This window comes from Microbacterium sp. EB106-03-03-XG65 (genome assembly GCF_058791955.1).
Window position 1 is genome coordinate 1443327 of sequence record NZ_JBYTEB010000001.1, and the last position, 113872, is coordinate 1557198.

The following is a 113872-nucleotide window of genomic DNA, read 5'->3' on the forward strand; positions in this document are numbered from 1 at the left end:
GCGAGACCGCGATCGCGAGGTTCGCCGAAGAACACGGCATCACCTTCCGCCAGGCGCTGTCGGTCCCCGATCAGCTCGGCTTCGGCCCCAAGATCCAGGGTGCGATCGCACAGCTCGACGCGTTGCTCGCCGAGGCGACCGAGATCATGCTCCCGGCATCCGGAGAGGTGACCGCTCCCACCACCGTGGCCGACGGGCTCAGCGTGCTGCTCTCGAAGAGCGGCTACCTCGACGCACTGCGCGCGAGTCGCGATCCTCAGGACGAGGCGCGCGTCGAGAACCTCGACGAGTTCGTCGCGGTGGCGCGGGACTTCGCACGCAACAACCCCGAAGGCACCATCGTGGACTTCCTCACAGAGGTGGCGCTCGTGTCCGACGCCGACGACCTCGACGACGAGTCGGGCTCGGTGTCGCTCATGACCATGCACACGGCCAAGGGGCTCGAGTACGACGCCGTCTTCGTCACGGGCGTCGAAGAGGATCTGATCCCGCACCGCATCTCGGCCGGAGAGCCGGGTGGCCCGCAGGAGGAGCGACGACTCTTCTACGTCGGCATCACGCGTGCGCGCAAGCGCCTGCACCTCTCGCTCGCGATGACCCGCGCCCAGTTCGGCGAGGTCTCGGTCGCGATGCCGAGCCGGTTCCTGCAGGAGATCCCCGCAGGGCTCATCGACTGGCGGCAGTCTCCCGGTGATGTGAACTCGCGCGGGGGCATGCAGTCGCGCGCCCTGAACGCCCGCCGTTCCGGCGGCTTCGGGGGGTCGGGTTCGGGATCGGGAGATCGCTTCGGCGTCACGCCGCTCCCCGGTCGCGACTCGCTCAAGCCGCTCTCGACCGCGATGGACAAGTTCCCCAACCGCGTCACGGCGAAGATGCGCGACAACGGCGACCTCGAGTTGGCTGCGGGCGACCGCATCCGTCACTCGGACTTCGGCGAGGGGCGTGTCGATGCGGTCACGGGAGAGGGCGCGAAGCGCATCGCTCACGTGAGGTTCGACTCCGCCGGTCAGAAGAAGCTGCTGATCAAGGTCGCGCCCATCGAGAAGATCTGAGGGTTGCGCGGGTTAGGCTGATCCATATGGCCCTGTTCTCCCGCCGCAAGAAGTCCGCTGACGATGCCGTCACCGATCCGGCTGAGACCGCGAATGTCGATTCGATCGATGAGTCCGCGAACGACGCCTCGACGGAGTCCGACGGCGACGCGGCGCCCGTCGACGAGACGCCGACGATCGGCATCTCCGTGCAGGCGTTCCGCGGTGTCGGAGCGCAGGCGGGTCCCGAGGTCTCGCTCGCTGAGCCCGACTCCGGCACCGCGAGCACCTCTGCAGCCCCGGCGGCCCCGGCTGCGCCTGCGGTGAACCCGACCCCCGCACCGGCCGCTCCGCCGGCTGAGCGTCGGCTTCCCCTCGCATCGCCGACGCCGCCCGAGCCGACCGAGACCGTGCCGGGCATGAAGGACAACGTCCTGCTGCGTGAAGCGCTGACCGAGATCGAGAAGGGCGCGACCAACGAGCAGCTGCTCGGTGTCCTCCGACAGGCCCTGCAGGGGCACCTGTACATCCGGGTGAACGGTGATGCCCGCGCCCAGATCAGCGAGGGCAAGCCGCTCTCGGTCGCCGTCGTGCGCGATGGAGAGCGCCAGTTCATGCTGGGCTTCAGCTCGGCCGCCGCCGTGCGCGACTCCGTGCAGCTCGAGAAGGACCCGACCGCGACGTCGGCCGTCGCCCAGCCGGTGACCTCGGTGTTCCAGCAGGTCGTGTCCGGAGACTTCGCCGGTCTCATCGTCGACAACGCGTCGGCGCCGAACCGCGTCGTCTTCCCGACCGAGCTTCTGCAGAAGACGCTCGAGCAGGCCGACGTCGACATGACGGTCAAGTCGATCATCGCGGCCCCGCGACAGCAGGATTCGGCCGTCAAGCTCGGTGAGGCCCTTGCGACCACGCGCATGTGGGTCGCGGTCAACGATGGCGCGGGCACCGGACAGGTCGGGATCGCCGAGGCCCAGACCCCCGACGGCAAGCGGTTCCTCCAGCTGTTCTCGCACCCGCTCGAGGTCATCGCCCTCGGCCGGGGCGATCGCCCGCTGCCTTTCGAGCCGCTGCAGCTCGCGAAGATCCTGTCGTCGCACACCGAGATGGCCGGGGTGATCGTCGACCCCGCAGGTCCGACGATGGTCGTCGAACGCGATTCGCTCAGCGCGGTGCTGATCCTGGCGATCGATCTCGACGACTGACCGGCCGTCGGGGTTCCGTCGTCCCGACGCGGCCCCTAAGGTCGGAGCATGGCATCCGAGCGCGTCACCCTGACCGTCGTCGATCCCGACGCTGAGCGCGAGGTCGTGCTCTCGAGCCCCGGCAAGGTCATCTGGCCCGACGTCGGCATCACGAAGCGCGAGCTCGCCGACTACTTCCAAGCGGTGAGCGGCCCGTTCCTCGAAGCCAACGGGGGTCGTCCCGTCTCGCTCGAGAGGTTCAGGGACGGTGTCGGCTCGTCGTCGACCGGGAAGCCCGAAGGCTTCTTCTCGAAGAATCCGCCCAAGGGCACGCCTGACTACGTCGACGCTGTCACGGTCACCTACAACAGCGGGCGGCGGCATCCGCAGATCGTCCTGAACCGACCGAGCGCCATCGTGTGGGCTGCGCAGATGAACACCATCGTGTTCCACCCCTGGGCCTCTCTCGCATCGCAGCCCGACAACCCGGTCGAGCTGCGGATCGATCTCGACCCGCAGCCCGGGACCGGATTCGACGATGCCGTGCCCGCGGCGCTGGAGCTGCGCGCCGTGCTGCGGGAGGTGGGACTGACCGCGTTCGTCAAGACGAGCGGGAACCGCGGCCTGCACGTCTTCGCTCCGATCGAACCGGAGCACGAGTTCCTCGACGTCAGGCACGCCGTGATCGCCGCAGGACGGGAACTCGAACGGCGGATGCCCGAGCAGGTCACCATGAACTGGTGGAAAGAAGAGCGAGGCGAACGGGTCTTCATCGATTTCAATCAGGCCAACAGGGATCGCACGATGGCCGGCGCCTACAGTCCACGGGCGCTGCCCGGTGCGACGGTCTCGACGCCCGTGCACTGGGAAGAGCTCGACGGCCTGGATCCCGCACGCTTCACGGTGCGCAGCATCCCCCAGCGGCTCGAGGACGTCGGCGACCCGTGGGCCGGCATGCAGAGCGCGCCCGGCAGCATCGACACGCTGCTCGCCTGGTGGGAGCGCGACAAGGAAGAGGGGCTCGGCGAGCTGTCGTTCCCCCCGGAGTTCCCGAAGATGCCGGGTGAGCCCCCGCGTGTGCAGCCGAGCAAGAAGGTGGCGGCGAACTGGGATGAGAACGGCGACCCGGTCGACGAGTGACCGTCAGCCGATCACGTCGGCGAGATCGTATCCGGCCACCGTGTCGAGCTGGTCGTATGTGCATGAGCGGGCGTCGCGGTCGGGGCGCCAACGTTCGAACTGCACGGTGTGACGGAAGCGCGCACCCTCGAGCTGGTCGTAGCGAACCTCGAGCACGAGTTCGGGCCGCAACCGCACGAACGACACGTCCTTCGAGCCGCTGAACCGCGAGCGCTCACCGGCCCCCGTGATGATCCCTCCGTCGTCGTCGCGTTCCACGAGCGGTGCGAGCTCGTCCACCAGCTCGGCGCGTCTCTTGTCGCTCCACGCGGCCACGCCGCCGACCTGTCGCAGCGTCCCGTCGGAGTCGTACAGCCCGACCAGCAGCGAGCCGACGCCGGAACCCGACTTGTGGATCCGGTAGCCCAGTGCGACCACGTCCGCCGTGCGCGCGTGCTTCACCTTGATCAGCGTCCGCTTGCCCGGTGCGTAGGGCTGGCCGAGCGGCTTCGCGACGATGCCGTCGAGTCCCGCACCCTCGAACTCCGCGAGCCAGCGCACAGCGGCGTCGCGATCGCGGGTCGTGCGGGTGATGCGCAGCGGGTGCTCGACATCGGCCATCAGGGACTCGAGCCGTTCGCGGCGTTCGCCGAATGGCGCATCGAGCAGGTCCTCGTCGCCGAGCGCGAGCAGATCGAACGCCACGAACATCGAGGGCGTCTCGGCGGCGAGCTTCGCCACCCGGGATTCCGCGGGATGGATCCGCTGGCTCAGCGCCTCCCAGTCGAGCCGCTGCGCCCCCTCGGGCCCCGTCGCGACCACGATCTCCCCGTCGAGCAGACACGGGCCCGGCAGCAGCCGCGGAATCGCCTCGACGAGCTCCGGAAAGTACCGGGTCAGGGGCTTGGCGCCGCGCGACCCGATCTCGACGGTCTCGCCGTCCCACGCGATCAGTCCGCGGAACCCGTCCCACTTCGGCTCGAAGAGCAGCCCGCCGGAGGTCTTCTCAGGATCGGGGACGGATGCCGCCGCTTTCGCCAGCATGGGGGCGGGGATGTCGTAGCGCATGGGTCCATCCTGCCCGTGGCGCGCACGCGGCAGAAGAGGGAGTGGCGTCAGGAGAACAGGTCGTCGAGCGTGGCGGGGCGACCCGCGTCCTTCAGCGCGGTGCGTGCGGCGTGCCACCCTGCCATGCCGTTCACACCGGGCCCGGGCGGGGTGGACGCCGATGCGAGGTAGACGCCGCGCATGGGCGTGCGCCACGGAGCGGTGCTCAGCACGGGTCGACGGATGGCCTGGGGGATCGTGAACGCGCCTCCCAGGATGTCGCCGCCGACCTCCGAGGGATTGAACGCCTCGCGCGAGGACGCCGGCACCGAGTGATGCGCGAGGATGAGATCGCGGAACCCGGGGGCGAAGCGCTCGACCTGACGCGTGATCAGTTCGGCGGCGTCGAAGTCCGAGCCGTGCGGAACGTGGATGTATGCCCACAGCACCGCCTTGCCCTCCGGTGCGCGCGTGGGATCGAAGATCGAGGGCTGCACCGTGAGTGCGTACGGCCGCTCGCTGATCCGTCCGCGGGCGACCGCGTTCTCACTCGCCCAGACCTCCGCACGGGTGCCCCCGATGTGCACGGTCGGCGCGAGCGCGACATCCGCATTGGTCCAGGGGATCGGTCCGTCGAGCGCGAAATCGACCTTGGCCGCCGCGGGGCCGTAGCGGAAGTGCCGGATCGCCCTCGCGTAGCGTGCGGGGATGTCCGGGTGCGTGAGCACCAGTTTCGGCGAGGTGTCGAGCAGCAGCAGGTCGCCCCGCGTCGGGTCGCCCCAGTCCAACGTGCCGAGATCGTCGACGTACCTGGCCGTCTCGACGGCCCCGCCGTGCGTCTCGAGGTCGGACACGAGACTGTCGGCGATGCGCTGCGCCCCGCCGCGCGGGTACATCCACCCGTCGGCGTGACCTTCAGCGGCGAGCAGCAGACCGGCCGCGGCACCGGCGAGCGTGGGCAGCGGAGTGGGCGGATGCGCGAGCACCCCCGCGATGAGGGCTTCTGCCTCTTCGGTGCGGAAAGTGCGTGTCGCGAGCGACGTGCCCTGATCGAGCATCCGCAGGGCGAAGCGCAGAGCGGTCAGCGGGTCCCGGGGGATGCGCAGCATCTGGTTTCCGGTGAAGTCGACGACACCGTCCACGTGCGAGCTCAGCGGGCGCAGGAGCGCGAGCCACGCCCGTTCGTCGACACCGAGATGGGAGGCCGTGCGTTCGATGTCGCGCCAGGCGATCCCGGCTCTGCCGTCGTCGAGCGGGTGCGCGTAGGAGATCTCGGGGTAGATCCACTCGACACGCTCGGCGAGCCCGAACGCCTGGAAGAACGGAGAGGTGAGAGCCGACGGAAGCACCGCAGCGCAGACGTCGTGCACGAACCCCGGGAGCGTGGATGCGGTCGTGCGGAGACCTCCGCCGATCGTGTCGGCAGCCTCGAGCACCCGCACCTCGTAGCCACCCCGCGCGAGCGCCACGGCGGCCGCGAGGCCGTTCGGACCGGACCCGATGATCGTCGCGCGTGCCATGCGGCCAGTCTTCCACGTCTGAGCATGAGATCCTTGAAGAGATGAATGAAGTCCAGGGCCCGACCCCCACAGGCACCTCCCGTCCGTATCGCACCCTCGCGGAGGCGCTCCGCGCGCACCGCGTCGCCGTCGAGAACCACGAGTTCATCACGGCGATCACGGATGCCGTCGGCATCTCCTCCTACATAGATCGCGGCCGCTACATCGAGGCGATCCGCCGCGGCGGGGGAGTCGCCCTGCACATCGGCAAGACCTACACCAACGGCTTCGCCGAGGATGAGGTCGTCATGGTCGGCTCGACCGCGCTGCGACTGCGCCCGAGCGAGGGCCGAGCGCCCTACTTCTACGTGACGCACCCGAGCGAGTTCCGGCCCATCGCCCCGGTGAAGGCGAAGCGATCCACGACCCCGCGCGTGGCGGCGGCCCCGAAGGCCGTGCGCACACCGAAGCCCGTCGAGCGGGACTACGGCGTGTGCGACGTGTGCTTCATGGTGAAGACCCCGGCCGGAGGCTGCGGCTGCGACTGATCGCCGCCCTCGTGCGTGCGACGCCGGTTCCGGCGACGCCGCGAGTCAGACGGCGAAGCCCACCCCGGTGAGCTCTTCGGAGACCCGCCAGATGCGACCGGCCGCGGCATCGTCGCGGAGCCGCGAGTAGAGCCTCTGTGTGCCAGGCCGCCCGCCCAGATGGCCGAGTCCCGAAGGGCCGTAGAAGCCTCCGCCGACCGCATCCGGTGAGGTGGCCGCATAGAGCGCGGGAAGGCCCGCCGACTCCGGTGTGCCCACCAGGATCCCGCGGCGCGACAGGGCGTCGATCACCCTCCGGCTCGATGTGGGAGCGGAACGTCCGAGATCGGGCTGAGCGGCCAGCAGGTTGGTCGGGGCGACGCCGGGATGCGACAGCATGCTCGTGATTCCCCACCCCTGCGCCCTGCTTCGCCGCTCGAGCTCGAGCCCGAAGAGGCCGAACGCGATCTTCGACTGGCTGTAGGCGCGCATCCCGTCGTACGAGCGCTCCCACTGCAGGTCGTCCCAATTGATCGCGCCGCTGTTCGCGGCGATGCTGATCTGCGAGACGACCCTCGCCTTCCCCTCGATGAGAAGCGGCAGCAGCCCACCGACCAGGGCGAAGTGTCCGAGGTGGTTCGCGCCGAACTGGAGCTCGAAGCCGTCGACGGTGGTGCGGCGGTCGGGCGGCGTCATGACCCCGGCATTGCCGATCAGGATGCTGACGGGCATGCCCTCTTCGCGCAGGCTCTCCGAGAACGCCGAGACGGACTCGAGGGAGGCGAGGTCGAGGTCCCTCAGCGACACCCGCGCATCGGGTGTCTCTCGGCGGATGCGGTCGACCACCGCCGCCCCCTTCTGCCGGCTGCGCACCGGGAGCACCACGTCGGCACCCGCCGCTGCGAGCCGGGCGGCGATGCCGACGCCGATGCCGTCGCTCGCTCCCGTGATCACCGCCCGCTCACCGGTCAGTGGCCGAATCGTCAGATCGTCGTCTCTCCGAGGCATGGTCTCTCCTGTTCGTCGGATGCATCGATGCTCTCGCTCCCGAGCGGGTCCATCCAGGGATCGTCGATCCGAGGATACGGAACCCGTCAGGTGCTACAACGGAGAGACGACGTGATGGGGAGAACACCATGATCATCGACAGGAGCGGGCTCGCCGCGTTCATCCGTGGACGCCGCGAAGCTCTGCAGCCCGAGGACGTCGGGCTCCCCCGGGGGACACGCCGCCGCACGAGCGGTCTGCGTCGCGAGGAGGCCGCCGCGCTGTGCCACATGTCGACCGACTATTACGCGCGCCTCGAACAGGAGCGCGGTCCGCAGCCGTCGGAGCAGATGGTTGCCGCGATCGCGCAGGGACTCCACCTCTCACTGGCAGAGAGAGACCATCTGTTCGCGCTCGCGGGGCACACTCCGCCGTCGCGTGCATCGGAGAGCGATCACGTGAGCCCGGGGATGCTGCGGATCTTCGACCGTCTGCAGGACACTCCCGCGGAGATCGTCACGGAGCTCGGCGAGACACTGCGTCAGAACGCGCTCGGCGCTGCCCTCGTGGGCGACCTCACCCGGTTCACGGGGCCGGAGCGCAGTATCGGTTACCGCTGGTTCACCGATCCGGCGACGCGTCTGATGTACGACGAGGCCGATCGTCCGTACCTCGCGCGGCTCTGGGTGTCGGGGCTTCGCGGCGCTGCCGCGCGCCGTGGACCGGGTTCGCGTGCCGCGCGGTTCGCGGATCTTCTGCGCGGTCGCAGCGAGGAGTTCCGCGTCCTGTGGGAGCAGCACGAGGTCGGTCTGCAGCCGCCGCGGACGAAGCACTTCCTGCATCCGGAGCTGGGTCGTCTGGAGCTCGCCTGTCAGACGCTCGTCGACCCGGAGCAGTCGCACTCGATGCTCGTGTACACGGCGGCGCCGGGCAGTGAGAGCCAGGAGAAGCTGCGGCTGCTCTCGGTGATCGGCGGGCAGAGGTTCGCCGCGCCTGCGGAGGCGGTGGGGTCCAGCGCTGTCGGTGCCGAGGAGCGGTCCGACACCTGAGCATCCGTTCCGGTCGCTCAGGCGAAGGCGCTCATGCCCGTGATGTCGCGTCCCAGCAGCAGGGCCTGCACGCTCTCGGTGCCCTCGTAGGTGTGGATCGCCTCGATGTCGGCCATGTGCTGCATCACGCCGTTCTCGAGCAGGATCCCGTTGCCGCCGAGCAGGTCGCGAGCGATCGATGCCACGCGTCGCGCCGCGCGGGTGTTGTGGAACTTCGCGAGTGAGGCCTGAGTGGGACGCAGCTCGCCCGCGGACTCGAGGTCTGCCAGGCGCCGGCAGTAGAGCTGCATCGCGGTGAGATCCTCGAGCATGTGCGTGAGACGCTCCTGCACCATCTGGAACTTCGCGAGCGGCTTGCCGAACTGCATGCGCTGCGTCGAATAGGAGAGGGCGGCCTCGTAGCAGGCGGTGGCATGGCCCAGCGCCGACCAGGCGACCCCCGACCGGGTCGCGTAGAGAACGACCGACGCGTCTTTGAACGACTTCGTCCCGGGCAGCACGGCATCCAGCGGCACCCGCACATCGTCGAGCACGATGTGCGCCTGGTGGATCGCGCGCAGCGAGGCCTTGCCGCGGATCGGGGTGCCGGTGTATCCGGGGGCGCTCTGCTCGACCAGGAAGCAGCGGACGGCTCCGTGCTCGTCGGCGGTCTCGTCGTCGACGCGCGCCCAGACGAAGGTGATGCCTCCCGAGGCGCCGTTGCCGATCCACTTCTTCGCGCCGCGGATGACCCACTCGTCGCCGTCGCGCCGCGCCACGGTCTCGAGTGACACCGAGTCCGAGCCGTGGTCGGGCTCGGTGAGTGCGAAGGATCCGAAGACCGAGCCGTCGGCGAGGGAGGTGAGCCATCTGTCCTGCTGTGCGGGCGAGCCGAACAGCGCCAGTGTGCGCAGCGCGAGTCCGCCCTGTACGGCGAGCACCGTGCCGAGCGACCCGTCGCCGCGGGAGATCTCCATGTTGACGAGTCCGGCGGCCAGCGGCGAGAGGCGGGTCAGCGAGGGGTGTTCGATTCCGTCGACCACGAGGTCCATCTCGCCCATGCGGCGCGCGGCGTCGAGCGGATACTCCGCACGATCCCAGGCGTCCGCCATCTGCGGCGCGACTTCGTCGATGTACGCCCGCGCACGATCCCACGCCGAGCGGTCGGCGTCGGGGATGTCGGCGAAGACGGCGTAGTAGTCGCTGTCCTGCCGTCCGGTGATGTCGTACGACGAGACGCGCTCGCCGGGGAACGGGGAAGCTGCAGCGCTCATGGAGACTCCTTCGTGGCACTAGGTATCGTACTACCCGATACTGAGTTCCAGGAGTGCGCGGCGGAGCCGTCGCGGGGGCAGGTCAGGTGATCTGCGAACGCAGCCGTCTGGTGACCTCGGCGATCGGCATCGAACGAGGGAAGACGGCGACCACGATGTCGTCGGGTGCATCGGTCGCGACGTCCGAGGGCACGCCGTAGCGGCGCCGCACCTCAGCGAGCGCCGTCTGGAGCGTCGCGAGCGGCACCTTCTTCGTGCCGCGCAGCAGTTGCCGCAGCACGTGATTGTGCACCGCTGTGACGGCGGCGGAGAATCCGACCGCATCGAGCGGATCGATACCGGGGAGCGAGGTGCGCAGGTAGTCGTCGAAGAGCCGCTCATACCGGAACACGGTGATGATCTCGCGCTCGCGCAGGACGGGCACCTGACGCACGATCTGGTAGCGACGACGGGCGAGCTCGGGGTCGTGCGCGAAATGGCTGAAGACCGATTCGGATGCCGCGCACACCGCGCCCCACGGGTCGTCGTGTCCCTCGGCGAGGAACGAGCGCAGCTGTTCCAGCAGCACCTCGTGATCGGCGAACACGACGTCTTCCTTGCCGCCGAACTGACGGAAGAACGTCGAGCGCGAGACTCCGGCTGCCTTCGCGATCTGCTCGACGGAGGTCTGGTCGAAGCCCTGCGACGCGAAGAGCTCGAGCGCAGCGGCCACGACGCCGGTGCGCAGTTCTGCGGATTCGTGCATGGGATGAGCCTAGACCGCGCGAATGCGGAGATGTCGCCGGACTTCGCACTCGCGCGAGCGGCTCGGCGGGCCCGTGAACCATCCACAGCCGCCGGGAGCGTTCAGTTCGAGGTAGTAGGCTGGGCGACTGGTCGATGTCTCGACATCGAGAGAATTACCAGACAGCAGCCCAGTGAAGGAACCACAGTGGATCTGTACGAGTACCAGGCACGAGACGTTTTCGAGAAGTACGGAGTGCCGGTCCTCGCCGGCATCGTCGCCGACACCCCTGAGGAGGTGAAGGCAGCCGCTGAGAAGATCGGCGGCGTCGTCGTCGTCAAGGCCCAGGTGAAGACCGGTGGTCGTGGCAAGGCAGGCGGCGTCAAGGTCGCGAAGACTCCCGAAGAGGCGTACGAGGCAGCGAAGGCGATCCTCGGTCTCGACATCAAGGGCCACACCGTCAAGCGCGTCATGGTCGCGCAGGGTGCGCGCATCGCCGAGGAGTTCTACTTCTCCGTGCTGCTCGACCGCGCCAACCGCTCCTACCTGAGCCTGTGCTCGGTCGAGGGTGGCATGGAGATCGAGGAGCTCGCGGTCGAGCGCCCCGAGGCTCTCGCACGCGTCGAGGTCAACCCGCTCACGGGTATCGACAAGGAGAAGGCCGTCGAGATCGCTCGCGCGGCCAACTTCCCCGAGGACCTCATCGAGAAGGTCTCCGACGTGTTCGTCAAGCTGTTCGACGTCTACAAGGGCGAAGACGCGACGCTGGTCGAGGTCAACCCGCTCGTGCGCACCGAAGAAGGCGACATCATCGCGCTCGACGGCAAGGTCACGCTCGATGACAATGCCTCCGAGATCCGTCACCCCGAGCACGAAGCGCTCGAAGACAAGGACGCAGCCGACCCGCTCGAGGCCAAGGCCAAGAAGAGCGGCCTGAACTACGTGAAGCTCGACGGCGAGGTCGGCATCATCGGCAACGGCGCAGGACTCGTCATGTCGACGCTCGACGTCGTCGCCTACGCCGGCGAGAACCACAACGGCGTCAAGCCCGCCAACTTCCTCGACATCGGCGGCGGAGCCTCGGCAGAGGTCATGGCAGCCGGCCTCGACGTCATCCTCGGAGACCCGCAGGTCAAGAGCGTGTTCGTCAACGTCTTCGGCGGCATCACGGCGTGCGACGCCGTGGCCAACGGCATCAAGGGTGCCCTCGAGACCCTCGGCAGCGCCGCCTCCAAGCCGCTCGTCGTGCGCCTCGACGGCAACCGCGTCGACGAGGGTCGCGCGATCCTCGCCGAGTACGCGCACCCGCTCGTCACCCTCGCACGCACCATGGACGAGGGCGCCGACAAGGCCGCCGAACTCGCCAACGCCTGATCGCAGAGAGACACAAGGACTAGAGAAATGTCGATCTACCTCAACAAGGACTCCAAGGTCATCGTCCAGGGCATCACCGGCGGCGAGGGCACCAAGCACACGGCTCTCATGCTGAAGGCCGGCACCCAGGTCGTCGGTGGCGTCAACGCGCGCAAGGCCGGCACCACGGTCTCGCACACCGACAAGGACGGCAACGCCGTCGAGCTGCCCGTCTTCGGCTCGGTCGCCGAAGCGATGAAGGAGACCGGCGCAGACGTGTCGATCGCCTTCGTTCCGGGAGCATTCACCAAGGATGCGATGATCGAGGCCATCGACGCCGAGATCCCGCTGCTCGTCGTCATCACCGAGGGCGTCCCCGTGGGCGACTCGGCCGAGGCGTGGGCCTACGCGCAGAGCAAGGGCAACACGACCCGCATCATCGGACCGAACTGCCCCGGCATCATCACCCCCGGTGAGGCGCTCGTCGGCATCACGCCGGCGAACATCACCGGCAAGGGCCCGATCGGCCTCGTGTCGAAGTCGGGCACCCTGACCTACCAGATGATGTTCGAGCTGCGCGACCTGGGCTTCTCGACCGCCATCGGCATCGGCGGCGACCCGGTCATCGGCACGACGCACATCGATGCGCTCGCCGCGTTCGAGGCCGACCCCGAGACCAAGGCGATCGTGATGATCGGCGAGATCGGCGGCGACGCCGAAGAGCGCGCGGCCGACTACATCAAGGCGCACGTCACCAAGCCGGTCGTCGGCTACGTCGCGGGCTTCACGGCTCCCGAGGGCAAGACCATGGGCCACGCCGGCGCCATCGTCTCGGGCTCTGCGGGCACCGCCCAGGCGAAGAAGGAGGCCCTCGAGGCCGCCGGAGTCAAGGTCGGCAAGACGCCGTCCGAGACCGCCGCTCTGATGCGTGCGGTGATCGAGTCGCTCTGAGCGCTATACTCGAAGAGAAGGCCCTGGACTCCACTCCGGGGCCTTCTTTCATGCTCAGCGCCTGCTGCGCATGATCTCGGAGCGCATCGTGTATGGTCCTGGCTGTGGTCGATCCGACAGAGAACCGTGCGCTGCTCCTGCATCCGGAAGGCCGGGCGACGCCATGCTGACACCGCCGGCGAATCCGCCGGCGGGCTGGTACGAGGTCTCGCTCAGGCCCTCCCTTCTCCGCTGGTGGCACGGAGGCGGTTGGGGTGACGAGGTCGTGGTGCGCGGACGCGGCGGTTCGGACTCGCGCCAGACCTGCACCAGAATCCTCCGCAGAGGGCGACTCGTGACGACCGGCTTCTGGATCCTGTCCGCGGTCTGGGCGGTCATGGCGATCATGATGAGCGCGAGTGGCGGGTACGGCCCCGTCTGGCTGCTGGCCCCGCTGCCGTTCATCGTCGGCAGCGGGGTGCTCGAGATGCAGCTTTCGCGACAGCGTCGACTGCTCGCCCTCGACGCACCACCACCCATCGGCCTGAGCCCGGTCGGCTGACCGCGAGAAAAGGGGAGTGCGTCAGCGCTACTGCGCGAGGCGCTCCCAGATCGCCGCGATATGTCGCGAATCGGTTCCGCAGCAGCCGCCGATGACGCGCACCGACGGCATCCGCTCGAGGAGCTCGGCCACGCGTGTGGCCAGTTCCTCGGGGTCGCCATCGTCGAGGGTCTCCGACTCGTCCAGCTCGGCGTGCGAGAGGCGGGAGGCGTTGGGGCGGATGCCGATGAGCCGTGACGCCGTCTCTTCATCGATCGCCCGCGCGAAGTGATCCGGGTGCGCGCAGTTGAGGTGATAGCGGTAGGCGTCGTCGGGTCCGGTCACGGGATCCCAGGCACCTGAGCGGTAGCCGTCGCCGCGAGGACCCAGCATGCCAACGATCCGCACCGCAGGCAGACCGGACTCGGCAGCGATCTGCTGCAGCAGCCTCACCGCAGCGATGTCGACTCGACGCAGCGCCTCGGCGTCGTACCCGAGACGGGCGCCCCAGTCGGCGCTGGCGCGCCACGTCGGCGTCTCGAGGCGCAGCGGAGCGTGGTGAACTCTGGCGATCTCGACGTACCCGCGGTAATACTCTCTCAGCGTCCGGAGCCCATCGTCGTCATCGACCAGCACGAAAGCGGCGAAGTCGGGAAGATCGACGCCGTGGTGGAAGATCAGATCGGTCTCCAGGCCGCCGTCGGTGACGGATCGCACAGGAGCGGTGGGGACGGACATCGGCGCCTGCTCTCCTCGGGTGCTTCCGGTCTAGCACTGCGCGACGGACGGCGCCACGAATCCCGCACACGACGGAGGGGCGGATGCGATTCGCATCCGCCCCTCCGTCGTTCGGTCGTCGCTCAGACGACGCCGAACAGTGCTTCGATGGGTCCTCGAGCGAAGAAGATGACGAACCCCACGCCGACCGCCCAGAGAAGCGGGTGGATGGTCTTGGCCCTGCCGGAGAACGCGTTCACCACGATCCAGCTGATGAAGCCCGCGCCGATGCCGTTGGCGATCGAATAGGTCATCGGCATCACGGTCGCCGTGAGGAACACCGGCAACAGCACGCGGAAATCGCTGAGGTCGATGTTCTTGATCTGAGCGAGCATGAGTGCGCCGACGAGCACGAGAGCGGCCGCTGCGACAGCGCCCGGCACGAGCGAGGTCAGCGGGGTGAAGAACATCGCGATGAGGAACATCGCGCCCGTGATCACGGTCGCGAATCCGGTGCGCGCGCCCTCGCCGATGCCGGCTCCGGACTCGACGAACACCGTGGCCGACGACGATGATGTGCCACCACCGGCGATCGCACCGATGCCCTCGACCACCAGAGCCGACTTGATGCGCGGGAAGTCGCCCTTCTCGTCGGCGAGGTCGGCCTCCTTCGCGAGGCCCGTCATGGTGCCCATCGCGTCGAAGAAGTTCGAGAACAGCAGCGTGAAGACGAACATCACGAGGGCGACGACGCTGACCTTCTGCAGGTCGAAGCCGAAGTCGACCTGACCGATGAGGCTGAGGTCGGGGAGGCCGACGATCGCCCCGGTGAAACCGAAGTCGAGGCCGAACGGCCAGATCAGGTTGGCGATCGCACCGAGCACGGTTCCACCCACGAGCGCGATCAGGATCGCCCCCTTCACCCGCAGCGCGGTGAGCACGCCGCCGAGCAGCAGCGTGATCACGAACAGCAGGGTCGGGATCGAGGCGACGGAGCCGCCGATGCCGAGATCGACGGGGGGAGACGCGTTGCCGGTGGCGGTGACGAAGCCGGCATTGACGAATCCGATGAACGCGATGAACAGGCCGATACCGACCGTGATCGCGAGCTTGAGCTGCACGGGCACGGCGTCGAAGATCATCTTCCGCAATCCCGTGGCGGCCAGGAGCACGATGATCACACCGTTGATCATCACGAGAGCCATGGCCTCGGGCCAGCTCACCGTGCCGACGACCGAGAACGCGATGAAGGCGTTGATGCCGAGACCGGCCGCGAAGGCGAACGGCAGGCGGGTGATCAGGCCGAAGAGGATCGTCATGACACCGGCGGTCAGCGCGGTGGCAGCGGCCACGGCGGATCCGGCGAGTTCGACGCCGTTGACGTCGGGCGTCGACAGGATGATCGGGTTGAGGATCACGATGTAGGCCATCGTGACGAACGTCACCAGACCGCCTCGGATCTCGGTGCCGATCGTGGATCCGCGCTTGCTGATCTCGAAGAAGCGGTCCAGCGCGTTCGCGGGCGCGGCCGGGGAGCGGGTGGGGGACGGGGCAGTTGACATCGGGGAACCTCCGCAGGAGACGATATCGTGTCGCCCGCACCGCGCGCGTCCCCAGGGCTCCCACGGCCTTCACGCCGTAGTCTCGAAAGCGATATGCAACGCCTCCTCGTCGCGCTCCTCGCCGCCTTCGATGCTGCCATCGCCGCGGCGGTGGGTCTCGTCGTACTCCTGGCTCCGCTGACCCTGCTGTGGACGCTCGCGTTCGGCGCGACGGCCGACTGGGGTGCGCTGTGGCCCCTCACCGGCACGCTGTGGCAGTTCGGTCACGGGGCACCCGTGAGCGTCGAGATACCGACCGAGGTCTTGCGCGCGGCAGGGGTCGCGCCCGATGCCGCCGCGTTCACGCTCTCTGTCACGCCGCTGGCGCTGCTGGTCTTCACCCTGCTCTTCGCCGCGCGATCGGGAGCGCGGGCGGCCCGCGCCGGCGCATGGATGCTGGGCACACTGGCGGGAACCGTGGCCTTTGCGGCGATCAGCACGCTCGTCGCGTTCACCTCGCACCTCGACGCCGCCCAGGTACCCATCGTGCAGGCGATCATCCTCCCCGTCGCCGTGTACCTGGTCGGTGCGCTGTGCGGGGCGGTGAGGGCGGTCTGGGACGACGGCGACGGCGGTCTCATCGATCGGCTGCACGACCTGATGGACTCCTGGGGTGACTGGAGTCCGGTGCCGGCAGCCGCAGTGCGCGGTGCCGCGTTCGCGGTGCTGGCAGTGACAGCCGTCTCAGGCGTCGCAGTGGCGATCATGACGATCGCTCGCGGTGGCGAGGTCGTCGCACTGTTCCAGGCAGCGCGTGTGGATGCGCTCGGCGCGACCGTCATCACTCTGGGGCATCTGGCGTACCTCCCCACTCTGCTGGTGTGGACCGCCTCGTGGCTGGCAGGGCCGGGATTCTCGGTCGGAGTCGGCACCGCGGTGTCGCCTGCGGGAACCCAGCTCGGCGTCGTCCCGGGGATCCCCGTGCTCGGGCTGCTTCCCGAGAACTCGTCGATCTGGATGCTGATCGTGGTGATCATCCCGATCGGGGCCGGCGCATTCGCGGGGTGGGCGGTGCGCTCGCGTCTCGTGTGGGAGGGCACGCCTCTCGGCACCGCGCCGCGCGCGGTGATCGCACTCGCCATCGGCGCACTCACTGCGGGCGTGGCAGCCGTGGCCGCTCTCCTGGCGGGCGGATCGCTGGGACCCGGTCGACTGGCAGAGGCGGGGCCCTCCGCGCTGCCGTTCGCACTGGCTCTCGGGGGTGAGGTGCTTCTGGGCGCCGCGATTCTTCTGCTCTCGCCGCGCAATCGCGATGAGCTCGCCGAGGAGCGCACCGATCGCTGGATCGCCGAGATGTCTGCATCCGAGCTCGCGACGCCCCCGTCTGCGCATCGCGACCCCGAGGATCCGCGCGACTGACACGTCGGTCGGGGCGGGTCACGCGCCCCGGTAGACTGGGCGCGTGCTCACGGTCGCCGTTCTCATCTCGGGCACCGGCTCGAACCTTCGCGCCCTCCTCGAGGCCGCTCGTCACCCCGATTTTCCTGCGCGGGTGGTGGTCGTCGGTGCCGACCGCGAAGCCGATGGGCTGGCGCATGCCGAGGAGTTCGGCATTCCGAGCTTCACGGTTCCGTGGCACCAGCACGAGTCCCGCGAGGCATGGGGCGAAGAGCTCGGCCGCCAGCTGGCCGTCTGGAACGCCGACCTCGTCGTGCTCAGCGGCCTGATGCGGCTGCTGCCCGCCGGTCTCGTCGCAGATCTCTCACCGCGCCTGATCAACACGCACCCCGCGTACCTCCCCGAGTTCCCCGGAGCGCACGGCGTCCGCGATGCGCTGGCCGCCGGCGTCTCCGAGACCGGCGCCAGCGTGATCGTCGTCGACGACGGCGTCGACACCGGGCCGATCCTGGCGCAGGAGCGGGTGCCGGTTCTCGATGGCGACACCGAGCACACCCTGCACGAGCGCATCAAGCCCGTCGAACGCCGACTGCTCATCGACGTGGTGCGCCGCATCGCGACCGGCGAGCTGCCGCTGTCCGCAGCATCCTGAACCCATCCACGCACGTCACTCTCGTACGAAGGAGCCCATCATGGCAGGCCCCCGCCACGACCACTCGCTGTACCGCGATCGCGACACCGTCACTGTGCGTCGCGCACTCGTCTCGGTCAGCGACAAGACCGATCTGCTCGTGCTCGCGAAGGCGCTCTCCGACGCCGGCGTGCAGATCGTCTCGACCGGCTCGACCGCGTCGACCATCCGCGACGCCGGATTCGAGGTGACCGACGTCGCCGCCGTCACGGGCGTCGCCGAGATGCTCGACGGCCGCGTCAAGACGCTGCACCCGAAGATCCACGGAGGTCTGCTCGCGGATCTGCGTCTCGAAGACCACGAGCGCCAGCTCGCCGACCTCGACATCGAGCCGTTCGAGCTCGTCGTCGTGAACCTCTATCCGTTCGTCGAGACGGTCGCCTCGGGCGCGGAGGGCGACGATGTGGTCGAGCAGATCGACATCGGCGGCCCTGCGATGGTGCGTGCCGCGGCGAAGAACCACGCCAACGTCGCGATCGTCGTGTCGCCCCAGTCGTACCCGGGCATCATCAGCGCGATCGAGAACGGCGGCACCACCCTCACGCAGCGGCGTGAGCTCGCCGCGCGCGCATTCGCCCACACGGCCGCGTACGACACCGCGGTCGCCGCCTGGTTCGCCGAGGGCACGCTGGGTGATGGCGATGACCTCCCCGCCCACCTGACGATCGAGGCCGAGCGTCTGGCGACGCTGCGCTACGGCGAGAACTCGCACCAGCGTGGCGCGATCTACACCCGCGTCGGCGGCCACGGCATCGCCCAGGCGACTCAGCTGCAGGGCAAGGAGATGTCGTACAACAACTACGTCGATGCGGATGCCGCGCTGCGCGCCGCCTACGACATGGTCAAGCCCGCCGTCGCGATCATCAAGCACGCGAACCCGTGCGGAATCGCGACCACGGCGCCCAACGCCCTCGACCCCATCGCGAGCGCGCACATCCGCGCGCACGAGTGCGATCCGGTGTCGGCCTATGGGGGAGTGATCGCCGCGAACGGCACCGTCACGCTCAAGATGGCTGAGAACCTCAAGGACATCTTCACCGAGGTCATCGTCGCGCCGTCGTTCGAGCCGGCTGCGCTCGAGGTCTTCAAGGCGAAGAAGAACCTGCGCCTGCTGCAGCTGCCGCAGGACTGGCAGCAGGAGCGCATGGACGTGCGTCTGGTCTCGGGCGGGTTGCTGCTGCAGGACGCCGACCGTTTCCCCGACGACATCGTGTCGGTCGCGAAGAACTGGGAGCTCGTGTCGGGCGAGCGCCCGAGCGACGAAGAGATGGAGAACCTCATCTTCGCGTGGAAGGCCTGCCGCGCCGTCAAGTCGAACGCGATCGTGCTCGCGAAGGACAACGCCACGGTGGGCGTCGGCATGGGTCAGGTCAACCGCGTCGATTCGTGCCGCCTCGCGGTCGAGCGGGCCGGCGACCGCGCCGCAGGCTCGGTCGCAGCCTCCGACGCGTTCTTCCCGTTCGCGGACGGCGCCCAGGTGCTCATCGATGCCGGCGTGACGGCGATCGTGCAGCCCGGCGGTTCCGTGCGCGATGAAGAGGTCGTGGATGCGGCGCGCAAGGCCGGCGTCACGATGTTCTTCACCGGAGAGCGCCACTTCTTCCACTGATCGCCCGCCGCGCGCTGCAGAGAGTGGCTGCGGGCGCGGTCCCCACAGCCGTGTCTGATTTCCGCCAGTCGGTGTCGCAGGCTCGTGACAGAGTGGAGGCATGAGCCTCCCCGTGACCGACTTCGACGAGCGGTACCGTGCGATCAACGCGCGGGACACCCGGTTCGACGGGCAGTTCGTGACGGCCGTGCGCTCGACCGGCATCTACTGCCGTCCGAGCTGCCCTGCGCGCACGCCGAAGCCGCAGAACGTCACCTTCTATCCCACCAGCGCCGCAGCGCATGAGGCCGGCTACCGAGCATGCAAGCGCTGCCTGCCGGAGGCCGCCCCTGGGTCGCCCGCGTGGGATCTGCGCAGCGACGTCGCGGCCAGGGCGATGCGTCTGATCGCGTCGGGAGTCGTCGAGCGCGAGGGGGTGCCGGGACTCGCAGCACGACTCGGATACTCCACGCGGCACCTGACGAGGCTTCTCGCAGCCGAGCTGGGGGCAGGACCCCTCGCTCTCGCCAGAGCCCATCGCGCCCACACGGCGCGGATGCTGCTCGTCGGCACCGATATGCCGATCTCCGACGTCGCGTTCTCGGCCGGGTTCGCGAGCATCAGGCAGTGCAACGACACGATTCGCGAGGTCTTCGATCTGACTCCGGGCGAGATCCGGGCCCGCCGGCGCGCGCCGTCGTCGGTCGTCGTGGGCGCGATCGACCTCGTGCTCCCGTACCGTGCACCTCTCGACGTGGCGGGAGTCTTCCGCTGGATGGCCGCGCGCGCGGTCTCGGGGGTCGAAGAAGCCTCGGCCACCTCGTTCTCTCGGCACCTGCGCATGGCCGGCGGGCCCGCCTGGTTCGAGGTGAGTCAGGATTCCGCTGCCCGACTCCACCTGCGCGCGCGAGTGGCCCAGCTCGGCGACCTCGCTCCGCTGGTCGCCACGGTGCGGCGGATCTTCGACCTCGATGCCGATCCGCTCGCGATCGACGAGGCGTTGAGTGCCCATCCCGAGATCGCTCCGCTCATATCCCGCACGCCGGGCATCCGCGTGCCGGGCTCTGCCGACCCGCACGAGATGCTGATCCGCGCGATGATCGGACAGCAGATCACCGTCGTCGCGGCTCGCACGGCTCTCAGCGCGCTGACCGAGGCCCTGGGGGAGCGCACCGAGCACGGACTGCTGTTCCCGACGATGTCGGCGATCGCGGAGCACGGCTCCGCGGTGCTGCGCGGGCCGGCGGCTCGCATCCGTGCGATCGTCGGCGCAGCCGGCGCCCTCGCCGACGGGTTGCTCCCGCTCACGGTCGGCGACGACGGAGCGGAGCAGCGTGCGGCGCTGCTCGCGATGCCCGGCATCGGCCCCTGGACGGCCGACTACGTGCGGATGCGCGTGCTGGGCGATCCCGACATCCTGCTCCCGGGCGATGTCGCTCTGCGCGCCGGAGCCGCAGCCACCGGACTCCCCGGGGATCCCGCACCGCTGGTCGCCTGGGCGGAGCGCGCTGCCCCCTGGCGCAGCTATCTGAGCGCGCACCTCTGGAACGCCGCACCGGTGCGGCCGACCAGGGCGAAGAAGACCGTGACCGTGACCGCGACGACAGCTCGGGAGAAGACCTCATGACCGCACTCATCCAGACCCTCGACACACCCGACGGGCCGTTCACGATCCTCACCGACGATCGGCAGCGAGTGCTCGCCTCGGGGTGGACCGCCGATCACTCGACGATCGTGGGGCGTCTCTCCCCGGCGTCGCAGCCGACGAAGATCGAGGAGGGCGAGATCGAGGCCGCGGTGGCCGTGCGGGCGTTCTATGCCGGAGACCTGTCGGCGATCGACGAGGTCGAGGTGAGCCAGAAGGGCACGGCGTTGCAGCTCGCCGGATGGTCGGCGCTGCGCGGGATCGCGCCGGGGGAGCCGCTGACATACACGTCGTTCGCCGCGCGCCTCGGCAATCCGCGAGCCGTGCGTGCGGCAGCGTCGATCTGCGCGCGCAATGCGCCGGCGCTGTTCGTGCCGTGCCACCGCGTGCTGCGTTCGGACGGCACGCTCGGCGGATTCGCCTGGGGGCTCGAGGTCAAGGAGAGGCTGCTGGGGCGCGAAGCGGAGCGGGTCTGACTCCGCGAACCCGGCCCGACGGCTGCGAGATCTCGCCGGTCTCGCCGAATCGGGAATCTCTCTTGTGCTCAGCTGGTTCACAGGAATAGGCTGGAGGGCTGTCGCGCCGACCGGACGACACCGCCGAGCCCCTGAGGAGGACACCATGACTTCGATCGCCACTGCGCAGATCATCGCTCTCGGCTCGACCCCGGCGCGCCCGCTCGGCTAGAGCCCCCACACGTCTTCGCACCGGATGCCGGAGTTCGACTCCGTTCCCGCATCCGTCACTCGGTAACCGCATTCCATACGAAACTCGTCTGAGAGACATGTCTTCCTCGCCTTCATCGCAGAACGCCTCCCCGTCTTCCTCCCTCTCCACACCCGCCGCGCTGTGGCGCCTCAAGCCCTTCGTCAAGCCCGTCATCTGGCGACTCGCCGGCGGTGCCGCGAGTGCGCTCGTCGCGGCGATCATCGCGCTGATGATCCCCATCGTCCTCGAGCAGATCATCCGCGGCCCCGTGCAGACCGGCGCGATCGAGGCCATCGCCTGGGGAGCGCTCGCCGTCTTCGGCCTCGCCCTCGGTGAGGCGCTCATGGTCTGGCTGCGTCGGCAGTTCGTGCTGAATCCCGCGACGCAGGTCGAATACAAGATGCGCACCGAGCTCTACTCCCGACTGCAGACGCTGCCGGTGTCGTTCCACGACCGCTGGCAGTCGGGGCAGCTGCTGAGCCGCATGATGCAGGACATCGGGCTCATCCGCCGGTGGCTGGCGTTCGGACTCGTGCTGCTCGTCGTCAACGTCCTGACCATCATCATCGGATCGGTGCTGCTGTTCCGCTGGCACTGGCTGCTGGGCGTCATCTTCATCGTCACCGCGATCCCGCTGTGGATCCGCGGCTACATCTTCGAGAAGCGGTACGGCGCGCTCACACGTCGCAGCCAGGATCAGGCCGGCGATCTCGCCACGAGCGTCGAGGAGAGCGTGCACGGCATCCGCGTGCTGAAGGCCTTCGGCAGAGGCAAACACGCACTGAGCCGCTTCAGCCGTCAGGCCGAGACGCTGCGCGAGACCGAGATGAGCAAGGCCGGTGCGATCGCGTCGATCTGGTTCTGGCTCGATCTCATGCCGCAGATCGCGTTCGGGCTCAGCCTGATCTCGGGCATCTGGCTGATCTCGCAGGGTGAGATCGATCAGGCGGAGCTCTTCGCCTTCTTCGCAATGGCCGTCGTGCTGCGTTGGCCGATCGAGTCGATCGGCTTCCTGTTCTCCTTCATGCTCGACGCGCGAACCGCGACCGATCGCGTGTTCGACATCTACTCGGAGACCAACTCGATCACCGACCCGGAGAACCCCGTGCACATCACGGAGCCGCGCGGCGAGCTCGCCTTCGAGGGCGCGCACTTCCGCTATCAGGATGCCGGCGCGAACGAGCGCGACCTGCTCGACGGCATCGACCTGGTGCTGCGACCCGGTGAGACCATGGCGCTGGTCGGGCTGACCGGCAGCGGCAAGACCACTCTGACCACCCTGCCCACGCGCCTGTACGACGTCACGAGCGGACGAGTGACGCTGGACGGCGTGGATGTGCGTGACCTGCCGCTGGCAGAGCTGCGGCAGCACATCGCCATGGCCTTCGAAGACGCGACGCTGTTCTCGGCGACCGTGCGCGAGAACGTGCTGCTCGGCCGAGCCGACCTCGACGTGCACAGCGACGAGGCCGAGCGTGTGCTGCGGGAGGCGCTCGGCGTCGCGCAGGCGGCATTCGTGGACTCGCTCCCCGACGGTGTCGAGACGATCATCGGCGAAGAGGGGCTGAGCCTCTCGGGTGGTCAACGTCAGCGTCTGGCGCTCGCTCGGGCCGTCGCGGCGGCTCCCAAGGTGCTCGTGCTCGACGATCCTCTCTCGGCGCTCGACGTCGACACGGAGGCGCTCGTCGAAGAGGCGCTGCGTCATGTGCTGGCCGACACCACGGCCATGATCGTCGCGCACCGCCCGTCGACCGTGGCTCTCGCCGACCGCGTGGCCCTTCTCGAGGCGGGACGGGTCACGGCGGTCGGAACCCACAGCGAGCTGCTCAAGACGAGCCGTCACTATCGCCACGTCATCTCGAGCCTCGAGGCCGAGGAGGCTGCTCGCACCGGAGCCATCCCGATCATCCGCGACGACGAGGATGAGATCGACGCGACGGTGCGGGAAGGACTCCGCGCCGCCGCCGAGGATGAACCGGCTGGCGCACCCGCACATATCGACGGAGAGAGGGAGGTGCAGCGATGAGCTCCGCCATCACCGGAACACAGGATGAGGACCGCTCCAGCTACACCAAGGAGGAGAGCCGCGCCATCCGGCGTCGTTCTCTGCGCCTGCTGGGTTCGCTCGTACGACCGCTGAAGCCGCGGATCGTGCTGGCGGCGGTCGTGCTGGTGATATCGACGGCGCTGCAGGTCGCGGGCCCCATCCTGATCAGCATCGGCATCGACCGGGCTCTGCCCGCGGTGCTCGACCGGGCCGACTGGATGCCGACCTTCATGATCGGCGGCGTCTACCTGCTCGCGGGTGCCGTTGCTGCGGCGATGATCGCCTGGTACGTGATCATCGCGGCCAAGCTCACCCAGGCCGTGCTTCTGGATCTCCGCAAGCGGATCTTCCTGCACACCCAGCGCCTGAGCCTCGAATTCCACGAGTCCTACACCTCGGGACGCATCATCTCCCGACAGACGAGCGACCTCGACTCGATCAAGGAACTCCTCGACGGGGGGCTGAACGAGCTCGTCTCGGGCGTGCTGTTCGGACTGTTCACGTTCATCGCGCTGTGCGTGTGGGACTGGCAGTCGGGGCTCATCCTGGCGATCGGCGGCATCCCGCTGTTCTTCCTGATGCGCTGGTTCTATTCGCGCTCGCAGCTCGTCTACCGCGAGTCCCGGGTGATCAGCGCCAAGGTGATCGTGCAGTTCGTCGAGACCATGACCGGGATTCGCGCGGTGAAGGCATTCCGTAAGGAGCCTCGGAACGACGCGGCATTCCAGAAGATCGCTGGCGATTACCGCGACGTGAACCGTCGTTCGATGCTGCTGTTCGGCACGTTCGAGCCCGGCCTGATGGGGGTTGCGGCGCTCGTGCTCGGGATCGTCGTGCTGTGGGGCGGCATCCGCGTGTCGGAGGGGGCTCTCACCGTCGGTGTGCTGCTGTCGGCAGTGCTGTACGTGCGCAACTTCTTCGCGCCCATGCAGGAGATCGCGATGTTCCTCAACTCGTACCAGTCGGCCACGGCGGCGCTCGAGAAGGTGTCGGGTGTTCTCGAAGAGGTGCCGACGGTGCCGGATCCCGAGAAGCCGGTCGACCTGTGGGAGTCGCGCGGGCACATCGAATTCGACGAGGTGACCTTCGGTTACAACGGCGACAAGACGATCCTGCCGAACTTCTCGCTCGACATCCCCGCAGGCCAGACGATCGCTCTCGTCGGGACGACTGGGGCCGGCAAGTCGACCCTGGCCAAGCTGATCTCGCGCTTCTACGACCCGTCGGCGGGAGCGGTGACCCTCGACGGGGTGGATCTGCGCACCCTGCACCCGAAGGATCTCCGTCGCGCGATCGTCATGGTGACGCAGGAGGCCTACCTGTTCAGCGGAACGGTGGCCGACAACATCGCCCTCGGAAAGCCCGAGGCGTCGCTCGACGAGATCAGGGCGGCGGCGCGCGCGGTCGGCGCCGACGACTTCATCTCCTCACTGCCCGACGGCTACGGCACCGATGTGAACAAGCGCGGTGGTCGCGTGTCGGCGGGGCAGCGCCAGCTGATCTCGTTCGCGCGTGCCTTCCTCGCGGATCCGGCGGTGCTGATCCTCGACGAGGCCACGGCGTCGCTCGACATCCCCTCGGAGCGGCTCATCCAGGACGCCCTGCAGACCCTTCTGAAGGATCGCACCGCGATCATCATCGCGCACCGTCTCTCGACGGTCGCGATCGCCGATCGGGTGCTCGTGATGGAGCACGGCAGGATCATCGAGGATGACACCCCCGAGACGCTGATCAGTGGAACGGGCAAGTTCGCACAGTTGCACGCCGCGTGGCAGGAGACCCTGGTCTGAGCCGCTCGGCGTGCGAGCCGACCGCCTGAGGACCGAGGCCACGACCGATCATCGGTCGTGGCCTCGGTCGTTCTGCGCCGGGGCGGAGCGGAGCACGGCCGGCGTGGGTAGCATCGAAGTATGGATCCGCTCATGCTCGCCGTCGAGTTGTGGTGGATCGCGCCCGTCGCCGCCGGCGGGGCTGTCGCGGGCGCGGTCGGACTGCGCCGTCGCAGCACGAGGAGCGGGCGTCGACTCGAGTTCGACGCGGCACGACACGACCTCAGGGCGGCGCAGCAGACCGTCGCCGAACGACGTATGGCGGTCAAGCTCGCCAGAGCCGACGTCACGCGCATCTCTGCGGAACGCAGCGCGCGTCGTGCCACGCCCGAACAGGTCGCAGGCGCCAAGAGGATGCTGCGCGCCAAGGAGAACGACGCCAAGGCTGCGGCAGCCGACGTCCGCGCCAAGCAGGTACGACTCAACGCGGCCCGTGCAGCGATCCCCCCGGCTTCAGCGCCGCGCCCGCTCGAGCGACTGCAGGCTCAGCACGAGGCGATCGTGGTGCGCTGGATGCACTACGAGACCGACCCCGGGCTGCAGATCGCGTATCCGGCGATGACCGATGTCAAGCAACCGGCCACGGCGGAGTACCTCCGCGCGGCGGCGCATGCCGTCGAGACCCGCAGGGCCGCCACGGGTCGCGTGAGCGCTCCGGACTTCGCCGCCTACCGTGATGCCGTCGCGGATCTCGAGCGCGCCTTCGAAGCGGCCGAGTATGCGGCGAGGGTGCAGGCCGGCGAGGCGCCGCAGGCGTCCTCGGCCTGGCAGGATGCCGCGCACGACCTCATCACGCGGTCGACCGAGGCGATCGACCGCGCGGCGGACGCGGCAGCATCCGCGTTCGCCGCGTGGAACGACCGCAAGAAGCCCGACCGCCGCTAGCTGCCCTCGACCGGCGCGAGCGGCTCGTGCACGAGAGTCACGAGTTCGTCTTCGCTCACCTCATCCGGGGTGGTCAGGTAGATGTTGAACGCTTTGCCCTCGACCGAGTCTGCGCCGCTCACCCGCAGGCCGTCCGAGACGATGCGCTCGTTGATGAGGTCGTGCGCTGCACTGATCTGGTCGTATGAGCCGCGTACTTCGGCGACCAGGCAGTCGCGTTCCGGCAGATGAAGGATCTCCAACGGCGCGACGACGGACGTGTCTGCGGCGACCGGGAGGAAGATCGAGAGATCGACATCGGTCTCGGTGTACTGGTCATCATGTTCGATCACGCCGCAGGGGCCGATGGGATCGATGGATGCCGAGGCGAGCAGCGGCATCATCCTCTCCCACAGCAGCGCTTCGTGCGAGTACGTCGGGACGGTGCCTCGGAGTGACACGACGGTCATCGCGGGAATGGTCGTGCGGTTCAGGGTCATCGACATGGTGTTGTCTCCTTGATCGAGTAGTCGGGTGATGAGTGATACCCGTCCCTGGGCTGCGTGCTGCTCCTCGACGAGGCTCAGGTGCTGCAGTCGCAGCGCCTGAGTCCACGCCGCGGTGCCGCGGGCAGCGAGGAGGATTCCGATGGCGGAGACGCCGAAGCCGACATCACGCAGATTGCGGATGTCGGCTGCGTCGTTCAGCTGATAGTCGGCGTAGCGCCGGTACCCGCTGGCCGGGTCGATGTCAGCGGGCACCAGGACCCCGTGGGAGTCGTAGTGGCGCAGCATGCGCACCGACAGCCGGCTCAGCGAGCTGAACCGGCCGATCGTCATGAGATTCGTGGTCTCGGCCATGACACCATCGTGCTGTCTGACATGGTGTCAGAGTCAACACTGTGCCAGAAGATGCTCGCATCCGAACGGATCAGGCCCCGATCGTCCGTGTGCGCACGAGGTCGCGATACCAGTGCCCGGAGTCCTTCACCGTGCGCTCGAGCGTGTCGAAGTCGACCCGCACGATGCCGAACCGCTTGGCGTAGCCGTAGCCCCACTCGAAGTTGTCGAGCAGGGACCACACGAAGTAGCCGCGCAGATCGACACCGCGCTGCAGAGCGCGATGCGCGGCCGTGAAATGGCGGCGCAGGTAGTCGGTGCGCTCCGGGTCGGAGACGGACCCGTCTTCGCCGACCTCGTCGTCGAAGGCCGCGCCGTTCTCGGTGACCATCAGAGGCTGCTCGGGGAACTGCTCCGCGAGAGAGACGAGCAGCTCCTCCAGCCCCTCAGGAGCGATGTTCCAGCCCATCGCCGTGTACGGTCCCGGCTGCTCGACGAACTCGACCAGCTGGTCACTGCCCGGCCACGCGGTGCCGCCGGCGGCGCCCTTGTGCCCGTCGTTCTGCTGCTTCGCCGAGACTCCGTCCCACAGCTGCACGGTCGCGGTGGAGTAGTAGTTCACGCCCAGCACATCGATCGGCTGATTCACGGTGGCGAGGTCGCCCTCGCGTACGAAGGACCAATCCGACACGGATGCCGTGTCGTCGAGCAGATCAGCCGGATACTCGCCGCGGAGCATCGGATGGGTGAACGCCCGATTCGCGAGAGCATCGATGCGCCGGGTGGCCTCCGCCGCGCCTTCGCCTCGTCCGCGCAGCACATGGAAGTTGAGCGTGACCGAGTAGTCGGGATCCCCGGTGGAGGTCGCGCGCAGCGCCTGGACCGCGCGCCCATGGGCCAGGTTCAGGTGATGCACCGCCGCGAGCGCGGACGCCGGCTCGTGGCGCCCGGGAGCGTGGCCGCCCTGGCCGTAGCCCAGATACGCGGAGCACCAGGGTTCGTTGAGCGTGGTCCAGGTGTGCACGCGGTCGCCGAGGGCTGCGCCCATCACCTCGGCGTACCTCTCGAAGGCATCGGTGGTCGCTCGGGCGGTCCACCCGCCTTCGTCTTCCAGATACTGCGGCAAGTCCCAGTGGTACAGGGTCGCGACAGGACGGATGCCGCGCTCGAGCAGACCGTCGACCATCCGCGAGTAGAAGTCGACCCCGGCCTGGTTCACCGCCCCCTCGGCGGTCGGCACGATGCGCGGCCAGGCGATCGAGAAGCGGTACGCCTGCAGGCCGAGATCGCTCATGAGATCCAGATCCTGCTCGACGCGGTGATAGTGATCGCACGCGACGTCACCCGTGTCGCCGTTCCACACGGCGCCGGGAGTCTTGCTGAAGGTGTCCCAGATCGACGGCGTGCGTCCGTCTTCTGCTGCGGCTCCTTCGATCTGGTACGACGCCGTGGCCGAACCGAACGTGAAGCCTTCGGGGAACACGAGTCCGGTGCCGCGGTAGTCGTCGGCGGGGGAGAGCGCGGTCATCCGGTCACCTCCGACAGATCGACCGTGTAGACGCGTCGATCGCCATCGGGCGCGGTCACGTCGACCGTCGTGGTGCCGGAGCCGCCGGGGAACACGCGCAGCTGCAGGCCGTCGTGGTAGTCGTAGTCGGGGCGGTCGCTCCGCGCGCCCCACGGCAGCACCGCTCCGGAGCGCACGTAGAGGGGGAGCGAGTCGTACCCGTGCGTCTCCCGGCGCCATCCGCCCCCCGTCACCGTCTCGCCCGTGAGCAGTGAGGTCCACACACCATCGGGCAGATAGAACTCGACCGCTCCGTCGGCGGAGAAGACCGGGGCGACGAGCAGGCTGGAGCCGAGCATGTATTGACGGTCCAGGTATCCGACCGCCGGATCGTGCGGGAACTCCACCTGCATGGGGCGCATCAGAGGGAGGCCCGTGTGCACGGCATCCAGACCCTGCTGATACAGATACGGCATCAGCCGCATCTTCAGCTGCGTGAACCGGCGCGTGACGTCGACGGCCTCTTCGTCGAACATCCACGGCACCCGGTACGAGCTCGAGCCGTGGAAGCGCGAGTGCGAGCCGAGCAGGCCGAACGCGGTCCATCGCTTGAAGACGCCCGCATCCGGGGTGCCTTCGAAGCCGCCGATGTCGTGGCTCCAGAAGGCGAAACCACTGAGGGCCAGCGAGAGCCCGCCGCGCAGCGTCTCCGCCATCGATGCGTAGGTCGACGTCGAGTCGCCGCCCCAGTGCACCGGCATGCTCTGTCCACCGGCCGTCGCCGAGCGGGCGAAGAGCACGGCGTCGTCGGCCCCGCGAGCCTCGACGAGCACGTCGTGCACCGCGCGATTGTAGAGATCGGTGTAGAGGTTGTGCATGCGCTCCGGGTCGGACCCGTCTGCCCAGACGACCTCCGTGGGGATGCGCTCGCCGAAGTCGGTCTTGAAACAGTCGACGCCCTGCGCGATCAGCCGGCGCAGGTGACCCTGGTACCACGCGGTGGCGTCGGGGTTCGTGAAGTCGACGAGGCCCATGCCCGCCTGCCACAGATCCCACTGCCACACGGATCCGTCGGGTCGGGTGACGAGGAACCCGCGATCGGCCGCCTCACGGAAGAGCGGGGAGCGCTGGGCGATGTAGGGGTTGATCCACACGCAGACCCTCAGGTCCTTCTGGTGCAGCCGCGACAGCATGCCCTCGGGGTCGGGGAAGACCCGGGGGTCCCACTCGAAGTCGCACCAGTTGAACTCGCGCATCCAGAAGCAGTCGAAGTGGAACAGGGACACCGGCAGCTCTCGCGCCGCCATCTCATCGATGAACGAGCTGACGGTCTGCTCGTCGTAGTCGGTGGTGAAGCTCGTCGACAGCCACAGGCCGTACGACCACGCCGGCACGACGGGCGGCCGGCCGGTGAGCGCCGTGTATCGTCCGAGCACGTCCTTGGGCGTGGGCCCCGCGATGACGAAGTACTCGAGCACCTCGCCGGAGACGGAGAACTGCACCCGCTCGACGGACTCCGAGCCGATCTCGTACGACACGTGCCCGGGGTCGTTGACCAGCACGCCGTAGCCGCGGTTCGACAGATGGAACGGGATGCTCTTGTACGCCTGTTCGCTGGAGGTGCCGCCGTCGGCGTTCCAGATGTCGACCGACTGGCCGTTCTTGACCAGTGGGCCGAAACGCTCGCCGAGCCCGTAGATCAGCTCGCCGACGCCGAGATCGAGCTGCTCGTGCACGAAAGCCGTTGCGGTGGGAGCAGTGCCGTTCGACCCTGACCCTCCCTGGCGGGCGTTGTCGACGATCCCCGAATCGACCTGCGCGCCGGGGGCGAGTCGCACGTATCCCTGCGCTTTGTGGCCGCTGCCGGTCACCCGGCGCCCGTCGACCTCGAACGAGAGGTTCCACGGCGAGCCGGGCGCGATCCTGGCGACGAGAGCGCCCGCGTCGAGAGTGCCCCCCGCTTCGGAGACGGATGCCGAGGCGGCGGCTGTGCCCGAGCCGGGGAGCCCGAACCCGCCGTGCCATCTCGCGCCCTCGTGGTGCGCGATGCGCACGCGGATCACACCCTCCGCCGGAGACGAGAGAGTGGTCGTCAGCACCGGCCTGTTGAGAGTGTCGCCGCGCTTGGTGATCGTCATGGTCGGCGCAGTGACGACGAGGCCGGGTCCGTCTGGGGTGTCGGTGGTCTCGGCGATGTCGTAGGCCTCCTGCGCATAGAGCGCGGTGACGCCTGGACGCAGCTGCCAGAACCCATCGGTGAACTTCATTACTTGACTGCTCCTGCCGTGATGCCGCGCGTGAGTGTGCGCTGGAAGATGAGGAAGAAGATGAGCGTGGGGATGATGCCCAGCAATGCCGACGCGCTCGTGGTGGTGACGTCCATCAGGCGATCGCCCTGCAGAACGCTGATCGCGACGGGCACGGTCTGGTTGGCGTTCGACGCGAGGAACGTCAGTGGGATGAGGAACTCGTTCCACGTCCAGATGAAGAAGAAGATGAGCAGCACCGAGAGGGTCGGACGACTGATCGGGAAGACCACGCGCCAGAGGATCTGCCATCGGCTCGCTCCGTCGAGCGACGCCGCCTCGAGGATCTCCTTCGGGAAGGTGCCGTAGACCGACGACAGCAGATAGGTCCCGAATGCCGCCTGGATCACCGTGAACACGATGATGACCGACCACACGTTGTCGTACAGACCGACCGATTTGAACATGTAGTACAGCGGGTACAGCAGCGCCTCCTGCGGCAGGAGGTTCGCGAGCAGGAACAGCAGCACGATCCAGCTGCGGCCGCGGACACGACCGATGCCGATCGCGAAGGCGTTGAGCATCGAGATGACGACGGCGAGCACCGAGACGATGCCGGCGATGAAGATCGAGTTCCAGACCTTCTCGGGGAAGTTGACCCGCTCCCAGAAGGTGATGATCCCGCCGAAATCGAGGGTCTCGGGGAACGCGAGCGGTCCCGAGGTCGCGTAGTCGACCGGTGACTTGAACGAGTTGACCAGCACCAGGTAGAACGGTGCGATCACGAGCAGGGCGCCGATCACGACGAGCGCGAGGAGCAGCCAGTCGACCGGGCGCTTCTTGGTCATGCCGCCGCGCGGACGCGCCTTGGTCGGCTTGCCGGTGACGATGGCAGTGGTGGCGTGCATCACAGACCCGCCCTTTCCTTGCGCTCGAGGGAGTTCTGGACGCGGATGAAGATGATCGAGACGATCACCACGACGATCGTGAGGACGGTGGCGATCGTCGCGCCGTAGCCCACGTTCCGCTTGGTGAAGAACTCCTGATACGCGTAGTAGGCCGGCACGAGGGTCGAACCTGCGGGGCCACCGCGCGTGATGATGTAGACCGGGCCGAACACCTTCAGAGCGGCGATCGTGCAGGTCAGGGTGACGACGAAGATCTCGGGGCGGATGATGCTCATCGTGATGGCGGAGAAGCGCTGGAACCAGTTGGCCCCGTCGAGCTCGGCGGCCTCGTAGAGCTCGGGGTCGACGCGCTGGAGAGCGGCCATGAAGACGACGACGGGATAGCCGAGCTGCACCCACACCATGACCACCATGAGCACGATCAGCGCCGAGGGCATCTGGCCGAGCCAGTCGTAGGCCGGGATGCCGAACCAGCTGAGGATCTGGTTGAGCGCGCCGTCGCCACCGGGGCGCACGATCCAGCCGATCACGATGCCGGCGACGGCGATGGGAAGGATCTGCGGGAGGTAGTAGGTGGCTCGCAGGAAGCTTCCGACCTTGCCGCCGAACTTGCGACCGACGACATCGAACAGGAGAGCCGCGACCATGAGGCCGACGATCGTCGGAACGACCACCATGGCGATGATCATCCAGACGGAGTTCTGGAACGAGGTCCAGAAGTCGTCGTCGGTGAGGATCTTCTGCCAGTTCTCGAGCCCGATGAACTCCGGAGCGCGTACTCCCTTCCACTTCGTGAAGGTGAGGTAGACGTTCCAGATGAGCGGGACGATGACGACGACGAGCAGGAGCACGAAGCCGGGGAGCAGGTACAGCCAGTACGCGCCGGTCCCTCCGCGGCGCTGCGGGATCGACGGCTCTTCGGGCGGCAGCTTCGTGCGGCCCTCACGGCGGGTGGCGAGTGACATTTTCATCTCCAGGAGGATGCGGGGGCGGTCCGATCCGGATGCCGCCCCCGCGAATGGATCAACGGAATTCCGCGGTGCCCTCGTCGTACTGCTCGCCGAGGTTCTCGTTGGTGGTCTCGGCGTCCTGCGAGCCGGTGATGAGTCCCTGGAGCTCCTGGACGATCACGTCGTAGAAGCCCGGCGCGGGCCAGTCCGGGTAGAACGAGAGCCCGTCGGCGTCGAGCACGCCGTTGAACGTCTCGATCAGTGCCGCGCTCTTCTCATCGGTGATGTCCGCGGTGTCGGCGGCGACCGGGAGACCGCCGTTGTTGCCGATGATCGCCTGGATCTCGGGCCGCATCGTGATGTCGATGAACTCGTACGCCAGTTCCTTGTTGGCCGCGTTCTCGGGAACGACCCACAGGTTGCCGGAAGAGCCGAGCGACAGGTCGGCGCCGGGGAAGGCGGTCAGCGTCCAGTCGAAGTCGGTCGCCTCGGCGACGAAGCGACCGAACCACCACGAACCCGAGACGAAGATCGGTGCGGTGCCGTTGATGAACGACACTCCGGCGTCCTCCGCCTTGACAGACGACACGTCCGAGGCGATGTACCCCTTGTCGACGTACTCCTTCAGCGTCTCGGTCGCCGCGGTGATCTCGGGCCCCTGCCAGTCGACCGGTTCCTTGTAGAGCTGGTAGTCGTCGACGAAGCCGCGGTCGGCCTCGTTCAGGGCGAGCTGGTACCAGAGCTGTCCCAGCGGGTACTCGGCTCCGGCCTCCGCCAGCGGGGTGACGCCCTGCGCGACGAAGGCGTCGAGCACGCCGACGAACTCCTCGTACGTGGTCGGGATCTCAAGCCCCGCCGCGGCGAACGCGTCCTGGTTGTAATAGACGCCCACGAACTCTCCGTAGTTCGGAACACCGAACCAGGTGTCGCCGCCCATCACGCCGTCTTCGGAGTACTTGGCGGTGGTCTGCAGCGACGGAGCGAGCTTGTCAGCCCAGCCGTACTCGTCGACCGCATCCGAAATGTCGGAGATCAGTCCGGTGGAGGCGAGGAATCCGGCGGTGGCGTTGCCCTTGTTGAACTCCATCAGATCGGGGGCGGCGTCGGTGTCGAGCACCTGGCTCGCGGTCTTCTGGATCTGCTCGAAGGACTTCTCCTCGAACTCGACGGTCGCTCCGGTCTCCTCTTCGAAGATCTCGATCGCCTCGGCCCAGGCCTTGCCCATCGCGCTGTCTGCTCCTTCGTAATGCCAGAGCTTGAGGGTCTGCCCGTCGCCTCCCTCTTCGGAGGATCCTGCGGTGCAGCCGCTGAGCGCGATCCCTGTCGCCGTCAGCGCGGCCAGGGCGGCCAGCGTCTTCGTCCTGCGGATGTCGCGTGCCATCGTCGGCACTCCTTTCTGATGGGCCATGAGGCCGGACACATCGGTGGGTCGTTCTTCTCTTCAGTTGTCACGCGACATCATCGAAGCGTTTCGATGATGCAGATGCGCGTATGCGTCTCCGCCGCTGATCACTCCCGGGCGGGAGCGATCGATCCGGAGGAGTGGTACTCGGGAGGGATGAGGTGGATGCGCGGTGCGGTGCCGGGCCGGTCGAGGTGGGTGTCGGCGAGTTCGACCGCCAGCTCGCACGATCGTGCGGGGATCAGAGGGATCGTGTCGATGGGCGTCGCGAGAGCAGACGTGTCGAACGACGCTGCCGCCGAGATGATCGACACGTCCGTGCCGACCTGCAGCCCGCGCTCGTCGAGGGTGCGCAGAAGGACGTCGTGGACGTCGCCGACCGCGTGCACGATGAATGCGCGGACGCCACGGTCCAGAGCATCTTCGGTCGCCGAGCGGACCGCCGACGGATCGGTCGCGGACGAGCCTGTCGTCACCCACTCGAGAGCGACACCGCGGTCCGCCGCGCGTCCCTCGGCACCTCGGAGGAGGCGTCGGGGGAAGTTCGACTTGCGGTACGAGACCTCGGTCTGTCCGAGCAGGGTCACCCGCGAGTGGCCGGCATCCGCCATCCGATCGACCGCGAGGCCCCCGGCGGACTCGAAGTCGAGGTCGACGCACGTGAGGCCATCGGGGTCGTCGGGGATGCCGATGAACACGGTCGGGGTGCGGACGCTGCGTGCGATGGCCGCCCGCTCGTCGTCCGGGGCCACGTCGAGCACCAGGATGGCGTCGACCAGTCTGCTCGCGGCGACTCGGTTCATGCCGTCGGAAGCCTGCTCGTCGGTGAGGAGCAGGATGTCGTAGCCACGGCGTCGAGCGGCCACGGCTGTGGCGAGCACGAACGCCATGTGCGTCGGGGCATGGGTGTCGGCCCGCAGGGGCTCGGTGAGAGCGAAGATGTGCGTGCGTCGACCCGCGAGCATCCTGGCTCCGGCGTCGGGTTCGTAGCCGAGGTCCCGCGCGGCGCCCTCGATGCGGATCCGGGTCTTCTCCGACACCGGACGCTTTCCGCTCAGCGCGTAGGAGACGGTACTGATCGACACTCCGGCAGCTCTCGCCACCTCGTGGATCGTCGCCATGCTGACTCCATCGTCGCTCGTACCGGGAATTCATCGAAACGCTTCGCTTGCGCGTCTGAGGCGATGATACGCACGGTTCCACGCCGGGCGCAAGCGTTTTGTGGCGGATCGCAACAAAAAGCCTGCGGGGATGTGGGAGCGTTCCCGTGAGTCAGCGGCGATGGCGACGAGGCCTCGATGGGGGAGGGGATTCGAGGCCCCGCCGCCGGTCTAGGAGTCGACGCGGATCTCTGCGATGACCTCGGAGTACTCGGTCTCTCCGACGGGAGTGAATCCGACGCGCAGGAAGAAGGCCTCAGGGCCGTCTTCTCCGGCTTCGTAGATGACGTTGACGTGATCGAAGCCGCGGGCGCGGGCCTCTTCGAGAAGGCTCTCGACCGCGAAACGGCCGACGCCCTTGCCCTGATCGTCTGCGTCGACGTTGACTCGCCAAAGGACCGAGCGGAAGTGCTCCTCGGGGGCCTCTTCGTCGAAGTTCGCGCTGACGAAGCCGACGACCTGATCGCCGTCGAGGACGACTCGCTGCCAGGAGGTCTGAGGGTTGATGACGGTCGCCGCGATGCCGTAGGACACCGGAGCGAGGAACTGCTCCTGTCCGGGCTTCAGCGACAGGTTGTTCACGGCGACGATCGTCGCGGCGGAGAGTTCGACCATGCGCAGTTCGGACATAGTCACAGGCTAGCCCCTCCGCCGGGTGCCTGGTAGAAACCTCGACTTTCGTCAGGGGTCCCTGACCGCGGAATGCCGGAAGTCGATGTGCCGGCCCCACCTCCCGCGGACGTGTCCCGGGGGAGGCTCAGGTATCTTGGTATCGAGACAAATATGCCCTCGCGAACGGAGAACCTCCTGGTGACCGACGACGCCATCATCTACACCTACACGGACGAGGCTCCGGCTCTCGCCACGGCTTCCTTCCTGCCGATCATCAAGGCCTTCACGGGCCAGGCGGGTATCGAGGTCGAGACCCGCGACATCTCGCTCGGAGGACGCATCCTCGCCGCGTTCCCGCAGAAGCTCACGCCCGAGCAGCAGGTCGGCGACTCGCTCGCAGAGCTCGGCGGCCTGGCCACGCTGCCCGAGGCGAACATCATCAAGCTCCCGAACATCTCGGCCTCGATCCCGCAGCTCAAGGGCGCGATCGCCGAGCTGCAGGCGCAGGGGTACGACATCCCCGACTTCCCGGACGAGCCCGCCTCCCTCGAGGAGAAGGACGTCCGCGCACGCTACGACCGCATCAAGGGATCCGCCGTCAACCCGGTGCTCCGTGAAGGCAACAGCGACCGCCGGGCGCCGCTGGCCGTCAAGAACTACGCGACGAAGCACCCGCACCGCAACAAGCCGTTCGCTGAAGGGTCGAAGACCCGCGTCGCGACGCTCGGCCACGACGACTTCAAGCACAACGAGCGCTCCTGGGTCGCCGCCCACGACGACGTCCTGAGCTTCCGCCACACCGCCGCAGACGGCACCGTGACGATCCTCAAGGAGGGGCTCAAGGTCCTGCCGCGCGAGATCATCGACGCCACCTTCCTTTCGGCCGCGCACCTCGATGAGTTCCTCGCCGAGACGCTCGAGACGGCGAAGAACGACGACGTGCTGTACTCGGTGCACCTCAAGGCCACGATGATGAAGGTCAGCGACCCGATCATCTTCGGTCACGTCGTGCGGGTCTTCTTCAAGGACGTGTTCGCCCAGTACGGCGACAAGCTCGCGGCGGCGGGACTCAACCCGAACGACGGTCTCGGCTCGATCCTCGCGGGCCTCGGGTCCATCGCCGACGGCGCCGAGATCGCGGCCGCATTCGATAAGGCGATCGCCGAGGGGCCGCGTCTCTCGTACGTGAACTCCGACAAGGGCACGACAAACCTTCATGTGCCCAGCGACGTGATCGTCGACGCGTCGATGCCCGCTCTCGTCCGCAACGGCGGCAAGCTGTGGGGCAAGGACGGCGGCGAGGCCGACACCCTCGCGGTCATCCCCGACTCGTCGTACGCGAGCGTCTACCAGGCGGTCATCGACGACGTGATCGCCAACGGACCGCTGGATCCCGCCACGATCGGCACCGTGCCGAACGTGGGGCTGATGGCACAGGCGGCCGAGGAGTACGGCAGCCACGACAAGACCTTCGAGATCGCCACGGCCGGCACCGTGCAGGTGCTCGACAGCGAAGGCACCGTGCTGATCGAGCACGAGGTCGGCGCCGGCGACATCTGGCGTGCGACGCAGACGAAGCACATCCCGGTCATGGACTGGGTCAAGCTCGCGGTCTCTCGCGCTCGCGCCACGGGCGTGCCCGCGGTGTTCTGGCTCGACGCGAACCGCTCGCACGACGCCCAGATCATCGCCAAGGTGCACCAGGGGCTCGCAACGCTCGACACCAAGGGGCTCACGATCACGATCCTCGCCCCCGAGGAGGCCACCCGCTACACGCTCGCGCGGATGCGTCACGGCCTCGACACCATCTCGGTGACCGGAAACGTGCTGCGTGACTATCTCACCGACCTGTTCCCGATCCTCGAGGTCGGCACCAGCGCGAAGATGCTGTCGATCGTCCCGCTCCTCGCGGGAGGAGGCCTGTTCGAGACCGGTGCAGGTGGGTCCGCCCCCAAGCACGTGCAGCAGCTCGTCGAGGAGAACTACCTTCGCTGGGACTCTCTGGGTGAGTTCTTCGCACTGGCCGCGTCGCTCGAGCACTTCGCCGACCGCACCGGCAATGAGAAAGCCCGTGTCCTGGCGGAGACGCTCGACGCCGCGACCGGCACCTTCCTCGAGGAGGACCGCTCGCCAGGCCGTGCGCTCGGCACGATCGACAACCGCGGCAGCCACTTCTACCTCGGTCTGTACTGGGCTCAGGAGCTGGCCGACCAGACGAAGGATGCCGAGCTCGCCGCGGCATTCGCGCCTGTCGCAGCCACACTCGCCGAGAACGAGGAGAAGATCGTCTCCGAGCTCAACGCGGTGCAGGGCAAGGCCGTCGAGATCGGCGGCTACTACCGTCCTGACGACGCTCTCGTCACCGCTGTCATGCGCCCGTCCGCGACGCTGAACGGCATCGTCGATGCGCTGAGCTGAGCGACATGCGAGAAGGGGCCGGATGCGAGAGCATCCGGCCCCTTCTTCGTGTCGCGGGCCGCAGCGCTGTGTGCGCCGGGCCCTCGCGGGTCAGTTGTGAACCGAGACTTCCATGCCGATCGGAGACCAGTCGTAGACGAATTTCGCAACGTCGATCGGCATGTTGATGCAGCCGTGGCTGCGCGGGTTGCCGAAGTCGTTGTGCCAGTAGGTGCCGTGGAAACCCTCGTCGCCGTTGAAGTACGTGACCCAGGGCACGTTGGGCGTCTCGGTGATCGATCCGTCGGGCTCACGGCTCTTCATGTTCTGCGACCGCAGGTGTGCGTACACCGTGAAGTTGCCGACATCGGTGGGCGTCGCGGCCTTGCCGGAGGAGATCGACCACGAGCGCACGATGTTGCCGTTCTCGATGAGCGTGGCAGTCTGCGAACCGAGGTCGACGTCGATGCGGCGCGCGAGGTTCACGGATTCGAAAGGAGTCTCCGCGACCTGGATCTGGAAGACGCCATTGCCGCTCTCGAGGTTCGCGGCGGCTTCGGCGGCCAGGTTCGAGGTGTCTCCGACCGCTCGCCCGGTGACACCCGCGGTCTCGACGCGCAGGATCTCGCCGGAGGAGTTCACGATGTTCGTCGCGTTCACCGGTGCGCGGTCGACGATTCCTGCGAGGCCGTCGACCGTCGCCTGGATCGCCGCCGCATCCGCCACGATGCGCAGCTCGCCGCCGTCGTCGACGACGCTCACCCAGGTCGACACCGTCGCCGGGTCGATGGGCACTGTGCGCTCCTCGCCGATGTAGAACCCGACGGAACCGAGCATCTGATTCATCGACGCCGCGACTGCCGTCGCATCCTCGTCGGTCACCGCGGGCGCGGCCTCAGCGGGTCCCGCGGGGAACTCCAGGCTCTTCCCGCCCTCGGCGACCGCATCGGCGATCGCCGCAGTGAGGGCATCCACATCCACAGCCGTTCCGGGGGCGGAGGGTGTGATGGTGAAGGCGCCGGCGGTGCCGTCGTAGACGACTCCGGCGTCGACCGGCTCCTCGAAGCTCGACGGCACGGCCTCGCGAAGAGTCGCGTCTGCGGTGGCGGCATCGAGGGTGATGTCTCCCGGCACGGGGTCTCCCGACCATGCCCCGATGTTCCAGAGCGGGCGCTCAGCGAACGCCTGGTCGGCCAGAGCCGCGGAATCGATGCTCGCCCCGAGCTCCGCACCGCTGAGCACGACGTCGCCGTCGGCGCCGGTCAGCGTGATCTCGGTGGTCTCGACGTGCGCGTCGATGGCGTCGGCGGCAGCGCCCGGCGTCATCCAGCCCACGGGAATGCCCGCGACCGTCGTGCCGGGGGCGATCAGGATCATCGACGCGGCGCCTGCGCCGAGCGCCACGACACCGACACCGAGGCCGATCCACAGCCCGAGACGCTTCTTCTTCGGTGTGGGTTCGATCGGTGCCCATGCGACCGGAGCATCCCCGTCGCTGGGGGGAAGCGAGTCAGTCGGTGCGTCAGCACCACCGCTCGGTGGCGTGGCGGAATCGAGACCTGCGCCCGAGGTCGGTACCTCATTCAGCTTCGCGGTCTTCGCATCGTCAGCTGAGATCAGATCGGTCACGAACTTCACCCCCCGGTTCTCACGTGGCCTGTATATCGCTAATCGTACGGGATCGGATGTAACGGGGAGGCAACGGTCGTGATATAGAGCGCGCGGAGCCGCTGGCGTCAGTCGGTGACGACCGCGAGTCCGTCGATCTCGACGAGCATCTCCTCCCGGGGGAGGCCGGTGAAGACGGTCGTACGCGAGGGGAGGACGTCGCTCGTGGTGTGGGCGGTCACGAACTCGCCGTACGCCTCGTTCATGATCGGGAAGTCTTCGCGCTTGGTGAGGTAGACCCGCAGCATCACGACGTCGTCGAAGGTAGCGCCCGACGCCTCGACGATCGCCTTCACGTTCTCGAGGGTGCGCGTCGTCTGCGCGGCGACATCACCCGGGAAGAGGTACTCGTTCGTCTGGGGGTCGACCGGGCCCTGGCCGGAGACCTGGACGATCGGGCCCTTGCGCACTCCCTGCGAGAAAGTGTGGGCGGGCGCGGGGGCGGCGGTGGTCGAAACGCGGGTCTTCGCAGTCATACCGACAGCCTAGTAGCCTTGTTAGATGCCTCTACAAATTCCGGATCCCACACTCGGCGCCTGGGCGAAGGGCTTCTCGGCGAGAGCGGCCGGCCTGCGACTCTCCGAGGTGGCGGGCGCGGGGCTGCACCTGTCCGACATGTCGACGCCTGTGCTCACCGTGCACGAGGCCGCTCTCGCGCACAACGAGCACACGGTCTTCTCGTGGGCCGCCGACCAGGGCGTGCTGCTCGCGCCGCACGGCAAGACGACCATGGCACCCGCGCTGTGGCAGCGACTCCTCGACGCAGGAGCGTGGGGCATCTCGGTCGCCACGCCCTGGCAGGCGGAGGTCGCGGTGGAGGCGGGGGTCGGCACCGTACTGATCGCGAACGGACTCACCGACACGACTGCGGCTCGCAGGCTCGGAGCGCTGCGTGCGGCCGACGAGGATCTGCGGATCCTGTGCTGGGCAGACTCGGTCGCCGCGGTGCAGCTGCTGGCAGCCGCCGGCATCGACGCCGCGCACCCGCTCGATGTGCTCGTCGAGCTCGGCGGTGCCGGCGGAAGGACCGGCGCGCGCACGGTGGAGGAAGGGGAGCAGATCGCGCAGGCGATCCGCTCGACACCCGGACTCCGCCTGGCGGGCGTCACCGGATACGAGGGCCCGTTCGGTCCTGATCGCAGCGAGGCATCGGTCGCCGCCGTCGATGCGTACCTGGAGACGCTCGTCGACCTGCACTCGCGGCTCGAGTACCCCGAAGACGTCCGCCCGGTGGTGAGTGCGGGCGGGAGCTCGTTCCCCGATCGCGCCGCAGCCGTGCTCGCTCCCCTCGGCGCGGACGACGTCGACGTGGTGCTGCGTTCCGGGGCATTCCAGATCCATGACGACGGCTTCTACTCGCGCATGTCGCCCTTCGGGCCTCTCACCGGCACAGAGCCCCTTCGCTCGGCGATGCACGCGTGGTCGCGTGTGCTCTCGCAGCCCGAGGCGGGTCTCGCGCTGCTCGATGCGGGTCGCCGCGACGTGCCGTTCGACCTCGACCTGCCGGTGCCGCAGTCGGTCGCGGGCGAGATCACGGCGCTCAACGACCAGCACGCGTTCCTGCAGCTCGCAGATGGCGCGGAGGTGCACCCCGGAGAGGTGGTCAGGCTCGGGCTGTCGCACCCGTGCACGGCGTTCGACAAGTGGCGGGTGGTCGCTGTCATCGACGATCCGGATGCGGCGGATCCGCGCGTGATCGGAGCCGTGGCGACATGCTTCTGAGCACCGAGAAGCCGGTTCGGATCTATCGCGGGGCGACGGTCGTCGACGGCACGGGTGCCGAGCGCTTCGAGGCGGACGTGGCCGTCGAAGGCGATCGCATCGTCGCCGTGATCACCGGGGGTGATGCGACCGAGCTGGTCCTTCCCCCGAGTGCGGTCGAGGTCGATGCGGTGGGGATGGTGCTCGCGCCGGGGTTCATCGACATGCACGCGCACAGCGACCTCGCCGTGCTGCGCGGACCTGCACACGACGCGAAGATCCTCCAGGGCGTCACGACCGAGGTGCTCGGCCAGGACGGACTCGGGTATGCACCGCTCGACGACGCCGCGGCCTCTTCCATCCCGTCGCAGATCGCGGGATGGAACGGGACGCCGGATGATGTGCCCTGGCGCACGATGGACGACCTGCTGACGGCGATCGACGCGACGACCGTCGCGAACGCAGCGATGCTCGTGCCGCAGGGAAACCTGCGCATGATCGTCGTCGGGCACGAGAACCGCGCGGCGACGGACGAGGAGCTCGCGGCGATGTCGGCGCTCCTCGGTGAGGCGATGGACGCGGGTGCCTTCGGCATGTCGAGCGGACTCACCTACACGCCGGGGATGTACGCCGACACCGCCGAGCTCGAAGCTCTGTGCCGTGTCGTCGCCGAGCGTGGAGGCTACTGGGCCCCGCATACCCGCAGCTACGGCGGTGCGGCTCTCGACGCCTATCGCGAGGCGCTCGACATCGGGCGGCGCACGGGGTGCCCCGTGCATCTCACCCACGCCACCATGAACTTCGCCCCGAACCGCGGGCGCGCAGCGGAGTTCCTGGCGCTGGTCGACGAGGCGCTCGCCGCGGGTGTCGACGTGACTCTCGACACGTATCCGTATCTGCCCGGAGCGACGACGCTGTCGGCGCTGTTGCCGAGCAGGCTCTCACAGAGCGGCGACCTGCTCGGCACGATCACCCGTCTCGATGCGGCTCAGCGCGAGGCGGTGCGTGTCGAACTCGAGGAGATCGGATGCGACGGCTTCCACGGTGAGCCGGCCGACTGGACGACCATCCAGATCGCGGGGACCGGTGACTCTTCCCTCGCCGACCTCGTGGGCCGGACGGTGGCCGAGATCGCACAGTCGTCAGGGCGTCGTGCGGTCGACGTCGTGCTCGACACGATCGTCGCCGACTCGGGAGCCACGAGCATCCTGATGCACATCGGGGATGAGCAGAACGTGCAGGCGATCATGCGGCACCCCCGGCACTGCGGAGGCAGCGACGGAATACTCATCGGGGGCCGGCCGCACCCGCGAGCGCGAGGAACCTTCCCGCGCTATCTCGGCACCTATGCACGAGACCTCGGTGTCCTCACGCTCGAGGAGGCGGTGCGGCACCTCTCGGGCACCCCGGCCGCCCGTCTCGGGCTCGATCGCGCAGACGCGCCCCGCGGAGTCATCCGGGTCGGGGCTGCGGCGGATCTCGTGCTCTTCGATCCCGCGTCCGTCGAGGCGGGTGCGACGTTCGAGCTTCCGCACGACGCTCCGATCGGGATCGCCGAGGTGCTCGTCGGAGGCGTGCCCGTCGTCGTCGACGGAGCCGTCACGGGAGCCGCCCCGGGGCGTGCGCTGCGGATGCCGCCCGCACCGCATCGCGCCACGGTGCCCTTCATCGAGTCGACGATCGACCCGGCGGCCGAACCGTTCGCGTGGGTCGACGGCACGCCTGTCCTCTCGCCCGTCGGGCTCTCGGCATCCGCTGCGCGTCTTCGGAGCGGGATGCCGGAGTCCGACCAGGCATCCCCGATCAGACTCTCCGTCGATCCCTCGCTCGGCCGCGAGCCGTTCGCCCGAGACCGGGTCGCCGATGAGGCCTTCCGTGTCACGGTGACGCACGAGGGCGTCGACCTCGTCGGGGCGACGCCCGCCGGTGTGTTCCGCGGGGCAGCGGTGCTGCGTCAGTTCCGCACGCCCGGCGGCACGCGCCATCTCGTTCCCGCCGGCGTGTGGCAGGGTGCCCCCGCGTTCGGCTGGCGCGGGCTGATGCTCGACGTGGCGAGGCACTTCCGCCCCGCAGAGGACGTGCGTCGCCTGATCGATCTGATGGCCGATCACCACCTCAGCGTGCTGCACCTGCATCTCACCGACGATCAGGGTTGGCGCTTCCGCGTGCCCGGGTATCCGCGGTTGACGCAGGTGGGCGCGCGCCGCGAGGCGACGCAGCGGGGGCACGGTCCGCTCGCCACCGTCGAGCCGGGGGTGCATGAGGGGTCTTACACGGATGCCGAGCTCCGCGACCTCGTCGACTACGCCGCGGAGCGATTCGTGACGCTCGTGCCCGAGGTCGAGCTGCCCGGGCACGTGCAAGCGGCGCTCGCGGCGTATCCCGACCTCGGGAACGTCGACGCCGGCGCGCCGATCACGACTCCGTGGGAGCGGTTCGGCGTGAACCCTCACACTCTGGCACCCACCGAGGCCGCCCTCGAGTTCGGGAAAGCGGCGATCGACGCGCTGTGCGACCTCTTCGACTCGCCGTGGATCGGCATCGGCGGCGACGAGGTGCCCGTGACGGAATGGGAGCGCAGCCCCGCGGCGCAGGAGCGTATGCGCGCACTCGGTCTTCCGGGCCCGCACGACGTGCAGCCGTGGTTCACGGCGCACTTCGTCGAGCATGTGCGTTCCCGGGGACGCACGGCACTCGCGTGGGACGAGGTGCTGGAGGGCGAGGTCCCGGCGGGGGTGAGCATCCTCGCGTGGCGCGGCCCTGTCGCGATGCGTGAGGCACTGAGCCGCGGCATCCCGGTCATCGCGTGTCCCGATCTGCAGGTCTACCTCGACTACCCGCAGTCGGATTCCGCGGAAGAGCCGATCAGAGTGGGGCCTCCGCTGTCGCTGGAGACGACGTATGCGCTCCAGATCGACGATCGGGCGCTGGGTGGGCAGGCGAACGTGTGGACAGAGCATCTGCCCACTCGGGATCGCGTGGACTTCGCTCTGTTCCCTCGCCTGTCGGCGATCGCCGAGCGGCTGTGGGACGGGGGAGAGCCTCGCGATCTCGAGGGGTTCGCGCGCCGGATCCCGGTGCACCTGAGACGCCTCGCCGAGGCGGGGGTGCGGTATCGTCCCCTGAGCGGGCCCTCGCCCGAACAGCGTCGTCCCGGCGTGCCGGGGAAGCCCCTCACGCGGGCCGCTCGGGAAGAGATCGTGGAGGGCCTCGTGGCGGGTCTTCGTGACAGATCCGCGTCGACGCAGACGTCGTCTTCGCAGTAATGTAACGTTTCGGTAACCCTCCCGGCGCGGTGCCGGGCTGGGCTTGCACAATTTTTGTTCGTAAGGTCTACTAACAAACATGTCCGTATCGGATGAACAGCGCCCAACGACGCCGCCGGAGTACGCCGGTACGAGTGCTCACGCATTCGGTCCCGGCCGTCACCTGCGCTCGCGCTCCAAGGTGCTCCCGGAGCACGCGCGAGGACACAACAGGGCGCTCGTCCTGCAGACCCTGTATCACTCGGGGGCGATGAGCCGAGCCGACCTCTCGCGGGAGACCGGGCTTACCCGGGTGACGATCTCGGACCTCGTCGCGGAGTTCATCGCAGACGGAATCGTCGTCGAGATCGGCATCCGCGAGACGGTCGGGCCGGGCAAGCCGCCCATTCTCATCGACATCGACCGCGTCGGGCATCAGATCATCGGCATCGACCTGTCGGGCCCCCACGCCTTCGTCGGCGCCGTGCTCAGTCTCGACGGCGACGTGCTCGAGCGTCGCGAAGTGCCGCGGCCCGAGAGCGCCGATGGTGAAGCCGCCTTCGCGGCGACCCTCGCACTCGCGAGAACCCTCGTGGCCACGGCGACGCAGCCCATTCTCGGGGTCGGCATCGGCACCCCCGGTGTGGTGCGTCCCGATGGGGTCGTGCTGAGTTCGCCGAACCTCGGCTGGGTCAACCTTCCGCTCGAGGCGAAGCTCGGGGTGGATCTCGACCTTCCGGTCCTGGTGCGCAACGACGCGAACGCGGCGGTGCTCGCCGAATACACCTTCGGTGAGGCCAAGGCCGACTTCATGCTCATCCGCATCGGTCGCGGCGTCGGCGCAGGGCTCATCACGGGAAGCCAGCCGTTGCTCGGCAGCCGCTTCGCCGCGGGTGAGATCGGACACGTGGTCGTCGGCACCGATGGGGGACCGCGGTGTGCCTGCGGCAAGGACGGCTGTCTCGAGGCCTGGCTCAGCGAGACGCGTCTGCGCCCCGCGATCGACGCGAACCCCGATTCTCGCGAAGAGATCCTCCGTGATGCCGGCACACGCATGGCTGTCGCCATCGCCCCCATCGTGGCCGCGCTCGATCTGTCGGAGGTCGTGCTGTCAGGACCCGCAGACCTGCTCGACGGCATGCTGATCGATGCGGCCGTCGACACTCTGCATGCGCGCACGCTGGAAGGCGTCTTCGAGGACGCGCTCATCCGTCGCACCTCGCAGGCCGACATCGTGCTGCGGGGCACCGCGGTGATGGTGCTCTCCGGTCAGCTGGGCGTCTCGTGACTCGCATGACCGCTCAGAACGCTCCGCGGAGCGCCGTCCGGTGACGCGCGCCTCTGTCGCCGACCTCGATGGTCGGCTCGTTTCCGTGGGCCTCGACGTCGGGGGTACGAAGATCGACGCCGTCGCGGTCGCGCACGATGGCGAGATCATCGCCCGGCTGCGCCGCCCCACCGGCTGGGGCGACGACGCCGTCGTGTCGAGCATCGTCGACGTCGTGGGAGCGCTCGCCGTCGACGGTGGATTCGCCGCATCGACCGTCGGCACGGTCGGCGTGGGCATTCCCGGGGTCGTCGACTCCGAGACCGGTCGCGTGCTGCATGCGGTGAACCTCGGTGTCGAGTCGCTCGATCTGGCCGACCGCGTCTCGGCGCGGCTCTCGGTGCCCGTGCGCATCGAGAACGACGTCAAGGCGGCAGCACTCGGGGCCGCCGTGCTGCGGGGCATCAGCGGGTCGATGGCCTATCTGAACCTCGGAACCGGAGTCGCCGCGGGCATCGTCATCGACGGCGAGATCTGGCGCGGATCCCGCGGGACCGCGGGCGAGGTCGGGCACCTCTCGGTCGACCCGAACGGGCGCCTCTGCGGGTGCGGCCAGCGCGGCTGCATCGAGACGTTCTGCGGTGGAGGCGCGCTGACTCGCGCGTGGAACCGCCCGGGAGCGCTGCCGGTGCGGGACATCCTCGACGCCGCCGAATCGGGGGACGAGCGCGCTGTCGCGCTGCGCGCCGATCTCTTCCACGGCGCTGCAGCGGCCGTGCGGGCGCTGGTGCTCTCGGCCGATGTCGAGCGCGTCATCATCGGCGGCGGACTCACCGCTCTGGGCGATCGCCTCTACGACGGCATCCGCGAGTCTCTTCATGAGGGTGCCGCTGCATCGGCCTTCATGCGTTCGCTGCACCTCGATGAACGTATCGAGCTGCTTCCCGCCGGTTCCCCCGCAGCCGCCCTCGGCGCCGCCGTCGTGGGCACCACCACCCCTTCTAAGGAGACCGTGTCCCATGGCTGAAGTCGTCATCGTCGACAGTGCGCAGAAAGCGGGCGATCTGGTCGCCGCCGAGATCGTCGAGCTCATCGAGCGCCGCCCCGATGCCGTGCTGGGCCTCGCGACAGGATCGACGCCGCTCCCGGTGTACCAGTCGCTGCGTACGCGTCTCGCCGGTCGCGACGTCTCGCGGGTGCGCGGCTTCGCGCTCGACGAGTACGTCGGCCTCGATCCGGCGCACGCCGAAAGCTATCGCTCGGTCATCACCCGCGAGGTCGTCGAGCCGCTCGGGTTCGATCCGCGACGCATCCATGTGCCCAACGGCAGGTCCGAGACGATCCAGCACGCCGGCGAGGACTACGAGTCCGCGATCGAGGCGGCAGGCGGAGTCGACCTGCAGATCCTCGGAATCGGCACCGACGGTCACATCGGCTTCAACGAGCCCGGCTCGTCATTCGCCTCCCGCACGCGTGTGAAGACGTTGACGGAGCAGACGCGCGAGGACAATGCCCGCTTCTTCGACTCGATCGACGACGTGCCGCGCCACTGCATCACGCAGGGACTCGGAACGATCCTGCGGGCGCGCCACCTGGTGCTGCTGGCATTCGGCGAGGGGAAGGCCCGCGCCGTCGCAGAGGCGGTCGAGGGTCCGTTGTCGGCCATCCTGCCCGGGTCCGCGATCCAGCTGCACCCGCACGCGACCGTCGTGCTCGATGAGGCCGCGGCGTCGCAGCTGAAGCTCGCCGACTACTACCGCTACACGTTCGCGAACAAGCCGTCCTGGCAGGGGCTCTGAGCGACAGGACGCTCAGAGCTTTCCGGCGGGCCAGGCCAGCGGCAGAAGGTGCTCGAGACTGAGCGGCGCGAGCGGCAGTGTCTCGGCATCGGCAGGGGTGATCCACCGAAGCTCGGCGAGTTCGGCCTGCGCGACGGGTTCCGCCGGGCCGATCGTCACGACGAATGCGTCGGCGATCACCCGATGTCCGGGTTCATTCGCGGCGTCGGACACGAACGTGCCGAGGGGCTCGAGGTCGGCAGGGCCCAGCTCGAGACCGAGCTCCTCGCGCAGCTCGCGCGTAAGGGTCTCGGCGGGTGTCTCACCGGGCTCCGGCTTGCCGCCGGGTTGCATGAACCGACTCGTGCCCTCTTTGCGCACCACGAGCACCCGCTGATCTGCGTCGAGGATGATCGCCGCGCTCACTCGGATGTCAGGCATCGTGGGCGAAGACTTTTCCGGGGTTCAGGATGCCGAGCGGGTCGAACACCCGTGTGATCTGTCGCTGCAGCTCCCACTGATCCGCACCGATCTCATCGGCCAGCCAGCGGCTCTTGAGGGTTCCGATCCCGTGCTCACCGGTGAGCGTGCCGCCGAGGGCGATCGCTGCCCGGAAGAGCTCGTCGGCCGCCGCCCAGATGACGGGGGGAGGCTCTTCGCCCTCGAAGATGAAGTTCGGATGCAGATTCCCGTCGCCCGCATGGGCGACGGTGGGGATCGTGATCGAGAACTCCTTCTCGATCCGTGCGATCTCGTCGAACATCGCAGGCATCGCGCTGCGGGGCACGGACACGTCTTCGATCAGGGTCGTTCCCAGACTCTGCATCGCCGGGTGCATGGACCGGCGGATCGCGAGCATGCGCTCGCCCTCGTCGCGGTCATGGGACACCTGGGCGACGCCGTGGTGCCCGGTCAGGATCTCAGCGATCTGCGCAGCCTCGGCGATCGCCGCAGGACCGTCGGTCTGAATCGTCAGCTGTGCGCTGCGGGAGGCGGGGACGGGCAGATCGAGGAGCGTCGCCACGGCGGCCAGGCTCGCGGCGTCCATGAGCTCCATGATCGCCGGCTGGGCACCGGAGGCTGTGACAGCGGACGAGGCCGCGGCAGCCGAGCGCACGTCGGGGAATGTCGCTGTCACCGTGCACGTGGTTCCTTCGACGAGCCGGCGAAGCTTGAGGGTCGCCGACACCACGACGCCCAGCGTGCCCTCCGAACCGATCACCAGGGAGGTCAGATCGAGCCCGGTGACGCCCTTGACGCTGCGGTGCCCGAGATGCAGGAGCCGGCCGTCGGAGAGCACCAGGTCGAGCCCGAGCACCGCGTCGCGGACCACACCGTACTTCGCGCAGAGGAGTCCTCCGGCGCCCGTGGCGATGTTGCCGCCCACCGTCGAGATGTCCCGGCTCGCGGGATCGGGAGCCCACCACAGGCCGTGCTCGGCCAGAACGGCATTGAGGTCGGCGTTGATGATCCCGGGTTCGACGACAGCCAGCAGGTCGTCAGCGCGGATCTCATGGATCGCCGTCATCCGGAGCATCGAGAGAACGATCTCGCCCGCCCCGCCGTTCGCGGCGCCGGCGAGGCCGGTGCCGGCCCCGCGCACGACGACCGGAGTCTTCGTCTGAGTCGCGATACGCATCACTGCCTGCACGTCTTCCACCGACTCGGCATGCACGACGGCGAGAGGACGGCCGGGAGCGGCATGCCCGGAGCGATCGGCACGCGCGGTCTCGAGAGCGTGCGGATCGGTCTCGACGAGACCTCCGAGGGCGGAGCGGAGCAGATCGAGGGTGCTCATGCGATGCGACTGCGCCCGCTCACGACACCGGCACCGACGGCGACCACGGCGAACGCGATGCCGATGAGCGGCTGATCCATGAGCCACCAGGCGATCGTCACCCCGACATAGATGAGCAGCTCGACGACGGCTCGCAGGAACGGGTGCAGCCGCAGCATCGGGCGCGGGGAGAGGAAGAGAGCCCACACGAGGATCGTGACGACGGGAGCCCCGATGCCGAGGATCACATTCCACGGCAGTGGCCAGGTGGCGAAACCCCACAGAGCGAGCGTGCCGACGGCGGTCACCAGGACGATCGAGCGGACGATGTCGAGGGCAGTGAAAGAGGGCCGGTCGACACCGGGAACGGGGGCGGAATCCTGGTGCATGGAACCAGTCTATTCGCCGCGCAGAGCGAGTCAGAGCGAGGCGTCGGCAGGCTCGAGGGCGTCGATCATCGCGCCCTCGTCGTCGATCGGAACCACTGCTTCATCGGCCGGAGGTGTGGTCTCTTCGACGGGAGGTGTGGTCTCTTCGACGGGAGGTGTGGTCTCTTCGACGGGAGGTGTGGTCTCTTCGACGGGAGGTGCGGGTTCTTCAGCCGGAGGCGTGGTCTCCTCGACCGGAGGCGTGGTCTCGGCATCCGGAGCGGCGGGAGCCGGCGATTCGCCCTGCTCGGTTCCTGGCTGCGCACTCGGCTGATCCGCGAACAGGCAGGCCACCTCGAACAGGTCTCCGAACAACGGATCCGTTCTGATGTCGTAGAGGGCTGCCAGAGAGGTCGTCGTCGGCTGCCCGGATTGCTCGCCGACTACGTAGAAGAACTCGACGGTTGAATCCATGCAGAGCTGATCCAGCGTCGGACGCAGATCGATCTCTCCGAAACCGGATCCGTCGAGGACATCGCTGCTGGTCCCGCCCGTCCCGCCGCCGATGCGAGTTCCCACCTGTGAGTTCGGCTCGCCTGAGACGGCCACCACATAGTGGGTGGCCAGCGTGTTCAGATCGATATAGGCCGAGGAGAGCGAGAACTCAGGGGCTCCATCCGGGAGGGTGGGCTGTTCGGGCTCCGTCGGCTGTTCCGGCTCGGTCGGCTGTTCGGGCTCCGTCGGCTGCTCCGGCTCGGTCGGCTGTTCCGGCTCCGTGGGCTGCTCCGGCTCGGTGGGCTGTTCCGGCTCGGTGGGCTGCTCCGGTTCCGTGGGCTGCTCCGGTTCCGTGGGCTGCTCCGGTTCCGTGGGCTGCTCGGGCTCGGTGGGCTGTTCCGGTTCTGTGGGCTGCTCGGGCTCGGTGGGCTGTTCCGGCTCGGTCGGCTGTTCGGGCTCGGTGGGCTGCTCCGGCTCCGTGGGCTGTTCCGGCTCTGCCGGGACCTCGGGCTCCGTGGGCGGCGCCGGCTCGACGGGCGGCTCTCCCTCCGGCGCGGGATCAGCGGGTGGAGACGGCTGCTCGGGCGCGGCTGGGACAGTCGGGCGGGGGAGCGCGGGGGCTGCGTCTTCGGCCGGTTCGCTGGCCTCGGGCTCCTCGACGGGAGGAGTGACAGGCTGCTCGGGCGCGGGGGCCGTGTCGTCATCGTCATCGACGAGGTCGGGCTTCTTCTGGTCGGCCTTCATCGCCTCATCGGGACCGACGTCGGCGCTGATCGACGAGGAATCGCTGTCGCCTGCGCTCGGCAGCGACGCCGCGGGAGAGGCGCCCGCGAGTCCCGGGATGATGGTCGCTGCGGCGACCACTCCTGCGACGACGAGGGCTGCTGATCCGGCTCCGACGAGCGCACCGAGTCCGCTGAAGATGCCGCCCGTGGCTCCTCCTGCACCGCCGGCTCCTGCACCGCCGGCTCCTGCACCGCCGGCTCCTGTCGAGCCGGTGCCGGCGGAGCCGCCCGCTCCCGATCCGGTCGATCCGCTACCGCTGCCGCCTGCGACGCCGCCGTTCGCGACACCGCCGCCCACCGTGACCGCGCCCGCGGTGATGCCTGAGGGCATGGCCGCGAGCGCGACGATCGGGGTGCCGCCGCCCTGCAGCGTGGCGAGGTAGCCTGCCGACCCGGTCACACCGAGAACGAGTGGCAGCAGCACGAGGGCGAGGCGCTTCGAGATGTCCTTCGCCTCGGCGGCCACGATCATGCAGCGAGCGCACACCTCGAGGTGCTGCTCGAGGCGCTTGTGATCACGGGTTCCGAGGTTGCCTCGTGAATAGGCGCCGAGGTGCTCGATGGTCCATTGGCAGTCCGAACCCGGTGCGGCGCTGCGCAGATGCGCCTGGATCCAGGCCTCGCGGAGTCCTTCGCGCGCGCGGAAGGCGAGCTGTGAGACTGCGCCGGGCTTCATCCCGAGCAGAGGAGCCGCTTCGTGCGGCTTCATCTGCTCGATCTCGGTGTACCAGAGCACCTCTTGCCACCGTGACGGCAGGCTGCGGAATGCTTGAGCGGTCAGACTGCGGTCGAGGGCCTCGTTCGCGGCCTGCTCGGTGCTGTCGGGATCGACCACAGTGTCGAGTTCGTCGATCGCCGATTCGCGGCGCGACCTGCCCCAGGCGGCGGCAGTGTTGCGGATGCTGGTGAAGAGGTATGCGCGGAAGGAGCCGTTAGGTCCGCCGCCCTTGATGATCGCCTGGTAGATGCGGGTGTAGGACTCCTGCACCAGGTCATCCGGGTCGATCGACGAAGTGATCGAGCGCGCGACCGACATGCCGGATGGGTAGTGACGACGCCACAGTTCACCGAACGCCGCTGCATCACCCGAGCGGGTGCGCAGCACCAGCTCCGTGTCAGCGGTCGGTTCTTCGTGAGGTGTGTTGTCGTGATCCACAGTCATCCGTCGTTCGTGGGGCGAAAGTGCCTCCACAGTAAGAGACGCGTGATTCGCAGTTTCATCACGCGTCTTCTCCATTCTCTCTCTGATCTTCTGGGCACGCTACCCCGAGGTGCGTGCCGCCCGGAAGTTTCCTTGCAGGATGAACCGCAGGTCAAGGGGCAAAAATATTCAGCCGTCAAAGAATCTTGAAGATTTTCTGGCAAGTCGCGTAATGAATCGGGGGCGTCGTCGTCTCATCACATAGAGACAGCCGACGAGCTCCACCGGGGGGCGGAGCTCAGGTGCTCATGCGGGGGCGTGGGCACAGGCATGGTGGGTCGAGAGCCTCGGGGGAGGAGTTCTCGGCTCACCGCTCTGAGTGGGGGGGAATTCGTGAAGGGGCCGTCGATCTGGGGACCGGCGGCCCCTCACACACCAAGAAGGCACCGGAGCGCGCGGAGTTGCGCGTCGATGCGCGCAGCGTGCGGCTAGGCCCGACCGCCCACCCATGTGCGCACGACGCGCAGTTCTGCATCCCACAGCACGGCGTCGCCCAGCCGGCCGACGGTGAGTCGGCCCAGCCGTCCGCCCACGCCGATCGCACGTGCAGGCGTCTCGGTCGCCGCGCGCAGCGCCTCGGCCAGGGGGACTCCGGCCGCGACCGTCCGCCGCACCGCCTCGTCCTGAGTGAGGGTCGATCCCGCGATCGAGCCGGTATCGTTCGTGCGCGCCACACCGTCGCGCACCGTCACCCGCACTGCGCCGAGGTCGTAATCTCCGTCGGCGCTTCCTGCGGCGGCCATGGCATCGGTGATCAGAGCGACCCGTGCGGTTGCGGCATCGAAGAGCAGCCTGACCACCTGCGGATCGAGATGCACATCGTCGGCGATCGCCTCGAGCACGACCCGATGATCTGCTGCGGCGGCCAGCACCGGGCCAGGTGCGCGGTGGTGGATGCCCGGCATCGCGTTGAACGCGTGCGTGAGGATCGACGCGCCTGCTTCGAAAGCTGCGCGAGCCATCGAGGCATCCGCGTCGGTGTGCCCGACGGCGGCCGCCGCCCCGGATGCGACGATCAGCCTGATCGCGTCGAGCCCGCCGGGCAGCTCCGGAGCGATCGTCACCTGCCGCACCGTGCCGCGGCCGGCCTCGAGCAGTCGAGACACGTCGCCGGCGAGCGGATGGCGCAGCAGGTGCGGCGCATGCGCACCGTGATGTCCTGGATCGAGGAAGGGGCCCTCGAGATGCGAGCCGAGGATGTCGGGGTCGGTCGTCGTGAGGTCTGCGATCTCTGCGACACGGTGCTCGAGCTCATCGAGCGGGGCCGTGACGAGAGAGACGACCGCGCGCGTGGTCCCGTGTGCACGGTGCAGCGCTCTGGCTGCGCGGATCGCCTGGATGCCGTCGTCGAAAGACGCGCCGGCACCGCCATGTCCGTGGATGTCGATGAGGCCGGGAGACAGAACAGCGCCTTCGCCTGCGGCCCTGACTGCATCCACCACCTCGTCGGCGTCGGACCAGGTGTCGCCGATGCCCCGTCCGACGACCACGCCGTTCTCGAGCCGCACCCACGCGTCCGGCTCGATCTCGCCGCCGTCGATGAGGGTGGCCGAGTGCACGACGATCGATTCGGGCGGGGGCGATGAGGCGCTCATCGATCGGTCCATGGGATCTCCTCGGAGCGGTGGAAGTCGATGTCGGCAGTCTCCCAGAGCGGTGCGAGCGTCGCGAGTCGTGAGCGGAACGACTCCCAGGTGCGCTCCGGAGCGGTTCGAGGCGACCACGAGATCTCGGCCTGAGCGGCGGCGCGCGGGAAGACCAGCTGCTCGACATCGCGGATCGTGCGGGTGGTCTCGCTCCAGAGGGGAGCCTCGATGCCGAGGATCGCCGAGTCGGGCACGTCGAGCACGTCGGTCGGCTCCCACTCGTACGCGGTTCTGATGTCGACGACGCCGGCCCAGGTGAGCCCGAGTGGGAAGTCCGTCGAGTACTTCATGTCGAGATAGGCGACGTCTGCCGCCGACATGATCAGTGCCCCGCCGCGTTCGACGAAGTGCGCAGCCTCTTCGGCGTGCGTGCCCTCGGGTGTGGTCTTGCCCCAGTACTGACCGATCGTGCCTTCGGCTATCCCCGCCGCTGCGCCGACCTCGTGCCACGCGACGGGAATCTTCCCCGCCTCCACGACGATCGCCGTCGCGCGCTCGACGAAGACGTCGAAATCCGCCTGCGGGGTTCCGAGCGACTCGTCGCCCCCGATGTGGATGTACGGCCCCGGAGTCAGCTCGGCGAGTTCGCGGACCACGTCACGCACGAAGTCGTACGTGCGCTCTTCGTGGATGCGCACGCTCGAGTGTCCGACGCCCCAGCCGGTATAGGGCTCGCCCTTGACGGGCAGCGGCTGCCCGAGCCTCGCAGATTCGGCGACCAGGTCGTCGTTGAGCACGGGGCTCTCCACGAGCTCGGGGTAGGCGACTCCGATCGCGTGAGTGTGGCCGGGGAGGTCGACCTCAGGGATCACGATCATGTGGCGCGCCGCCGCGTACTCCACGATCGCGCGGTACTCCTCTTTCGAGTAGAACCCGCCGCGGTCTCCACCGGCGGCGGTCAGCGACGCGAGTTCGGTCAGCCGGGGCCACGAGTCGATCTGGATGCGCCACCCCTGATCGTCGCTGAGGTGCAGGTGCAGGTGGTTGAACTTGAGTGCGCTGGCGGCGTCGATGAACTTCTCGACCTCCGCGACGCTGAAGAAGTGACGCGTGACGTCGAGCATGACGCCGCGGCGGGCGAAGCGGGGGGCGTCGGAGATCTCCGCATGGGCGATGCCCCATCCGTCGTCACCCTCTCGCACGAGCTGGAGCAGGGTCTGGATGCCATAGAAGAGGCCTGCCTCGTCGGCGCCGACGATCTCGGCGGACATGCCGACGACGAGCGTGTACCCCTCGGCCGCGGCGACGCGCGGGTCCAGGCGGAGCGAGATCGCGGCGTCGGCGGGCTCGGCCGAACGCGAGAGGCGGATGCCGGAACGCAGTGAGATCCCGTCGATGAGATGTTGTGCGGCGGGCGAGTCTCCGATGACTCGGACGGTGTCGGTGAGGGGCATTCGGCTGTCGCCGACGGTGGCGGAGAGCGGGAGGGGGACCAGGGGCATGGAATGGGGAAGGACCATGAACAAAACCTATCGTGCAGAGACGGGGGAGCACAGGGGCAGATCCGCTATGCTCGTAAGCGTCGCGACTGGCGTCTGGGTGGACTACCACCGGGGAGCGACTGACCACGGAATTCGACCGCGCGCCTGGGCCGATAGGTATACCCCTTCGAATCCGTCGTCAGAGGAGCACGTCATGACCGATCGTTACTTCAACGCCCCGCTCGCCGAGGTCGACCCCGAGATCGCGCAGGTCCTCGACCGCGAACTCCAGCGCCAGCAGACGTTCCTCGAGATGATCGCATCCGAGAACTTCGTCCCCGTCTCCGTGCTTCAGGCGCAGGGCTCGGTGCTGACCAACAAGTACGCCGAGGGCTATCCCGGACGCCGCTACTACGGCGGCTGCGAAGAGGTCGACGTCGCCGAGGAGCTCGCCATCCAGCGCGCCAAGGACCTCTTCGGCTCGGAGTTCGCCAACGTCCAGCCGCACTCGGGAGCATCGGCGAACGCTGCGGTCCTGCACGCGATCGCCCGCCCCGGCGACACGCTGCTCGGCCTCGCGCTCGACCAGGGTGGTCACCTGACCCACGGCATGAAGATCAACTTCTCCGGCCGTCTGTACGACATCGTCGCCTACGGCGTCGACCCCGAGACCTCGACCATCGACATGGACGAGGTCCGTCGCCTTGCGATCGAGCACAAGCCGAAGGTCATCATCGCCGGATGGTCGGCCTACCCCCGCACTCTCGACTTCGCCGCCTTCCGTGCGATCGCCGACGAGGTCGGAGCGCTGCTCTGGGTCGACATGGCGCACTTCGCCGGTCTTGTCGCCGCAGGCCTGCACCCGAACCCGGTGCCGCACGCACACGTCGTCTCGTCGACCGTGCACAAGACCATCGGCGGCCCCCGCTCGGGCTTCATCCTGACGAACGACGCCGACCTCGCCAAGAAGATCAACACGGCGGTCTTCCCGGGACAGCAGGGCGGACCCCTCATGCACGTGATCGCCGCCAAGGCGACCGCGTTCAAGCTCGCGGGCACCCCCGAGTTCAAGGAGCGCCAGGAGCGCACGGTGCGTGGAGCATCCATCCTCGCCGAGCGCCTCTCGCAGCAGGACGTCAAGGATGCCGGGATCGGAGTCCGGTCCGGCGGCACCGACGTGCACCTGGTGCTCGTCGACCTGCGTGATGCCGCGATCGACGGCAAGCAGGCCGAAGACCTGCTGCACGACATCCACATCACCGTCAACCGCAACGCGGTGCCGAACGACCCGCGTCCGCCGATGGTCACCTCGGGTCTGCGCATCGGGACCCCGGCGCTCGCCACCCGCGGCTTCGGCGACGCCGAGTTCACCGAGGTGGCCGACGTGATCGCTCTCGCGCTGCTCCCCGGTGCCGACGTCGAGGCGCTCCGTGCGCGCGTCGACGCGCTCGCCGCAGGCTTCCCGCTCTACCCGGACCTGCAGCAGTGACCGCTGCGATCCTCGACGGCAAGGCGGCGTCGGCTGCGATCAAGGCCGAGCTGACCGAGCGGGTCGCCGCGCTGAAGGCGAAGGGCATCGTCCCCGGCATCGCGACCGTGCTCGTGGGGGCCGACCCGGCGTCCCAGCTCTACGTCGGCATGAAGCACCGTCAGTCCGAGGCGATCGGGATGAACTCGATCCAGCGCGAGCTGCCCGCCGATGCCACGCAGGCAGACGTCGAGGCGCTGATCGACGAGCTCAACGCCGATCCCGACTGCCACGGCTACATCGTGCAGCTGCCGCTGCCGAAGCACATCGACACGGATGCGATCCTCGAGCGGATCGACCCGGCGAAGGATGCCGACGGCCTGCATCCGACGAACCTCGGCCGGCTGGTGCTCAACGTCAACAACCCGATCCACACCCCGCTGCCGTGCACGCCGCGAGGAGTGATCGAGCTGCTGCTGCGCAACGGTTACGACTTCGCGGGCAAGCACGTGGTCGTCGTGGGTCGGGGAGTGACGATCGGTCGCTCGATCGGCCTGCTGCTGACGCGTCGCGACCTCAATGCGACGGTCACGCTCACGCACACCGGCACGGTCGACATGCCGCGCTACCTGCGTGAGGCCGACGTCATCGTCGCCGCAGCGGGCGTGAAACACCTCATCCGCGCCGAGGACGTCAAGCCGGGTGCCGCCGTGCTCGATGTCGGCGTGACGCGCGAGACCGATCCTGAGACGGGCAAGAACCTCGTGTTCGGAGACGTGCACCCGGGTGTCGCCGAGGTGGCCGGCTGGATCTCGCCCAATCCCGGTGGCGTCGGTCCGATGACGGTCGCGCTGCTCATGACGAATGTCGTCGAGGCGGCGGAACGCCTGGTCTGACCCACACCGGTCCCGGTCTGCGTCTTCGGTCCCGGTCCGCGGGCCTCTCCTTCTGATCCGTTCGCGGGGCGGGGTGAGGCCTGCGGATCGGGACCTTCGTCGTTCAGCCGAGCTCGTCGAGCATCCGCCGTTGCTCGGGGGTGAGTCCGTCGTGCAGCTCGTTGCGGGCAGCGGCGGTGTCGGAGGTCTCCGGCGCGGGGGTCGAGGTCGCCGGTGCGTTCGTGCGGCGCGAGACCTTGCCCTGCACGACGTCGTACAGCTCGCCGGCCTTCGCCCGCAGCTTGTCGTCGACCTGGTCGTAGATCATCCAGCCGAACAGCAGGAAGAGGGGTGGGAGCGCATAGCTCCAGAAGCCCGAGGCGCGGACGCCGCTCAGCCAGACGACGGCCACCCAGATGAGCAGTTCGACGAGGTAGACGAGGACGTACTGGACGACCTTCTCCCCGATTCTCGTGCGATCGGCCGCCGACTTCGCCGCCGCCTTGCGGAACGCCGCGGTGAGCAGGGGCTTCACGAACAGTGCCGCGAGCGTCAGGATGACAGCAGCCCAGAATGCGGTGAACCCGACAGAGACGCCTGAGGACAGCAGCCCGATGAGCAGCAGCACCGCGACATTGAACACGTAGAGCGCGGCGAACCGGACGATTCCGTTCTTCATCCCCCCAGAATTCCACACTCCCGGATGCCGTGGCACGAGAATGTGCTCTCGACGGACGATCAGGGCTGCGGACGCAGGCTGCTCTCGATGTCGGTGATGCGCGCCTGCTCGTCGAAGTGGAACGTCGCCGTGCCGGTGTCGTCGGTGATGGTGGCACCCGAGAAGGAATCATCGGTCCAGGTGAGGTTCCAGCCGGCGAGACGGGCCGCATCCCACACTGCCGTGCGGGCATCGCTCAGAGCGAGACCCGAGAGGATGCGGGGGAGGACGATCGCGGCGGAAGCGACCGTGAGCGCGGGGAGGGGGGTGTCGAGCAGGAAGACGGCGGAGGTGCCTCCGCCGACCGGGGCGACGTAATAGGGGGCCCGGCCGGTCAGCTCGACGGCGACCGCGCCGACGGTGTGCGCGGCTGCGGTGATCCAGTCGGCGTCGCCGGGGGCGTCAGTGGGGAACGGAAGCTCCGGGTCGCTCAGCTCCCCGACGCCGTGCTCGGTGCCGTAGTCGCGCAGCTGCGCCGCGATGCCGTGCGGATCGCCCTGCGGGTGCGCCCACGCCCAGAGCAGGGAGCGGGGACCGGGGGCGATCGTCGCCACCAGATGCGCGCGGGCCACGAGGGTGCGCGAGTCATCGTCATTCGACGTGAAGGTCAGGGTGCCGGCTGCCATATCGGCATCCCAGCGATTGTCGCCGAGGGCCTCGAGCGCGGTGGCCAGCGAGTCCTGGCGAAGCGCGGTGAACAGTGCGGCACGGTCTGCGAGCGGCTGGAGCGCGGCGAAGGTCATGTTCCCAGTCTCACCCGGATTGCTATGAATCCGCCAACCTCGAAGAGGGCAAATGGCAGTTTTCCGGGGGCGGAAACTGCCATTTGCGCTCTTCGAAGGCGGCGAACCCGGCCGCCGTGCTGCTCAGGCGGGCCGGGCCGATGTCGCCTGTGGCGATGCCGCCCGTGGTGAGAAGAGCGCCTGTGCGCTCCCGATCTCCAGATCCGAGATCCTGACCGCGGCATCCGAGCCGAGCGACAGGTTGCCGGCGAGGCCGACCGCCATGCTGCGGATGCCGTCGGTCCAGTCGGCCGTCCGGCCCAGCGGGTCGGCGAGACCGCCGCGGAAGACGTCGTGCAGCAGCATGTCGTCGCCACCGCCGTGACCGCCGGCACTCCCGTCGATCTCGACCACACGCGCAGGTCCGAAATGCGGCTGGACGACCAGGCGGTCGCCCACCGGGCGCGAGGGGTCGTCTGAGATCAGGTCGGGCCGAGCGCTGGGATCGACGATGGTCCTGCCGGCCTCGTCGACGGTCACCGATCCGCGCTCCACGACGTGCAGCTCGGCACGACCGCGAGTCCCGTTGACCGACACCGTGTAGCCCTCCCAGGGGGAGTGCGCGTTGAGCGAATACGACATGGTGCTGCCCCGGGCATAGTCGACGACGAGCGCCAGATTGTCTTCGATGGTGATGCCTTCGTCGAAGACGTCTCGATCACGGAGGTACCCGTCGAAGTGCTCCTGGTCGAGGTACAGACCACGCCACACGGGGTCGGTGCGCAGGTCCAGGCTGAAGGGATCGTGCAGCGGCGAGTCGGTGGTGCCGCGCTCCGGTCGGGGGCCCACCTCGCGGCGGCGGGCGTTCTCCGCGCCGTAGAAGCGCAGGCCGCCTGCGGCGAACACGCGCGTCGGAGTGTCTGCCAGCCACCAGTTGACCAGGTCGAAATGATGGCTCGCCTTGTGGATCAGCAGCCCTCCGGATCGAGACTTGTCACGATGCCAGCGCCGGAAGTAGTCGGCCCCGTGCGCGGTGTCCAGCACCCATTCGAAATGAACGCTCGTGACCTCCCCGATCTCGCCGGACGCGATGACCCTCTTCAGAGCGCTGTTGCGCGGTGAATACCGGTAGTTGAAGGTGAGGATCACCTGCCGGCCGGTGCGCTCGACGGCGTCGGCGATCCGGCGGACGCCCTCTTCGTCGATCGTCAACGGCTTCTCGGTGATCGCATCCGCACCCGCCTCGAGAGCGCGCACGATGTGGTCGGCGTGCGTGTGATCGGGCGAGGTGATGATGACGCGATCGACACGGTGACGTGCGATCGCGTCGCCCAGATCTTCCGGGGCGAAGCGCGCGGGCGCGCCGAGCGCCGGATGACGGGCGAGCGACCACTCCCGGCGTCCGGTGTTGGTGTCGGCCACCGCCACCAGTTCGGCTGCCTCGGCGTGGGCGCCGGCGATCGCCTCGAGATACATCTGCGCGCGGGAGCCCGTTCCCACGAGGGCGTAGCGGGTTCGTGTCATGGTGTCGTCCTTCCGACTACTTGATGCCACTGGTCGCAGCGCCCTTGATGAGGAATCGCTGACCGAACAGGAACACGAGGAACAGCGGGATGAGCGAGACGACGCTCATCGCGAACATCGAGCCGTAATCCGAACTGGATTGCGCATCGAGGAACCCCTTCAGGGCCAACGAGGCGGGGAACAGCTCCGGAAGACGCACGTAGATGAGCGGCCCGAAGAAGTCGCCCCACGTCCAGATGAAGGTGAAGATCGCCGTGGTCGCCAGCGAGGGGACGATCATCGGCAGAGTGATCTGGAAGTAGCTGCGGAAATGCCCCGCCCCGTCCATCCGGGCCGCTTCGAACAGCTCCTTGGGCAGGCCGCGGATGAACTGGACCATCAGGAAGATGAAGAACGCCTCGGTCGCGAGGAACTTGGGCGCGATCAGCGGGAGGAACGTGTTCAGCCACCCCAGCTCCTTGTAGATCAGGAACTGGGGGACCAGCAGCACCTGGAACGGCAGCATGATCGAGCCCAGCATCAGGACGAACGCGAGCGTTCGGCCGCGGAACTTCAGGCGGGCGAAGGCGTAGGCGGCCATCGAACAGGACAGCAGGTTGCCGACGATCGCTCCCAGGGCGATGACGGAGGAGTTGAACAGGAACACACCGAACGGCGCCTGCAGGTCGTTCCACCCGTTGACGTAGTTGTCGAAGGTGAGGTCGGTCGTGAACACGCTGAGGTCGCGGAAGATCTGATCGTTCGGCTTGAGGCTCGACATGACGAGCCAGATCAGGGGATAGATCATCAGCAGGGAAGTCGCAGCCAGGGCGATGTGCTTGCCGATCGACCGCGCGCGCTGCCAGACCGGCGTGCGGGCGGTCGCGATGCGGCGCCCCCTCAGGTCGGTGCGCCCCGGGCGGAGCAGGGTCTCGGTCTCAGTCGTCATAGAACACCCAATACTTCGAAAGCCAGAAGTTGAACGCGGTGAAGGCGGCGATCACCAGCAGCAGGAACCACGACATCGCCGAGGCGTACCCCATGTCGAGCTCGGTGAACGCCTCTTTGTAGAGCAGGAGCGTGAAGAACATGGTCGAATCGCTCGGCCCGCCCGTCCCTCCGGAGACCACGTAGGCCTGGGTGAAGGACTGGAAGGCGAAGATGATCTGCAGCACCAGATTGAAGAAGATGACCGGTGTGAGCAGCGGGAACGTGATCGAGAAGAACTGACGGATGCGCCCCGCACCGTCCATGGATGCCGCCTCGTAGTACATCTCCGGGATCTGTCGCAGACCGGCGAGGAAGATCACCATGGGGGAGCCGAAGGTCCAGATGTGCAGGACGATCAGGGTGCCCAGCGCGAAGTCGGGATGCCCGATCCATCCGGGCCCGTCGATCCCGAACCAGGCGAGGAAGCCGTTGACGATGCCGTCTTTGCCGAAGACCTGACGCCACAGGATCGCCACGGCGACGGAGCCGCCGAGAAGCGAGGGGAGGTAGAAGATCGATCGGTAGAACGACAGTCCGCGCATCCCCTTGTCGAGGAGGATCGCGAGACCCAGGGCGAGCGCGAGCTGCAGCGGCACTCCGACGAACACGTAGACGAGCGTCACCCGGAACGAGTTCCAGAAACGCGCATCCGAGAACATCTGGACGATGTTGTCGAAACCTGACCAGACCGGCGGCCGCAGCAGGTTGTAGTCGGTGAAGGAGAGATACAGCGATGCGACGATCGGACCGATGGTGAGTCCCAGCAGCCCGATCAGCCAGGGCAGGAGAAACACCAGCGCAGCTTTGTTGTCGGGGAATCTCTCCTTGACACGTGTCGCCGGACCGCGCCGGGAGCGGGCGATGGTGCGTAGTTCGCCGAGACTGCTCACGTGACCTCCTTGTCATGTCTCTGATCCGATGTGAAATCGGTTTCACGAATTCTCCGATTATTGACTGACCTCGGATGGCTCGTCAAGTCGAATCTGGCCCGAGAAGTCCCGCGAATCACGAATTCGTTGCCGAAGGCGCGAAATGCGTTGACAGGCGAATCCCGTCGATGTTAGCTTTTTGCGTGAAATCGGTTTCTCCTGACTCGACGTCGGGTGCGGGCCGAATGCCTGACATCCCGGCCGCCCCGGCGGCCTCAACTGAAAGAGGCGCAATGACGCGTAACATCCGTGCTCATGCGGTCATCGGCTCCGCCGTCGCCGCCACCCTTCTGCTCGCAGGTTGCTCAGGCGGCGCAGCAGACCAGGGATCCGTCGATGACCCGAGCGAGAAGATCGAACTCGAGATGTCCTGGTGGGGGGATGACAGCCGCGCCGCGCTGTTCGGGGAGGTCATCGACCTGTTCGAGGCCGAGCATCCGAACATCACGGTCGTGCAGACGCCCGTCGGCGCGCCGGACGACCTGTTCAACCGCCTGGCGACGGACTTCGCGGGCGGAGGCGACACGGCTCCCGATGTGTTCGCGCTCGGCGGGGCGAAGCCGCAGGAGTACGGAGAGCTCGGCGCCCTCCTGGATCTGTCCACCGTCGCGGAGCAGCTCGACTACAGCGAATACCCGGACTTCTCCCTCACCAATGCCACCGTCGACGATGCGCTCTACGGGCTTCCGACGGGTGGCAATGCGACTGCCGCGTTCGTGAACCTCGATGTCTTCACGCAGGCCGGTGTCGAGCCGCCGAGCGAGGGCTGGACCTGGGACGACCTGATCGACGCCGCCGGCGAGATCGGCAGCGCGGGCCTGACCAACGCGGCGGGGCAGCCTATCTACGGCGTCGACCTGCGCATCGGAGACGTGATCGGAACGTACTCCGGTCAGGTCAGCGAGCTGGGGATGTACGACTGGGACGGTCAGCTGGGCGTCACGGCCGAGGACATCACGGGCTGGTACGAGATCGAGCAGGAACTCGCCGACGGCGGCGGTCTGCCCGACCCGTCGGTCGTCACGGCGAACTGGCAGCTGCCGCCGGACCAGCAGCCGTTCACGCTCGGGCAGGCCGCGGTCACCTTCGGGTACAGCAACCTCATGAGCGTGTACGCCACTGCAGGTGAGAACGTGCAGATGATGCTGCCGCCGTCGTCGACGAAGACATCCGGCGTCGCACTGCTTCCCTCGGCCTTCTGGGCGATCAACGCGGCGACCGAGCACCCGGCGGCGGCAGCGCTGCTGGTGGATTGGTTCTTGAACGAGCCGGCCGCTGCAGAGCTCATACTCGATTCCCGGGGTGTGCCGTTCAACCCCGCGACCCTCGAGGTCGTGTCCCCGCTGCTCAGCGGGCCGGGCCAGATCGCCGCGGACTACGTCGATGTCGTGCTCGACGAGGGCGTCGTCGCCCCGCCGCAGCCCGCGGGTGGATCGATCATGAACGAGCTGTCCCAGCGCATGGAGTCCGATGTGCTGTTCGGCCGATCGACGCCGGCTGAAGCCGGGAAGAAGTGGGTCGACGAGCTGGGCGCAGCCCTGAACTGACAGAGCCGGGGGGGGGGCGCCGTGCGCCCCACCGCCGATCTCCGAAGGAGAGCATCATGAGCGACGCACAGCGCGCGGACATCCGACACAGGCTGCGAGGCGCGCATCCTGCGCGTGACGCCGGCATCGACGGCACACCATTGGGGGTTGCCCTCGATGCGGCGGGAGTTCGGTTCGCCGCCTCGTCGGGGCCGCTCGAACGGCGCTGGCTCGACGCGCTCGACCAGCTCTCGCGCTGCATCCGCCCGCTCCTCGACGGGGTGCCGGTGCTCAACGAGGGCGGTGTGTATCGCGGATGCTGGATCGAGAGCACAGGGACGATCAACACCGAGGTGCTCGGTCGGTTCGCCCCTGACATCGCCCGTGACACGCTGCGGCAGTTCGCCGTGCATCAGCGGGCGGACGGGATGATCCCGTACAAGGTCACCGATACCGGAGCAGGGTTCAGTCAGATCCAGATCGTCACCCCGCTCGCGCGCGTGGTGTGGCGCCATTGGCAGTCGACCGGGGATCGTGAGCTCCTGCGCACGATGTATGCGGCGATGGTGAGGTACGACGCGTGGCTCGCCCGTTACCGCGACACCCGCGGCACCGGTGCCGTCGAGGCGTTCTGCGCGTTCGACACGGGACACGACCTCTCGCCTCGCTTCTGGTTCGCGCCGGACCGCGCTCTGCACGGCGATGCCCGCGAGTGCGATCCGCTGATGCCGGGGGTGCCGTTCATCGCGCCGGACCTCACCGCGAACGTCGCGTGCCAGCGCTCGTATCTCGCCCTGATCGCCGCCGAGCTGGGGGACGACGTCGAGGCCGAGCGCTGGCGGAGCGCCGCCGAGACGTCGCTCCGTGCTCTGCACGAGCACTGCTTCGACGACGACGACGGCTTCTACTACGACAACGATCGGGCCGGGCGGCACGTGCGCATCCAGAGCGATGTCCTGGCGCGCGTGCTCGCCTGCGAGGTGGGCGACGGGGAGTTCTTCACCCGCAGCCTGCGCCGTTACCTCATGAACACGCGCAAGTTCCTCGCGCACTACGGCTTCACGTCCCTCGCGATGGACGACCCGCGCTTCGACCACGACGCGGGACGCAACAGCTGGGGCGGGCCGGTGAACTTCCTCGCCCTGCTCCGTGCGCCCGAAGCCTTCGAGCGCCACGGACACGTCGCCGAGCTGGGCCTCACCGCATCCGCCGTGCTGTCCGCGATCGCCGTCGCAGATCGCTTTCCGCAGTGCCTCGACCCCTGGTCGGGCGCAGCCGGCTACACCGAGGAGTATGCGCCGTCCCTACTCTGGTTCCTCGATGCGATCGAACGGCACAGCGGGATTCTCGTGCGGCCGGACGAAGGGATCTGGTTCTCCGGACTCGCCCCGACGCGGCTCGAGCACGGTGCGGCTGCGGATGCCGTCGGCTACCGTCGCGCGGTCGGCGGGCAGGTGTGGGAGCTGGTCGCCGACGATGACGTCGTCGAGGTCTACCGGGATGACGTGTTCGCGTTCTCGTTCCCCCGAGGCTGGCGCGTGGAGACGGATCGCGCGGGGGTGCCCACCGGGGTCGTGGGACTCGCCGCGGGTGCCGTTGAGGGCGAGCTGACGCTTGCCGACGGCGGGATCCGGCTGACGACGATGCCGAACGAGCGCATCGCGCTGCGCGATGGTGCTGTCGCCGATCGCGCGGCGGTCGAGTTCGTGGGCCCGGTCTTCGACTGAGTCGCGCTCTACCGGAGTCGGTCGAGGAGCGACCGGGCGCGCCCGGTCGCTCCTCAGTCCGTCACGCGCAGATGCAGGCCCGTGTCGGTCTCGTCGAGAGCGAAGAACCCGGCACGCTCCTCGGGCGTGCGGTTCGGAGTGTGCAGCGTGAGGAACAGTTCGCCGTCGGCATCCGCGAAGATCATGCCGTGCCCGCCGTCGGCCGGCCAGATCGCGTGTTCGCTCTGGGACCAGGGGCCGTTGATCGAGTGGGATGCAGAGGTCGCCACGCCCATCGCATAGCCGGAGTCTCCGAAGCTGGACCACAGCATCAGCAGGCGCCCGTCTCGGGTGCGGTGCAGCGAGGGTCCGTCGGTGACGAACACCTGCGGGAACTCGGGGCGAGGGATCGATCGCGCCCACGGCGCCTCTGATGCTCGGAAGAGCAGTCGCGGCGCACTCACCGCTGTGCGCAGATCGTCGGAGAGCCGCATCGCGTGTACCTCGCCGTCGCCGACGTCTTTCCACTCATGGCAGAAGACGAGGTAGGGGACGCCGTCCTCGACGTGCAGGGTGCCGTCCAGGCATTCCCACTCGCGCGGGGTCAGCGGTCCGTCGGACCAGGGTTCGTAAGGGCCCTCGGGGCGATCGGCTCGCAGCACCTGCGTGCCCCGACGGCGCCCCTCTGCTGTGAAGGTCGCGAGCATGTAGAAGCTTCCGTCGTACCGGTGCACCTCCGGCGCCCAGTACTGCGTGTGAGACCAGAAGTCTCTCGACGGGCGGAAGGCCGGGAGCGGACCGTGCCACTCGTCGAGGTCGTCGCTCCAGTACGTGTCGAACCCGGTGGCGGGGCCGCTCCAGATGTTCACGTCGGTGCTGCCGAACAGCCAGTAGCGCCCCGCGTCGACCAGGACGAAAGGGTCGCGGATCTGGATCTCGTCGAGTCTCACGACTGCGCACCGTCCTTCGGCCTCGGTGGTGCGGTCGACCCTCGGATCTCCAGCCTCGGCTGGAACACGACGTCGTGATCGGGGACATCGTGGTCGATGAGCGCTCGCATGCGGTTCCACGCGAGTGTGCCCAAAGACTCGTGGGGGACGGATGCCGTGGTCAGCGGCGGTGTCATGAAGCGCGCGAAGGGGATGTCGTCGAAGCCGGTCACCGAGATGTCTTCCGGCACGCGGAGGCCCTGCTCCTGCAGTCCGTGGATCAGGCCGATGGCGACCAGGTCGTTGAAGGCGAGCACGGCTGTCGCGCCGCTCCGGGCCACGGCGGGCGCGGCCGCCATGCCGTGCTCGCTGTTGGCGCCGCCACGCACCCGGGTGAGGGACAGGTGTGTGAGCGAACCCGTCGCGTCGCCGATCCCGCGGAGCCGGTTCTCGTTGGCGGGCCCGTCCGGGCCCTCGACGTAGGCGAGGTGCCGGTGGCCGAGGGAGTGCAGGTGCCGGGCGAGCGCCTCGAGCCCGGCCCGGGAGTCGACCGTCAGGGTGGGCACCGACGTGGAATGACTCGAGCGGTTCAGGAGGACAACGGGACCCAGCGCGCTGGTCGTCTCTCCGAGCGCGGCGTCCGGCATCCGCGGTGCGCACAGCACGAGAGCATCGCAACGGCGGCGCACCTCGGCCGCGAGCAGCGGTTCATCGTCGGGCGATTCGGCTGAATCGGCGACGAGCACGCGGTATCCGTCGGCCGCGGCCGCCTTGCTGAGACTCGCCAGCACCGCCTGGAAGCTGGGGTTGGTGAGGTCGGGCACCAGGAACGCGATCGCCTTGGTCTGTCCGAGGGAGAAGCTGCGGGCGAGATGATTGGGGGAGTAGTGCAGCTCTCGCGCGGCCGTCCGGACGCGCTCGGCCGTCTCGGGGTCGCCGAAGAACCGATCATTCATGACGCGGGACACTGTCGCGGGCGAGACGCCCGCAGCCTGCGCCACGGCGCTGATCGTGGTCGCCCCGGAGCGAGGGGTCATCGGGTCCTCCCGAGCGGTGAGCGGTGTGGCCGCTGGCCCGCGGCTCACGTCAGTGTATACGTGAAACCGATTTCACGCATCGACTCTCGGACGGTTCTCTCCCCGACGATGTCTCAATAGCTGGCGCGCGCCGCGTCGGCTCCGGAAGCCGGAATGAAGCGAGCGGCCAGAGCCTCGGATGCGCGTGCCAGCAGCGCCACGTCGGCACCGACGGCGACGAAGTCCGCGCCGGCCGTGACATAGGCGTCGGCCGCCGACGGATCGAACGCGTTCACGCCCACGGGCTTTCCTGCGGCTGTGACGGCGGCGAAGACCCGCTCGACCGCGGACACCACCTCGGGATGGGTCTGCTGTCCCAACAGCCCCATCGACGCCGAGAGATCGGAGGGGCCCACGAAGACGGCATCCACGCCATCGACGGCAGCGATCTCGGCGGCGGCGTCGACCCCTGCGGCCGTCTCGATCTGCACCGTGAGCGAGGTGTGCCGTGCCGAGTCGCGCAGATAGCCGTCGACCCGGTTCCAGCGGGCACTGCGCGCGAGTGCGCTGCCGACGCCGCGCACGCCCTCGGGGGGATATCGGGTCGCCGAGACGGCGGCACGTGCCTCCTCGGCCGACGAGACCATAGGAACGATGAGGTTCTGCGCGCCGAGGTCGAGGACCTGCTTGATCGCCACGGTGTCGTTGGACGGCACGCGCACGACCGGCGTGATCGGGTAGGCGGCGACCACCTGCAGCTGCAGCAGGGTCGACTCGAGCGTGTTCGCCGAGTGCTCCATGTCGATCAGCAGCCAGTCGAGACCGGAACCCGCGGCGACCTCGGTGACGAGAGCGCTGCCGGAGCACGCCCACATCCCGATGAGCGCACGATCGTTCGCGGCGAGCTGCTCGCGGAAGGAGGGGCTCAGATGAAGCGGCATTCGATCGTTCCCATCGGTCCGTAGTCGCACAGCACCTGATCGCCGCGCGACACCCACATCGGGCGTGTGAATGATCCTGCCAGGATGATCTCCCCGGCCTCGAGACGCGCGCCGTGCTGGTGGAACTTGTTCGCCAGCCAGGCGACGCCCGTGGCGGGGTGGCCGAGCACGCCGGCCGCGACGCCCGTCTCCTCGATCTCGCCGTTGCGGGAGAGCACGCCGGGCACCCAGCGGAGGTCGATGTCGTCGGGGCGCTTGTGCACGGTACCGAGCACCATCGCACCGTACGCGGCATTGTCGCTGATCGTGTCGACGATCGTGCGCCCCTCGAGCTCGATGTGCGAGTTCAGCACCTCGAGAGCGGGCACCGCGTAGTCGATCGCTGCGAGGGCGTCGTCGAGCGTGCAGCCGGGCCCCTCGAGCGGATGCTTGAGCACGAACGCGAGCTCGACCTCGATGCGCACGTTCGAGAAGTGATCGACCGGGATCTCGGCACCCGATTCGTACACGGTGTCGTCGAACATCACGCCGTAGTCGGGCTCGGTGATGCCGGTGGCCTGCTGCATCGCCTTCGACGTCAATCCGATCTTGCGTCCGACCAGACGGCGCCCCGCGGCGATCTGAGAGTCGCGCCAGACGCCCTGGATCGCGTACGAGTCCTCGACCGTGGCCTCCGGATACCGGGCGGTGATGCGCGGGATCACGGAGTGGTCGCGGTCGGCCTCGGCCAGTTCCGCGGCGATCTGCTCGATGGTGTCTGCGGACAGCATCCGTTCCTGCTTTCTGTGTGTGTGCGTTTCGTCTCGGTGCTTCGCTCCTCGCTCAACGACCGGGCACGAAGTGCGTCAGAGCTGGTGGCCGAGCTTCTTCTCGCCCTCGTCCGGCCGAGTGTAGGAGAAGCCGTCGGCGCCGATCGTGACGGCCATCTCGGAGCTGTCGGTGCGCGCGACGACGGGCTGCGGGTTGCCGTCGAGATCGAGCACGAGCGAGGCCTCGGTGTACCAGGAGGGGACGACCGGGTTGCCCCACCAGTCGCGGCGCTGGTTGTCGTGCACGTCCCAGGTGATGACCGGGTTGTCAGGGTCGCCCGTGTAGTAGTCCTGCGTGTACACCTCGACGCGGTGGCCGTCGGGGTCGCGCAGGTACAGGTAGAACGCGTTCGAGACGCCGTGGCGTCCCGGCCCGCGCTCGATCGCATCCGACCGGCGGAGCGCACCGAGCTTGTCGCAGATCGCGAGGATGTTGTGCTTCTCGTGCGTCGCGAAGCACACGTGGTGCATGCGGGGGCCGTCGCCGCCGGTCATCGCGGTGTCGTGCACGGTGGGCTTGCGACGCATCCATGCGGCGTACACGGTGCCCTCGTCGTCCTGGATGTCCTCCGTGACGCGGAAGCCGAGATCCTGCATGAACTTGACGGCGCGGGGCACGTCGGGGGTGACCTGGTTGAAGTGGTCCAGACGCACGAGCTCGCCCGGGATGTGCAGGTCGTAGCGCCACGACATGCGCTCGACGTGGTCGGACTGGTGGAAGAACTCGATCGGGAAGCCCAGCGGATCGACGACCCGCACCGAGTCGCCCACGCCCTTCACGAAGCCCTCGGGGTTGCGCCGCACGTCGCAGCCGAGCTCGGTGTAGAACTCCACTGCCCGGTCGAGGTCCGACGCGTCGCGCACGCGGTATGAGAACGCGGCGACCGCGGCGACCGGTCCCTTGCGCAGCACGAGGTTGTGGTGGATGAACTCCTCGGTCGAGCGGAGATAGATCGCCTCGTCGTCCTCTTCGGTGACGTACAGCCCCAGGACGTCGACGTAGAACACCCGCGAGGCGGCGAGGTCGGTCACGACCAGCTCCATGTAGGCGCAGCGCAGCACGTCGGGCGGCGTGCTCTCGGGCGTCGCGATGGGGTTGTCGGTCTGGATCGGAGCCTCCTGGCTCACGTAGTAGCCCGAGGAGGTCAGCGTCTTCGCAGTCTTGTCGGTCATGTCGGGTCCCTGGTCAGTTCTTGCCGAAGGTCGGGTTGTGCGCGCCGCCGAGCGTGATATGCACGCTCTGCTGGTCGGTGTAGAAGTCGATCGAGCGGTAGCCGCCCTCGTGGCCGAGGCCCGAGGCCTTGACGCCGCCGAACGGGGTGCGGAGGTCGCGCACGTTGTTGCTGTTCAGCCACACCATGCCGGCCTCGACCGACTGCGCGAAGTTGTGCGCGCGCTTCAGGTCGTTCGTCCAGATGTAGGCGGCGAGGCCGTACTTCGTGTTGTTCGCGAGCGAGAGCGCCTCATCATCGGAGTCGAAAGGCGTGATCGCGACGACCGGACCGAAGATCTCCTCCTGGAAGATGCGGGCATCGGGCGAGACATCGGCGAACACGGTCGGCGCGACGAAGTTGCCCTCGTCGAAGCCCTCGGGGCGCCCGCCGCCGGCGACCAGACGGCCCTCGGTCTTGCCGATCTCGACGTAGCTCATCACCTTGTCGTAGTGCTCGGGGTGCACGAGGGCGCCCACCTCGGTGGCCGGGTCGTGCGGGTAGCCGACCTTGACGCGCTCGGCCTGGGCGGCGTAGCGCTCGACGAACTCCTCGTAGATCGAGCGCTCGACGAGGATGCGGGAGCCGGCGGTGCAGCGCTCGCCGTTGAGGGAGAAGACTCCGAAGATCGTGGCGTCGACTGCCGCCTCGAGATCGGCATCCGCGAACACGACGGCGGGGGACTTGCCGCCGAGCTCCATCGAGAGCCCCTTGAGGAACGGCGCGGCGTTGCCGAAGATCAGCTGTCCGGTCGAGCTCTCGCCCGTGAAGGAGATGAGCGGCACGTCGGGGTGCTTCACGAGAGCGTCTCCGGCGTCTTCGCCGAGGCCGTTCACGAGGTTGAAGACGCCCTGGGGCAGTCCGGCCTCCTCGAAGATGCCTGCCCAGAGCGACGCCGAGAGCGGCGTGAACTCGGCTGGCTTGAGCACGACGGTGTTGCCGGTCGCGAGCGCGGGGCCGAGCTTCCACGACTCGAGCATGAACGGCGTGTTCCACGGCGTGATGAGGCCCGCGACGCCGATCGGCTTGCGGTTGACGTAGTTCATCTGCTTGCCCGGAACCTTGAAGGCGTCATCGGACTGCGCGACGATCAGGTCGGCGAAGAAGCGGAAGTTCTCGGCCGCGCGGCGGGCCTGTCCGAGAGCCTGGGTGATCGGCAGGCCGGAGTCGTACGATTCGAGCTCGGCGAGGCGGGCGTCGCGCGACTCGACGATGTCGGCGATCCGGTGCAGCACGCGGGAACGCTCGCGGGGGAGCATCCGGGGCCAGGGACCCTCGGCGAACGCGCGCTTCGCGGCGGCGACGGCGAGCTCGATGTCGGCCTTCTTGCCCGCGGCGGCGGTGGTGTACGTCTTGTTCGTCACCGGGTCGAGCACATCGAACGTGTCGCCGTCGACCGAGTCGACGAATGCGCCGTCGATGTAGTGCTGGATGTGATCGGGCAGGTCCGCGGGAATGCGGGAATCGGTCATGACAGGTCTCCTGACGCGGTCTGGGAACGGGTGTGCAGCGCGTCGAGGAAGGCATCCCTCGTGCGCAGGCGGTGGTTGCGGGCGGCGAGCTCGATCTCGAGCGGGTCGGCCCCCGCGCGGATCAGCTCGAGGATCTGCGTGTGCTCCTCGACCGAATGCTGAGCGCGGCCGGGCACGTAGGCGAAGGTCGAATCGCGGATGCCCGAGAGTCGGGCCCAGCCGCGGTGCACGAGGTCGAGCAGATGCGGGTTCGGGCAGGGCTCGAACAGCAGCGAATGGAACTGCCGGTTGAGCTCGGTGAACGCGTGGGCGTCGAGATGGCCGAGCATCTGGATCATCCGCTCGTTGACGGCTTCTGCGGCGTCGAGCATCCGGTCATCGAGCAGGGGAGCGGAGAGCGCGGTCGCTGCGCCCTCGACCAGCCCGAGCGTCTGCATGGTGTGCGCGTACTCGCTCTCATCGACGAGCGTGACTCGGGCTCCGACGTTGCGCTCGAACGTCACGAGCCCCTCGGCCTCGAGCCGACGGATCGCTTCCCGCACCGGCACGACGCTCATGCCGAGCTCCTCGGCCAAGGACCCGAGCACCAGACGGTAGCCGGGCCCGAAGGTGTGTCCCGAGATCCGCGAGCGGATCCAGGCGTACGCCTGCTCGGACTTGCTCGAGTTCGAGACGGCCGTCATGACCCTGCACCCGCGCCTGTGGCGGCTTCGTACTTCTTACGCCATTCGGCGTCGAGCGGGAACAGCCCGTCGACGGGGTGGCCCGCCGCGACCTGCTCGGCGATCCAGGCGTCCTCCGCCTCCTGGGCGAGAGCATCGTCGGCGATCTGCTCGGCGAGCGAGGGAGGGATCACGATCACGCCGTCGCCGTCGCCCACGATGATGTCACCCGGCTGCACCGTTGCACCGCCGCACGAGATCGTCACATCGACCTCCCATGGCACGTGCTTGCGCCCGAGCACCGAGGGGTGAGCGCCCTGCGAGAAGACCGGAAGGCCGATCTCGGCGACCGCGTCGAAGTCGCGCACGCCGCCGTCGGTCACGACGCCGGCAGCGCCTCGGGCGCGCGCACGGAGCGCGAGGATGTCACCGAGGGTTCCGGTCGTCGCATCGCCGCGGGCCTCGATCACGATGATCTCGCCCTCGTCGACCGCGTCGAACGCTCGCTTCTGCGCGTTGTAGCCGCCGCCGTGGCTCGCGAAGAGGTCTTCGCGGAAGGGTACGAAGCGCAGCGTCTTGGCAGTCCCGACGATCTTGCTGCCAGGGATGTTCGCAGAGACGCCGTCGATGAAGCAGGAGTGGTGTCCGCGCTTGCGCAGCTGCGACGAGAGGCCTGCGGTCGGAGCCTCCATCAGCTTGGCGCGCAGCTCGGCGGAGAGCGTCGGCTTGCTCGCCTCGGCGGGAAGACCGGCTTCTTCGCGGGAGCCCCACGCCTCGGCGCGCTGCAGGTCGTCGACGGCGGGGAGGGAGCCGATCTCACCGTCGAAGGGAACATCGCCCTGCGTGACGGTGGTGGTGAGGCGACCGGACGACGGTGAGCCCTCGGCATGCGGAGCATCCACCTCGATCTCGACCACGTCGCCGGGCACGATGACCGACGATCCGGCGGGTGTGCCGGTGAGGATGACGTCGCCGGGCTCGAGAGTGAAGTGCTGAGACAGGTCGGCGACCAGCTGTGCGAGCGGGAAGATGAGACCTGCGGTCGTGTCGTCCTGACGCAGCTCGCCGTTGACCCAGGCGCGCACGCGCAGGGCCGAGGGGTCGACCGTGCGGGCGTCGATCAGCTCGGGGCCGAGAGGCGTGTAGCCGTCGCCGCCCTTGGAGCGCACGTTGGATCCCTTGTCGTTGGCGCGCAAGTCATAGAGGCCGAGGTCGTTCGAGGCCGTGACCCAGCCGACGTGGCTCCAGGCGTCCTGGAGCGAGACTCGACGGGCCGCGGTGCCGATGACGAGGGCGATCTCGCCCTCGAAGGCGAGCAGCTCGGTGCCCGCGGGACGCTCGACGGTGCCGCCCGTTGCGGCGACTGAACTCGCCGGCTTGAAGAAGTAGGAGGGGGCTGCGGGGCGCCGACCGCGCTGATCGGCACGGGAGGCGTAGCTCAGGTGGATCGCGATGATCTTTCCGGGGCGGGTCATGGATGCCGTCACGGGGCGCCTCCTCGCGCTTTCCAGCGACGCCTTGTGCGTCGTATTCGAAATCATATATCATCGGCTCACCCCCCGGCAAGCAACTCGACACACCTCGTACGCGAGCCGTGACAATGCGGTCACAATCAGAAGGAGACACCCCATGAGCGGGCAGTCACAGGCTGGGTTCACCCCCACCGGAACAATCGCGACACCGGCCGATCGGCGCCGAGTCGTGTTCGCCACAGTCGTCGGCACCACTGTCGAGTGGTACGACTTCTTCATCTATGCCACGGCCGTCGGGCTGGTCTTCGGGCAGCTCTTCTTCGAGCCGCTCGGTGCCAACAGTGCGCTGGTCGCGTTCGCGACGGTCGGCGTCAGCTTCCTCTTCCGCCCGCTCGGGGCCTTCCTCGCCGGGCACTACGGCGACAAGCTCGGTCGCAAGACCGTGCTGATGTGGACGCTGATCCTCATGGGGGCGGCCACCGCGCTCATCGGTGTCCTGCCGACCTACGACGCGATCGGGATCGCCGCGCCGATCCTGCTGGTGCTGCTGCGCATCCTTCAGGGCATCTCGGCCGGAGGCGAGTGGGGAGGCGCGGTGCTGATGGCCGTCGAGCACGCCCCGAAGAAGAAGCGCGGGATCTTCGGCGCCTCACCGCAGATCGGTGTGCCGCTCGGACTGCTGCTCGCGTCGGGAGTGATGGCGCTGATGACGGCGATCGCCCCGGGCGACCAGTTCCTCCAGTGGGGCTGGCGCATCCCGTTCCTGCTCAGCGTCGTGCTGATCCTGGTCGGCTACTACGTGCGCCGCAAGGTCGAGGAGAGCCCGGTCTTCCTCGAGCTCGCCGAGCGCAAGGAGAAGGCGAGCATGCCGATCGTGCAGCTGTTCCGCAAGCACCTGCTGCTGGTGATCGTCGCCGCGCTCGTCTTCGCGGGCAACAACGCGGTCGGGTATATGACGACGGGCGGCTACATCCAGGGATACGCCACGAACCCCGAGGGGCCGATCGGCCTCGAGCGCGGCCCCGTGCTCTGGGCCGTCACCGGCTCTGCCGTCACGTGGCTCATCACGACGCTCATCGCCGGGTGGCTGTCTGACCGCATCGGTCGCCGCACCACGTACATCATCGGCTGGGTGCTGCAGCTCGTCGGCGTCTTCGCACTGTTCCCGCTGGTGAACACCGGCCAGGTCGGTCTGTTGTTCGCGGGCCTCGCGATCCTGACGATCGGTCTCGGCTTCACGTACGGACCTCAGGCGGCTCTCTACACCGAGCTCTTCCCCGCCAGCATCCGCTTCTCGGGCGTCTCGATCTCGTACGCGATCGGTGCGATCGCCGGCGGCGCCTTCGCTCCGACCATCGCGACCGCGATCGTGCAGGCCACCGGCTCGACGCAGGCCGTCACGTGGTACCTCGCAGGCATGACGCTGCTCGGCCTCGTGGCGACGCTGCTGCTGCGTGATCGCTCGGGCATCCCGCTGGGTCCCGACCACGAGGAGGAGCAGTCCGTGAGCCCGATCCGCGGACTCGCCAGGGCCTGACCGGCACTCGCTCGGAGAACGCACGTCCGCCTGGCGGGCGTGCGTTCTCCGTATCCGCGGTTCAGCTGACGGTCAGCCGTCCAGGGCCTCGCGGATCGCCGACGCGGATCGCGTGAGGCGCTCCGCGATCTCGGCATCGTCGAGGTGCGCCGCGACATGCACGACCGCGATGGCTGCGGGGCGCTGACCCCGCAGCACGAGCGGCACGGCGACCGCCCGCACGGTGGGGATGACCTCATCGTGGCTCGTGGCATATCCGCGCGTGCGCGCCTCGTCGACCTCTGCGTGCAGGGCCGCCCGTGCGTCGCGCGGCCACTGCGACACCGGGAGCTGCGTGAGGATCGCCTTGCCCGGCGCTCCGACCGTGACCGAGTGCCTGGCGCCCGGTCGCTGTGCGACGCTGGCGATCGCATGGCGAGGTTCGATGCTCGCGAGTGTGATGCAGTCGTCTCCGTCGAGCACGCCGAGGAAGCAGGTCATGCCGAGCTCGTTGGCGATCGCGGTCAGCTCGGGGATCGCCTCGGCCTGCAGATCGTGTGCCACGCCCGCTGCGAGCGCCGCCATGCGCGGGCCCAGGATCACGGCGCCCGAGGAGTCCCTCCCGATGAGTCGATGATCTTCCAGCGTGCGCAGCAGGCGGTATGCGACCGAGCGATGCACGTCGAGTCGTGCGGCGATCTCGTCGATCGTCAGGGGGGTCCGTGCGTCGGCGAGGACCTCGAGGATCCGGATGCCGCGGCTCAGCGTCTGCGAGGCCGGAGTGCCGTCGGGCATGCGTGTGCTCCCTTGCGATTCGACGCGAGCGTCCCTAAGCTGTGTTCAATAGTAGAACGTCGTGTTCGAATATAGAACACGCAACGTTCGAAGGCAACACCTGACAGAGAAGTCCGGAAGGAATCGACGACGATGCAGTTCCACCACCACGGCTATGTCTCCGGAGACCCCCGCGTGAAGGACGCCGCGGGGATCGGCCTCGACCGGCCCGCAGACCTCCCCGACGAGATCGATGTCCTGATCGTCGGTTCGGGCCCGGCCGGCATGCTGCTCGCGGCGCAGCTGTCGCAGTACCCCGAGATCTCCACGCGCATCGTCGAGAAGCGCGAGGGTCGTCTGGTGCTCGGGCAGGCCGACGGCATCCAGCCCCGCAGCGTCGAGACCTTCCAGGCCTTCGGATTCGCGGAGCGGATCATCGCCGAGGCGTACAACATCGGGTGGATGAACTTCTGGGGTCCGAACCCCGAGAAGCCCGACGAGATCGTCCGCACCTCGCGCACCGCCGACTATGCCTACGACATCTGCGAGTTCCCGCACCTGATCGTCAATCAGGCACGCGTGCTCGACTACTTCGCCGAAGCGGCGGCGAACGGGCCGGGCCGCATCGTGCCCGACTACGGCATCGAGTTCACAGGGCTCACGGCGCACGACGACGGCGAGTACCCGGTCGAGGTCTCGCTGCGATACGTCGCGGGAGGGCGAGCGGGTGAAGAGCGCACGATCCGCGCGAAGTACGTCGTCGGCTGCGACGGTGCGCGCAGCGGTGTGCGTCAGGCGATCGGTCGTACGCACGTCGGCGGCAGCGCGGCGCATGCCTGGGGTGTCATGGACGTGCTGGTCAACACCGACTTCCCCGACTGGCGCACCAAGTGCGCCATCAACTCGGAGGCGGGCAACATCCTGCACATCCCACGGGAGGGCGGCTACCTCAGCCGGATGTACATCGACCTCGGCGAGGTCGCCGAAGACGACGATCACCGCGTGCGCCAGACCCCCATCGACGACATCATCGCCAAGGCGAACGCGATCCTCAGCCCCTACACGCTCGACGTGAAGGAGGTCGCGTGGCACAGCGTCTACGAGGTCGGTCACCGGGTCACCGATGGATTCGACGACGTGATCGACGGGTCGGGTCGCACGCCGCACGTGTTCCTCACGGGAGACGCCTGCCACACGCACAGCGCCAAGGCGGGCCAGGGCATGAACGTGTCGATGCAGGACGGGTTCAACCTCGGATGGAAGCTCGGATCGGTGCTCTCCGGTCGGGCACCCGAGGCGCTGCTCGCCACCTACGGCGCCGAGCGTCGACCCGTCGCGCAGCAGCTCATCGATTTCGACCGCGAGTGGTCGACGCTGATGGCCCGCAAGCCCTCGGAGATCACCGACCCCACGGACCTCGCGACCTACTACCTGGCGACGGCGGAGTTCCCCTCCGGGTTCATGACGCAGTACACGGCGTCGATGATCACCGGATCGGACGCGCACCAGGAGCTCGCGGGCGGCTTCCCCCTGGGGAAGCGCTTCAAGTCGGCAGAGGTGGTGCGAGTGGGCGACGGCAACGCGATCCACCTGGGGCACCATGCCAAGGCGGACGGGCGGTGGCGCGTCTATGCGTTCGCGGGTCGGGACGCCGCGACGCTCGACGCGTGGGCCGAGTCGGCGGCCCCGGTCTTCGCCCGGTTCACCCCTGCGGATGCCGACGCGGACAGTGTCTTCGACGTCAAGGCGATCTACCAGCAGCCGCACGAGGAGGTCGAGGTGACCTCCGCGCCGGCTCTGTTCCAGCCGAAGACCGGTCCACTCGGGCTCACCGACTGGGAGAAGGTGTACGCGGCTGGTCCATCGAAGTGGACCGAGACCGACATCTTCGAGGCACGGGAGCTGTCGCGCGACGGTGTGGTCGTGGTGGTGCGGCCCGATCAGTACGTCGCCGCGATCTTCCCGCTCGACGCGACGGACGAGCTCGCGGCGTTCTTCGACGGGGCGCTGCTGCCGGCATCCTGAGTCCGTCCCCGGGGTCTGCGACGCCGGGCTGTGGCTCGCCCGTTCGGGGTCGCGCGTTCGGGAGGAGATCTCGCCAACGGGAGGAGAAATTCACGTCGTCGCTCCTCCCGGGGGCGATTTCTCCGCCTCAACCGGTGTGCATCCATGACCGCGCGAGGCGGGACTGCTGCGGTTGAGAGACCCCTCTGGCGGGTGTCGGAGGCCCCGCGTAGCCTGAGGGCCGATGGGCGCCGATGCCCACACGAGGAGTGCGTGATGACCTGGAAGATCGAGCTCATCTTCATGCCGGTGACCGACGTCGACCGCTCGAAGGAGTTCTACACGAAGATCGGATTCAACCCCGACCATGATCAGGTGCCCTATGAGGGCCTGAGGTTCGTACAGATGACACCGCCGGGATCGGCCTGCTCGATCGCTTTCGGCACGGGGCTCGAGATTCCTCTCGAGCCGGGCCAACAGAAGACCATCCAGGTGGTGGTGCCGAACGCCGACGAGGCGAAAGCGCAGCTCGAGGCTGCGGGAGTGCCGACGAAGGGTGTCGAAGAGCTGGGCTGGGGTCGCTTCGTCTGGTTCGACGACCCCGACGGCAACACCTGGACGCTGCAGGAGCTGCCGGACTACAGCGCGCAGGCCTGACATCCTGTGATCTAGACGTCGTCGGGCTCACGTCAGACGAGATGCCCCGCCGGAGACGTCGATGCCACCGGTCGGCGGGATCGTCACGGTGAGCAGGCTCGGACGGCGCACGTGCGCGCCCTGATGGATGCGGATGCTCGTCGCCGGGTCGCCGATATCGCGCAGGTACGCGCCGACGGATGCGGCGGCAGAACCTGTCGCCGGGTCTTCGGCGATGCGACCGACGGGGAAGAGATTGCGTGCGTCGAAGTCCGTCGGGCCCGCAGCGTGCAGCACCGTCACGGTGCCGAGCCACCCCTGCGCACGCATGAGCGTGGCGACCTCTGTGGGCGCGAAGCGGAACTGATCGAACAGCTCGCGATCGCGGAGCACGACGATCGGATGCCAGTTGCCCGCGAACGCCTCTTTCGGAGGGAAGCGCTCGTCGAGATCTGCGGTGGTGAGTCCGAGCAGCGTGAGCAACCGGTCGAGCACCTCGGAGTCGAGATCGCGCACCTCAGGTTCGACGCTGGTGAACGACACGGTCACTGCGCCGTCACGGTCCACCGTCGAGCGGAGCGCGACCGCACCCGCGTTCGTGTCGAACACGACGTCTCCCGGCCCGTCCCGCTCCGCCAGGGCGACCGCCGTCGCGACGGTCGCGTGCCCGCAGAACGGCACCTCGGCGGCGGGCGACCAGTATCGCGCCCGATACCCGGCGACCCCGTCTTCGACGGTGCGGCCCACGAGGAAGGCGGTCTCGGAGAACCCGATCTCGGCGGCGATCCGCTGCATCTGCTCGTCGCTCAGCGCGGAGGCGTCGAGCACGACTCCCGCCGGGTTGCCACCGTCGGGGGCGGCCGCGAAGGCGCTATATCTCAGGACACCGGGATCGTCGCTCATGACGAGGAGCCTAGCGACCCCGCACGCTCAGGAATTCACGCGGATGATCTCCTGCTGGTACGGCGCGATGACGTCACCCGAGATGCGCAGGTCGAGCAGCAGGAAGCGCCGCGTCGCGGCATCCTCCTGCGTCCACGTGGCGAGCCGATCGAGGTCGGCGAGCGTCTTCACGACGACGCCCTCCGCGCCCACCGCGGCGCCGAACGCCGCGAAGTCGACCTCGGGGATGCGCATCGGGCCCTCGGCGAGCCCCTTGAGTCCGTAGAGGTTGACCTCGGCGCCGTACGCCGCGTCGTTCCAGATCACGGCGATTCCACGACCCGCTGCCGCACGCACGGCCGACTCGAGGTCGGCGATCGCCATCAGACCGCCGCCGTCTCCGGAGGTGAGGACGACGGTCGAGTCGCGGCGGGCGAGGGCAGCGCCCACGACACTCGGCCAGCCCTGGCCGATCGACTGGAAGGCGGTGCCGACCATCATCATCCGGTCGGGTGCCTCCACCGGCCAATACATGTTCGCCCAGCCGATGAAGTGGCCGCCGTCGGACACGACGACGCGGTCGCTCGGCAGTAGCTCGGCGATGCGGCGCGCGGCCGAGCGCGGGTCGAGGCGTCCGTCGGGGGCGAGGTCGTCGCCCTCGTCGTACGTGCGTGCCGCGGCGACATCGACCGTCTCGCGCCACGGCGTCGCGGGCACAGTTTCGGATCCCGGGCGCGACGCGCCGTCCGCGAGTCCCGACCTCTCGGCGGGTCGTGCTTCAGCTCCGAAGCTGTGCTCGGCAAGAGCAGAGGTGATGTCGTGACCAGAGGCGGAGGCAGACCCGAGCCGGGCGACCAGCTCCTCTGCCGCCAGGCGGGCATCCGCACGCACGAAGCCGCCGACATGCGGATGCGTGGCTGCGGGGGCGATGTCGATCTGGAAGACCCGGGTGCCCGGCGCGAACAGCTCTCCGAATCGCATCGTGAACTGATTCAGCGAGGCTCCGAACACGACAGCGACGTCGGCGGTGCGCACGAGCTCCATGGCGCCGTCGGCCCCGAACCCTCCCGTGACACCGAGGTCGAAGCGGGTCTCCGGGAAGACACCGTGACCGAGCGCCGAAGAGGCCGTGAGAGCGCCCGTCAAGGATGCCAGCTCGCCGAGCGCTGCGCCGGCCCCCGCGAGCCAGGCACCGCGGCCCGCCAGCAGGAAGGGGCGTGCTGCCCCGCGGAGCGCGTGGGCGATCGCATCGAGTGTCGCTTCGGCGAACGCGCCGCGCGGCGCGAGAGGCGCGGGGGTGCGCGGAAGCGGAGCCTCGGGCACCGGGCCGGCCTCGCGCGACGCGACGTCGTACGGAATGGCCAGCACGACGGGCACGCGGTACGTCAGAGCGTGCTCGATCGCGATCACGGTGGTGGCTGCGGCATCCTCATGCCCGACCGTGTAGGTGCGGGCTCCCACGGCCGACGCCAGGGCGATCTGGTCGACGTCCCACGGGCGGGGGCCCGAGGTCGGCTCATCGCCCACCACGAGCACGAGGGGCACGTGGGCCTGCACTGCCTCGGCGAGCGCCGTGAGGGTGTTCGTGAAGCCGGCGCCGTAGGTCGAGGTGCCGGCGGCGATCCGACCGGAGGCGCGGAAGTGCGCGTCGGCGGCCACGACCGCGCCCTGCTCGTGACGGACGGCGGTGAAGACAGCATCCGTCTGCGTCTCGATCGCGTCGAGGAAGTAGGCGTTGCCGTTGCCCATGACGCCGAAGACGGCGTCGATGTGCTGGGCGAGGGTGAGTGCGACATGCGCGGAGACAGAGGGCATGGACGAGCCTTTCGAGACAGGGACGGAGAACGTTCGTATTCCGTATGTGTCTCGCCCCCGCGGCGTCGCGGGGAGCTTCGTGCCTCTTTTTCAGGCACCGGCGGCAGAGAGCGCCGGACGAGTAGATCCTACAGTCGCGGTCCCCGTCGCGGCTCCGTCTCGTGCGCGTAACACGACCGAAACGGTGACAGGGAAACATGCGGACATGGAGTCGCTGTTCAACGGATACGCCTCGCGTCGGTCGCCGCAGCACGCGGGGGCCGCGCCGTGGGATGAGATGTTCCCCGCAGACGCGGAACCCGGCGGTGCCGGCGTGCGTCTTCCTTATCGGGAGATGTATCCGGCGCTCGCGCGCATGGACGACGCCGAGCTGCGCGCGCGGACGGATGCTCTCGCCAGCTCCTACCTCGCACAGGGGGTGACCTTCGACTTCGCGGGTGAGGAGCGGCCGTTCCCGCTCGACGTGGTTCCGCGGGTGATCGCCGCCGACGACTGGACGTTCGTCGAGGCGGGCGTGAAGCAGCGCGTGCGCGCTCTCGAGGCCTTCCTCGCCGACGTGTACGGACCGCAGCTCGCGGTGCAGGACGGCGTGATCCCGGCTGCCCTGATCAGTTCGTCCTCGCACTTCCATCGTCAGGCTGCGGGGATCGTGGGGGCGAACGGCGTACGCATCCACGTGGCGGGCATCGACCTCATCCGCGACGAGCTCGGATCGTGGCGGGTGCTCGAAGACAACGTGCGCGTCCCGAGCGGCGTCAGCTACGTGCTGGCGAACAGGCGGGTGATGGCCCAGACACTTCCCGAGCTGTTCACGAGCCTGCGCGTGCGCCCGGTGGTCGACTACCCCGGGCATCTGCTGCAGGCGCTGCGCGCTGCGGCACCTGCGGGCGTCGATGACCCGACCGTGGTGGTGCTGACACCGGGAGTGCACAACTCCGCCTATTACGAGCACACGCTGCTGGCGCGCATGATGGGCATCGAGCTCGTGGAGGGGCGGGATCTCTTCTGCTCGGGCGGGCGAGTGTGGATGCACACGACGGCCGGACCGACCCGCGTCGATGTGATCTATCGACGGGTCGATGACGAGTTCCTCGACCCTCAGCAGTTCCGTCCGGACTCGGTTCTCGGCGCCCCGGGCCTCATGCTCGCCGCGCGCCTGGGAAACGTCACTCTCGCGAATGCGGTCGGGAACGGCGTCGCCGACGACAAGCTCGTCTACACGTACGTGCCTGACCTGATCCGCTATTACCTCGGCGAGGAACCGAAGATCCCGAACGTCGACACCTGGCGTCTCGAGGAACCGGATGCGCTGGAGGAGGTTCTGGACCGGCTCGACGAGCTCGTCGTGAAGCCTGTCGACGGATCTGGGGGAAAGGGTCTGGTGGTCGGGCCGGACGCGTCGCGCGCGACTCTGGAGGAGCTGCGTAGGACTCTGCAGGCGGATCCGCGCGGGTGGATCGCACAGCCCGTCGTGCAGCTCTCGACGATCCCCACACTCGTCGACGACGGCTTCCGGCCTCGGCACGTCGACCTGCGGCCGTTCGCGGTCAACGACGGGGAGGACATCTGGGTGCTGCCGGGCGGACTCACGCGGGTGGCGCTCCCCGAAGGGCAGCTCGTGGTCAACTCGAGCCAGGGCGGCGGATCGAAGGACACCTGGGTGCTGGATCCGTCTCTGCTCACGGGTCCGACCGCGACCGTGTCGGCAGAGCACGACCCCGCGGCCGACGAGGTGTCGCTCGCCACCGGCGCGATCTCGATCGTCTCACCGACGCGCGACGAGCCGCATCAGCCGTTCCTCTCCTCGCCGCAGGACGAGGACGTCGAGCTGCGTCATCACCAGCAGCAACAGCAGCAACAGCAGCAGGGCGGTGCGACATGCTGAGCCGCATCGCCGAGGCGCTTTTCTGGATCGGCCGTTACGTCGAGCGGGCCGACGGCACGGCACGCATCCTCGACGTGCACCTGCAGCTGCTTCTGGAGGACCCCTGGGTCGACGAGGACACGGCGTGCCGGGCGCTCCTCTCGGTCATGGGAACGGCTGTCGACGACGACGCGGTGCTGAGCCGCGACGACGTGGTGCGACTGCTCGCTCTCGATCGGGAGCATTCCGCCTCGATCGCCCACTCGATCGCTTCTGCGAGGGAGAACGCTCGTCGGGCACGCGAGATCATCTCCACCGATCTCTGGGAGACGCTGAACGAGTCGAACGCGCGGATGCCGCGGCGCATCGCATCGGACAAGACGCACCCGTTCTTCCGGTGGGTGCGAGACCGGTCAGCGCTGGCCTTCGGGGTCGTCGACTCGTCGACGAGCAGGGATGAAGCGTGGCACTTCTTCGTGCTCGGACGTTCGATAGAGCGCGCCGACATGACGGCTCGGCTGCTGGCGACGAGGTCGCTGACCGAGGCGGGTGGTCCGAGCTGGACGACGCTGTTGCGCAGCTGCGGTGCGTACGAGGCGCATCTGCGGAGCCATCGAGCCGTGCCCACGGGAGCCTCGGCGGTGGAATTCCTGCTCGTCGACCGGCTCTTTCCCCGGTCGATCCTGTCGAGCATCCTGCAGGCGGAGGAGTGCCTGCGCGGCATCGACCCCGCGGGCGCGTTCGGTACGCCCGATCGCGCCCACCGTGTGCTCGGCCGGATGAGGTCGGAACTCGAGTACCGGCCGATCGGTGACACCGTGCACCGCCTGTCGGAGAGCATGGAGGAGGTCCAGGTGGGGATGTCGGTGGCGAGCGATGCGATCAGGGAGCGGTACTTCCCCTCGATCGCGATGCCGGTGTGGATCGGAGAGGCGCTGTGAGTCGACTCAAGATCGTGCACCGCACCGGCTTCCGCTACGAGCAGCCGGCGACGGCCTCGTACAACGAGGCCCGGATGCTGCCGCACTCGCGAGACGGACAGTTCGTGCTGCAGGCCACACTCGACATCTCGCCCACGGCGACCCAGCACTCGTACATCGACTACTGGCACACGCGCGTCTCGACGTTCGAGCTGCTGACCCCGCACCAGATGCTCTCGGTGACGGCGACGAGCGTGGTCGATGTGCGGCCTCTGCCGTCGGGAACCACGGGGATCGACTGGGACGAGCTCGCCGCCCGGATACCCCAGTCGCTCGAGTTGGCCGAGTGCGTCGCTCAGACTCCGGCCACCGCCCCCGACGAGGAGATGCGCGACCTCGCCCTGCGCATCGAGGCGGCGGGCGGCGATGTCGACGAGACCGCCCTCGAGATCTGCCGCACGGTCGGTGAGGCCATGGAGTATCGGAGCGGAGTCACCGGCGTGGGCTCGACCGCTCGCGACGCCTGGCCCACGCGATCCGGTGTCTGTCAGGACATCGCGCATGTGGCGCTGGGCGTGCTGCGGGCGGCCGGCATTCCGGCGCGCTACGTCTCGGGGTACCTGCACCCCGACCCGACGGCGGCGGTCGGACAAGCGGTGACAGGCGAGTCGCATGCCTGGGTGGAGTGGTACTCGGGGGAGTGGCGGGGGTACGACCCGACCAACCTCGTCGAGATCGGGGAATCGCACGTCTATGTCGGCCACGGGCGGGACTACGGCGATGTCGCGCCGCTCCGTGGGGTGTACGCGGGACCGAGTGCCTCCGAGCTGTTCGTCTCGGTCGAGGTCACGCGCCTCGGCTGAGGCGACGGAGTGGCCGGAACGCGGCGGTGGTGCAGGAGAATGAGACGATGACGGATGCATCGATCGAGCGCGAGACGCTCACCTGGGACGGCTTCGGATCGGCGACGCGAGACCTCGCGCGCAGGATTCTCGACAGCGGCTTCATGCCCGAGGTCGTGGTCGCGATCGCGCGGGGCGGTCTGCTGCCGGCCGGTGCCATCGCCTACGGTCTCGGAGCGAAGAACTGCGGTGCGATCAACGTCGAGTTCTACACGGGCATCGGCACGGTGCTCGATGCGCCGGAGGTGCTGCCGCCCGAACTCGACATGGCGTACCTCGACGGTCGACGCGTGCTGCTGGTCGATGATGTCGCCGACTCGGGTCGCACGCTCGCCCTCGCCGTGCAGCTGTTGAAGGACAAGGGTGCCGACGTGCGCTCGGTCACGATCTACACCAAGCCGTCGACGATCATCCAGCCCGACTACGCGTGGAAGGACACCGACCTGTGGATCAACTTCCCCTGGTCGTTCCAGGGCACGGTGCGCGAAGAGGATCTGGGTCTCGCACCGTCGGCGTGACCCCCTGCGTGGGCGATCAGCCCCGCAGCAGCGCCCGCAGAGTCTGGATCGTGTCGGCCTCGGCAGGGGTCTTGTCTGATCGATAGCCCTTGACCCTGGCGAACCGCAGGGCGATGCCCCCGGGGTATCGAGGCGAGCGCTGCACCCCGTCGATCGCGATCTCGACCACGAACTCGGGACGCAAGAACACCGTGCTCTGGGTGCGGCGCGTCTCGAGTGGCGGGAACTGCTCGGTCTGCCAGCGCAGGAGCTCGTCGGTGAGGCCTTTGAACGTCTTGCCGACCATCACCAGGCCGCCGGGTTCGCCGAACTCCCCGTCGGGGTCGAGCGCGCCGAGGTGCAGGTTCGACAGCAGGCCCTGGCGCCGACCCGAACCCCATTCGGCCGCGAGCACGACCAGGTCGTAGGTGAGCACGGGCTTGACCTTGACCCAGGACTTTCCGCGGCGCCCGGCGGAGTAGGGTGCGTCGATCCCTTTGACGAGCACTCCCTCGTGGCCAGCCGCGAGCGCCTCACGCGACAGCTGCTCGGCGGCCTCGGCGTCGTCGGTGACGATGCCCGGCATCCGCCACTCGCCGACCACCCTCTCGAGTTCACCCAGGCGGGTGGACAGGGGCTCGTCGAGCAGATCGCGTCCGTCGACGTGCAGGATGTCGAAGAACCAGGGGCGCAGCACGAGCTCACGCGCGACATCGGCCCCGAACCGCGACATCGTCTGCTGGAACGGCCGAGGGCCGCCGTCTTCGTCGAGCGACAGCGTCTCGCCATCGAGGATCAGATCGTCAGCGGGAAGCGCGCGCACGATCTCGACGATCTCGGGCACCCGGTGGGTGATGTCGGCGAGGCTGCGGGTGTAGACGCTCACGTCATCGCCACGGCGATGCACCTGGATGCGCGCGCCGTCGAGCTTGTACTCGACGGATGCGGTGCCGGTGATCTCGAGCGCGGCGGTCGGGGTTGCTGCGGTCGATGCGAGCATCGGCAGCACGGGGCGACCGACCACCAGGCCGACTGCATCGAGTTCGCCTTCCGTGCCGGTGAGAGCGAGCACGGCGGTCTCGCCCAGATCGCCCGAGAGCATCGCGGCCCGTCGGACCGAAGCCGCCGGCCGATCGGCCGCGCGAGCGATGGCGTCGAGCAGCACACCGCCGAGCGCGCCCGTGCGCAACTCGCCCAGCATGGCGCGCGAGAGGAAGTCCCACTCGGAAGCCGTGGCTCGAGACGCGAGCGCCGACAGAATCGCCGCACGTGCGGCCGCCGAACCCGACCCGGACGAGCCGGTCAGCGTCTCGAACGCATCATCGACATCGCCGATCGACAGCGAAGGCTCGTCGGCGTGCTGCACGTCGAGCGCAGCCACGCCACGCCAGCCCACGCCGAGGCGCCCCTGTCGCGGCGTCGCGAGGAGCAGCCCGACGAGGGCGGGCACGTCGTCGGCGTCGGCGCGCGCCAGCAACCGTGCGAGGGCATCGATCTTCGCCAGACGCGACGCGGTGGCGGTGACCTCTTCGGCGGTGGAGACGAGCTCCGAGAGCAACATGCATGCAGTCTCGCACCGGCATCCGACATCGGCGATGGCCTTGCGCTCGTCCGCCGTGCCGCACTAGGCGGGTAGCGCTCAGCGTCCGCGGAACTCGGGCGTGCGCTTCGCCTGGAACGCGCCGAACCCCTCGCGGTAGTCGTCGGTGTCGCACAGGGCGGCCTGGGCGGCGTTCTCGAGATCGATCGACTCCCACAGCGCCAACCGCTCGTCGCGGATCCTGGCGACCAGCTGCTTGCTCGCGAGGAAGGCGGCGCTGGCGCCTCGTGCGGCGGTCGCCGCGGCATCCGTCGTCGTCTGCAGCACCTCGTCGTCGGGCAGGACCCGCGAGAAGAGCCCCGATGCCACGGCCTCCGTACCGGTCATCAGTCGTCCGGTGTAGATGAGGTCGAGGGTCTTGTGAGCGCCGAGGCGCTCGACGAAGAGGGCGTGGCCGCCCGAGTCGAGCGTGGCCCCCAGGGCGGCGAACGGCGATCCGATCCTGGCCGACTCGGCGACGTAGACGACGTCGGTGGCGATCAGCAGTCCGAGGCCGACGCCGAGACAGGCGCCGTGTGCCACCGCGAACGTCGGGGCCGGGAATCGCGACATCCTCTGCAGCAGCGGTGTCACGAGCCCGCCGAGGTAACCGATCACGTCGTCGTCGCGCGGGTCGACGCCCGCGATGTCGCGGCCCGCGCAGAATGCTCGACCCTCGCCGCGCAGCACGAGGGCGCGCACTCCCGCGGCGTCCGCCTCGTCGTAGGCGCGCCCGAGATCGCGCAGCGCCTGCTCGTCGAGCGCATTCCGCTTCGCCGGAGCGTTCAGGACGACGGTCGCCACATCGTCGGCGATGGCGAGATCGATCATGGGAGGCTCCTCAGACGTCGTAGTCGACCACGATGCGCTCGCTCGTGGGGTGGGACTGGCAGGTGAGGACGTAGCCGCGCTTCAACTCGTCGGGCTCCAGTGCGTAGTTCTCGGTCATCGTCACGCTGCCTTCGATGACCCGCGCCCGGCAGGTTCCACAGACGCCGCCCGCACACGCGAACGGCGCATCGGGTCGCACCCGCAGAGCGGCGTTCAACACCGACTCGTGCGCATCGACCGGACTCTCGACGGTCGACGAGACGCCGTCGAGATTCACCTCGATGCGGATCGTCCTCTCACCCGCGCGCACCTCGACGGGGCGAGCGGCACGCACCGGCTCGTCGCCGGTCGTGAACAGCTCGAAGCGGATGTGCCCACGCGGCACACCGACGTCGGCGAGCACCTCTCGGCACAGGTCGACCAGCGAGAGCGGACCGCACAGGAACCATTCGTCGACATCGGTCGGGTCGATGAGCGCCCGCAGGATGGTGCGCAGCTTCTCGTCGTCGATGCGTCCGGAGAGCACAGGGGCCGTGCGCTGCTCGCGGGACAGCACGTGGTGCAGTGTGAGGCGCGTCGGGTAACGGTCCTTGAGGTCGGCGAGGTCCTCGAGGAACATGACGTCGAGCGTCGAGCGGTTCGTGTAGAGGAGCGTGAAGCGAGAGGTGTCGGAGCGCGTCAGCACGGTGTGTGCGAGAGCCATGAGCGGCGTGATGCCGGAACCGGCGGCGATGCCGACGACGTGACGCTGATCGAGATCGTCGAGGCCCGAGGTGAAGGTGCCCTGCGGGCTCATCACGTCGATCTCGAACCCCGGATGCAGGCCCGTCTGCGCCCAGGTCGAGAAGAGCCCGCCCTCGTCGCGCTTGACGGCGACGCTGAGCCGGGTCGGGACGCCGGCGGCGATCTGCTCGGCGGTGCGATGCTCGGGTGCGCGACACAGCGAGTACGACCGACGCACCTCAGCGCCGTCGAGCGACGTGCGCAGCGCCACGTACTGGCCGGGCAGGTGGTCATAGTCGTCGGCGAGCTCTGCGGGAACCGTGAAGGTCACCTCGACCGAGTCATCGGTCAAGGGCCGCACTTCCTCGACGGCGAGGGTGTGGAAGCGCGCGCGCTTCTTCGTCGGTGCGGCAGCTCGACGAGGCGACGGCGACGGCGCGGAACCCGAGACGGCGAACAGCGACATCAGTGCACCTTGAAGTGGTCGAAGGGTTCGAGGCAGGCGCGGCATTCGAACAGCGCCTTGCACGACGTGGATCCGAAGCGCGAGACCTCGCGGGTGTCCAGTGAGCCGCACCGGGGGCACCGCACGCTGATCGCGAGGCGGATCGGGCCGGAGGCGATCGCCGAGCGCCCGGTCGGAGGCGCGATGCCGTACTCGGCGAGCTTCTGCCTTCCGGCATCTGACATCCAGTCCGTCGTCCACGCGGGGGAGAGCACGAGTCGGACCTCGACCTGCGCGTATCCCGCGGCGGTCAGAGCGAGGATGACATCGTCGCGGATCGTGTCCATCGCCGGGCATCCGCTGTAGGTCGGGGTGATGTCGACGCGCACGACGTCGCCGTCGACATTGACGGCGCGCAGCACTCCGAGATCTTCGATCGTGAGCACGGGCACCTCGGGGTCGGCCACGGCTGCGATGATCCGCCACGCATCCGCCTGGGCCTCGGTCTGCAGAGCGCCGGTCACCATGATGCTCCCGGATGCCGACGCGCCAGGACCTGCATCTCCGCCAGGACGTGGCCGAGCGGGGTCGCGTGCGCTCCTCGCCGCCCTCCGGCCGAGGATGCCGCGACGGCGGGAACCGTCAGCTCGGCCTCCGCGAAGACGGCGTCGACGACGGCGTCGAAGCCGGGTCGCAGCGTCGACGGTCGCACCGCTGCATCGCTGAGGCGGTCGATCAGGGGCTCGTCGCGGAAGAGCTCGTCGACGTACGGCCAGACGTCGCTCAGCGCGCGGATCATCCGCCGCCGGGATTCGTCGGTGCCGCCGGCGAGACGCAGCACCCACTGCACCGCGTGGTCACGGTGGTAGTCGACCTCTTTCAGGGACTTCTCGGCGATCGCCGCGAGGGTCGGGTCGCTGCTCGCCCGGAGGCCGGAGTACAGCTCGAACATGTACGTCGAGACGACGAACTGGCGCGCGATGGTCTGCGCGAAGTCGCCGTTGGGCTGCTCGACGATCCAGGCGCTGCGGAACTCCGGCTCATCGCGGAAGTACGCGAGATCGTCTTCGGAGCGGCCGTCGAACGATCCTGCGAAGTGGAGGAACGAGCGGGCATGCCCGAGCAGGTCGAGCGCGATGTTGCCGAGGGCGACGTCTTCTTCGAGTTCGGGCGCGCGGGAGATCCACTCACCGAGCTGCTGCGACAGGATCAGCGCGTCGTCACCGAGCCACAGTGCGTATTCGGCGATGTCGGCGGATGCCGCCGCGGAGCCGGTTCCGGTGAGCTCATCGCTCAGCCGCAGCTCGTCGACCGAGACGTCTCCGTGGAGGTCGACGTGGGTGTCGCCATGGATGTCGTTCACAGGTGCGGCACTCCTTCGGAGGCCGTGTAGTACACGGCGTGCCGGTAGTTCTTGCCTGCGGGGCTCTCGAAGTAGGCGCCCTTCGCGTCGGGGTCGCTCGTGGTGATCGCCTCGGCGGGGACGGCCCAGATCGACACGCCTTCGCCGCGGCGCGTGTAGAGGTCGCGGGCGTTGCGGATCGCCATGTCGGCATCCGGGGCGTGCAGGGATCCGACGTGCACGTGACTCAGGCCGCGGTTCGCGCGGACGAAGACCTCCCAGAGAGGCCAGGGCTCGCGCTCGTCGGCACCGGGCGTCGCCATCACGCGACACCCATGCCGGTCGTTGAGCGAGCCGCAGGCGAGCCGAAACGCTGCTTGCGCGCGTAGTCGGCGGCGGCCTCCCGCACCCACGCGCCGTCCTCATGCGCCGTGCGGCGGCGCTCGAGACGCTCGGCGTTGCAGGGGCCGTTGCCGCGCAGCACCTCGAAGAACTCGTCCCAGTCGATCTCGCCGATCACGTACTGGCCGGTCTCGTCGTCGAGACGGAGATCCGGATCCGGGAGGGTCACGCCCAGGATCTCGGCCTGCGGCACGAGCATGCTGACGAAGCGCTGACGCAGCTCGTCGTTGGTGAAGCGCTTGATCTTCCACTTCATCGACTGCGCGGAGTTGGGGGACTGGTCATCGGGAGGTCCGAACATCGCCAGGCTCGGCCAGTACCAGCGGTTCACGGCATCCTGCGCCATCTGCTTCTGCTCGTCGGTGCCCTGCATCAGCGACAGCAGTATCTCGAACCCCTGGCGCTGGTGGAACGACTCCTCCTTGCAGACGCGCACCATCGCGCGGCCGTACGGGCCGTACGACGCGCGGCAGAGCGGCACCTGGTTGCAGATCGCGGCGCCGTCGACGAGCCATCCGATCGCGCCCATGTCGGCCCAGGTCGGGGTGGGATAGTTGAAGATCGACGAGTACTTGGCCTTGCCGCTGATGAGCTGGTCCATCATCTCGTCGCGGGTGATCCCGAGTGTCTGCGCGGCGGAGTAGAGGTAGAGACCGTGCCCCGCCTCGTCCTGGACCTTGGCCATCAGGATCGCCTTGCGCTTGAGGCTCGGCGCACGGGTGATCCAGTTGCCCTCCGGCTGCATGCCGATGATCTCGGAGTGCGCGTGTTGCGAGATCTGACGGATCAGCGTCTTGCGGTAGGCGTCCGGCATCCAGTCGCGGGGCTCGATGCGCTGCTCGTTCGCGATGAGCTCGTCGAACAGGCGCTCGTCGTCGGAGAGCTCATCGCCTACGACGGAGAGGTCTGCGGGGCTGGTCATCATCGACTCCTCGGTGTCCGACCTGTTTTACTGACCGGTCGTTAGGTAATTCTGACACGGAGGTCGTCGCGACGCAAGAAAGGCCCCGACGCGAGGGTCGGCGAGATGCTCAGCGAGAGCGCGAGACGAGGTCGAGAAGGGCTCTGCCGTAGGCCTCGGAAGGATCCGGATGCTCGAAACGCAGCGTCTCGCCGGCGATCTCGACCTCGACCGCGAAGGCGTCGGGGAGGCGGGTCAGGGCCCGGAACGTTCCGCGCAGGAGATCGCGCAGCTGATCCTCGCGAGGCAGCCACACGGCGTCCGCGAGGGTGACGGCGTCGAGTGCCCACTCGGTCGTGCCGTTGAAGGCGAGGTCTACACCGCTCGGCGTCTGGCGCGCCTCGATCGTCATCCCGCTGACCGTGAAGACGTCGGCCTCGGCTTCGAGTTCGACCTCGTTCGGAAGATCGAGCTGAAAGCGGTCGCCCTCGGCCGGGTGCCACACGAGCCCGGCGTCGCGCAGGGATACGGCCAGTTCTCGGGTGATCATCGTTCCACGCTAGACGACCCGGTCGGGGCTGGACGCGATTGCGCCTGTGGAGAGGGGAGCTCGCCGTGTCTGAGGCGTGGGGCAGAGTGGAGACATGACTTCTCCCGCCTCAGTCGACACCCGCACCGCCGCGCTCTCGGCACTGCGCGAACTGGTCGGCCGCCCCGATGCCGACTTCCACGACGGCCAGTACGAGGCGATCGAGGCGCTGGTCGAGGGCCGCCGCCGTGCGCTCGTCGTGCAGCGCACCGGGTGGGGCAAGTCGGCCGTGTATTTCGTCGCGACGCTGCTGCTGCGGCGTCAGGGGGCCGGGCCGACCGTCCTGGTCTCGCCGCTTCTCGCGCTGATGCGCGATCAGATCGCCGCAGCAGAACGGGCGGGCGTCCGCGCCGTGGCGATCAACTCGACCAACGCGCACGAGTGGTCGGAGGTCATGGAGCAGCTCGACCGCGACGAGGTCGACGTGCTGCTCGTCTCACCCGAGCGCCTCAACAACCCCGCATTCCGCGAGCAGCAGCTCCCGGCGCTCGTGCGCAGGATCGGCATGCTGGTGGTCGACGAGGCGCACTGCATCAGCGACTGGGGGCACGACTTCCGCCCCGACTACCGGCGCCTGCGCGACCTCATCGAGCAGATGCCACCCGAGGTGCCGGTGCTCGCCACGACCGCCACCGCGAACAGCAGAGTCGTGGCCGACGTCGCCGAGCAGCTCGGCACAGGAGGGGTATCGGGCGCCGCGGGTTCCGAGGTGCTCACGATCCGCGGCCCGCTCGCGCGCACGTCGCTGCGTCTCGGTGTGCTGCGTCTGCGAGACTCCGCCAGCCGGCTCGCGTGGCTGCTCAGTCACATCGACGACCTTCCCGGTTCCGGCATCATCTACACCCTGACGGTCGCAGCCGCGGTCGACACCGCGCGGCTGCTGCGCGAGCACGGCCACGACGTGCGTGCGTACACGGGGCAGACCGACACCGACGAGCGCGCCGAGTCCGAAGGGATGCTGAAGCGCAACGAGGTCAAGGCGCTCGTCGCCACGAGCGCGCTCGGGATGGGCTTCGACAAGCCCGACCTCGGCTTCGTGCTGCACCTGGGCGCACCCTCGTCACCGGTCGCGTACTACCAGCAGGTCGGACGTGCCGGCCGTGCGAGCGAGAGCGCCGACGTCCTGCTGCTGCCGGGCGTCGAAGACCGAGACATCTGGCACTACTTCGCCACGGCATCGATGCCGGATCGCGAGCGCGCCGAGCGGGTCATCGCGGCCCTCGGCGACCAGCCCATCTCGACACCGGCGCTCGAGGCGATGGTCGACATCCGGCGCACGCCCCTGGAGCTGCTGCTCAAGGTGCTCGACGTCGACGGCGCGGTGCGCCGGGTGCAGGGTGGGTGGGTCGCGACCGGGCAGCCGTGGACCTATGACGCCGAGCGCTACGAGCGCATCGCGGCCGAGCGTCGCGCCGAGCAGCAGCACATGATCGACTACGAGCAGACCGACGGATGCCGCATGGAGTTCCTGCAGCGCTCGCTCGATGACGACACGGCGGCGCCCTGCGGGAGATGCGACAACTGCGCGGGCATCTGGTTCCCGAGTGAGATCGGCGAGTCGGCCACGACACAGGCCGCGGAATCGCTCGATCGTGTGGGCGTGCCGGTCGAGCCTCGTCGTGCCTGGCCGACCGGGGCCGACAAGCTCGACGTGCCGGTGAAGGGACGCATTCCCGCGGGGGAGCAGGCCGGCGAAGGGCGGGCGCTCGCCCGCCTCACCGACCTCGGCTGGGGCGGCACGCTGCGTGAGCTCTTCGCGGCGGGGGCTCCCGATGCCGTCGTGACGCCGCAGGTGCTCGGCGGCTGTGTGCGGGTGCTCGCCGACTGGGGCTGGAGCGAGCGCCCCGTCGCGGTCGTCGCCATGCCGTCGCGATCACACCCGCTGCTCGTCGACTCGCTCGCCCGCGGGATCGCTGAGATCGGGCGCCTGCCGTACCTGGGCGCGCTCGACCTCGTGAACGGCGGGCCGACGGGGCAGCCCGGCGGCAACAGCGTGTTCCGATTGGCCGGTCTGTGGGACAGGTTCAGCGCCCAGAACCTCGACGTACCGGCGGGGCCCGTGCTGCTCGTCGACGATCTGGCCGACAGTCGCTGGACGCTCACGGTCGCTGCGCGCACGCTCCGCCAGGCGGGGGCGAGCGATGTGCTCCCGTTCGTGCTCGCGCTGCGCGGCTGACGCCGGCGATCCGCCGACCTCCGGAGCGCCTCAGCGCAGGTCGTAGACTCGCTTGTACTTGCCCTCGCTCCGGGGCAGCGTGCCCGGCTCCTCGACCGTCACGTCGACGGTGGTGCCGATGTGCATCTTGATGCGGTGGGTGAGCACGGCGGCAGCAGCGTCGCACTCCTCGGCGCTCAGCGACGGATGCCGCTCGATGCGCACGGTCATCGTGTCGAGCTGCCCGACGTGGTGCAACTCGAGCACGAAGTGCGGTGTGAGCGTCTCGATGCCCATCACCAGCTCCTCGATCTGGGTGGGGAAGAGGTTCACGCCGCGCAGGATGATCATGTCGTCGTTGCGGCCGGTGATCTTCTCCATGCGCCGGAGCGCCGGGTACGTCGTTCCCGGCAACAGCCGCGTCAGGTCGCGCGTGCGGTAGCGGATCACCGGAAAGGCCTCTTTGGTCAGCGACGTGAAGACGAGCTCGCCGAGCGCATCGTCCGGCAGGCATTCCCCGGTCTCGCCGTCGATGATCTCGGGCAGGAAGTGGTCCTCCCAGATGTGCGGACCGTCCTTCGTGAGCACGCTCTCGCTTGCGACCCCCGGCCCCATGACCTCACTGAGTCCGTAGATGTCGACGGCGTCGATGTTCAGCCGGCGCTCGATCTCACGACGCATCTCGTTCGTCCACGGCTCGGCGCCGAGCACCGCGACGCGCAGCGACGTCCTCGTCGGATCGATTCCCGAGGCCTCCATCGCGTCCGCGATCGTGAGCAGGTAGCTCGGCGTGCAGAGGATCGCATCCGGTTCGAAGTCCGTGATCAGCTGCACCTGCCGAGCGGTCTGCCCTCCCGACACCGGGATCACCGTCGCGCCGAGGCGCTCGATCCCGGCGTGCGCGCCGAGACCCCCGGTGAAGAGCCCGTAGCCGTAGGCATTGTGCACCTTCATCCCCGGGCGGATGCCGGCGGCGTGCAGCGACCGCGCCACCAGGTCGCCCCACCGGTCGAGGTCTCCCTCGGTGTAGCCGACGACTGTCGGACGCCCCGTGGTGCCCGACGACGCATGCACGCGTCGCACCTCGGCCATCGGCACCGCGAACATGCCGAACGGGTAGCTCTCACGCAGGTCGGCCTTGCTGGTGAACGGCAGGAGCCGCACGTCGTCGAGGGTGCGCACGTCGTCGGGATGCACACCGTGCTCGTCGAACTTGCGCCGATAGGTCGGCACGTTCTCGTAGGCATGCCGCACCGTCCACTGCAGGCGCTGCAACTGCAGCCGCGCCAGTCGATCGGGCGAATGCAGCTCGGCCTCGGCACCGATCTCGGCACGTGTGGTGGTGGTCATCGTCGACTCCTTCGTCGAAACAAGCAGGGAGCGTGCGTGCGCTCAGGCGGGGTGTGAGCGGTTCGTCGTGAGGGAGCGGCCGCGCACCTCGGCGACGATGTCGCCCGATTCGTCGGTCACCGTCACGTCGTACAGGCCGTTGCGTCCGCTGACGACACGGCGCACCGCGCGCGCTGTCAGTCGCTGGCCGGCGGTCGTGGATTTCAGGAAGGTGATGTCGGCACCACCCGCGACCGTGACGCGATCGTCCTCGTTGCAGGCGATCGCGAAGGCGGTGTCGGCGAGCGTGAAAACCAGACCTCCGTGGGTGATCGCGAAGCCGTTCAGCATGTCGTCACGCACGGTCATCGAGACGACGGCCTCTCCGGGGGCGTCGTGCTCGACGGTCATCCCGAGCATCATCGATGCGGCATCGCGCTGCATCATCGCCCTCATGCGGCGACGACCTCGGGCGTCGGCTGCTTGTTCACCAGAGTGAGCACGTCGTAGGTGGCGACGAGCTCGTCGTTCTGGTTGCGGATCACGGCGTCCCAGCGCACCTCTCCGTACTCGTCGGTCTCGCGGGGCGTGATCTGCTTCGCGGTCAGCTCGACGCGGATCGTGTCGCCGGGGGAGACCGGCGTGATGAACCGCAGGTTCTCCAGGCCGTAGTTCGCGAGCACGGGTCCGGGCTCCGGATCGACGAAGAGGCCGGCCGCCCACGAGACGAGGAGGTAGCCGTGCGCGACCCGTCCGGGGAAGAACGGGTTCGCGGCGGCGGATGCTTCGTCCATGTGGGCGTAGAACGTGTCGCCAGTGAAGTGCGCGAAGGTCTCGATGTCGGCGAGGGTGACCTCGCGCGAGGCGGAGACGATCTGGTCTCCGATCCGCAGTTCCGCGAGCGACTTGCGGAACGGATGCCGCCCGTCGCTGCGCGCCGCGGCCCCCGCGTGCCACACGCCGGTGAGCGCGGTGAGCATCTCGGGCGAACCCTGCACCGCCGTGCGCTGCATGTGATGCAGCACGGCGCGGATGCCGCCGAGCTCTTCGCCGCCGCCGGCTCGACCGGGGCCGCCATGCACGAGATTCGGCAACGGGGACCCGTGACCGGTCGACGATCGCGCGTCATCGCGGTCGAGCAGCAGCATCCGGCCGTTGAACGGCGCGATGCGTGTGGCGAGCTGCACCGCCTGCTCGGGGTCGTGGGTGGCGATGCTGGTGACCAGCGAGCCGCCCCCTCGGGCGACGAGGGCTGCGGCTTCGGCGATGGTGTCGTACGTGAGCAGCGACGACACGGGGCCGAAGGCCTCGATCGAGTGCGCCGCGTCTGACTGCGAGTCGTCGAAGCGCAGAAGCAGCGGCGACACGAAGGCTCCGTCGGGCGAGGTGCCCGTGCTGCCGTCGGCGAGGCGGACCTCGGGAGCATCCGTCGTTCCGATGACGATCTGCCCGCCCGCTGACTGCAGACGATCGACCTGGCGCAGCACCTCGTCGCGCTGTCCGGTCGAGGCGAGCGGGCCCATGGTGACGCCGTCGGCGCGGGGGTCGCCCAGCACGGTCTTGTCGGCGAGGCGCGCACGCACGGCACCGATGACCGCATCGGCGGAGCGCGCGGGGACGATCGCGCGGCGGATGGCCGTGCACTTCTGGCCGGCCTTGCTCGTCATCTCGGTGACGAGCTGGCGCACGTACGCGTCGAACTCGGGGGTGCCCTCGGTCGCATCGGTGCCGAGCACAGAGGCGTTGATCGAGTCGGTCTCGGCGGTGAACCGCACGCCGCCGGTCTGCACCGCGGCGTGGGCTCTCAGGCTCTCCGCCGTCGATGCGCTGCCGGTGAAGCCCACGATGTCGCCGAGCCTCAGGTTCTCGAACAGGTCGGGAACGCTGCCGCTGACGAGCTGCAGCGATCCGTCGGGCAGCAGCCCCGACTCGACGAGGATGCGCACCATCGCCTCGGCGACGTATCCCGTGGGCGTCGCGGGCTTGACGAGCGTCGGCATGCCGGCGAGGAACGCGGGGGCGAACTTCTCGAGCGACCCCCACACCGGGAAGTTGAAGGCGTTGATCTGCACCGCCACGCCGGGGAGCGTCGTGTACACGTGCCGCCCGAGGAAGGACCCGTCCTTCGACAGCGGCTCGACGGGCCCGTCGACGTGCACGCGGCTGTTCGGCAGCTCCCGGCGGCCCTTGCCCGAGTAGGAGAACAGCACGCCGATGCCGCCGTCGATGTCGACCCACGAGTCGGCTTTGGTGGCGCCGGTGCGCGCGGACAGCGCATACAGCTCGTCCTTGCGCTCGGTGAGTGCGAGGGCGAACTGCTTCAGCAGCACGGCCCGCTGGTGGAACGTGAGCGCACCGAGGCTCGTCTGCCCCACGGAGCGGGCGTGCTCCAGTGCACCCGCCAGGTCGAGGCCCTCGGTCGAGACGCGCGTGACGATCTCGCCGGTGGAGGCGTCGCGGACATCGATGGATCGTTCCGGCGCCGAGGGCGTCCACCACTCGCCCTGGACGTAGCTCGGCAGATACTCGGTCATCTCTCCTCGTTCCATGCGTAGAACCCTTCGCCGCTCTTGCGGCCCAGCTTTCCCTCGGCGACCATACGGCGCAGCAGTTGCGGTGCAGCGAACCGCTCGCCCAGCGTGCGCTCCAGCTCTTCCGCGATGCCCAGGCGCACATCGAGCCCGACGATGTCGGTGGTGCGCAGCGGACCCATCGGATGCCGGTACCCCAGCGTCATCGCCGCATCGATGTCGGAGGCCGAGGCGACGCCCTCCTCGAGCATCCGGATCGCCTCGAGGCCGAGCATGACTCCGAGCCGCGACGACGCGAAGCCCGGGGAGTCGCTGACGACGATCGGCGTCTTGCCGAGGGCCGCCACCCAGGCGGTGGCGGTCTCGACGACCGCCCGGTCAGTCGTCGCGCCGCGCACGACCTCGACGAGCGCCGACGCGGGCACCGGGTTGAAGAAGTGCAGGCCGAGGAATCGCTCCGGGTGTCTGCGGGCGGCAGCGAGATCGTCTATCGAGATCGACGAGGTGTTGCTCGCCAGAATCGCCGATGACGACAGCACAGCCTCGGCGCGCGACAGTGCGTCCTCCTTGAGGGCGCGGTCTTCGGGAACCGCCTCGATCGCGAGATCGACCTCGGCGAACGCGCCGGTGTCGACGCCCGTCGTGAGGCGCCCGGCCAGTTCGGACGCGTCGAGAGACGGGTCGCGTTCGACAGACCTGCGGATGCTGTCACCGATGCGGGTCAGCGCCGCGACGGCGCTCGCCGCATCGCGCTCGACCACACGGACGTGAGAGCCCGCGAGCAGGAACGCATGAGCGATCCCCGCCCCCATGCGGCCGCCTCCGATAACACCGACCCGATTCGGGGCGCTGCCGATGTCGCTCATCGTCTCTTCTCCAGGAAGTCGGTCATGCGGCGGACCTTCTCGGGCGACTCGAAGAGCTCGGCCTGCAGCTCGACCTCGATCGCCGGGTGGCCGGCCCGCGGAGTGCGCAGAGCGCGTTTCGTGTACTGCGTCGCGAGGGGGTCGTTCGCCGCGATGCGATCGACGATCCGGTGCGCGGCCGCGGGCAGCTCGTCAGCCGGGTGCAGCGACGACACGAGTCCCCACCGCAGCGCCTCCTCGGCATCGAGGGCCCGACCGGTGAGGAGCAGCTCGCTCGCCCGCGCGTCGCCGACGATCTCGGGCAGGCGCCACGTCGCCCCCGCGGCTGCCATGATCCCGAGTCCGGTCTCGGGATTGCCGATGCGCAGGGACGGCGTCGCGATGCGGATGTCGGCGGCGTAGGCGAGCTCTGCTCCGCCCCCGAGCGCGTATCCGTCGATCGCGGCGATCACCGGCATCGGAAGCTCGTGGATGCGGATGAACGCGGTCGCGTTGATCGCGCGCCGGGCGTCGTCGGCGGTGCGATCGCGCAGCTGGGCGATGTCGGCGCCCGCCGCGAACACGCCGTCGACACCGGTGAGGATCAGAGTGCGCGGCGTCTCCTCGAGCAGCGTGCACAGGTCGTGCAGCGCGTCGATCGTCGACTGGTCGATGGCATTGCGCTTCTCGGGTCGATCGAGCGTCGCGATCACCCGGTCTCGATGCTCCTCGATGCGCAGCGTCACGTCAGACGCTCCACGATCACCGCGGTGCCCTGACCGACCCCCACGCACATCGTCGCCAGGCCGTAGCGGGCGTCCTCGCGTTCGAGCCTGCCGAGCAGCGTGACGATCAGTCGCGATCCGCTGGAACCCAGGGGATGGCCGAGCGCGATCGCTCCGCCGTCGGCGTTGACGATCGACGGGTCGAGCCCGAGGCGGCGGATGCAGGCGAGGGACTGCGACGCGAAGGCCTCGTTGAGCTCGACGGCGCCGAGGTCGCCGACCTGCAGACCCGCCTTCGCGAGCGCCTTCTGCGTGGCGGGCACGGGACCCAGGCCCATGATCTCCGGGGCGAGTGCGGCGGTCGCCGACGCGACGATGCGCGCGCGAGGACGCAGGCCGTGTCGCTCGACCGCCTCGGCGCTCGCCACGACGATCGCCGAGGCTCCATCGTTCAGCGAGCTGGAGTTGCCTGCCGTGACCACCTCGCCCCCCGCGACCACGGGACGCAGTGCGGCCAGGGCGTCGAGCGTGGTGCCGCGCCGGGGCCCCTCGTCGGCGTCGACCAGCCCCTGGCTCGTCTCGACGCCCACGATCTCCGGAACGAAGCGGCCGGCGTCGAGCGCGGAGATGGCGCGCTGATGGCTCAGGAGCGCGAAGGCGTCGGCATCCGCTCTGGTGATCCCGTCGATGCGAGCGACCTCTTCGGCCGTCTCGGGCATGGAGAAGGTGGCCTTGTGGCGGGCGCTCAGCCGCGGGTTGGTGAAGCGCCACCCGATCGACGTGTCGTGCGCAGCACCGGGCTTCGCCCATGCCCGCTCGGGTTTCGCCTGCACCCAGGGCGCCCGGGTCATGGATTCAACGCCACCGGCGACGATCAGGTCAGCCTCTCCTGCGCGCACCGCGTTGGCGGCGAGTGCGATGGCCGACATCCCCGAGGCGCAGAGGCGATTGACGGTCAATCCGGGGATCGAATCCGGGAGACCCGCGAGCAGCACGGCCATGCGCGCGACGTTGCGGTTGTCCTCGCCCGCCTGGTTCGCCGCGCCGAGGATGACCTCGTCGATCTCGTCGGCGGGGATGGTGGCTCGCGAGACCGTGGCACCGACGACGAGGGCCGCCAGATCATCGGGGCGGATGCCGGCGAGTGCGCCTCCGTAGCGACCGACAGGGGTGCGGACCCCGTCGACGAGATAGGCCTCGGACATCGTCATCCTCTCGAACGCCCACGCTGGCGATAATTTCAGACCGATCGGTCAGGAATACGATCTCAGATCCGTGCACGAATGGCAACTCATCGGGAGACTGACAGACTGGGCCCATGGCGCAGCCCGGAATCGAGGCGCCGGCCCCCAAGCGCGGCCGGCCAGGATATGACCGCGAGCAGGTGCTCGCGGTCGCCGTCAAGGTCTTCAACGAGCACGGGTACGACGCCACGAGCGTCGCGGACCTCAGTGCGACGCTGGGGCTGACGAAGTCGGCGCTCTACCACCACTTCGAATCGAAGTCGGCGATCCTCGAGCTCGCGCTGAGGGACGCGCTCGATGCCCTCGAGGCCGTCGTGGATGACGCGACCGCGCAGCACTCGCTGGCCTCCGACCGCCTGCGGGCGATCGTCCGCGGCGCGGTGCGCGTGCTGACCGAGAAGCTGCCCTCGGTCACGCTGCTGCTGCGGGTGCGGGGGAACGGCGACGTCGAGACCGCGGCGCTGGTGCGCAGGCGTGCGTTCGATCAGCGCGTGACGGCGATCGTGTCCGAGGCGCAGACCGAGGGGCTGATCCGAGACGACGTCGATGCGGCGGTCGCCACCAGGCTGATCTTCGGCATGATCAACTCGGTCGTCGAGTGGTATCGACCCGGCGGCCCCGTCGACCCCGACGAGCTGGGGGAGGACATCCTGCGGGTGAGCCTGGACGGACTGCAGTCCCGCTGAGCGGGCTCAGTCGTCGGCCGGCGCCACCCGGGGAGGCCAGCTGGTCGCTCCGAGCTCACGGGAGATGTTGCGTGCCGTCTCGCGCAGCGCGTTGAGCACCGTGTCCGAGGCGGGCGCCTGCGATGTGGGCATCACGACGGCCACGGCGGCGACGATGTCGTTCGACGCGTCGGCGACCGGCGCGGCGACGGACGACTCGCCGAGCACAGCCTCATCGGTCTCTGCGGCGCTGCCCCGCTCGGCGATGGCCGGCAGGTCGAGCAGCAGTCGGGCGACGTCGGTGATCGTGTCGCCGGTGAGGCTGTGCAGGGGCCGCTCGAAGACGGTGCGCTGAAACCCCAGGTCGTGCGCGAGCAGCACCTTTCCCATCGCGGAGGCATGAGCGGGGATCGCCACGCCGGTCTCGAGCATCTGCTGGCTGTCATCCGGACGCAGGTCGTGGTGGATCACGAGCACCTCATGGAAGTGCGGCGCTCCGAGCCTGACCGGGAGGTTCGTCCGGCGGGCGAGCTCCTGCGTCCACCGCATGGCCCTGGCCCTGACATCGAGGGTGTCGAGATAGACGTTGCTCAGCCGCAGAAGGGTGGGGCCGAGCATGTAGCGCTGCCCGCCGCGCTCCTTCGCGACGAGACCGTGCTCGCGCAGGGACTTGACGATCCCGTGCACGGTCGACGGAGGCAGGCTCAAGGCGAGTGCGAGGTCTGTGATGCCGAGATGGCGTGCCCCCTGCAGCAGCTCGAGTACTTTCGCTGCGCGATCGATGGCCTGGATCATCGCGGCTCCTCCCTCCGGGTCGTCGTCGAGCCGGGCGGTCGCATCGGTCGTCAGGTCGATCTTGACAACTCGCCTGCGCCCGAGCATATTCGACATTGACGAATAACTTTCCAATATTGCGAAAAATCGCCGCCGTGAAGATCAAAGGAGATCGAACGATGAAGAAGCTCATCAACAACCCCACCGATGTGCTGGTCGAATCGCTGCGCGGCGTCGCACTCGCGCATCCGGAGCTCTCGGTCGACCTCGAGACGCATGTGATCACCCGCTCGACGCCGAAGGCGGAAGGCAAGGTCGCGATCGTCTCGGGCGGAGGGTCGGGCCACGAGCCGCTGCACGGGGGATATGTGGGCGTCGGGATGCTCGACGCGGCCGTCGCCGGCGAGGTCTTCACCTCGCCCACACCCGATCGGGTGCAGGCGGCCACGAAAGCCGTCGACCGCGGGGCCGGCGTGCTGCACATCGTCAAGAACTACACGGGCGACGTGCTCAATTTCGAGATGGCGGCGGAGCTCGCCTCGATGGAGGGCATCGAGGTCGGCACCGTGATCGTCGACGACGACGTCGCCGTGCAGGACTCCCTCTACACCGCAGGGCGTCGTGGCGTCGGACTCACGGTGCTGCTCGAGAAGCTGGTCGGCGCCGCGGCTGAAGAGGGGCAGGATCTCGATGCCGTCGTTGCCCTCGCGAAGCGCATCAACGGACAGGGGCGGTCGATGGGCATGGCGCTCACCAGCTGCACGGTTCCCGCAGCGGGCAAGCCGACGTTCGATCTGCCCGAGGACCAGATGGAGATCGGGATCGGCATCCATGGCGAGCCCGGTCGGCACCGGGAGCCACTGGCGCCGGCATCCGAGATCGCCCGGCAGCTCGTGGAGCCGATCCTCGCCGATCTCGACGTCTCAGGTCCCGCCATCGTGATGCTCAACGGCATGGGCGGATCCCCGTTGATCGAGCTGTATCTGATGTACGGCGAGGTGGCCGCGCTGCTCGAGCAGGCGGGAGTGCAGATCGCCCGCAACCTGGTCGGCGACTACATCACCTCGCTCGACATGGCCGGGTGCTCGCTCACGGTGCTGAAGGCCGACGACGAGCTGCTCAGGCTGTGGGACGCACCCGTCAACACCCCCGGACTGCGGTGGGGGGCATGATGGCGGCGATCGACACCGCGGCCCTGGCCGACTGGATCCGGCGGTTCCGCGACGTCATCGCCGAGAAGCGCGAATGGCTCACCGAGCTGGACTCGGCGATCGGAGACGCCGACCACGGCGCGAACATGGCCCGTGGCATGGAGGCGGTCGTGGCGAAGCTCGACGCGGGCGTGCCCGACACGGTCGACGAGCTGCTCAAGACCGTCGGCATGACTCTCGTGAGCTCGGTCGGAGGCGCCAGCGGGCCGCTCTACGGCACGCTGTTCCTGCGGATGGGGATGGCTGCAGGGCCCGTGACCGAGCTCGATGGCGCCGGACTCGGCGGCTCGCTGCGTGCCGGACTCGATGGCATCGTCGCTCGCGGCAAGGCTGAGGCGGGCGACAAGACCATGTACGACGCCATGGCGCCCGCGGCGGATGCCTTCGACGCGGCGATCTCGGGAGGGGCAGAGCTGTCTGCGGCGACGGCGGCGGCCGCAGAGGCGGCCGCGTCCGGACGGGACGCCACCGAACCGCTCGTCGCCCGGAAGGGACGCGCGAGCTACCTCGGCGAACGCAGCGCCGGGCATCTCGACCCGGGTGCGGCGTCGATGACACTGCTGTTCGAATCCCTCGCCCAGGCGACCGCGGAATCGTCCTGATGATCGGCATCGTCGCCGTCTCCCACAGCGCTCGTCTCGGGGAGGCGGCACTGGAGCTTGCCCTGCAGATGGTCCAGGGCGGGGGCGCACGGGTGGAAGTCGCCGCCGGGGCGGGAACGGATGCCGACGGCACGCCGATCCTCGGGACCGACGCTGTCGCGGTCGCTTCCGCGATCGACGCGCTCGCGGAGGACTGCGAGGGGGTGCTGGTGCTCATGGATCTCGGCTCCGCGGTGCTGAGTGCGGAGCTCGCGCTGGAGCTGCGGGCGAGCGTAGTGCCGGTGCGCCTCGCCCCCGCGCCGTTCGTGGAAGGGCTGCTTGCGGCCGTGGTGTCGGCCGCGGCGGGCGGATCGCTGGAGGTCGTCGCCGGGGAGGCGTCGAGCGCGCTCGACGCGAAGACCGACCAGCTCGACGACCCGTCGACGGACTCGGCTGCGGTCGAGTCCCTCCCGACCGACCGCTCGGGAGCCGTGACGCGGACGGTGGTCGTGCGAAACCCGCTCGGGATACACGCGCGACCGGCGGCCCTGATCGCCGAGGCATCGGCGGGCATCGATGTGCGACTGCGCCGATTGCCGGACGGACCCGAGGCGTCGGCCGCGAGCCTGTCACGACTGCTGATCCTCGGTGCCCGGCAGGGCGACGAGATCGAGCTGTCCGCGCTCGGACCGGACGCGGAGGGGGCTCTCGACCGACTGGCTTCCCTGTTCGACGACGGATTCGGCGAGGGTACGGATGCGGAGCCGGCCGGTTCCGCATCCGGTTCCGGTTCCGACTCCGATTCCGGGAAGGCCCGCGCTTCCGGATTCGAGACGCGATCCGCCCGTGTGGTCCAGGCGGGAGACGTGCTGCGCGGCCGCGGTGTGAGCCCGGGCAGGGTCGCCGCCGAGGCCGTGTCGCTTGCCGCGCCGGTGCGCGAGCCCGATCCCGACGAGGTCATCGCCATCGCCGCACGTGAGAGCGAGGTGTCGGCGGTGCAGCGGGCGGCTGAGGCGGTGACCGACGAGCTGCGCGCGCGAGCCTCGGCGGCGACAGGGGAGGCGCGGGCGATCCTGGACGCGTCCGGTCTGCTCGCCGCCGACCCCGAGCTGGTCGCTGAAGCGGCAGAGCTCGTGCGGTCGCGAGGGCGCACGGCCGCGCGGGCCGTGTGGGAGACGTCCGCGGCGCGCGAGAAGGGTCTCGTCGCACTCGGCGGTCGGACGGCTGAGCGTGCAGCGGACGTCCGTGATGTGCGCGATCGGATGATCGCAGAGATCCTCGACCTCGAGATGCCGGGTGTGCCCGAGCGCGATGACCCGTTCATCCTGGTGGCGACCGACCTCGCGCCCGCAGACACCGCCGCCCTCGACGGTGGCAGCTGCGTCGGGCTCGTGACCGAACAGGGCGGGCCCACCTCGCATACGGCGATCATCGCCCGTTCGCTCGGCATCCCCGCGGTGGTGGGGGTGGTCGGCGCGACCGGGGTCCCGTCGGGTTCGGTGGTCCTCGTCGACGGCGAACGGGGCACGGTCGAGATCGAGCCGAGCAGCTCACGCGTCGCCGAGACCGCGGCCACCGCCGTCGTGGTGCCCTTCGAGGGCGAGGGCGTGCTCGCAGACGGACGCCGGATCGCGCTGCTGGCCAATGTCGGGGGAGCAGCCGAGGCTGTCGTGGCTGCCGGGTCGAGGGCTGAAGGCGTGGGGCTGTTCCGCACCGAGTTCTGCTTCCTCGACCGTATCGACGCGCCGTCGGTCGATGAGCAGGTCGACGCGTACCGCGGAGTGCTCGCTGCGTTCCCTGGGCGAAGAGTCGTCGTCCGCACGCTCGATGCGGGCAGCGACAAGCCTCTGCCGTTCGCGAACGCCGATGCCGAGGCGAATCCGGCCCTGGGAGTGCGTGGTCTGCGGATCTCCCGTCGGGAGCCCGCGTTGCTCGGCGATCAGCTGCGTGCTCTGGCACTGGCTGCTGAGGCGGAGTCGGCGATGGTCGAGGTGATGGCGCCGATGGTGTCGACGGTGGAAGAGGCGAGGGACTTCACCGAGCGCGCGCGGCAGGCCGGCCTCGACACGGTGGGGGTGATGATCGAGACACCCTCGGCAGCGCTTCTCGCGTCGGAGATGCTCGAGGTGGTCGACTTCGTCAGCATCGGTACGAACGACCTCGCGCAGTACACGTTGGCGGCGGATCGACTGCTCGGAGAACTCGGTGACTTGAACGACCCCTGGCAGCCGGCGGTCCTCCGGCTGATCGGCTCGGCAGGAAGCGCGGGGCGTCGGTGGGGCCTTCCCGTCGGCGTGTGCGGAGAGGCGGCTGCCGATCCCGCGCTCGCCCCCGTGCTCGTGGGGCTCGGCGTCACCTCGCTGTCGATGACGCCCCGCGCCCTCGGCCGTGTCGCCGCCGCGCTCGCCGCTGTCACCGAGGCGCAGTGTCGCGAGGCGGCCGACGCCGCGCTGCGAGCCGTGACCGCTGCCGACGTGCGAGCGGTGGCCGCTGCGATCCTCGCCCCCTGAAAGATGGTGGCCCGGTCGGATCATCGATCGGGCCGCCATCGAGCTGTGCGCTCTCAGGGTCAGGCGTGCAGATCGACGCCCTTCGTCTCCTTGACCATCGATACGCCCACGAGCGAGATCAGAGCCGCGATGGCGATGTAGACGCCGATGGTCCACGCCGCCTGGAACTGGTTCATCAGCGACTCGGCGATCATCGGCGCGAAGGCACCGCCGAGGATGGCGCCCAGCGCGTAGCCGATCGAGACTCCGGAGTAGCGGACGTTCGCGGGGAACATCTCGGCGTAGAGCGCCGCCTGGGGGCCATATGAGAGCCCGAGCGCGAAGGTCATGACGAACAGTGCGACGAAGTACCAGAAGATGTTCGCCGTATCGATCAGGAACCACATCGGCACCGCCCAGAGTGCGAGCGCGATGTACCCGATCTGGAAGGTCCGGACTCGGCCGAGGCGATCTGACAGATGGCCTCCCCAGAGAGTGAAGATGAGCCATCCGAACGACGCGAGTGTCGTGGCCAGCAGCACAGGAGGACGTTCCATGCCGAGCGCGGTGACGGCGTACGTGGCGAAGAATGCGATGAGCAGGTAGCCGGCGGCATTGTTCCCGATGAAGATCAGGGCGGTGAGCACGACCTGCTTGGTGTTCTTGCGGAAGAGGCGGCCCAGCGGCGCTGACGCCTCCTGCCGACGACGGCGGAGGTCTTCGAAGACCGGGCTCTCGTCGACCGCGCGGCGGATCACGTAGCCCACGGCGATCAGCACGATCGACATCAGGAAGGGGATCCGCCAACCCCACTCGAGGAACGCCTCGGGCGACATCGAGCTAGTCAGCACCCAGAGCGTGGCCGTGGCGAGGATCATGCCGATGGGGACGCCGATCTGCGGGAACGCGCCGAAGAGACCTCGTCGGTTCGTCGGGGCGTGTTCGACGGCCATCAGCGCTGCGCCGCCCCACTCGCCGCCTGCGGAGAACCCCTGCAGGATGCGGAGCACGATGAGCAGGATCGGTGCCGCGACGCCGATCGCCGCGTAGGTCGGGAGGATGCCGATGAGAGAGGTCGAGAGTCCCATCATGACGAGCGTGAAGACCAGCATCTTCTTGCGGCCCAGCTTGTCGCCCAGGTGCCCGGCGATGATGGCCCCGAGTGGGCGGAACAGGAACGAGATCCCGATCGTGGCGAACGACAGGACCTGCGCGAATCCCTTGTTCTCCTCGGCGATCGGCGCCAGGAACAACGGGGCGAGCACGAGCCCGGCGGCTTGTGCGTAGATGAAGAAGTCGTACCACTCGATCGAGGTGCCGACGAGGGTGCTGGCGAGGACCCGCCGTTCCTCTGCGGGCATCCGGGCCGTCGAACTGCGAGGGGATACTGCTGACGTCATTGCGAACTCCGTTGTTCAGCGGGTGGGGGATGAGCGACGCGGCGTCGCGTCGAGGTCACTTACCGAATGATCGGTCAGTAAATGACGATGCTAGCGCAGTCGGTGCCTGCGGGAAAGATATGCCGGGTTCGGTATGCATCTGCTCTCATTCTGATATCGACATGTCGGCGGCTCTCGACGACGTCCCGCGGCTGCCATACTCTCGGCGCAGGGGCGCCGCACGCGGCGCGTGAAGATCTCGGAGGGTCTCATGGTCGAAAATCGCTCACGACGAGCCAGGGCTGCAGTGGCGATCATCGGGTTCACCAGCGTCATCGCGCTGACGGCCTGTGCGCCCGGAGTGCAGGAATCCCCGTCGCCTGAGCCCTCCCCTCCACCGACGACGGCTGCGCCCGCGCCGTATGCCGGGCCGATCGTCTTCGTCGGGGACGAACTCGCCGCCTTCGCACTGACTCCCGCGGAGATCTCCGGGATCGTGTCTGATGCCGCCGACATCTCAGAGCCGTCGCCTGTGCTCGAGCAGGTGTCGGACGGGGGCGGTGCGACGGCGATCCCTGCGATCTGCGAGGCGCTCTACGTGGAGCAGTCGCTCGGATCCGTCGGTGCGAGGGCGATCGACTGGAGCGTGCCCGCCGATCCCGAGTACGGATTCGGGAGACTCCTCGTTCTGCAGTTCGCGGATGAGGCGCAGGCGCGGACACGCATGGATCAGCTGGTGCAGGCGGCGCAGCAGTGTTCCGAGTTCACGAAGGGCGGTCCCGTGACGTTCGACGCGGTCATCCCCGAGAGCGCCGGCGATGCACGCGGCTTCGCGGGAACCCTCATCGATGCGGGTCTCGGCTGGCAGTCCTTCGGTGCGTTCGCCTCGACGGGGAACGTCATCGTGCAGCTGTGGCAGCCGTTCGGCGGCGATCGCTCCTTCGATGCGGAGGCAGCCGCGACGCTCCTGCTGGCTCGTGCTGACGAGGCGCGCCAGGGGCTCGTGGAGCAGCTCACGGCGACGCCGCCCCTCGGCGAGGAGGATCCGTCGGACGACCCCGGCGACGTCTGGAGCGACTGGCAGATCGGAGTCGGGGGAGTCGGTCCCCTCCGCCTCGGTGACGAACTCGACTCGGCGCTCGCGGCCGCGGGCGCTGACGAGGTCGTCGAGCCGTCCTTCGAAGGCGGCCCCTGGACGCTCGTCGACGCCGACATCACCGGGTCGATCCAGGTGCAGCCCGCGGACGGTGTCGATGCCGTGCAGTCGATCACGGTCGGCAATGCGCGGACCCTGGACGACGCGGCTCAGGACGGTGCGGCGCTGCCGGCGCGTGGCGATGTGCGAGTGGGTGACCCGGTCGCAGACGCGATCGCGGCATTCCCGGGCGGCACGATCGTCGACGTGGCATCATCCGGCGACGACTACTACGAGATCGCGACCCGTGACGGACAGGTGTTCCTGTTCCAGGCGGACCGTGACGTGGTGGATGCGGGGGCGACGATCGTGGGGATCACGGTCGAAGACGCGACGGCACGCAAGCCCCTGCTCTTCGGCTGATGACCGGAGGGCGGGGCGTCACTCGATCTCAGACTCTCCCGAATGCCCGCAGCGGGTGCTCGATGAGCTCGCTGACGCGACGCAGGAAGCTCGCGGCATACCCGCCGTCGCACACGCGGTGGTCGAAGACGAGCGACAGCTGAGCGATGCGGCGGGGGAGGATCTGCCCGTCGACCACCCAGGGGCGCTCGATGATGCGCCCGATCCCGAGGATCGCGACCTCGGGGTGATTGATGATCGCGGCGGAACCGTCGACGCCGAGCCCGCCGTAGTTGTTCAGTGTGAACGTCGATCCGCGCAGGCGCTCGGGGGGCATCGCCCCTGCGCGTGCGGTCGCCGACAGCTCGCGCAGCTCAGTGTCGAGCCGCTCGACGCTGAGCTCGTGCGCCCTCCGGATCACGGGAACCAGCAGACCGCGCTCGGTGTCGGCGGCGACACCCAGGTTGATGCCGTCGAAAGAGATGATCTCCGATGCGTCGTCGCTCAACCGGGAGGCGAGAATCGGATGCTCCGCGAGTGCGAGGATGACGAACCGCGCCACGAGGGCGGTGATCGACGGGGCCTTGCCGCCGGGCGGCACCATCTCGGCGCGAAGGTTCCACAGCTCGGTCGCATCGACGTCGACCCAGACCGTGGCCTCCGGGATCTCGGAGCGGCTGCGGGTCAGTCGTGCGCTGACCGCCTTGCGGAGCGCAGACATCCGCTCGCGGGAGATCACGGCGAGGCCGTCGACGCGCTCGGTGCTCGCTGACTGCGGCGGGCGATCCTCGCGGCGATGCTGCGCCGCGGCTCCGTCGACCGCGTCGTCGACCGCGGCCGCCAGGACGTCGGCCCGAGTGACGGCGCCGTCATGACCGGTCGGGGTGATGGCGTGGACGTCGAGCCCGAGGTCGCGGGCCAGGCGCCGTACGAGGGGCGAACGCACGGCCACGGGCTGCCGCGTCGAAGCATTGACGGCCGCACTGTCAGCCGCCGTCTCAGGTGCCGTCCCGGCTGCCGACTTCGCCTTCGGGCGCCGACGTCCGGTCGTGCCGCGCTCCGAGGTTCCGTAGCCGATCAGGACGTTGCCGGATCCTGCGCGCTCCTCTTCGCGATACGCCGCATGGCCCGGATCGTCCGCATCCGCGCGGAGGTCGCCTCCTGCATCCTCGTCCGGATCCCCACCGGAAGAGGCAGAGGTGCCGTCGGCGACCTCGAGCACCGGCGCTCCGACGTCGATGGTCTCGCCCGGTTCTCCGTGCAGTGCGGTGACGACGCCGGCGAAGGGCGAGGGCAGTTCGACGATGCTCTTGGCGGTCTCGACCTCGGCGATCGCCTGATCGGTGACGATCGTGTCGCCGACGGAGACGAGCCACTGCACGAGCCCGGCTTCGGTGAGGCCCTCGCCGAGGTCGGGCAGGCGGAACACACGGCCGGTCAGAGCGGTCATGATTCGTCCTCCCAGTGCAGCGAGTCGATGGCATCCAGCACGCGGTCGACGTCGGGCAGGTACCAGTGCTCGAGCTTCGGAGGGGCGTAGGGGGTGTCGAAGCCGGTGACACGGCGCACCGGAGCTTCGAGATACTCGAAGCAGCGCTCGAACACCCGGGCCTGGATCTCGGAGGCGACGCTGGCGTAGCCGGGAGCCTCGGCGATCACCACGGCGCGCCCGGTCGCGCGCACTGCGGCGGTCACCGTCGCATTGTCGAACGGCGAGAGCGACCGGATGTCGATGACCTGCACGCTGCGCCCCTCGGATGCCGCGACATCGGCGGCCTCGAGCGCGAGCGGCACCGAGGCGCCGTACGCGAGCAGAGTGACATCGGTGCCCGCGCGGGCGAGGCGCGCGGAACCGATCTCCGCCGTCACCGAGGTGTCGACCTCGCCCTTCGTCCAATAAAGCTTCTTCGGCTCGAGGAAGATGACCGGGTCGGGCGAGGCGATCGCCGCGCGAAGCAGCGAATACGCGTCCTGCGGGGTCGACGGGCTCACCACGGTGAGTCCGGGCGTGTGGGCGTAGTACGCCTCGGAGGAGTCGCAGTGATGCTCGACACCGCCGATGCCGCCGCCGAACGGGATGCGGATCACGAGCGGCATCCGCACCGCACCGCGCGTGCGATTGCCGAGCTTCGCGACGTGGCTCACGATCTGTTCGAAGGCTGGCAGGGCGAACGCGTCGAACTGCAGTTCGACCACGGGGCGCATGCCGTTCATCGCCATGCCGACCGCTGTCCCGACGATGCCGGATTCTGCGAGCGGGGTGTCGAAGCAACGGTCCTCGCCGAATCGTGCCGTGAGCCCGTCGGTGATGCGGAACACGCCGCCCAGAGCCCCGACGTCCTCGCCGAAGACCACGACCTCGGGGTCGCTCTCGATCGCATCTGCGAGCGCGAGATTCAGGGCGGCGGCCATGCTCATGGTCGACACGGCCGGCTCGTGCGTGACGGTGCGCAGGTCGTCGTGGGCGATGGTCATCATGCACCTCCGGTGGTTTCGCGCGTGCGTTCGATCTCGTCACGGAGCATCTGCCACTGCTCCTCGCGCTGCGGCGATCTCTGCTCCGTGACGAAACGGAAGAGGTCTTCGGGGTCGATGTCGGCGTCGACGTTGAGAGCTTCGCGCATCGCTGCGGCGATCCGTTCGGCTCCCGAGGTGTACTCGGCCTCGAGATCATCGGTGAGGATGCTCGTGCGTCGGAGGTGCGCTCGCAGGCGCGTGAGCGGGTCACGAGCGACCCAGGCCTGCACGTCCTCGCGCTCCCGGTAGCGGGTGTCGTCGTCGGCGTTCGTATGCGCCTGCATCCGATAAGTGTGGGCCTCGATCAAGGTCGGCCCGCCGCCCGAACGTGCGTGCTCCACGGCCTCGCCGAGCACGGCGAGCACCGCGGCGACGTCGTTGCCGTCGACGCGCTGCCCCGGCATCCCGTAGCCGATCGCCTTGTGCGCGAGCGAGGGTGCGGCGGTCTGACGGCTGAGCGGCACCGAGATCGCGAACTCGTTGTTCTGCACGAAGAACACGACGGGCACGTGGAAGACGGCGGCGAAGTTCAGCGCCTCGTGGAAGTCGCCCTCGCTGGTCGCGCCATCTCCGCACAGCGCGAGCACGACCGTGCGCTCTCCCCGTCTCTTCGCCGCGTAGGCGAATCCGACAGCGTGCAGCAGCTGCGTCGCGAGGGGAGTCGCCTGCGGGGCGAC

97 protein-coding genes and 1 riboswitch (2 of these 98 only partly in view) are annotated in these 113872 nt (G+C 68.7%); of the genes, 39 read left to right on the forward strand and 58 right to left on the reverse strand.

Translation table 11 applies throughout. The annotated features are described in order from the left end of the window. The 3 genes in view from AC3WS6_RS06795 to ligD are tightly spaced (at most 48 nt apart) and all read left to right on the forward strand, a layout consistent with a single transcriptional unit that may run on beyond the window. On the forward strand, positions 1-1052 hold the final stretch of the coding sequence (locus AC3WS6_RS06795) for an ATP-dependent helicase (RefSeq protein WP_492500284.1). Its footprint begins 1408 nt before the window's first position; only the last 1052 of its 2460 coding nucleotides appear in the window; its start codon lies off the left edge, out of view; its stop codon occupies positions 1050-1052. Between the two features lie 26 nt (positions 1053-1078). Further along, the gene (locus AC3WS6_RS06800) at positions 1079-2233 is read left to right on the forward strand and encodes an SseB family protein (RefSeq protein WP_492500285.1); all 1155 of its coding nucleotides are present in this window, start codon (positions 1079-1081) and stop codon (positions 2231-2233) included. A 48-nt stretch (positions 2234-2281) separates the two neighbouring features. Next, complete coding sequence (gene ligD, locus AC3WS6_RS06805) at positions 2282-3352, forward strand: non-homologous end-joining DNA ligase (RefSeq protein ID WP_492500286.1); 1071 nt, start codon at positions 2282-2284, stop codon at positions 3350-3352. Between the two features lie 3 nt (positions 3353-3355). Here ligD and AC3WS6_RS06810 read toward each other — a convergent pair whose 3' ends face one another. Continuing rightward, positions 3356-4399, reverse strand: coding sequence for an ATP-dependent DNA ligase (locus tag AC3WS6_RS06810; protein WP_492500287.1), 1044 nt, complete (start codon positions 4397-4399; stop codon positions 3356-3358). Positions 4400-4446: 47 nt separating this feature from the next. After that, positions 4447-5898, reverse strand: coding sequence for a phytoene desaturase family protein (locus AC3WS6_RS06815; protein ID WP_492500288.1), 1452 nt, complete (start codon positions 5896-5898; stop codon positions 4447-4449). Positions 5899-5939: 41 nt separating this feature from the next. On the opposite strand from AC3WS6_RS06815, the gene AC3WS6_RS06820 reads away from it, so the two are divergent. Continuing rightward, the gene (locus tag AC3WS6_RS06820) at positions 5940-6425 is read left to right on the forward strand and encodes a hypothetical protein (RefSeq protein WP_492500289.1); all 486 of its coding nucleotides are present in this window, start codon (positions 5940-5942) and stop codon (positions 6423-6425) included. Positions 6426-6470: 45 nt separating this feature from the next. Here the strand turns inward: AC3WS6_RS06820 and AC3WS6_RS06825 are convergent, their stop codons facing one another. Further along, the gene (locus tag AC3WS6_RS06825; RefSeq protein WP_492500290.1) at positions 6471-7412 is read right to left on the reverse strand and encodes an SDR family oxidoreductase; all 942 of its coding nucleotides are present in this window, start codon (positions 7410-7412) and stop codon (positions 6471-6473) included. A 131-nt stretch (positions 7413-7543) separates the two neighbouring features. Here AC3WS6_RS06825 and AC3WS6_RS06830 point away from each other — a divergent pair, with 131 nt between their 5' ends. Then, the gene (locus AC3WS6_RS06830; RefSeq protein WP_492501461.1) at positions 7544-8440 is read left to right on the forward strand and encodes a helix-turn-helix transcriptional regulator; all 897 of its coding nucleotides are present in this window, start codon (positions 7544-7546) and stop codon (positions 8438-8440) included. A gap of 17 nt (positions 8441-8457) precedes the next feature. Here AC3WS6_RS06830 and AC3WS6_RS06835 read toward each other — a convergent pair whose 3' ends face one another. Both AC3WS6_RS06835 and AC3WS6_RS06840 read right to left on the reverse strand, forming a co-directional pair. Next, on the reverse strand, positions 8458-9693 hold the full coding sequence (locus AC3WS6_RS06835) for an acyl-CoA dehydrogenase family protein (RefSeq protein WP_492500291.1): 1236 nt from the start codon (positions 9691-9693) through the stop codon (positions 8458-8460). Positions 9694-9775: 82 nt separating this feature from the next. Continuing rightward, positions 9776-10438: a TetR/AcrR family transcriptional regulator gene (locus AC3WS6_RS06840; RefSeq protein WP_492500292.1), complete on the reverse strand. Its 663-nt coding sequence runs from the start codon at positions 10436-10438 to the stop codon at positions 9776-9778. Positions 10439-10624: 186 nt separating this feature from the next. On the opposite strand from AC3WS6_RS06840, the gene sucC reads away from it, so the two are divergent. The 3 genes from sucC (at position 10625) to AC3WS6_RS06855 (ending at position 13262) form a co-directional block, all read left to right on the forward strand. Continuing rightward, positions 10625-11791, forward strand: coding sequence for an ADP-forming succinate--CoA ligase subunit beta (gene sucC / locus AC3WS6_RS06845; protein ID WP_492500293.1), 1167 nt, complete (start codon positions 10625-10627; stop codon positions 11789-11791). Positions 11792-11818: 27 nt separating this feature from the next. Beyond that, positions 11819-12721: a succinate--CoA ligase subunit alpha gene (sucD, locus tag AC3WS6_RS06850; protein WP_492500294.1), complete on the forward strand. Its 903-nt coding sequence runs from the start codon at positions 11819-11821 to the stop codon at positions 12719-12721. Between the two features lie 163 nt (positions 12722-12884). Beyond that, on the forward strand, positions 12885-13262 hold the full coding sequence (locus AC3WS6_RS06855) for a hypothetical protein (RefSeq protein ID WP_492500295.1): 378 nt from the start codon (positions 12885-12887) through the stop codon (positions 13260-13262). Between the two features lie 27 nt (positions 13263-13289). Here the strand turns inward: AC3WS6_RS06855 and AC3WS6_RS06860 are convergent, their stop codons facing one another. Beyond that, on the reverse strand, positions 13290-13979 hold the full coding sequence (locus tag AC3WS6_RS06860) for a homocysteine S-methyltransferase family protein (RefSeq protein ID WP_492500296.1): 690 nt from the start codon (positions 13977-13979) through the stop codon (positions 13290-13292). A gap of 122 nt (positions 13980-14101) precedes the next feature. Further along, positions 14102-15520: an NCS2 family permease gene (locus AC3WS6_RS06865; protein ID WP_492500297.1), complete on the reverse strand. Its 1419-nt coding sequence runs from the start codon at positions 15518-15520 to the stop codon at positions 14102-14104. Between the two features lie 93 nt (positions 15521-15613). On the opposite strand from AC3WS6_RS06865, the gene AC3WS6_RS06870 reads away from it, so the two are divergent. The 8 genes from AC3WS6_RS06870 (at position 15614) to AC3WS6_RS06905 (ending at position 26290) form a co-directional block, all read left to right on the forward strand. Then, positions 15614-16918, forward strand: a complete 1305-nt coding sequence (locus AC3WS6_RS06870; protein WP_492500298.1) for a cell division protein PerM — start codon at positions 15614-15616, stop codon at positions 16916-16918. Positions 16919-16961: 43 nt separating this feature from the next. Then, the gene (purN, locus tag AC3WS6_RS06875) at positions 16962-17549 is read left to right on the forward strand and encodes a phosphoribosylglycinamide formyltransferase (RefSeq protein ID WP_492500299.1); all 588 of its coding nucleotides are present in this window, start codon (positions 16962-16964) and stop codon (positions 17547-17549) included. Positions 17550-17589: 40 nt separating this feature from the next. Continuing rightward, entirely contained in the window at positions 17590-19197 is a 1608-nt protein-coding gene (purH, locus tag AC3WS6_RS06880) for a bifunctional phosphoribosylaminoimidazolecarboxamide formyltransferase/IMP cyclohydrolase (RefSeq protein WP_492500300.1), read from the forward strand. A gap of 100 nt (positions 19198-19297) precedes the next feature. Then, positions 19298-20803 (forward strand): DNA-3-methyladenine glycosylase 2 family protein, encoded by a 1506-nt coding sequence (locus AC3WS6_RS06885; protein WP_492500301.1) that lies wholly within the window; start codon positions 19298-19300, stop codon positions 20801-20803. Beyond that, positions 20800-21297, forward strand: a complete 498-nt coding sequence (locus AC3WS6_RS06890; RefSeq protein WP_492500302.1) for a methylated-DNA--[protein]-cysteine S-methyltransferase — start codon at positions 20800-20802, stop codon at positions 21295-21297. The genes AC3WS6_RS06885 and AC3WS6_RS06890 overlap by 4 nt, the downstream gene beginning before the upstream one ends. A gap of 308 nt (positions 21298-21605) precedes the next feature. Beyond that, positions 21606-23555 carry an ABC transporter ATP-binding protein gene (locus AC3WS6_RS06895; protein WP_492500303.1) on the forward strand — a complete coding sequence of 650 codons (1950 nt, stop codon included), beginning with the start codon at positions 21606-21608 and terminating at the stop codon, positions 23553-23555. Next, positions 23552-25366 (forward strand): ABC transporter ATP-binding protein, encoded by a 1815-nt coding sequence (locus tag AC3WS6_RS06900; protein ID WP_492500304.1) that lies wholly within the window; start codon positions 23552-23554, stop codon positions 25364-25366. Before AC3WS6_RS06895 ends, AC3WS6_RS06900 begins: the two co-directional genes overlap by 4 nt. A gap of 120 nt (positions 25367-25486) precedes the next feature. Further along, the gene (locus AC3WS6_RS06905) at positions 25487-26290 is read left to right on the forward strand and encodes a hypothetical protein (RefSeq protein WP_492500305.1); all 804 of its coding nucleotides are present in this window, start codon (positions 25487-25489) and stop codon (positions 26288-26290) included. Here the strand turns inward: AC3WS6_RS06905 and AC3WS6_RS06910 are convergent. From AC3WS6_RS06910 to AC3WS6_RS06945, 8 genes are all read right to left on the reverse strand, one after another. Further along, a complete protein-coding gene (locus AC3WS6_RS06910; protein ID WP_492500306.1) occupies positions 26287-27129 on the reverse strand; it encodes a MerR family transcriptional regulator in 843 nt (280 codons plus the stop codon). The two genes, AC3WS6_RS06905 and AC3WS6_RS06910, sit on opposite strands and share 4 nt — an antisense overlap. Before the next feature lie 70 nt (positions 27130-27199). Beyond that, positions 27200-28636: a GH1 family beta-glucosidase gene (locus AC3WS6_RS06915; protein WP_492500307.1), complete on the reverse strand. Its 1437-nt coding sequence runs from the start codon at positions 28634-28636 to the stop codon at positions 27200-27202. Beyond that, positions 28633-30882, reverse strand: a complete 2250-nt coding sequence (gene yicI / locus AC3WS6_RS06920) for an alpha-xylosidase (protein ID WP_492500308.1) — start codon at positions 30880-30882, stop codon at positions 28633-28635. Before yicI ends, AC3WS6_RS06915 begins: the two co-directional genes overlap by 4 nt. Then, positions 30882-31769, reverse strand: a complete 888-nt coding sequence (locus tag AC3WS6_RS06925) for a carbohydrate ABC transporter permease (protein WP_492500309.1) — start codon at positions 31767-31769, stop codon at positions 30882-30884. Before AC3WS6_RS06925 ends, yicI begins: the two co-directional genes overlap by 1 nt. Then, complete coding sequence (locus AC3WS6_RS06930) at positions 31769-32734, reverse strand: carbohydrate ABC transporter permease (RefSeq protein WP_492500310.1); 966 nt, start codon at positions 32732-32734, stop codon at positions 31769-31771. Before AC3WS6_RS06930 ends, AC3WS6_RS06925 begins: the two co-directional genes overlap by 1 nt. A 58-nt stretch (positions 32735-32792) precedes the next feature. Then, positions 32793-34100 (reverse strand): ABC transporter substrate-binding protein, encoded by a 1308-nt coding sequence (locus AC3WS6_RS06935; RefSeq protein ID WP_492500311.1) that lies wholly within the window; start codon positions 34098-34100, stop codon positions 32793-32795. 128 nt (positions 34101-34228) lie between these two features. Further along, positions 34229-35242 carry a LacI family DNA-binding transcriptional regulator gene (locus AC3WS6_RS06940; RefSeq protein ID WP_492500312.1) on the reverse strand — a complete coding sequence of 338 codons (1014 nt, stop codon included), beginning with the start codon at positions 35240-35242 and terminating at the stop codon, positions 34229-34231. 210 nt (positions 35243-35452) lie between these two features. After that, positions 35453-35911 carry a GNAT family N-acetyltransferase gene (locus AC3WS6_RS06945; protein WP_492500313.1) on the reverse strand — a complete coding sequence of 153 codons (459 nt, stop codon included), beginning with the start codon at positions 35909-35911 and terminating at the stop codon, positions 35453-35455. Between the two features lie 180 nt (positions 35912-36091). Here AC3WS6_RS06945 and AC3WS6_RS06950 point away from each other — a divergent pair, with 180 nt between their 5' ends. After that, a complete protein-coding gene (locus AC3WS6_RS06950; RefSeq protein WP_492501462.1) occupies positions 36092-38311 on the forward strand; it encodes an NADP-dependent isocitrate dehydrogenase in 2220 nt (739 codons plus the stop codon). Between the two features lie 90 nt (positions 38312-38401). Here the strand turns inward: AC3WS6_RS06950 and AC3WS6_RS06955 are convergent, their stop codons facing one another. Together AC3WS6_RS06955 and AC3WS6_RS06960 are read right to left on the reverse strand one after the other, a co-directional pair. Then, positions 38402-39928, reverse strand: coding sequence for a L,D-transpeptidase family protein (locus AC3WS6_RS06955; RefSeq protein WP_492500314.1), 1527 nt, complete (start codon positions 39926-39928; stop codon positions 38402-38404). A 98-nt stretch (positions 39929-40026) separates the two neighbouring features. After that, positions 40027-40434 carry a RidA family protein gene (locus AC3WS6_RS06960; RefSeq protein ID WP_492500315.1) on the reverse strand — a complete coding sequence of 136 codons (408 nt, stop codon included), beginning with the start codon at positions 40432-40434 and terminating at the stop codon, positions 40027-40029. 25 nt (positions 40435-40459) lie between these two features. Between AC3WS6_RS06960 and AC3WS6_RS06965 the strand changes: the two genes are divergently transcribed. The 5 genes from AC3WS6_RS06965 (at position 40460) to nagB (ending at position 47970) form a co-directional block, all read left to right on the forward strand. Then, positions 40460-41680 carry an alanine racemase gene (locus AC3WS6_RS06965; RefSeq protein WP_492500316.1) on the forward strand — a complete coding sequence of 407 codons (1221 nt, stop codon included), beginning with the start codon at positions 40460-40462 and terminating at the stop codon, positions 41678-41680. Next, the gene (locus tag AC3WS6_RS06970) at positions 41671-44925 is read left to right on the forward strand and encodes a family 20 glycosylhydrolase (RefSeq protein WP_492500317.1); all 3255 of its coding nucleotides are present in this window, start codon (positions 41671-41673) and stop codon (positions 44923-44925) included. Before AC3WS6_RS06965 ends, AC3WS6_RS06970 begins: the two co-directional genes overlap by 10 nt. Positions 44926-45004: 79 nt before the next feature. Continuing rightward, entirely contained in the window at positions 45005-46192 is a 1188-nt protein-coding gene (locus AC3WS6_RS06975) for an ROK family transcriptional regulator (RefSeq protein ID WP_492500318.1), read from the forward strand. A 40-nt stretch (positions 46193-46232) separates the two neighbouring features. Next, positions 46233-47198: an ROK family protein gene (locus AC3WS6_RS06980; RefSeq protein WP_492500319.1), complete on the forward strand. Its 966-nt coding sequence runs from the start codon at positions 46233-46235 to the stop codon at positions 47196-47198. Then, on the forward strand, positions 47191-47970 hold the full coding sequence (gene nagB / locus AC3WS6_RS06985) for a glucosamine-6-phosphate deaminase (RefSeq protein WP_492500320.1): 780 nt from the start codon (positions 47191-47193) through the stop codon (positions 47968-47970). The genes AC3WS6_RS06980 and nagB overlap by 8 nt, the downstream gene beginning before the upstream one ends. 12 nt (positions 47971-47982) lie before the next feature. On the opposite strand, the gene AC3WS6_RS06990 is transcribed toward nagB, so the two are convergent. The 6 genes from AC3WS6_RS06990 to AC3WS6_RS07015 all read right to left on the reverse strand — a co-directional run bounded on the left by AC3WS6_RS06990 (position 47983) and on the right by AC3WS6_RS07015 (position 55681). Continuing rightward, on the reverse strand, positions 47983-48390 hold the full coding sequence (locus AC3WS6_RS06990) for an NUDIX hydrolase (protein ID WP_492500321.1): 408 nt from the start codon (positions 48388-48390) through the stop codon (positions 47983-47985). Continuing rightward, positions 48383-49747, reverse strand: coding sequence for an FAD-binding oxidoreductase (locus tag AC3WS6_RS06995; protein ID WP_492500322.1), 1365 nt, complete (start codon positions 49745-49747; stop codon positions 48383-48385). Before AC3WS6_RS06995 ends, AC3WS6_RS06990 begins: the two co-directional genes overlap by 8 nt. Further along, positions 49744-50115, reverse strand: a complete 372-nt coding sequence (locus AC3WS6_RS07000) for a YrdB family protein (RefSeq protein ID WP_492500323.1) — start codon at positions 50113-50115, stop codon at positions 49744-49746. Before AC3WS6_RS07000 ends, AC3WS6_RS06995 begins: the two co-directional genes overlap by 4 nt. A 30-nt stretch (positions 50116-50145) precedes the next feature. Next, positions 50146-52536 (reverse strand): sigma-70 family RNA polymerase sigma factor, encoded by a 2391-nt coding sequence (locus tag AC3WS6_RS07005; protein WP_492500324.1) that lies wholly within the window; start codon positions 52534-52536, stop codon positions 50146-50148. A gap of 467 nt (positions 52537-53003) precedes the next feature. Further along, positions 53004-54182 carry an N-acetylglucosamine-6-phosphate deacetylase gene (nagA, locus tag AC3WS6_RS07010; protein WP_492500325.1) on the reverse strand — a complete coding sequence of 393 codons (1179 nt, stop codon included), beginning with the start codon at positions 54180-54182 and terminating at the stop codon, positions 53004-53006. After that, complete coding sequence (locus AC3WS6_RS07015) at positions 54167-55681, reverse strand: beta-N-acetylhexosaminidase (protein WP_492500326.1); 1515 nt, start codon at positions 55679-55681, stop codon at positions 54167-54169. The genes nagA and AC3WS6_RS07015 overlap by 16 nt, the downstream gene beginning before the upstream one ends. Before the next feature lie 54 nt (positions 55682-55735). Beyond that, positions 55736-55820, forward strand: a riboswitch (ZMP/ZTP riboswitch). Positions 55821-55856: 36 nt separating this feature from the next. Between AC3WS6_RS07015 and glyA the strand changes: the two genes are divergently transcribed. Beyond that, positions 55857-57131 (forward strand): serine hydroxymethyltransferase, encoded by a 1275-nt coding sequence (gene glyA, locus AC3WS6_RS07020; RefSeq protein WP_492500327.1) that lies wholly within the window; start codon positions 55857-55859, stop codon positions 57129-57131. Next, positions 57128-58006, forward strand: a complete 879-nt coding sequence (locus tag AC3WS6_RS07025) for a bifunctional methylenetetrahydrofolate dehydrogenase/methenyltetrahydrofolate cyclohydrolase (protein ID WP_492500328.1) — start codon at positions 57128-57130, stop codon at positions 58004-58006. The genes glyA and AC3WS6_RS07025 overlap by 4 nt, the downstream gene beginning before the upstream one ends. A gap of 103 nt (positions 58007-58109) precedes the next feature. On the opposite strand, the gene AC3WS6_RS07030 is transcribed toward AC3WS6_RS07025, so the two are convergent. From AC3WS6_RS07030 to AC3WS6_RS07050, 5 genes are all read right to left on the reverse strand, one after another. Beyond that, on the reverse strand, positions 58110-58664 hold the full coding sequence (locus AC3WS6_RS07030) for a hypothetical protein (protein ID WP_492500329.1): 555 nt from the start codon (positions 58662-58664) through the stop codon (positions 58110-58112). 59 nt (positions 58665-58723) lie between these two features. Further along, entirely contained in the window at positions 58724-59446 is a 723-nt protein-coding gene (locus AC3WS6_RS07035) for a DUF6882 domain-containing protein (protein WP_492500330.1), read from the reverse strand. A 123-nt stretch (positions 59447-59569) separates the two neighbouring features. Next, a complete protein-coding gene (locus AC3WS6_RS07040) occupies positions 59570-60949 on the reverse strand; it encodes a Gfo/Idh/MocA family protein (RefSeq protein WP_492500331.1) in 1380 nt (459 codons plus the stop codon). Positions 60950-60965: 16 nt separating this feature from the next. After that, positions 60966-61877 carry a carbohydrate ABC transporter permease gene (locus tag AC3WS6_RS07045; RefSeq protein ID WP_492500332.1) on the reverse strand — a complete coding sequence of 304 codons (912 nt, stop codon included), beginning with the start codon at positions 61875-61877 and terminating at the stop codon, positions 60966-60968. Further along, positions 61867-62808, reverse strand: coding sequence for a carbohydrate ABC transporter permease (locus AC3WS6_RS07050; protein WP_492500333.1), 942 nt, complete (start codon positions 62806-62808; stop codon positions 61867-61869). The genes AC3WS6_RS07045 and AC3WS6_RS07050 overlap by 11 nt, the downstream gene beginning before the upstream one ends. Before the next feature lie 272 nt (positions 62809-63080). Between AC3WS6_RS07050 and AC3WS6_RS07055 the strand changes: the two genes are divergently transcribed. Together AC3WS6_RS07055 and AC3WS6_RS07060 are read left to right on the forward strand one after the other, a co-directional pair. Continuing rightward, the gene (locus tag AC3WS6_RS07055) at positions 63081-64394 is read left to right on the forward strand and encodes an ABC transporter substrate-binding protein (RefSeq protein WP_492500334.1); all 1314 of its coding nucleotides are present in this window, start codon (positions 63081-63083) and stop codon (positions 64392-64394) included. A gap of 56 nt (positions 64395-64450) precedes the next feature. Continuing rightward, positions 64451-66100 (forward strand): MGH1-like glycoside hydrolase domain-containing protein, encoded by a 1650-nt coding sequence (locus AC3WS6_RS07060; protein ID WP_492500335.1) that lies wholly within the window; start codon positions 64451-64453, stop codon positions 66098-66100. Positions 66101-66153: 53 nt separating this feature from the next. Here the strand turns inward: AC3WS6_RS07060 and AC3WS6_RS07065 are convergent, their stop codons facing one another. From AC3WS6_RS07065 to AC3WS6_RS07100, 8 genes are all read right to left on the reverse strand, one after another. Continuing rightward, a complete protein-coding gene (locus AC3WS6_RS07065) occupies positions 66154-67029 on the reverse strand; it encodes a glycoside hydrolase family 43 protein (protein ID WP_492500336.1) in 876 nt (291 codons plus the stop codon). Further along, positions 67026-68045, reverse strand: coding sequence for a LacI family DNA-binding transcriptional regulator (locus AC3WS6_RS07070; RefSeq protein WP_492500337.1), 1020 nt, complete (start codon positions 68043-68045; stop codon positions 67026-67028). The genes AC3WS6_RS07065 and AC3WS6_RS07070 overlap by 4 nt, the downstream gene beginning before the upstream one ends. 113 nt (positions 68046-68158) lie before the next feature. Continuing rightward, a complete protein-coding gene (locus AC3WS6_RS07075) occupies positions 68159-68965 on the reverse strand; it encodes an HpcH/HpaI aldolase family protein (RefSeq protein ID WP_492500338.1) in 807 nt (268 codons plus the stop codon). Then, a complete protein-coding gene (locus tag AC3WS6_RS07080; RefSeq protein ID WP_492500339.1) occupies positions 68950-69735 on the reverse strand; it encodes a 2-keto-4-pentenoate hydratase in 786 nt (261 codons plus the stop codon). The genes AC3WS6_RS07075 and AC3WS6_RS07080 overlap by 16 nt, the downstream gene beginning before the upstream one ends. 75 nt (positions 69736-69810) lie before the next feature. Continuing rightward, entirely contained in the window at positions 69811-70947 is a 1137-nt protein-coding gene (hpaD, locus tag AC3WS6_RS07085) for a 3,4-dihydroxyphenylacetate 2,3-dioxygenase (protein ID WP_492500340.1), read from the reverse strand. A gap of 13 nt (positions 70948-70960) precedes the next feature. Then, positions 70961-72457 carry a 5-carboxymethyl-2-hydroxymuconate semialdehyde dehydrogenase gene (hpaE, locus tag AC3WS6_RS07090; RefSeq protein WP_492500341.1) on the reverse strand — a complete coding sequence of 499 codons (1497 nt, stop codon included), beginning with the start codon at positions 72455-72457 and terminating at the stop codon, positions 70961-70963. Beyond that, positions 72454-73140, reverse strand: coding sequence for a GntR family transcriptional regulator (locus AC3WS6_RS07095; RefSeq protein WP_492500342.1), 687 nt, complete (start codon positions 73138-73140; stop codon positions 72454-72456). The genes hpaE and AC3WS6_RS07095 overlap by 4 nt, the downstream gene beginning before the upstream one ends. Beyond that, positions 73137-74660, reverse strand: a complete 1524-nt coding sequence (locus AC3WS6_RS07100) for a fumarylacetoacetate hydrolase family protein (RefSeq protein ID WP_492500343.1) — start codon at positions 74658-74660, stop codon at positions 73137-73139. Before AC3WS6_RS07100 ends, AC3WS6_RS07095 begins: the two co-directional genes overlap by 4 nt. A gap of 88 nt (positions 74661-74748) precedes the next feature. Between AC3WS6_RS07100 and AC3WS6_RS07105 the strand changes: the two genes are divergently transcribed. Then, a complete protein-coding gene (locus AC3WS6_RS07105; protein WP_492500344.1) occupies positions 74749-76128 on the forward strand; it encodes an MFS transporter in 1380 nt (459 codons plus the stop codon). 72 nt (positions 76129-76200) lie between these two features. Here the strand turns inward: AC3WS6_RS07105 and AC3WS6_RS07110 are convergent, their stop codons facing one another. Then, positions 76201-76902: an IclR family transcriptional regulator gene (locus tag AC3WS6_RS07110; RefSeq protein ID WP_492500345.1), complete on the reverse strand. Its 702-nt coding sequence runs from the start codon at positions 76900-76902 to the stop codon at positions 76201-76203. A gap of 132 nt (positions 76903-77034) precedes the next feature. On the opposite strand from AC3WS6_RS07110, the gene AC3WS6_RS07115 reads away from it, so the two are divergent. Together AC3WS6_RS07115 and AC3WS6_RS07120 are read left to right on the forward strand one after the other, a co-directional pair. Beyond that, positions 77035-78906 carry an FAD-dependent monooxygenase gene (locus AC3WS6_RS07115; protein WP_492500346.1) on the forward strand — a complete coding sequence of 624 codons (1872 nt, stop codon included), beginning with the start codon at positions 77035-77037 and terminating at the stop codon, positions 78904-78906. Positions 78907-79161: 255 nt separating this feature from the next. After that, on the forward strand, positions 79162-79542 hold the full coding sequence (locus AC3WS6_RS07120) for a VOC family protein (protein ID WP_492500347.1): 381 nt from the start codon (positions 79162-79164) through the stop codon (positions 79540-79542). Between the two features lie 27 nt (positions 79543-79569). Here the strand turns inward: AC3WS6_RS07120 and AC3WS6_RS07125 are convergent, their stop codons facing one another. Then, on the reverse strand, positions 79570-80424 hold the full coding sequence (locus AC3WS6_RS07125; RefSeq protein WP_492500348.1) for a PhzF family phenazine biosynthesis protein: 855 nt from the start codon (positions 80422-80424) through the stop codon (positions 79570-79572). 27 nt (positions 80425-80451) lie between these two features. Next, positions 80452-82218 (reverse strand): thiamine pyrophosphate-binding protein, encoded by a 1767-nt coding sequence (locus AC3WS6_RS07130; RefSeq protein ID WP_492500349.1) that lies wholly within the window; start codon positions 82216-82218, stop codon positions 80452-80454. Positions 82219-82423: 205 nt separating this feature from the next. Here AC3WS6_RS07130 and AC3WS6_RS07135 point away from each other — a divergent pair, with 205 nt between their 5' ends. From AC3WS6_RS07135 to AC3WS6_RS07150, 4 genes are read left to right on the forward strand one after another with little or no spacing between them, the layout of a single operon-like run. Beyond that, positions 82424-84103, forward strand: coding sequence for a circularly permuted type 2 ATP-grasp protein (locus tag AC3WS6_RS07135; protein ID WP_492500350.1), 1680 nt, complete (start codon positions 82424-82426; stop codon positions 84101-84103). Further along, positions 84097-85023 carry an alpha-E domain-containing protein gene (locus AC3WS6_RS07140; RefSeq protein WP_492500351.1) on the forward strand — a complete coding sequence of 309 codons (927 nt, stop codon included), beginning with the start codon at positions 84097-84099 and terminating at the stop codon, positions 85021-85023. The genes AC3WS6_RS07135 and AC3WS6_RS07140 overlap by 7 nt, the downstream gene beginning before the upstream one ends. Then, a complete protein-coding gene (locus AC3WS6_RS07145) occupies positions 85020-85865 on the forward strand; it encodes a transglutaminase family protein (RefSeq protein ID WP_492500352.1) in 846 nt (281 codons plus the stop codon). The genes AC3WS6_RS07140 and AC3WS6_RS07145 overlap by 4 nt, the downstream gene beginning before the upstream one ends. Positions 85866-85912: 47 nt before the next feature. Next, the gene (locus AC3WS6_RS07150) at positions 85913-86422 is read left to right on the forward strand and encodes a phosphoribosyltransferase (protein ID WP_053099026.1); all 510 of its coding nucleotides are present in this window, start codon (positions 85913-85915) and stop codon (positions 86420-86422) included. A gap of 16 nt (positions 86423-86438) precedes the next feature. Here AC3WS6_RS07150 and AC3WS6_RS07155 read toward each other — a convergent pair whose 3' ends face one another. The 8 genes from AC3WS6_RS07155 to AC3WS6_RS07190 form a co-directional block, all read right to left on the reverse strand. Continuing rightward, complete coding sequence (locus AC3WS6_RS07155) at positions 86439-87962, reverse strand: ATP-dependent DNA ligase (RefSeq protein ID WP_492500353.1); 1524 nt, start codon at positions 87960-87962, stop codon at positions 86439-86441. Between the two features lie 78 nt (positions 87963-88040). Continuing rightward, the gene (locus tag AC3WS6_RS07160) at positions 88041-88811 is read right to left on the reverse strand and encodes an enoyl-CoA hydratase/isomerase family protein (RefSeq protein ID WP_492500354.1); all 771 of its coding nucleotides are present in this window, start codon (positions 88809-88811) and stop codon (positions 88041-88043) included. Positions 88812-88821: 10 nt separating this feature from the next. Further along, on the reverse strand, positions 88822-90000 hold the full coding sequence (paaE, locus tag AC3WS6_RS07165) for a 1,2-phenylacetyl-CoA epoxidase subunit PaaE (protein WP_492500355.1): 1179 nt from the start codon (positions 89998-90000) through the stop codon (positions 88822-88824). Next, positions 90000-90506, reverse strand: coding sequence for a 1,2-phenylacetyl-CoA epoxidase subunit PaaD (paaD, locus tag AC3WS6_RS07170; protein WP_492500356.1), 507 nt, complete (start codon positions 90504-90506; stop codon positions 90000-90002). Before paaD ends, paaE begins: the two co-directional genes overlap by 1 nt. Beyond that, positions 90500-91342: a 1,2-phenylacetyl-CoA epoxidase subunit PaaC gene (gene paaC / locus AC3WS6_RS07175; protein ID WP_492500357.1), complete on the reverse strand. Its 843-nt coding sequence runs from the start codon at positions 91340-91342 to the stop codon at positions 90500-90502. Before paaC ends, paaD begins: the two co-directional genes overlap by 7 nt. Then, positions 91339-91644 carry a 1,2-phenylacetyl-CoA epoxidase subunit PaaB gene (gene paaB, locus AC3WS6_RS07180; RefSeq protein ID WP_201469171.1) on the reverse strand — a complete coding sequence of 102 codons (306 nt, stop codon included), beginning with the start codon at positions 91642-91644 and terminating at the stop codon, positions 91339-91341. The genes paaC and paaB overlap by 4 nt, the downstream gene beginning before the upstream one ends. Next, positions 91644-92645 carry a 1,2-phenylacetyl-CoA epoxidase subunit PaaA gene (paaA, locus tag AC3WS6_RS07185; protein WP_492500358.1) on the reverse strand — a complete coding sequence of 334 codons (1002 nt, stop codon included), beginning with the start codon at positions 92643-92645 and terminating at the stop codon, positions 91644-91646. The genes paaB and paaA overlap by 1 nt, the downstream gene beginning before the upstream one ends. 109 nt (positions 92646-92754) lie before the next feature. Beyond that, on the reverse strand, positions 92755-93174 hold the full coding sequence (locus AC3WS6_RS07190; protein ID WP_492500359.1) for a pilus assembly protein CpaE: 420 nt from the start codon (positions 93172-93174) through the stop codon (positions 92755-92757). A gap of 94 nt (positions 93175-93268) precedes the next feature. Here AC3WS6_RS07190 and AC3WS6_RS07195 point away from each other — a divergent pair, with 94 nt between their 5' ends. Then, positions 93269-95389 (forward strand): RecQ family ATP-dependent DNA helicase, encoded by a 2121-nt coding sequence (locus AC3WS6_RS07195; RefSeq protein WP_492500360.1) that lies wholly within the window; start codon positions 93269-93271, stop codon positions 95387-95389. A 30-nt stretch (positions 95390-95419) separates the two neighbouring features. On the opposite strand, the gene paaK is transcribed toward AC3WS6_RS07195, so the two are convergent. Genes paaK through AC3WS6_RS07225 form a run of 6 tightly spaced genes read right to left on the reverse strand, consistent with a single transcriptional unit; the run spans position 95420 to position 102003 of the window. Beyond that, complete coding sequence (paaK, locus tag AC3WS6_RS07200; RefSeq protein WP_492500361.1) at positions 95420-96718, reverse strand: phenylacetate--CoA ligase PaaK; 1299 nt, start codon at positions 96716-96718, stop codon at positions 95420-95422. Positions 96719-96760: 42 nt separating this feature from the next. Beyond that, positions 96761-97144 carry a hydroxyphenylacetyl-CoA thioesterase PaaI gene (gene paaI, locus AC3WS6_RS07205; protein WP_492500362.1) on the reverse strand — a complete coding sequence of 128 codons (384 nt, stop codon included), beginning with the start codon at positions 97142-97144 and terminating at the stop codon, positions 96761-96763. A 5-nt stretch (positions 97145-97149) separates the two neighbouring features. Continuing rightward, positions 97150-99231 (reverse strand): phenylacetic acid degradation bifunctional protein PaaZ, encoded by a 2082-nt coding sequence (gene paaZ, locus AC3WS6_RS07210; RefSeq protein WP_492501463.1) that lies wholly within the window; start codon positions 99229-99231, stop codon positions 97150-97152. Further along, positions 99228-100094: a 3-hydroxyacyl-CoA dehydrogenase family protein gene (locus AC3WS6_RS07215; RefSeq protein ID WP_492500363.1), complete on the reverse strand. Its 867-nt coding sequence runs from the start codon at positions 100092-100094 to the stop codon at positions 99228-99230. Before AC3WS6_RS07215 ends, paaZ begins: the two co-directional genes overlap by 4 nt. Continuing rightward, a complete protein-coding gene (locus AC3WS6_RS07220; protein WP_492500364.1) occupies positions 100091-100819 on the reverse strand; it encodes an enoyl-CoA hydratase/isomerase family protein in 729 nt (242 codons plus the stop codon). The genes AC3WS6_RS07215 and AC3WS6_RS07220 overlap by 4 nt, the downstream gene beginning before the upstream one ends. Beyond that, positions 100816-102003: a thiolase family protein gene (locus AC3WS6_RS07225; RefSeq protein ID WP_492500365.1), complete on the reverse strand. Its 1188-nt coding sequence runs from the start codon at positions 102001-102003 to the stop codon at positions 100816-100818. Before AC3WS6_RS07225 ends, AC3WS6_RS07220 begins: the two co-directional genes overlap by 4 nt. Positions 102004-102116: 113 nt before the next feature. On the opposite strand from AC3WS6_RS07225, the gene AC3WS6_RS07230 reads away from it, so the two are divergent. Beyond that, positions 102117-102728 (forward strand): TetR/AcrR family transcriptional regulator, encoded by a 612-nt coding sequence (locus AC3WS6_RS07230; RefSeq protein WP_492500366.1) that lies wholly within the window; start codon positions 102117-102119, stop codon positions 102726-102728. Between the two features lie 6 nt (positions 102729-102734). Here the strand turns inward: AC3WS6_RS07230 and AC3WS6_RS07235 are convergent, their stop codons facing one another. Further along, complete coding sequence (locus AC3WS6_RS07235) at positions 102735-103598, reverse strand: IclR family transcriptional regulator (protein ID WP_492500367.1); 864 nt, start codon at positions 103596-103598, stop codon at positions 102735-102737. A gap of 62 nt (positions 103599-103660) precedes the next feature. On the opposite strand from AC3WS6_RS07235, the gene dhaK reads away from it, so the two are divergent. Genes dhaK through ptsP form a run of 3 tightly spaced genes read left to right on the forward strand, consistent with a single transcriptional unit; the run spans position 103661 to position 107783 of the window. Beyond that, on the forward strand, positions 103661-104653 hold the full coding sequence (gene dhaK, locus AC3WS6_RS07240; protein ID WP_492500368.1) for a dihydroxyacetone kinase subunit DhaK: 993 nt from the start codon (positions 103661-103663) through the stop codon (positions 104651-104653). Beyond that, positions 104653-105294, forward strand: a complete 642-nt coding sequence (gene dhaL, locus AC3WS6_RS07245) for a dihydroxyacetone kinase subunit DhaL (RefSeq protein WP_492500369.1) — start codon at positions 104653-104655, stop codon at positions 105292-105294. Before dhaK ends, dhaL begins: the two co-directional genes overlap by 1 nt. After that, complete coding sequence (gene ptsP, locus AC3WS6_RS07250) at positions 105294-107783, forward strand: phosphoenolpyruvate--protein phosphotransferase (RefSeq protein WP_492500370.1); 2490 nt, start codon at positions 105294-105296, stop codon at positions 107781-107783. Before dhaL ends, ptsP begins: the two co-directional genes overlap by 1 nt. A 59-nt stretch (positions 107784-107842) precedes the next feature. On the opposite strand, the gene AC3WS6_RS07255 is transcribed toward ptsP, so the two are convergent. Continuing rightward, on the reverse strand, positions 107843-109162 hold the full coding sequence (locus AC3WS6_RS07255) for an MFS transporter (RefSeq protein ID WP_492500371.1): 1320 nt from the start codon (positions 109160-109162) through the stop codon (positions 107843-107845). Positions 109163-109412: 250 nt separating this feature from the next. On the opposite strand from AC3WS6_RS07255, the gene AC3WS6_RS07260 reads away from it, so the two are divergent. After that, positions 109413-110699, forward strand: coding sequence for a hypothetical protein (locus tag AC3WS6_RS07260; RefSeq protein ID WP_492500372.1), 1287 nt, complete (start codon positions 109413-109415; stop codon positions 110697-110699). Between the two features lie 28 nt (positions 110700-110727). Here AC3WS6_RS07260 and AC3WS6_RS07265 read toward each other — a convergent pair whose 3' ends face one another. The 3 genes in view from AC3WS6_RS07265 to AC3WS6_RS07275 are tightly spaced (each overlapping or abutting the next) and all read right to left on the reverse strand, a layout consistent with a single transcriptional unit that may run on beyond the window. Next, a complete protein-coding gene (locus tag AC3WS6_RS07265) occupies positions 110728-112128 on the reverse strand; it encodes a dihydrolipoamide acetyltransferase family protein (RefSeq protein ID WP_492500373.1) in 1401 nt (466 codons plus the stop codon). Then, positions 112125-113153, reverse strand: a complete 1029-nt coding sequence (locus AC3WS6_RS07270; protein WP_492500374.1) for an alpha-ketoacid dehydrogenase subunit beta — start codon at positions 113151-113153, stop codon at positions 112125-112127. Before AC3WS6_RS07270 ends, AC3WS6_RS07265 begins: the two co-directional genes overlap by 4 nt. Next, positions 113153-113872, reverse strand: the 3' portion of a protein-coding gene (locus AC3WS6_RS07275) for a thiamine pyrophosphate-dependent enzyme (protein ID WP_492500375.1). It continues 378 nt past the right edge of the window; the window shows 720 of its 1098 coding nt (coding positions 379-1098); its start codon lies beyond the right edge, outside the window; its stop codon occupies positions 113153-113155. Before AC3WS6_RS07275 ends, AC3WS6_RS07270 begins: the two co-directional genes overlap by 1 nt.

Excerpts from the sequence above, each read along its gene's own strand:
- AC3WS6_RS07075 (WP_492500338.1), bottom strand. The coding sequence starts at position 68,965 with ATGCCGCTTCATCTGAGCCCCTCCTTCCGCGAGCAGCTCGCCGCGAAC.
- AC3WS6_RS07260 (WP_492500372.1), top strand. The coding sequence starts at position 109,413 with ATGGTCGAAAATCGCTCACGACGAGCCAGGGCTGCAGTGGCGATCATC.
- AC3WS6_RS07105 (WP_492500344.1), top strand. The coding sequence starts at position 74,749 with ATGAGCGGGCAGTCACAGGCTGGGTTCACCCCCACCGGAACAATCGCG.
- paaB (WP_201469171.1), bottom strand. The coding sequence starts at position 91,644 with ATGGCGACGCCCGGTGCCGACGAGCGCGAGCCCTGGCCTCTCTGGGAG.
- AC3WS6_RS06990 (WP_492500321.1), bottom strand. The coding sequence starts at position 48,390 with ATGCCTGACATCCGAGTGAGCGCGGCGATCATCCTCGACGCAGATCAG.
- AC3WS6_RS07190 (WP_492500359.1), bottom strand. The coding sequence starts at position 93,174 with ATGATCACCCGAGAACTGGCCGTATCCCTGCGCGACGCCGGGCTCGTG.
- AC3WS6_RS07160 (WP_492500354.1), bottom strand. The coding sequence starts at position 88,811 with ATGATCGATCTCGCCATCGCCGACGATGTGGCGACCGTCGTCCTGAAC.
- AC3WS6_RS06800 (WP_492500285.1), top strand. The coding sequence starts at position 1,079 with ATGGCCCTGTTCTCCCGCCGCAAGAAGTCCGCTGACGATGCCGTCACC.
- dhaL (WP_492500369.1), top strand. The coding sequence starts at position 104,653 with ATGGCGGCGATCGACACCGCGGCCCTGGCCGACTGGATCCGGCGGTTC.
- AC3WS6_RS07040 (WP_492500331.1), bottom strand. The coding sequence starts at position 60,949 with ATGACACGAACCCGCTACGCCCTCGTGGGAACGGGCTCCCGCGCGCAG.
- AC3WS6_RS06945 (WP_492500313.1), bottom strand. The coding sequence starts at position 35,911 with ATGTCCGAACTGCGCATGGTCGAACTCTCCGCCGCGACGATCGTCGCC.
- AC3WS6_RS07255 (WP_492500371.1), bottom strand. The coding sequence starts at position 109,162 with ATGACGTCAGCAGTATCCCCTCGCAGTTCGACGGCCCGGATGCCCGCA.
- ligD (WP_492500286.1), top strand. The coding sequence starts at position 2,282 with ATGGCATCCGAGCGCGTCACCCTGACCGTCGTCGATCCCGACGCTGAG.
- AC3WS6_RS06815 (WP_492500288.1), bottom strand. The coding sequence starts at position 5,898 with ATGGCACGCGCGACGATCATCGGGTCCGGTCCGAACGGCCTCGCGGCC.
- AC3WS6_RS07095 (WP_492500342.1), bottom strand. The coding sequence starts at position 73,140 with ATGACGGCCGTCTCGAACTCGAGCAAGTCCGAGCAGGCGTACGCCTGG.
- AC3WS6_RS07070 (WP_492500337.1), bottom strand. The coding sequence starts at position 68,045 with ATGACCCCTCGCTCCGGGGCGACCACGATCAGCGCCGTGGCGCAGGCT.
- AC3WS6_RS06910 (WP_492500306.1), bottom strand. The coding sequence starts at position 27,129 with ATGGCCGAGACCACGAATCTCATGACGATCGGCCGGTTCAGCTCGCTG.
- glyA (WP_492500327.1), top strand. The coding sequence starts at position 55,857 with ATGACCGATCGTTACTTCAACGCCCCGCTCGCCGAGGTCGACCCCGAG.
- paaD (WP_492500356.1), bottom strand. The coding sequence starts at position 90,506 with ATGGTGACCGGCGCTCTGCAGACCGAGGCCCAGGCGGATGCGTGGCGG.
- AC3WS6_RS06865 (WP_492500297.1), bottom strand. The coding sequence starts at position 15,520 with ATGTCAACTGCCCCGTCCCCCACCCGCTCCCCGGCCGCGCCCGCGAAC.
- yicI (WP_492500308.1), bottom strand. The coding sequence starts at position 30,882 with ATGAAGTTCACCGATGGGTTCTGGCAGCTGCGTCCAGGCGTCACCGCG.
- dhaK (WP_492500368.1), top strand. The coding sequence starts at position 103,661 with ATGAAGAAGCTCATCAACAACCCCACCGATGTGCTGGTCGAATCGCTG.
- AC3WS6_RS07055 (WP_492500334.1), top strand. The coding sequence starts at position 63,081 with ATGACGCGTAACATCCGTGCTCATGCGGTCATCGGCTCCGCCGTCGCC.
- AC3WS6_RS07195 (WP_492500360.1), top strand. The coding sequence starts at position 93,269 with ATGACTTCTCCCGCCTCAGTCGACACCCGCACCGCCGCGCTCTCGGCA.
- AC3WS6_RS06930 (WP_492500310.1), bottom strand. The coding sequence starts at position 32,734 with ATGTCACTCGCCACCCGCCGTGAGGGCCGCACGAAGCTGCCGCCCGAA.
- AC3WS6_RS07270 (WP_492500374.1), bottom strand. The coding sequence starts at position 113,153 with ATGACCATCGCCCACGACGACCTGCGCACCGTCACGCACGAGCCGGCC.
- paaE (WP_492500355.1), bottom strand. The coding sequence starts at position 90,000 with ATGTCGCTGTTCGCCGTCTCGGGTTCCGCGCCGTCGCCGTCGCCTCGT.
- AC3WS6_RS06995 (WP_492500322.1), bottom strand. The coding sequence starts at position 49,747 with ATGAGCACCCTCGATCTGCTCCGCTCCGCCCTCGGAGGTCTCGTCGAG.
- AC3WS6_RS06820 (WP_492500289.1), top strand. The coding sequence starts at position 5,940 with ATGAATGAAGTCCAGGGCCCGACCCCCACAGGCACCTCCCGTCCGTAT.
- AC3WS6_RS06905 (WP_492500305.1), top strand. The coding sequence starts at position 25,487 with ATGGATCCGCTCATGCTCGCCGTCGAGTTGTGGTGGATCGCGCCCGTC.
- hpaE (WP_492500341.1), bottom strand. The coding sequence starts at position 72,457 with ATGACCGATTCCCGCATTCCCGCGGACCTGCCCGATCACATCCAGCAC.
- AC3WS6_RS06810 (WP_492500287.1), bottom strand. The coding sequence starts at position 4,399 with ATGCGCTACGACATCCCCGCCCCCATGCTGGCGAAAGCGGCGGCATCC.
- AC3WS6_RS06960 (WP_492500315.1), bottom strand. The coding sequence starts at position 40,434 with ATGACTGCGAAGACCCGCGTTTCGACCACCGCCGCCCCCGCGCCCGCC.
- AC3WS6_RS07225 (WP_492500365.1), bottom strand. The coding sequence starts at position 102,003 with ATGTCCGAGGCCTATCTCGTCGACGGGGTCCGCACCCCTGTCGGTCGC.
- AC3WS6_RS07120 (WP_492500347.1), top strand. The coding sequence starts at position 79,162 with ATGACCTGGAAGATCGAGCTCATCTTCATGCCGGTGACCGACGTCGAC.
- AC3WS6_RS07265 (WP_492500373.1), bottom strand. The coding sequence starts at position 112,128 with ATGACCGCTCTGACCGGCCGTGTGTTCCGCCTGCCCGACCTCGGCGAG.
- nagA (WP_492500325.1), bottom strand. The coding sequence starts at position 54,182 with ATGGACCGATCGATGAGCGCCTCATCGCCCCCGCCCGAATCGATCGTC.
- AC3WS6_RS07215 (WP_492500363.1), bottom strand. The coding sequence starts at position 100,094 with ATGAGCGACATCGGCAGCGCCCCGAATCGGGTCGGTGTTATCGGAGGC.
- ptsP (WP_492500370.1), top strand. The coding sequence starts at position 105,294 with ATGATCGGCATCGTCGCCGTCTCCCACAGCGCTCGTCTCGGGGAGGCG.
- AC3WS6_RS07130 (WP_492500349.1), bottom strand. The coding sequence starts at position 82,218 with ATGCCCTCTGTCTCCGCGCATGTCGCACTCACCCTCGCCCAGCACATC.
- paaI (WP_492500362.1), bottom strand. The coding sequence starts at position 97,144 with ATGATGCAGCGCGATGCCGCATCGATGATGCTCGGGATGACCGTCGAG.
- AC3WS6_RS06915 (WP_492500307.1), bottom strand. The coding sequence starts at position 28,636 with ATGACCGCGCTCTCCCCCGCCGACGACTACCGCGGCACCGGACTCGTG.
- AC3WS6_RS06900 (WP_492500304.1), top strand. The coding sequence starts at position 23,552 with ATGAGCTCCGCCATCACCGGAACACAGGATGAGGACCGCTCCAGCTAC.
- AC3WS6_RS07140 (WP_492500351.1), top strand. The coding sequence starts at position 84,097 with ATGCTGAGCCGCATCGCCGAGGCGCTTTTCTGGATCGGCCGTTACGTC.
- AC3WS6_RS06825 (WP_492500290.1), bottom strand. The coding sequence starts at position 7,412 with ATGCCTCGGAGAGACGACGATCTGACGATTCGGCCACTGACCGGTGAG.
- AC3WS6_RS07030 (WP_492500329.1), bottom strand. The coding sequence starts at position 58,664 with ATGAAGAACGGAATCGTCCGGTTCGCCGCGCTCTACGTGTTCAATGTC.
- AC3WS6_RS07060 (WP_492500335.1), top strand. The coding sequence starts at position 64,451 with ATGAGCGACGCACAGCGCGCGGACATCCGACACAGGCTGCGAGGCGCG.
- AC3WS6_RS06975 (WP_492500318.1), top strand. The coding sequence starts at position 45,005 with ATGTCCGTATCGGATGAACAGCGCCCAACGACGCCGCCGGAGTACGCC.
- AC3WS6_RS07015 (WP_492500326.1), bottom strand. The coding sequence starts at position 55,681 with ATGGTCCTTCCCCATTCCATGCCCCTGGTCCCCCTCCCGCTCTCCGCC.
- AC3WS6_RS07135 (WP_492500350.1), top strand. The coding sequence starts at position 82,424 with ATGGAGTCGCTGTTCAACGGATACGCCTCGCGTCGGTCGCCGCAGCAC.
- AC3WS6_RS06965 (WP_492500316.1), top strand. The coding sequence starts at position 40,460 with ATGCCTCTACAAATTCCGGATCCCACACTCGGCGCCTGGGCGAAGGGC.
- AC3WS6_RS07115 (WP_492500346.1), top strand. The coding sequence starts at position 77,035 with ATGCAGTTCCACCACCACGGCTATGTCTCCGGAGACCCCCGCGTGAAG.
- AC3WS6_RS07080 (WP_492500339.1), bottom strand. The coding sequence starts at position 69,735 with ATGCTGTCCGCAGACACCATCGAGCAGATCGCCGCGGAACTGGCCGAG.
- AC3WS6_RS07000 (WP_492500323.1), bottom strand. The coding sequence starts at position 50,115 with ATGCACCAGGATTCCGCCCCCGTTCCCGGTGTCGACCGGCCCTCTTTC.
- AC3WS6_RS06925 (WP_492500309.1), bottom strand. The coding sequence starts at position 31,769 with ATGCACGCCACCACTGCCATCGTCACCGGCAAGCCGACCAAGGCGCGT.
- AC3WS6_RS07155 (WP_492500353.1), bottom strand. The coding sequence starts at position 87,962 with ATGTTGCTCTCGGAGCTCGTCTCCACCGCCGAAGAGGTCACCGCCACC.
- sucD (WP_492500294.1), top strand. The coding sequence starts at position 11,819 with ATGTCGATCTACCTCAACAAGGACTCCAAGGTCATCGTCCAGGGCATC.
- AC3WS6_RS07125 (WP_492500348.1), bottom strand. The coding sequence starts at position 80,424 with ATGAGCGACGATCCCGGTGTCCTGAGATATAGCGCCTTCGCGGCCGCC.
- AC3WS6_RS07005 (WP_492500324.1), bottom strand. The coding sequence starts at position 52,536 with ATGACTGTGGATCACGACAACACACCTCACGAAGAACCGACCGCTGAC.
- AC3WS6_RS06935 (WP_492500311.1), bottom strand. The coding sequence starts at position 34,100 with ATGGCACGCGACATCCGCAGGACGAAGACGCTGGCCGCCCTGGCCGCG.
- AC3WS6_RS06890 (WP_492500302.1), top strand. The coding sequence starts at position 20,800 with ATGACCGCACTCATCCAGACCCTCGACACACCCGACGGGCCGTTCACG.
- paaZ (WP_492501463.1), bottom strand. The coding sequence starts at position 99,231 with ATGACCGAGTATCTGCCGAGCTACGTCCAGGGCGAGTGGTGGACGCCC.
- AC3WS6_RS06855 (WP_492500295.1), top strand. The coding sequence starts at position 12,885 with ATGCTGACACCGCCGGCGAATCCGCCGGCGGGCTGGTACGAGGTCTCG.
- paaK (WP_492500361.1), bottom strand. The coding sequence starts at position 96,718 with ATGACCACCACCACACGTGCCGAGATCGGTGCCGAGGCCGAGCTGCAT.
- AC3WS6_RS06885 (WP_492500301.1), top strand. The coding sequence starts at position 19,298 with ATGAGCCTCCCCGTGACCGACTTCGACGAGCGGTACCGTGCGATCAAC.
- AC3WS6_RS07235 (WP_492500367.1), bottom strand. The coding sequence starts at position 103,598 with ATGTCGAATATGCTCGGGCGCAGGCGAGTTGTCAAGATCGACCTGACG.
- AC3WS6_RS06840 (WP_492500292.1), bottom strand. The coding sequence starts at position 10,438 with ATGCACGAATCCGCAGAACTGCGCACCGGCGTCGTGGCCGCTGCGCTC.
- AC3WS6_RS06940 (WP_492500312.1), bottom strand. The coding sequence starts at position 35,242 with ATGGCGACGATCCACGAGGTGGCGAGAGCTGCCGGAGTGTCGATCAGT.
- AC3WS6_RS07230 (WP_492500366.1), top strand. The coding sequence starts at position 102,117 with ATGGCGCAGCCCGGAATCGAGGCGCCGGCCCCCAAGCGCGGCCGGCCA.
- AC3WS6_RS06970 (WP_492500317.1), top strand. The coding sequence starts at position 41,671 with ATGCTTCTGAGCACCGAGAAGCCGGTTCGGATCTATCGCGGGGCGACG.
- AC3WS6_RS07045 (WP_492500332.1), bottom strand. The coding sequence starts at position 61,877 with ATGACGACTGAGACCGAGACCCTGCTCCGCCCGGGGCGCACCGACCTG.
- AC3WS6_RS06895 (WP_492500303.1), top strand. The coding sequence starts at position 21,606 with ATGTCTTCCTCGCCTTCATCGCAGAACGCCTCCCCGTCTTCCTCCCTC.
- AC3WS6_RS07100 (WP_492500343.1), bottom strand. The coding sequence starts at position 74,660 with ATGATTTCGAATACGACGCACAAGGCGTCGCTGGAAAGCGCGAGGAGG.
- AC3WS6_RS07110 (WP_492500345.1), bottom strand. The coding sequence starts at position 76,902 with ATGCCCGACGGCACTCCGGCCTCGCAGACGCTGAGCCGCGGCATCCGG.
- AC3WS6_RS07150 (WP_053099026.1), top strand. The coding sequence starts at position 85,913 with ATGACGGATGCATCGATCGAGCGCGAGACGCTCACCTGGGACGGCTTC.
- AC3WS6_RS06860 (WP_492500296.1), bottom strand. The coding sequence starts at position 13,979 with ATGTCCGTCCCCACCGCTCCTGTGCGATCCGTCACCGACGGCGGCCTG.
- nagB (WP_492500320.1), top strand. The coding sequence starts at position 47,191 with ATGGCTGAAGTCGTCATCGTCGACAGTGCGCAGAAAGCGGGCGATCTG.
- AC3WS6_RS07035 (WP_492500330.1), bottom strand. The coding sequence starts at position 59,446 with ATGACCTTCGCCGCGCTCCAGCCGCTCGCAGACCGTGCCGCACTGTTC.
- AC3WS6_RS06835 (WP_492500291.1), bottom strand. The coding sequence starts at position 9,693 with ATGAGCGCTGCAGCTTCCCCGTTCCCCGGCGAGCGCGTCTCGTCGTAC.
- hpaD (WP_492500340.1), bottom strand. The coding sequence starts at position 70,947 with ATGACCGACAAGACTGCGAAGACGCTGACCTCCTCGGGCTACTACGTG.
- purH (WP_492500300.1), top strand. The coding sequence starts at position 17,590 with ATGGCAGGCCCCCGCCACGACCACTCGCTGTACCGCGATCGCGACACC.
- paaA (WP_492500358.1), bottom strand. The coding sequence starts at position 92,645 with ATGACCAGCCCCGCAGACCTCTCCGTCGTAGGCGATGAGCTCTCCGAC.
- AC3WS6_RS06870 (WP_492500298.1), top strand. The coding sequence starts at position 15,614 with ATGCAACGCCTCCTCGTCGCGCTCCTCGCCGCCTTCGATGCTGCCATC.